Below are 115,343 nucleotides of genomic sequence, written 5' to 3'. Positions count from 1 at the left end.
TATTTTGGTGGTGCTAATGGTGTGATTGTTCTGGCTGTTTTGCAGTATCTCACCAATGAAGATTTCTTAGTGAATAATGCAATAAAGAATGTTATCTGTGGTGTAGCCAATGTCAGTGCCTTCATTATGTTTATTTTCAGATCCAAAATCTATTGGCAACAAGGAATTTTTCTAGCTGCCGGCATGTTAATTGGTGGTCTCTTGGGACCTAAAATCTTACGACATGTCTCGGTCAAAATGGTTCGTTGGATTGTTGCCATACTAGCTTTTATTCAAGCAATTTACTTTTTCATTCAGGCTTATTAAGACTTTTCGTATTCTATTACATATTTATTAACTAATTTTTTCCGATAGATATATAATTGTAGAAAATAAGTCGGGGGTCAGAAATATGGCACGCAAAGTTATTCTATTCATTACACAAACATTAGATGGCTATATTGCCAATTCTGATGGCAAGATTGACTTCTTATGGAATGATAAATTTTCAACAGGTAGTGTTGTAGACCGTGAGTATGAAAAATTATCCAAACGGGTTAATACTGTTATCATGGGTCGACATACATATAACCAAATCGTAAATGGCATGTCACCCAATGATTATCCATATGCCGGCTATGAAAATTATGTGATGACGACACATCCATTGCCAGATGAGGATAATATTCACTTTGTTAACGGTGAGGTAGCCAAATTAGTCAGCGATTTAAAAGCTAAATCGTCAAAAGGTGATATTTGGATTATCGGTGGTAGCAATGTGATAGCACCACTAGTGAATGCTGATCTAATTGATATCTATCATATAGGCATTGTGCCTATTATTTTGGGTAAGGGAATTCCACTATTCTCCGACCGAGTTATTCCTAAGGAATTGAGTTTGGAATCTGCAAAAAAAGTGAATGAGATTGTGTACGTTGAATATTCTCACTAGAAGTTAAAAGAATGTTATAAAAAATAGAGATACCGTTGTTAAGCGGTATCTCTATTTTTTTATATCTTATCAAAACAATGTTATTTTTTGATTATTAAATTATCTAAAAAAGTATAAAATAAATTTTTTGAAAGTGCTAAAACCAGAAGTATGTATATAGGGAGGGCAATTATGGATAAGAAGATTAAATATGTAGGTAGTGCTGTAGCTGCGGCATTAATGGTTGCTGGGGCTCCAATAATTGTTCCTACTTTAATTCCAACTTCTATCATCAAGGCTGCAACGACAAATAATTTAACGCCTAGTGATATGTTAGCTGCTTTTAAGAATCAATTTGATGATCGTTATTTTTCAAGTGCGAATAGTGTTTCGAAACCGCTAAACTCGTTAGCAAACGACTATGCTAATGGATATCATTATTTTGATATAAACAATCCTTATCATATTCATGATTTTGAAAATAATGATCAAATTAGAAGTCTTATGGATGCAAATAAGCAATTGCCAGCCAGTTATTTTTATAATGGAACTTACTTGTATCGTGATATGTTGGTAGCTATGACGGTAGCCGATAAGGATGGCAATAATATAGATATTTCTACTGGAGATAAACTCAAAGCCCTAAGCTTGAAAGATTCCCAATTTCCTTTAACGGCCACGATTCATGTAAGAGAAAGTAAAAATGATAGTGACGCCCCATTGACGTCAATAGCTACAGTAACAGATCCAACATTATTAGATTTTAGCTTTGCTATTAAGTTAAGTAAATTTGATATAACTACGGATACAAATCTAATTACAACTAATGTTGGAACTTTTTTAACGTCTTTACAATCAGGGAACAATAAACTAGCAATTACCGATAATTATACTGGTGATTCTAAATATGCAAATAGTTTAGCTGCTGCTGAGAAACCAATACTTGGTCAAAGCTTATTTAGGGATTTAGATAGTGCGAGAAAGTACGCGGGAGAATCAGATTTTAATCCGAGTGTTACTAATAGAGGTAACGCTTCAACGGAACAATTCAGTGATGGAAAAATTAAGTTACCGGGACAATACTATCAAACCGTTTCATATAATTTAAAAGGTGCTGATACTCCTATAAATAATATGCTTTCTAGCTCTGATACGGTTGATCCATTAACCGGATCTCATATTAGCCCTTATCAGACTTTTATTAATGGGAGTGATACGGAAGCTACTGCTGGAACGGATTATGTATTTAATCATGATGTAGGGACTATCACAGTAATCAGGAAGATTTCAGTCGGAGCTTCAATTAAAGCTAATTTGGAAACTCCACAAGTGAAGATCAATTCTTTAATAAGTGATTCTAAATTGGCAACTAATAATACGTTAAGTGATGGAGTGTCCAATGTTGATGTAAGCAATGTTGAATTTGGAGACGATTATTACACTGATCGATTATTAAAAACGAAGGCTACAAGTGATCAAATATCATCAACTAACTTTGTTAAGCCTGGAAAATATTATCGTAAAATAATTTTTACATTGAAAAATAGTAATATTGGTGATTATAGTAGTATTCCCGATAATGTGGGATATGATACAACAGCTAATACTGTAACTTACGTTCAAGAGGTTGATGTAAAAGATTCTGCTACTACAAAGTATGATAATCCACTGAATGCAAACGTTGGAGATGCAAGTACATCTGGAATTGCAAATGATACATTAACAAATGGGAGTAGTAATCTGGTACAAACAAATGGAATAAGTTTTGGTAACAATTACTATGAATATGGCGGACAGGCTAGCGCATTACAAGATGATGTTTTAAATGATAGTAGTGATTTATCGGCCACTGATGGTGTAGTAGATAGTACTGGAAAATTTGCTAAATCAGGGGATTATTTGAGAACCATTACTTATACTCTTGTTGCTAACTCTGTTGATACGAATACATTTGATACTACTAATTCTAAATATAAGTTAGGTACGGATTCTAAAGGAAACGATACGATAACTTATGTTCAAAAAGTACATGTTAGTCCACTTAGTTCAGTGAATGTTAACTATGGTTCCGTAGAGTTGATGGCTGGTGCAACTACGGACGATCCAGCATTAGCAAGTATCGACGGCGATACTTTAACATTTGGTACAGATAAAACTAATTTGATTGATACTACTAAAGGTAGTAATAAAAACGGAATTGATTTTGGTCAACAGTATTTCAAAACATTAAGTAATGGTAAGTTAAGTGATCCAGTGACTAACTTTAGTGAAGCTGGAACTTATTATCGTACAATCAAATTTTATGTAAATAAAGATGTCGATTCAATCAATTTCAATGGAACAACAGGAACTACGGATTCTAGTGACAATAGTGTCACGTTTATTCAGACCATTAATGTTGAACCAATTGAAACGGCAGTAAACTTTAATGTTCCATCTGTAAGCATTGGTGCAACAAGTACAAGTGATATTAACGCACTAAATGACACGACTACGGATACTCTAAAAACTACAGATGATGCTGCTACTTCATTAATAGATACCGCTCAAGGAAAAAATGGAATTAGTTTCGGTACAGATTATTATACTGACATGGGTCTAAAAAATAAGGCTACGAATGGATTGTCTACAGGTAGTGGGACATATTATCGTAAGATAACGTTCTATCTCAATCGAGATACGAGTGAACTTTCTTTTGACAAAACCCCTTATGATAAAACTTCAAATAGTGTAACTTTCATTCAACCCGTTTCAGTTAATGTTGCCACAGTAGTAGAAAAAATTGATACAGTTTCTTCTAGTATTGGTAGCAGTGTTAGTTCGGCTGTTTTAGGTGATAATGATTTAACCTCAAATAAGGTTTCAATTGTTGATACAACTCAAACATCCGTTGGTAATGAATACTTTACTCGTGCCGAAGATGCTGTAAAGGGTGAGAACTCCCAAGGTACATCATTTAAGAGTAGCGGAAAAGTATATCGTACAATTACCTTTACTTTAAAGAATCCAGCCAGTTATTACTCATTTGATGGAACAGAGGGAACTGATTATAAGATTGATGGTAATAAGATAACCTTCGCACAACCTATTCTTATAAATACTGCAACGGCAGTGCCAAAGCTTTCTACAGAGTCAGTTCAAAATGGAAGCTTAATTAGTGATTCAGAAAAGGCAAGTAATGATTTAACTGTAAATGGATCTTCTATTGTGGCAACTAATGGTGTCTCATATGGAACTGACTATTATAGTGTTGCCGATAATAAACCTGCAGATATTCTAAATGGACAAGGTAAGGCTGCTTCTGGGGTTACAGATGGAACAAACTTCACTAAGTCGGGCGATTACTATCGAGTAATTACATTTGCTTTAAATCAAAATGTTGATGCTAATAGTTATGCCTTTGGCGATGGTAAGTTGTCTAGTGATGGTAAGAGTGTTCAATATGTTCAAGAAGTTCGTGTTTTAGCTAACTCAACTATGGTCAATATACCTAATATCATTACGAATACTGGTGCGTTAACTACAGAATTTGATGACAAGACTGGATATGATTTGACTAGTGCAGGTAATTCAATCGTTAGTGCTATTGAATTTGGAAATTATTATGATGATGTTAAGTCCGCCGTATCAAATTCATCAACAGTTTCAACTAATGTCGATTCAACCAATCATAAATTCTTAAAGGATGATGATACACTCTATCGTGCAGTAACCTTCACATTAAAGAGTGATGCAAGTAATTATGACTTTAGTAATCTACCAAAGGATTCATATACTATATCTGGCAATAAGATTACTTTAGCCCAGAGATTTATTGTTGAAGACAATCCAGCTACAGCTAAGATTTTTACGGCTCAAGGAAAACTCAATGGTTTAGTTGCTGATTCTGAAACTTCCGGAAATAATAAGTTAACGGCAAAGGTTAATAGTGTAGATACTGATGTCTTTAACAAGATAACCTTTGGTTCAAGTTATTATTCAAGTAGTGATCTATCAGGTGATCCTGTAGATATAACTCAAGATGGTAAGTTTATTAAATCTGGTAAATATTATCGTGAAATTATATTCCACTTGAAATCAGGTGCTGTGGATGCCAATAGTTTCAAAGGTTCCGATGTATTTAATATTGGTAAAGACAAAGATGATCCGACGGTTAGCTATATTCAAGAGGTTTATGTTGTACCAAGCACTACAACAGTTAATGTAAAACACTTAAATGTGAATGTCGGTTCGTCAACAACAATTAATGAAACTGCTGATGATGGTTTAGTCGATAGTGCTAATAATTCATTGGTTGATAATTCAAATAACGATGGTATTACATTTGGTAACGTCTATTATACTGACGCTCAAGCAGCATTAGATGCATCTGCAGATAAGGAAAAGATTGCAGATGTAGGTTCTAATTTCACAACTGCAGGACAAACTTACTACCGCCGGATTACGTTTAAGTTGAATGATGATGCGGCTAATTATACGTTTACTGATTTAGTAAATGGCGTTGGTCATGTTAAGAATGGTAATGAAATAACATTTGTTCAAGCAGTTACGGTTAATAAGAGTACTGTGACAACAAGTATTTCACCTTTGAAATCTATTCAAGTTGGTATTTCAACTTTAAAAATTGAAGAAACGATTAGTGATCAACTATTAGATCAAAGTGGTAAATCAATTGTTGCACAAGATGGAATCAATAGAGGCTCCGAATATTATGGTAGTGAAGCTGATGCAATTGCTTCCGTAAATGGTACTGCTACTGCAGTTGTTAACAAAGGTGGCAATTTCAATAAACCAGGAACTTACTATCGTATAATCACCTTTACGTTATTAAATCCAGTTGATCAATATAATTTTGCCGGTACAGATGGTGTAAATTACGTAATCAGTAAAGATAAGAAGTCTATTAGCTTTATTCAGTCAGTTACTGCTTCGGCTAACCCAACTACAGTAACCATTCCAGACATTACAGTTGGTTTTGGTTCGCTTGTTTCATCTATTGAAGATGACAATACTGGAGATACTGTAATAGATAACGGTACTAAAGAGTCATTGGTTGATACTGTTAAAAATGATAGTATTTACTATAAGAGTGCGTCCGGAGCAATGAGTGAGGATAAAAATGATTTAGCTTCTATTAAAGATAAGTTTACGGAGCAAGGGGATTACTACCGTAGAGTAACTATTAATTTAAAAGATGACGTCGCAAATCATGATTTCACAGATATGATTAATGGTGAAGATCCAATCTTAGGGGATAAATCTGTGACCTATATTCAAAAGGTTACTGTTACAACCAATGCAGTTGATCAAAATATTGAAACTGTGACAGCAAAAGTTGGCGACAACTTATCTTCCGTTAGTTCAGGTACGTACGACTTAACTATAAATAATGGTAAGGACTCGATAATGACTAATGATGTGAAAATTGGCAAAGAGTATTATGGTAATAAATCTGATGCGGTTAATGGAACGAACGCTTTAGGAACAACCTTGAATAATAGTGGTACTTATTATCGTGCAATTACCTTTACATTAGAAAATAATGCTGATTCTTACACCTTCAAGGGGAAGAATGGGGTAGATTACAAGATTGATGGTAAGACCGTAACTTTGGTTCAACCAATTATTGTTGGTTCCGTTACGGTAAAAGCTTCAGTTGATCCATTGAAGATTAAAGAAAAGACTTTGACGACAGATTCCGATGTTACTGCAGATAAGGGCTATACATTGACAGGAGCTACTTTCGAAAAAGTTGGAACGGATTATTACAACTCTTTGAAGGGCGCTCTGGCTCAAGATTCAAGTGATATAGCAACGAATGCTACAAGTGGCAGTTACTTTAATCAAGGTGACTATTATCGTTTGGTATACTTCAAAGTTGGTCCTGAATTTGCTAAAGATTATTCAATAGCGGATGACAATTTGAAAGCACTTGATGATGATATCGTGGTTTATGCTCAACCAGTGACTGTTACATCTGCTACTGAAATTTCACAAGATAGTATTGCACTTGGAACAGCAAGAGTTGGCGATAATATTAGTGCGATTCAGTCAGGTACTAGTCAATTACTTGATAGTAATGGTAAATCAATTAGTCAATCAGTTTCATATGGTACAGATTATTATGACAGTTCTAGGGATGTCTTTACCAACGGAGCTAAGACAACTGCTAATATTGACGGTAATGGTAACTTTACAAAGGCTGGCACATATTATCGTGAGATTACATTTAAGGTAACTGAAAAGGATATTGATGCTAATAACTTTAGTGACGATGCACATATCGTTAAGAACGGTGATAATAGTACAGTTTCATTTGTTCAAACTATAGGTGTATCAGCAGGTACAGCTCAAATCAATGTAAATCCAATATCAGTTAATGTTGGAACACCAGTTGATTCGATTAAGAATACAGATACTTTGACTGACAAGGCTAATAATTCTCTTGGAACAGCCACTTTGGATAATAGTAGATTCTATGATAATGCTAAGGATGCTTTGGATGGTAGTAATGTAGATACTAATGCAACAACTAATGATCTTTTCAACAAGGGAACTTACTATCGTTTGGTAACATTTAAGACGGCTTCTGATTTTGCCAAGAATTACACCTTGAATAATCCAAATGTCAAAGTAAATGCTGATGGTTCAGTTATTTATGCTCAAAGAATTGATGTAATCGCTAGTGGTGTGGTTAAGTACAAGTTCGGTGTCGTCAATGCCAATGTTGGTGATTCAATAAATAACATGACTAAACCAACAGGTGAATTGCGTGATAACTCAAATAATGTGATTGCTGCAACTGTGACGGCCGGAACCACATATTATGACAATGCTGATGACGTTTTCTCAACTACTGGAGAGGCGACAGAAGGTGTTAATGCTAACGGTCAATTTACAAAATCGGGAACATATTATCGTGAGATTAGTTTCAAACTAAATAATGCGGCAGATGTTAAGAATTATGATTTTGGTACTGATGCCCATATTTCTGGTGATACAGTTTCTTACGTTCAAACAGTGGTAGTTGGTGAAGATACAGCAACTATTACGGTTGGACCATTGAACATTAAGACCGGCACAAGAACGAATGATTCGTCAGTTACAAGTACCGATGGCTATGTCTTAACTGACGCAGATGGTAATTATACTGATCCAACTTTAGGCGAGACATATTACAAGTCTGTAAAGGGTGCTTTGGATAAGTCAAATGGTGATGAAGTTGATGCATCCGCAACGACTAATGGTGCCTTTAATAAAGGTACATATTATCGTCGAGTTGTATTTAGAGCTGGCTCTGATTTTGCTGATAAGTTCCAATTGACTAATTCAAATGTTAAAGTTGATTCTGATGGTTGGGTAATCTATGCTCAACAAATCAATGTTAAAGATAGTGTTGTTTCAAAACATACCATTGAAGATGCTAAAGCTAACGTAGGTGATTCAGTTACTGCTGTAACTTCAACTGGCGATGCTTTGATGGATGCATCTGGTAATAAACTTGATGCAACTGTTTCATATGGAACGGACTATTACGATAATTATGATGATGTCTTTATACCAAATGCTGCCAAGACGAAGGATATTGCTAATGGTGCCTTTACTAAGACTGGTACATACTATCGTGTAATCAACTTCAAGGTTAGTCCTGAAGCTATTGCACAAAATGATTTCGGTAGTGAAGCCCATATTTCTGGCAACACTGTATCCTTTGTTCAAGCTGTTACGGTCACGAAGAATGAAGCTAATATCAATTCTTCAGTTAGCGAGTTGGATCTAAGCGTTAATGCTGAAAAAGATAATCCGGCTTTGATCAATACTAAGGAATACTTCTTGAAAGATGCTGCTGGTAATTCCTTAGTTGATAAGACTAAAGGCACATACGGCGTGGAGCTTGGTCAAGTCTTCTATACTGACAGTAGTTTGACTCAAAAGACTGCTGATGCTAGTGGTGCTAGAATTTCTAAGGCCGGAACTTATTACCGTACTGTGAAGTTCTATCTAACTAATGGCGCTACTGATGCCAATCAATTCGAGAGTATTGGTGGAACTTATGATGCAAATGATAAAAGTGTAACATTTGTTCAAATGGTTAAGGCTTCGGCTAACCCAGCTATTGCCAAAATCAATAATGTGACGGTAGATAACGGTACTTCAATGACTGATAAAGTCTTACAGAATACTGATGATGTCTACATTGTTGATAAGAATGGCGACTCAATTGTTGCTGACGGCGGTATTAGTTTTGGTACGACTCTTTATGATGATCAAGGTAGACCAGTAACTAATTTGAAGACTGCTGGTACTTATAGCCAAGTAATCACGGTTAAGTTGGCAAATGATGTCAGTGCTTATACCTTTGGTGAAGGTTATAAGGTTGATCCAACCAATAACACGGTATCTTATGTCCGTACAGTAACTGTTAAGGCTGCAAGTTCTACTGGTGGCAACACAGGTGGCAGTACTGGTGGTAACAGTGGTTCTTCAACTGGTGGTGAATCTGATGAAGATGATGATTGGAATTACTCACCAATCCAAGGTGTAGTAACAACTAAGACTAATCATCCATTCTACACACTGAACAATCAAGATAATGACAAGATTCCTAATCGTGTATTAGGTAAGGATTCATCTTGGAAGACTGATCAAATTCGTGTCAATAAAGCTGGAGTTACACAATACCGTGTTGCAACTGGCGAATGGATTTACGCCGACGATGTAGTGCTTAACCAAAATAGCTCTGAAGATGGCGATTGGACTTATACTCCGGTTCAAGGTGTAGTAACAACTAAGACTGATCAAAAGAAATATCAATTGAATAATCATGAAAATGAGACTATTGCAAATCGTGATTTGAAGGAAGACTCTTCATGGAAGACTGATCTTTATCGGACTAACAAAGAGGGCGTAAAACAATATCGTGTCGCAACCGGTGAATGGATCGATGCTGATGACGTTAACTTCAATCAAGACAAAGAAGACTTTTGGACATACACATCTGTAAGTGGTGTTGTTAAGACAAAAGATGGTCAAACTGAATATCAATTGAATGATCAAGAAAACAAAGCTATTGCTCATCGTGATTTGAAAGAAGACTCTTCATGGAAGACGGATCTCTACCGTACAAATGAAGCAGGTGTTAAACAATATCGAGTTGCAACTGGCGAATGGATTGATGCTGGCGATGTTGATTTTATAAATAATAATAAAGATGACGAAGGTTGGATTTACACTTCAATTAGTGGAATCGTCACAACTAAGTCTAGTCAAGCAAATTACCAATTGAACAACCAAAATAATTCCGCCATTGCTGGTCGTGAATTGGTTAAAGATTCATCTTGGAAGACCGATCAATATCGGACTAACCGAGAAGGAGTCAAACAATATCGTGTCGCAACGGGTGAATGGGTCGATGCTAACGATGTTGTCTATGAAGATGCAATTGATACTGGTATTTTCAGGGATGGACGTAAAGTTAGTGGAATCATTAATCTAGATAGAACGAATATTTTCTATGATCTCTATTCTAGAGAAAATGAAATTATAGAAGACTATTCTCTAGGTGAAGAAACATCTTGGAAGACTGATTATAAAGCTCAAGATGTCAACGGTGATACTTATTATCATGTTGGCGACAATGAGTGGATCAAGGCTGAAAAGGGTGTTCACTTCAATAATTACGCTTGGTATTAAAATAAAAGAATGGAATCATCAGATTTAATCTGTTGGTTCCATTTTTTTATAGAATTATGGTGTTTATCTAAGAGAAAGATAACAAAGTACTTGCTATAAAACGCGTTCGAGGGTCTACATTATAGATGAATTCAGAAAGGAAAGTGACAAAGATGTTTGCATATGTACAAATTTTTAATGGTAAGAATAATGTTTCGTATGGTTATGTTGATCTTTCTTTTTCAAAGAACGTGTTGTCCGTTTCAGTTTTGAAGGGGAATCTGCGTGAGCATGATATTAAGATTCTCGTATCTGAAATTAGTGATATTTCGTCAGGTAAGTATCAGAGTTGGAATCAGATGAGTTTTATGTATCAAGGTTTGAAGTATGTCTTCATTTACAGTGGTTATGGTGGCTACAATTATTTGGAAGATCATCTTATGACTGAAATGATAGAGTAAAAAAATCAGTGTAGTTTCCATCTTTTTTGATGGATGCTGCACTGGTTTTTTGTTTTTTTAATAACCATGGTTCTATGCAATATAGTGGAGACGAGCTACACAAGGGCAACTCCTTCCGGTTAAGTCAACTTTCTCTGCCGGCGCTTCGCTACCGACTGAGAAAGTAGTTTTAATCCTCGGGAGCTGACCGCCCTTGTTTCGCTCTCTGATTTTATGCTCGGTGCCAAGCGGCGTAGCCGATTGTTGGGAAGATTCCTATTAATCGGTTGATTTGTTCGCGGTCGAATTTGAATTCGATGGCTGGTAATAACGCGTTGACTGCATCTTGAGCTTGGTCACTTACTTCGGTTACTCCAATCAAATGACCGTCTTTATCATGGATTTGCTTACTTTCAGCGATTGGTTCTTTGTCAACTTGGTAGTACCAGTAGTTGGCTAGGTCGTTTGTACTGATTTCGTAACCTTTCTTTTGGGCTTCATCAACTGAAATTCCGGCTTGAGCAATGCGTGGTGATGTGAAGACAACTGATGGGATAACGGGATACTTGATGGCATCGGTTGTTTGTCCGGAAAATAGTTTCATTAGATATTTGGATTCGAAGTAGGCGGCTGGTGTGACTTTTGGTAGGTCATTGGAAACAACGTCTCCGGCAGCATAAATGTTATCTACATTTGTTTGCAGATGGTCGTTTACGAAGACTCCGGTTTTATCGAATTCAACGCCAATTTTGTCGAGCCCTAATTCATCTAAGTTAGGAATACGGCCAGTTGCGTCTAAGATCCAATCAGTATCGAGGGTTTGATTATCACCATAAGTTACTTGATAACCTTTGTCGGTTTTGGTGAAGGCTTGAACGTTGGAATTTTCGATGAATTTAACACCACGTTCTTTTAAGTCGTTAACCACTTTTTCAACGTAAGGTTGATAGAATTTTCTTAATACTTTATCTGAATGGAGCATAACGGTAATGTCAGCACCAGCTTCGTTGGCGATGGTAGCGAACTCCATCCCGATATAGCCAGACCCCACAATTGTAATTTTCTCAGGTAAAGTCTTGAGGTTTAAAAAGTCTTCGCTGTCGTGAGCTAATTCAGTGCCGGGAATATCTAGACGATGCGGTCTGAGGCCAGTTGCGATAACGATTTTTTCAGCTGTAACTTCAGTTTTTCCATCAACAATTACAGTATGATTATCTTTGAATTGAGCGTGGCCGTGAATAATTGTAGCGCCAGCACTTTCCAAACGGTCGGTTAATCCTTGAGGTAACACATCGATAATTTCTTGTTTATGTTCAATGTTTTTAGTCCAATCAATCTTTAAATCACCTTTGAGGATACCATTCATCCGTTGAGCTTCACGGGTCATTTTGACAGGTTCGTCAATTGTGATTTTGGCGTTACAGCCACGGTTAGGGCAAGTTCCACCGACAAGTCCGCTTTCAATAACACCAACAGAAACCCCGGTCTTTGCTAAAGGAGCGCCACCATCGAAAGTTGCGTGACCAGCACCAATATAGAGCACATCATAATCGAATTTTTTTGACATTAAAGTATCCCTCCAAAAATTATTTTATACCTCCAATTTAAAACATTTCGTATATCATGACAATTAATATGGTAGCCGTCTACGAAATTTCTTTGGCAGAAGTAGTGAGGTAGGACTAGAATAATCAAAAAGGAGAATCAGAAAATGGATGTTGAAATAAAACGTGATGGTCTAACTTTACGAGGGACACTAGTCAAACCACAAACTGAGGAATTCAATTTAGTAGTTTTGATGCATGGTTTTACTTCCAATCGTGGCGTCGATCCAGATCAACTACTTTATCAATTGGCACAACGTTTTGAATCTGAGGGTATGGCTACCTTGCGTTTTGACTTTAATGGTCACGGCCAAAGCGATGGTCGTTTTCAAGATATGACTGTTTTGAATGAAATCAGTGATGGTAAAGCCATTTTGGATTACGCTTGCAGTATTAAGGGTGTTAAGAAGTTATATCTTTTGGGACATTCTCAAGGTGGAGTAGTTGCTAGTATGATTGCCGGTTACTATCATGACAAAATCGATAAATTGGCGCTTCTAGCACCAGCTGCAACTTTAAGAGATGATGCTTTGAAAGGCAACACACAAGGTTATACGTATGATCCGCAAAATATTCCAGATACTTTGCCAATCAAAAAAGGTTTAACATTAGGTGGTTTTTATCTTCGAACGGCCCAAACTTTACCGATTTATGACGTTGCTAAAGAGTATCAAGGTCCAGTTTGTTTGTTGCACGGTTTGAAAGATACCGTGGTTGATAAGATTGCTTCAACTAGATACGATGACGTTTATCAAAATGATCAGTTACATTTATTAGATGATGCCGATCATGGATTTTCCATTGGAAATTCTCGTCAAGAAGCCTTGAATATAACGACGAGATTCTTTCTAGAGAGAGCGGAACAAGGGCGGTTAGCTCCCGAGGATTAAGACCACTTTCTCAGTCGGTAGCGAAGCGCCGGCACAGGAATCTGGCTTGTGTAGCTCGTTTCCACTATAAAACAATTTATAAGTACAAAAAAACTCAGTGTAGGCCATCAATATGGTTAATACACTGAGTTTTTTAGTCTTTAAATTTTAAGATATTCTCAACGGGTTCACGTTTTGATTGGTAAGTGTTGATTGTGGCATCTTTAGGATAATCAATAGAAATACCAATAACCAAAGTTTCGTCGTCAGGAATTTCCATTGCCTGGCGGATAACGTCTGGAAAACGCACGCTGGTGTACGTTGGAATTGTATCTAGTCCCTTATCTTTAGATGCTAACATCAAAGTCTGGGCAAATGAACCAGCATCGAAGACGGACCATAGTGAGGAACCTTTAGGAATCGTAAGAAAAATTATTGCAGGTGAATGATAAAGATTAGTGCTGGCACCACTCATTTTTTCGTGAGCTTCATCAAAGTTTTCAAAGTGGTGGACGATTTCATGACGCCACTGTTTCATATTGATTTGAGTCTCAGAACTCCAGTCATCACGGTGCATGACTGGGAAGTCAGGATTACCTTTTTCGGAATTTCTTTGGACGTAAGTATCCTTAATATTTTGGAGAGTTTTACCTGTAGCAACGTAAACTTTCCAAGGCTGGGAATTAACCCAAGAAGGGGCACGTTGGGCTAGTTTAATAAGCTCTGTTAAGTCTTTTTGAGTGACTGGTTGATCTTTGAAATCTCGAACCGAGTGACGCTTAGTAACGACATCTGTAAAATCCATATTCTTCTCCATTTCTTTTAAGTATTACTAAAAGCTATAGTAATCCATTATTAATAAGTATTTAACATTATAATAGTCAATCCGTATAATGAAATCAATCAATGAGTTAGGAAATGAGGTAGTCGTTTGGAATCAAAATTAAACTTAGATACGCCAGCATATGATGAGATTCAGAAAAATATCGATGTAAATCAAAAATTAGTTCAAGAATTGAATACTGGTGCGCATGATATTGATGAAGTTCGCAAAGTAGTCAGTCAAATCATTGATGAGAAGGTTGATCCATCGACTGAAATCCGTTTACCTTTTTACACTGATTATGGACGTAACTTGCACTTAGGTAAGAACGTCTTCATTAATGCCGGTGTAACTTTCACTGATTTAGGTGGAATTTATATTGGAAATAGAGTTTTGATTGGACCTAATGTGACGATTGTTTCAGTTAATCATCAGATTGATCCTAGTCAAAGACGACATTTAGATTTAAAACCAGTTTATATTCACGATAACGCTTGGTTGGGCGCGAATGTCACTGTCACGCCGGGAACAGTTATTGGTGAAAATGCAATTGTAGGTGCTGGGGCTGTGGTAACGAAAGATGTTCCCGCTAATACGATTGTGGCTGGAGTACCAGCTAAAATTATTAGAAGAATTGAGGTAGAAAATTAATGAGTTTAAAAGATAAAGTTGTTGTAATTATGGGAGCTTCTAGTGGTATCGGTGCCGCTACTGCAAAACTTTTGGCTAGTGAGGGTGCTAAAGTAACCATCGCCGCCAGAAGAATGAATCGTTTGGAAGAAATTAAAAAAGATAATCCTGATGGTGATATTTTAGCAGTAGAAGCTGATGTTACTAAAGCTGATGAGGTTCAAAATGTTATTGATAAAACTGTAGCTGAATATGGTCGTGTTGATGCTTTGTTCAATAATGCAGGAATCATGCCAGTTAATAACTTGGACCAAATTGCTCGTGATGAATGGCAAAATATGATGGACATCAATGTTAAAGGCGTTCTAAATGGTATTGCAGCAGCTCTACCAATTATGAAAAAGCAAAAGAGTGGTCATGTGATCACCACTTCATCAGTTTTAGGCTATGAAGTTTTACCCGGCTATGCAGCTTATTCAGGTACTAAGTATGCCGTTCGTGCAATTATGGAAGGACTCCGCCAAGAGGAACATCAGAATAATATCAAGACAACAATTATTGCCCCAGGTTCTGTTAAGACTGAACTTTTCGATTCGATCAACAATGACGAAGTACGTAATGGTTTGAAAGAAGCTATGAAGCAACCTGGTTCAGAAATAATGGCTCTTCGACCAGAAGAAATCGCCCAAGCGGTTGCTTTTGTAATTGATACCCCAGCTAATATGGCCGTAAATGAAATGGTAATTCGTCCTACAGGACAAGAGGTATAAACAAACTTATAATAGAAACGGTTACAAACAAGGAGGATTTTATGACAGTTTTTGATGAAACATTTACGATGAATAATGGTGTGAAGATTCCTAAATTAGCCTTAGGTGTTTGGGAAATTCCTGACGATCAAACAGCTGATGCTGTAAAGAATGCGGTTAAGATTGGCTACAGACATATTGATACTGCTCAAGCATATGGTAATGAACGTGGTGTCGGTGAAGGTGTTCGTAATGCTGGAATACCTCGTGATCAACTTTTCGTTAATTCAAAAGTTGCGGCTGAAATCAAGAATTACGATGAAGCTAAACAATCAATCGATGAAACTTTGAATAAGATGGGCTTAGATTACTTGGATATGATGATTATTCATAATCCACAACCTTGGAAAGAAGTTAACCAAGGCAACGACCGTCACTTTGAGGGCAATTTGGAAACATGGCGTGCAATGGAAGACGCTGTTAAAGCCGGTAAGTTAAAGACAATTGGTGTTTCAAGTTTCCAAAAAGAAGACTTGAATAATTTGATTAAGAATAGTGATACTAAACCTGCCGTCAACCAAGTTCAAATCCATATTGGTGATACACCAACTGATATTATCAAGTATTCACAGGATAACGGGATTGTTGTTGAAGCATTCTCACCAATTGCTCACGGTGCCGCAATGAATAATGATCTTATCAAGAAGATGGCTGCTAAATACAACGTCAGCGTGCCACAATTGTGCATTCGTTACGATTGGCAATTAAACGTAGTTGTTTTACCTAAGACAGCTAACCCAGATCACATGAAGTCAAACGCTGATATCGACTTTGAAATTTCTGATGAAGACATGGAGACTTTGGCAAAACTTGACCAAATGGAATATGGTGATGCTAGTGTATTCCCAGTCTTTGGTGGGAAACTATAAGGTATAAAAAACGTTTATATTAACTCATGTATATAAGAAGTAAAGTGCCTAATGATTGTTAGAAGAGAAATCTAATAATTATGAGGCACTTTTTTTGATATTTTTTCTAGTACAGTTAATTTTCACATATCTTAAAAATAGTTAATAATCAAAATCACTATTTTTCTATATTGGAATCACAATTATAGTGGTTTAAAAATAATAACTTTTGTTTATATTTCAATCGATAATGAAGAAAAAGCATAAAAAAATAAAATGATTTCAAAAAAATGGTGCATTCAACCCCAAATTAATTCAAAACATTATTTGCTTTATAGAATTAAATCATTTTAAATGTATAAGTTTATCGAAATATTGGTTATATTTTTTTTGATAGTGCTAAAATTTAAGGTATTAAGCTAATTAATTGCTCGTCGAAAATCGGAGGGGATTTTATGATGAAAAAAAAGAATATTAAATATATAGGTAGCGCTGTTGCAGTCGCACTGCTTGCCGCCGGTTCTCCAATTATTATTAATCAAGTAATTCCAACAATTGTCGTTAAGGCGGCTGGAGAAATTCTTCCTCCAGATAAAGCACCTGCATCGGCAAAGGATATGTTGACAAATTTTAGGAACCAATTCGATGATAGATATATTTCAAGTACAGATAGTTTGGTAGCTGCTTTACAAAATATGATAAACACAGATAAGGGAACTAGTTTCTTTTACTTTAATCCCCAAAATCCACAGTATCTTTATGATATCCAAAATAATAAAGGTATAAGTGGATTAAAAGATCGAGATAAAGTTACGGAATTAGGCACGTCACCTGGATATTTTGGGACATCTGATAGTTGGGATTTAACAGACTATTATTATCGTGATATTAAGGGCTATTTATCAATTACTGTCGATGGTAAAAACTCCCCAGAAACACTTACTCATCTTGGTACGAATTCTAATGATTCCAATGATCCTGATAGTCTTGCACAATTGGCATATGAAATTAAAAATAAAAATATTAAGTTGCCTATAACTGTTGGGGTTCACTTAGTTCAGAGTAAAGATTCTAAAGATGGTTATGGGACAACTTATCCACAAGGTTCTTTGTATGGTGTAAGTAGTGATTTAACAGATTTTTCTTTCAAAGTATACTCAAGTAGATTTGATATAACTAAAGATACTAATCAAGTGTCGGTATCGCATGGTACATCTATTTCGGATCAGAATAGTCCATTACAGAGTGGAAATGATTCACTTTCTGTAACTGATAATTTTTCTAATTTAACTAGTGATTCTGAAGATATGGGCAGAAAAGCTATTTACGGAAAACATCTCTTTAATTCAGCTAGTGCTGCTTTAGGGTATGCTCAAAGTAATACCTTTGATCCAAATGATTCTACGAGCAAAGTAGAGGGCACTGTAGATAAAGATGGCAAAGCTGTTACGGGTGGACCATATTATCAAACTGTTTCTTTTAAGTTGGATAATGGAAAAGATAAAGCCATTGAATATATGTTAAGTGGTGCAGATGATGATTTAACAGGTACTGTAATTCAACCATATGAAACATATATCAATGGCAGTGATACTCAGGCTACAGATGGTAAGAATGGTGATTATGTCTTCAACAGGGAAAAGAATTCAAGCGATAAAGTTATCGGAATGTTGACTATCGTTCGACCAGTTGTTGTTGAGGGTACTATTGGTTCTGATTTAACTACCCCCCAAGTTACTGTAGGTTCTTCAGCTTCTCCGACAGATAATTCTATTTTGTCAGATACATCTGATGATAAATTAAAGGATGAATCTGGAAATGAATTTGCTACTAGTGGAATTGAGTTTGGTACAACTTATTATAAAGATATCAAAACATCAGATGCAGATGTGGCAACGGATGTAGTTGATAATGGGAAATTTGCAAAGACCGGAACATACTATCGTAGAGTAACCTTTACCCTAGCCAATGGAAGTACAAATTCTCTTAAATTCTCAGGTAATAATTACGTTGGTACTACTGATACCACTGTTACATTTTCACAGCCGGTTACAGTTCAAAATGGTGTTTCAGCTAATATTGACAGTCCAAGTTCGGCGGTCGGTAATCCAGTATCAGATACTACCAGTGACGTTTCAGGTGATACATTAAGCAACGGAACTGATGAGGCATTAATTGATCATTCTCAAGGTAATAACGGAATCAGTTTTGGAACTGATTATTATGTTGATAACGGGGACAGCACTTATAGTGACATTCTAAATGGTAAGGCAACTGCTAAACCTGGAGTTGTTGATGCCAACAATAAATTTGCTAAAGATGGTGATTATCTACGTACGATTACCTTCTACTTAGTCAAGGGTACAATTGATACCAATAATTTTGAAGCCAGTGGTCAAACATATAGTAAGGATACAACTAATAACACTGTAACTTACATTCAAAAGGTTCACATAGCAACTAGTGCAACTGTCACACTTCCAGCTACAACAGTTAGTTCGGGTAGAACACTTATGGGTAAGAACTGGTCACCAGATAAAACATCAGCAAACCTGCCAATTGACCAACCAACCGTAACAGACAGTGCAGGAAAGAACCTTGTTAATGGTATTGTGTACGGAACTAATTGGACTGACAGTAAGGAAGAGGCTTTGAAAAATGTTGCTGCTGCTGACTCTTCCCACGCTTATAAATCTGTTAAGCGCTTATTTGGATTAGATGGTGATGTAATTTATCATACTGTTACTATTACCTTAATTGATGGAACTAGTATAAAGGATGAAATTAATTTTGAACCGAGTGGTCTAGTGGAAGGTGAAGACTATACTATTAATGGTGACACAATTACCTATGCTCAAAAGGGCACCTTCACTTCTGTTACGCCAGAAGTAAACATCGATGAAGAGAATGTTAATTTTGGCTCGAAGCTTACGGATATTGAGATGTCAACTCCTCCTATAGAAGATTCAGGAGTATCTATCTATATCCATCCATATGGTTTCGCTGGAACGAAACCTTACAATAATAATAGCGACGATGAGAATGCTAGATCTGTTGAGTACTCAAATATTTTTTATGATGATATTAATCATGAAAACGTGGACTCTGGAGTGGTAATCAATGGTGTTTTTGCTAAAACAGGATCCTTCTATCGTAAAGTAACCATTCCGCTGTTAGACGGTTGGGTTAACGGTTTTGATTATAGTACTGATAAAAATTTTGTTAGTGTTGATAAAAAAAATAATACAGTTACTTATTTTCAAAAAGTCAATGTAACAGCTCCAGATGTAACATCTAATATAACTACAGCCACTGCTAGTGTTGGCGAAACTGCAGATAATGTATCAGATAATGGGACAACGGATATAACGACAGAAACAACATTAGATGATGGAACGACTCAAACAAGTTCAATCATTGATGCGACAAAAACTAGTTATGGAAATCAATACTTCACTAGTGAGGCTGATGCTTTGAGCAAAACTGATGGTACAGAAGGGCCATTTACAACTGCATCTACCACTGATCCATATTATCGTCGCGTAACACTTACATTAGCTAGCGGCAAATTGAGTGATTATGAGATAAATGGAACAAGCGGTACAGATTACATTGATAATGGTGATGGCACGGTCACATTTGCTCAACCAGTTACTGTAGGTACTGCTGAAGTTACTCCAACACTTAAAGGAGATGTAACAGTTACTTCTGGTGAAGATATTTCTTCAGAGCAAGGTAACGAAACTAATACGATTACCGGAGTTGATGGTACTTCACTCGTCGATAAGGTTACATTCGGAGATTATTACCGAGCCGATAATGACGATGAAGCTGTAGTTTTGGCAGACATCTTAAGTGGTAATAATACTAATACGACAACTGATCCAGTAAATGGAACAGTTTATGGTAAAGCTGGAGATTACTATCGTACAGTTGTTCTTCACTTGAAGAAAGGTGCCCTAGATTCTTATACAATCAATGGTGCTACAGATGCCCAAATTAATAAGAATGATAATACAGTAACTTATCTCCAAAAGGTCACTGTAACAGTCCCAAAAGTAACATCTAAAATAACAGGAGCTACTGCTAAGGTTGGCGAAACTGCAGATAATGTATCAGATAATGGGACAACAGATATAACGTTAAATGATGGAACAGGTTCAATCATTGATAAAACTGCCTATGGAGATCAATACTTCACCAGTGCAACTAATGCTTTGAACAATATCGATGGAACAACGGGTGCATTCACAACAGTAACTACATCAGATAAACCATATTATCGTCGAGTAACACTAACATTAGCCAATGGTAAATTGTTGAGTGATTATGCAATCAACGGAATAAGCGGAACAGATTACATTGATAATGGCGATGGGACAGTCACATTTGCTCAACCAGTTACCGTGGGAGCCGCCGAGGTTACTCCAACACTTAAAGAAGACGTAACAGTTACTTCTGGTGAAGACATTTCCTCAGAACAAGGTGGAGAAACTAATACGATTACCGGTGTTAATGGCACTTCACTCGTAGATAAGGTTACATTCGGAGATTATTACCCAGCCGATAATACTGATGAAACTGTGGCATTGACTGATATTCTAGATGGAAAGATCAGTGCAACAACTGATCCAGTAAATGGAGCAGTTTATGGTAAAGCTGGAATTTACTATCGTACAATTATTCTTCATTTGACGGAAGGTGCCTTGAATTCTTATACAATCAAAGGTGCTACAGATGCTCAAATTGATAAGGATGCTAATACGGTAACTTATCTTCAAAAGGTTACGGTAGAAGCTGCCGAATTTACTCCAACTCTAAATGGAGATGTAACAGTTACTTCTGGTGAAGACATTTTCTCAGAACAAGGTGGAGAAACTAATACGATTGTTAAGAATAATTCAATCGTGGATAGTGTCACATTTGGAAGTTATTACCCAGCTGATAATACCGATGAGGCTGCGGCTTTAGCAGATATTCTAGGTGGAAAGACTAGTGCAACAACTGATCCAGTAAATGGAACAGTTTATGGCAAAGCGGGAACTTATTATCGTACAGTTGTTCTTCACTTGAAGAAAGATGCCTTAGACTCTTATACAATCAAGGGTGCTACAGATGCTCAAATTAATAAGAATGATAATACAGTAACTTATCTTCAAAAGGTCAATGTAATAGCTCCATCTGTAACGTCTAATATAACTGGAGCCATTGCTAAAGTTGGTGAAACTGCAGATAAAGTAACCGATGATGGAACGGCAGATATAACATTAAATGATGGAAGTTCAATTATTGATTCAACAAAAACAAGCTATGGAGATCAATACTTCACTAGTGCAACTAATGCTTTGAACAATATTGATGGAACAGCGGGTGCATTCACAACAATAACCGCATTAAATAAACCATACTATCGTCTCATAACAGTTACATTAGCCAATGGTAAATTGTTGAGTGATTATGCAATCAATGGAATAAGCGGAAAAGATTACATTGATAATGGCGATGGGACAGTAACATTTGCTCAACCGGTTACTGTAGATGCCGCTGAAGTTTCTCTAACTCTTAACGGTAATGACGATGTTACGGTTACCTCTGGTACCGATATTGCTTCAGAACAGGGTAACGAAAACAAAAAGATTATTAATGGCAATTCAATCGTAGATAACGTCACATTTGGAAGTTATTACCCAGCTGATAATACCGATGAGGCTGCGGCTTTAGCAGATATTCTAGGTGGAAAGACTAGTGCAACAACTGATCCAGTAAATGGAACAGTTTATGGCAAAGCGGGAACTTACTATAGTACAGTTATTCTTCATTTGACGGAAGGTGCCTTGAATTCTTATACGATCAAGGGTGCTACAGATGCTCAAATTAATAAAAATGATAATACAGTAACTTATCTTCAAAAGGTCAATGTAATAGCTCCATCTGTAACATCTAATATAACTGGAGCCAATGCTAAGGTTGGCGATTCCGTAAATAAATTAACAGATAATGGAACAGCAGATATAACATTAGATGACGGAAATTCAATAATTGATTCAACGAAAACAAGTTATGGAAACCAATACTATACTAGTGCAACTAATGCTTTGAAGAATATCGATGGAACAACGGGTGCATTCACAACAGTAACAACATCAGATAAACCATATTATCGTCTCGTAACACTAACGTTAGCCGATGGTAAATCATTAAGTGATTATGCAATCAACGGAACAAGTGGAAAAGATTACATTAATAATGGTAATGGGACAGTAACGTTTGCCCAAGAAGTAACCGTAACAGCTCCAACAGTAACGGTTCCGTCAGTAACGTCTAATATAACTGGAGCCAATGCTAAGGTTGGCGATTCCGTAAATAAATTAACAGATAATGGAACAGCAGATATAACATTAGATGACGGAAATTCAATCATTGATTCAACAAAAACAAGCTATGGAGATCAATACTTCACTAGTGCAATTAATGCTTTGAACAATATCGATGGAATTACGGGTTCATTTACAACCGCATCCGTATATTATCGTCTCGTAACACTAACATTATCTGATGGTAAATCATTGAGTGATTATGCAATCAATGGAACAAGTGGAAAAGATTATATTGATAATGGTGATGGGACAGTAACATTTGCCCAACAAGTGACTGTAAGTAAAGCAACAACTAATTCCATAGCAGCAACGGTTAATACCGATACAGTAACTTCCACAGTTGGTAGTTTGGTATCAACATTACCAGCAACTAACAAGAACTACACTTTGACCACCGCTGACGGAAAGACCATCGAAACTAAAGCAAGTGCAGGTACAACTGTATATAGGAATCAACAACTAAGTGATCTTGTAAAAGATTCAAGCTTTGATACGGCTGGAACATACTACCGTGTCATTACATTCAAAGTTGTCAACGATAATGATCAATATACGTTCACTGATCCAAATGTTATCTCTAATAAAGATGGAATAATTACTTATATTCAGGCAATTAATGTAACAGCTCCAGAGGTAACTGTGGCAACAGTTAATGTTGATAAAGTAACCTCTACAGTTGGTAGTTTGGTATCAACATTACCAGCAACTAACGAGAAATATACTCTAAAGACTACTGATGGAAAGACCATCAAAACTGAAGCAAGTGCAGGTACAACTGTATATAAGAATTATGATGCCGGAAAGCTTAGTGATCCTATAACAAGTTTTGACACAGTTGGAACATACTATCGTGTTATTACATTCAAGGCTGCTGACGCTGATAGATATTCGTTCGTTGATCCAAATGTTATCTCCAATAAAGATGGAGTAATCACTTATGTTCAACCAATTTCAGTCGGACAAGAAAGTGGAACTAAGGTAAGCCAAGCTGTTACTGATACTAAGAATGTTAAAGTTGATGTTAATGGTGAAGATTCGAGTTTGAGTTCTAAGGTCGGCTATTCATTAACTGATGCTGACGGAAATAGTTTGATTGATGCTCCAACTGCTGTTGCCGGCATTAGCTTTAGTCCTGAATACTATATTATGAAAGATAATACCTTAACACCGGCTGATTCTAGCGATGCCCATGACTATACAATCGCTAAAAAGGGTACTTATTACCGTAAGGTTATCTTCAAAGTTTCAGCTAATACAATTGCTAACTATGACTTTAGCGCCATTAAGGGAGAAGTTAATAAGACTGATAGTACGGTTAGTTTCCTTCAAAGAATTGATGCTTCAACTAATCCTGCTACGGCAACTATTGTCAGTCCAAGTGTTAGTTACAATACTTCATCTGATGCAGCTAGTTTGAAAGATCCAACTGGAGTAACTTTGCAAGATGACAAGGGAAATGCTATTAATTCTGGCAATCCAACCTTTAGTGGTATTTTCAGTACCAAGCAAAATGCTCAGAATGCTACATCTGATGATGGTAATGTTACTGGTGATTTGAGAGAAGGATCTTACTATCAAAGAGTTACTTTCCCATTGGCTGAAAATGATAATAATGCTTATGATTTTGGTGATGGAATAGTTTCTCAAGACGGTAAGTCAGTAACTTATATCCGTGAAATTACTGTTAAACCAAATACAAATACTGGTGGTAACACAGGTAACAACACTGGCAGCAATACCGGAAATAACAATAATACTACCGGTACAGGTGATGAAGATGACTGGACCTACTACTATGATAATTATGGTGTGGTCACAACTAAGACTGATCAGGATTCATATCAATTGAATAACCGTGCTAACGAAGCGATTGAGAATCGTGAATTAGATAAGAATACTTCATGGAAAACTGATGAATATCGGACAAATCGTGCGGGAGTTAAACAGTATCGTGTTGCGACAAACGAATGGATTGATTCTAACGATGTATACTTTGTTGGAAATGGTGATGAAGATGATTGGACTTATTACTATGACAATTATGGCGTAGTCAAAACTAAGGCTGATCAAGATTCATATCAATTGAATAATCGTGCTAACGAAATGATTAAGAACCGTGAATTAGATAAGAATACTTTATGGAAAACTGATGAATATCGGACAAATCGTGCGGGAGTTAAACAATATCGTGTTGCGACAAACGAATGGATTGATTCTCGCGATGTATACTTGATTGATAATGAAGATGACTGGACCTATTACAAAGATTCTGGTGTTGTTAGAACAGTTATCGGACAAGATTATTATTCATTGAAGAATTGGACTAATGAAACAGTGAAGAATCGTGCTTTAATTAAACAATCTTCATGGCTAACAGATCAATACCGTACTAACCGTGCAGGAGTTAAACAATACCATGTTGCAACAAACGAATGGATCGACTCACACGATGTAACCTTTATTAAAAATATTAAAGGTATCGTCAATGTCAATGAAGCTAGTTCTTATTACAAGCTTTACAATATCGATCGTGAAGTTATAAAGAATCGTGCGCTTCAAAAGGACACTTCATGGTTAGCCGATAAAGAGGCTATTGATCCAGCCGGAAATGTTTATTATCGAGTAGCAACAAATGAATGGGTAAAAAAAGTTGAAGGTGTTTATTTAGACACTAAGGCTTGGTATTAAGTAGAAACAGATTGATTTTAAATATGAAAAGGAAGGCCGAGAGGTCTTCCTTTTTTTCGTGATTTAGAAGTAGTATTAAATATTAGTAATGTAGCAAAGCAGATTTACAATAGCAACTACGCTATCACAAACGCAAAAGAATGGAATAAAGGATGGATCAATTATGGGGAATTTAGAATCTTATATAAATGATAGAGGCAAAGAAAGTTTGCCGAATATATTGGCAAGCCACGGTCAACAATAGGACGAATTGAAACAGGTAAAGTTAATGTAAGTTTGGATCTATTAAATGAAATTGCTGATGCTACGGGGATCAAGTTAGAAATTAAATATATTGCTAAATTTAAAAGTTGAATTTAGAAAATCATAGTATGTGTATAACGTATACTACTATGCCATTTTAGTAATTTTTTTATTCTGAATCTGGCTTTATACTAATGTCATTGATTAAGAAATAAACAATTAAAGAGAGGTTCAATCATATGACAGACATTACAAACTTTAAATTAAACGATGGTACAGAAATCCCATCATTTGGTTTCGGTACTTTTCAAATTCCCGCTGACGGTTCAACTTATAAAGCAGTTAGTGATGCTTTGAAATTAGGTTATCGCCACATTGATACAGCTGTAGCTTACTTCAATGAACAAGAAGTCGGTAAGGCCATCAAAGATAGTGGCATTCCTCGTGATCAAATCTGGGTTACTTCAAAACTATGGCTACAAGATTTTGCTTACGAAGATGCTAAAAAAGCTATTGATACATCACTTCAAAAATTAGGTTTAGATTACATGGATCTTTACTTGATTCACCAACCATATGGTAAAGTTGATGAAGCTTGGAAGGCTATGGAAGAAGCTAAGGCTGCTGGTAAAATTCGTTCAATTGGTGTTTCAAATATGACACCTAAGATCTGGAACAAGTGGGTACCAAACTTTGCTACAATGCCAAGTGTTAACCAAATTGAATACAATCCTTATTTCCAACAAAAAGAATTGCGTAAGATTATGGCTGATGCTCATGTAACACTTGAAGCTTGGGCTCCATTAGGTCAAGGAAGTAAAGATTTGTTCGCAGAACCATTGTTGAACGATTTGGCTAAGAAATATGGCAAAGATGTCGGTCAAATTATTCTTCGCTTCGAACATCAAGAAGGTGTAATCGTCTTTCCTAAATCAGTTCATGAAGCACGTATCAAGTCAAACAAGGAAATCTTTGATTTTGCTTTAACATCAGACGAAATGGATGCTATCCGTGCTTTGGACCGTAATGGTAAAGGAATGCACAATCCTGATGATGACGGCGTTGAAGAAATGCTTTTGAACGCTTTTGATGTTCATGCTAACGACTAATTTAACAAGTTGGTAAAAATACTTTTTAAAATTAAATAGGCTATCTATCTTATGACATTAGTCGTTGATAGATGGCCTATTTTAATAGCTATTACTATTTTGTAGATTTTCCTAGTATAACTAAAAGTAATAGGCATCTATAGAATATTGGTATTAGACATAATTCAAACTTGGCTCTACCATGAAGACAATTTCAGAAAATGGTGAGAAAAAGATGAAAATTTTAAAAAATGTTCTACTTGTCATAGGCACATTGATATTACTAACTGGTTGTGGTCAGAAGAAAGAACAGACATCCAGTCAGGCTGTTTCTAAAAATAGGGTTAGTCAAGTAACGACATCTGATCCAAAAACTAATGTAAAAATTACAGTTTCAATTAATGGTACAAATTTGAAAGCACATTTAAACAATTCCAGTGCTGCCAAAGCTTTTGCTAAAGAATTACCAGTTACTTTGAGTTTTAGAGATTATGCAGGATTGCCAGAAAAAGTTGCTGATTTAAATCATAGTTTATCTACTAAGGGAATGCCTAGTGGACATGTTGGAACAAAGGGTTCAATTGGTTACTGGTCTCCAGAACAGAGAATTGTTCTTTATTGGGGAACTGAAGAGTATTACGAGGGAATTCATATCATTGGAAAATTCGATTCTGCTAATTATCGTAGTGTAATTAAGAATATGGGTAATAATGTCGATATTAGGATATCTAAGGATTAATTTATGAGAAAAATGATTATAAGTGTCTTGCTATTAGTAGGAATGTTAATGATTGCGGGATGTGGTAAAAAAGATGTTAGTGCGAATAATAATGGACCATCTGCAGGTAAAGTTGCGAATACTAAAACTAAATCAGTTAATGATCAAGTTTGGCATGTGAAATATAATAATGAAGATATTTATGGTCACATTTACACAGCTAAAAATCATCCTAAAAAGATGCCGCTTGCAATTGTTTCTCACGGGTTAGGTGGTAATTATCAGGAGTTAGAGAGTTATGCTAAGAACTTGGCCAATCAGGGGTATTTAGCATATTCATTTGATTTTCCTGGGGGTAGCTATAATGGACAAAGTACTGGTATAAAGCAAACTCAGATGTCGATTCTTACGGAAGAACAAGATTTATTGGCTGTAAAAGAAGCATTACAAAAAAGGATGATGTACTAAAGCATCGCGTTCTTTTGGTTGGTGGTAGTCAAGGAGGGGTTGTCTCAGCTTTGGCAGCATCAAATCACCCACAAGATATTGAGGGATTAGCTTTAATGTATCCTGCGTTTTCGATTACACATGATGCTCAAGAGCAATATAGTTCATTCGATCAAGTACCTAAAACGCATGATTTAATGGGATTTACAGTTGGACGTAATTATTATAAAGAATTACTAAATATGGATATAACTAAGGCAGCGACTAAGTATAAGGGCCCCGTCTTAATTGTCCATGGTAATAGTGACGATATTGTTCCCATCAAGTATCCTAGACAGGCTGCTCATAATTTTAAGAGTGTTCATTTTATAGTGTTGAGAAATGCCGGTCATGGATTTTATGGTAAAGATTTGAAATTGGCGTTAAGGGACCTCGATGAGTTTGTAGAAAATGAAAACTGATTTTAAGTTATTTGAAGATATGCAAAAGGCCTTCGGATTTTGTTCCGAGGGCCTTTTGTGTACATTAATTTAGATATTTATCCCATGCTTCATTCATTGTCTTTAAAATAGGATTAATGTTCTTCTTTTGATTTTTTAAGTAAGCTGCATAAAAATCGACTTTAGCGGCATCGTCACTAATAGGGACGTTGATTTGATCGTGACCTTCCATTTCTAATTTGCGGTCAATTTTAGAAATATTAGTTGTGAAATAAGGAAAATCAGAATACTTGGTGATTTCACGAAATGCTTCTTGTTGATCTTGATATAAGAATTTTGCATCGGGGATTTGTTTCTCGGTGATGTTTTTCCAGATACCGATATCAGCAATGACAATGAAACTCAAGCCTTTAAGATCAGCAAAAGAAACTGCTTTTTTATTAGCCAAAAGGGTAAATTGGTTTAAGTTAACAGAAAGCTCTTCTGTTCCGATAAAACGTGACTCAATATTATCAGTCATTATCTCCTGATTAGTTAGTATAAAAGAATAATTGTGATCCAAAAGTTCTTTAGTTACGTCTCCAGGATTAATTAAGTTATCGTCAATATCGATTTTTGCCTGAGCCAGTTTAGATTTTTTTAAATGGCGTAATAGAATCAAAGGACCGGGGGCAACAGCACCAATGCGGATATTTTTGTGATTATAGTCGTACTTCTGCACGGTATTGATAAAGTTATTATTCTGATCAATGACTTTTTGAGCTTCTTTGGCAGCCAGCTCTCCAGTTTTGGTTAATGTGATGCGGTTGGGCTGACGATCAAAGATTTCAACGGCCAATTCGTCTTCCAGTTTCTGCATTCCCCGTGTAACGGTAGGCTGAGTCACCATCAGATGTTCAGCCGTGGAAGCTAGAGTTCCATATTTTTTAAATGCTACTAATTCCTCAAGTAAATAATTATCAATCATTATATATGCCTCACAGTATACGCTACATGTATGCTAGCATATATATCTAGTAATTTTCAAACCATAAGTCTGGTCATAGAATGTATTCATAAAGTAAATAACGACGAGGTAGAAAATAATGCAAACAGTTAAATTAAATAATGGAATTGAAATGCCACAATTAGGATTCGGAGTTTTCCAAGTAACAGACTTAGAACAATGTAAACAAGCCGTGTTAGATGCAATCAATGCTGGTTATCGTTTGATTGATACAGCTGCAGCTTACCAAAATGAAACAGCCGTTGGTGAAGCTATCAAAGAAAGCGGCGTCGATCGCAAAGATTTGTTCATCACTTCAAAATTATGGGTTTCAGACTTTACTTATGACAGAGCCAAGAAGGGTATTGAAACTTCTTTGAATAATTTAGGCGTAGATTATATTGATATGTATCTTTTACACCAACCATATGGCGACACAATTGGCGCTTGGAGAGCTTTGGAAGAGGCTTATAAAGCTGGAAAAATTCGTGCTATTGGTGTTTCAAACTTTTATGCTGATCAATTGAAGAATTTGGAATTGACTACTGATATTAAACCAGTAGTAAACCAAATTGAAGTTAATCCTTGGTATCAACAGAACTCAGAAGTTGACTTTGCTCAAAGAGAAGATATTACAGTTGAAGCCTGGGCACCATTCGCCGAAGGTAAACATGACATCTTCACTAATGAAACAATTGCTCAGATTGCTAAAAAGTATGGCAAGTCTAACGGACAAGTGATTTTAAGATGGTTATTACAACGCGGCATTGTCGTGATTCCTAAGTCAGTTCATGTTAATAGAATTAAGGAAAATATTGATGTCTTTGATTTCGAATTAACTGCCGACGAAATGAAAACAATGGCTAACTTGGATAAAGGTGAGAGCCAATTCTTTGATCACCGTGATCCTGTAACTATTGAACAGATTTTTGGCTCAAGTTTAGCTAAATTAAAATAATTGGGAGAAATTTAAATGACAAAAGTATTAGTTTTAGGTGCTAACGGACAAATTGCCCGTATCGTTGAAGAGCGACTATTAAAAGAACAACCAGATGTGGAATTGACTTTATTCTTACGTAATAGTCAACGACTAGCTGATTTGGACGACAATGAAAATGTAACACTTGTCGATGGCGACATTACTGATTACGATGCAGTTAATGCTGCTATGAAAGGTCAAGACGTAGTTTATATTGCGATGGTTGATCACACTAAGGATAATGTCATTACTAAGAATGTAATTAAGTCGATGAAGGAAAATAATGTTGGCCGTATTATCGAATCAAGTTTGTTAGGACTCTATCATGAGGTTCCTGGTGAATTTGGTCGTTGGAATGATGAGATGGTTCAAAGTGGTTTGGCCGCTGCTATCAATGCTGACAAACTCTTATCTGAATCTGGTCTAACGTATACTACATTACGTTTTCCATGGTTGAATGATCGTGATGAAGTTAAATATACGATTACTCACAGAAGTGACCAATATGTTGGTGTTTCAGGTTCTCGCCAAAGTATGGCTGATGTAATTGTTAAGATTATTGCTGATCCAGAATATTTGAAGAACGATTCTGTTGGTATTGCTAATGCTGATACACAAGGTGAAGATCGACCTGTTTATTAAAATTGAAGTAAAAAAGAAGCTAAGGATCCCCATTTAGAGGAATTTCTTAACTTCTTTTTTGTTAATTTACAAATAGTAATAACATCTAACTGGTTAAAATTTATTATAAAGGCTATACAACTCTATCTGTGATTTTATCAAAATAGTATAATAAAAATACAAAAACTTAGTGTGTTCCCTTCGTCTATTCTTATTACTGGAGGTGTTGCAAATGAATTTTTTGCATCGAATCCTAGTCTAATTATAGGAGTTAACTTTGGAATATCTTTCCATTGTATTCTTGATCTTAGTGATAATATTACTATTGATCGAGGAAACAAAGCGTTAGATACAAAAAAGGGCCAGACACTTGGGATGTCTGACCTGAATAGCATTTAGTTTCATAAAATATTTAGGCGAAGACATTAAAGTTTTTGGGACTGAAGATTGCCGTCTTTAGTCTTTTTTAATGCCTTCGTTTATAGATAAATAGTAGCACGAAATACTAAATGATATCAATTAATTCTTCTTGATATACAAGTCTTGTAGTAAGCTGAATTTCCTTATTTCAAACTGGCATATTTTTCAAGGGAACGGATCATTTGAGCTGTGAAACCTGATTCGTTGTCATACCAAGCAACGGTTTTAACCAATTGGCTTGAGCCTGATCCAACAACTTGTGTTTGAGTAGGGTAAAAGATTGATCCAAAGCTAGTACCGATAACATCTGAAGAAACGATTTCGTCATCATTGTATCCGAATGATTGGCTTCCATCAGTATACTTTTTAATAGCTGCATTAACTTGGTCAACGGTAACTTCTTTATCCAAAGTTGTTACTAATTCAGTAACTGAACCTGTGATTGTTGGTACACGTTGAGCATGTCCATCCATTTTACCTTTCAAATCAGGAATAACTAAACCAAGGGCTTTAGCGGCACCAGTTGAATGAGGGATGATATTTTCAGCAGCGGCACGGGCAGCACGAACATTTCCGTTACGTTCTGGACCATCTTGCAACATTTGTGTAGCTGTATAAGCGTGAACAGTTGTCATAGAACCTGCTTTAATGCCAAATTCCTTGTTCACAGCATTGGCTAATAAGGCAATACAGTTAGTTGTACATGAACCAACAGAAGCAATTCTGACATCGTTTGTCAAAGTATCTTCGTTAACTCCGTAAACAATAGTAGGCATTTGACCTGATGGGGCAGAAATCATAACACGTTTGGCACCAGCATCAAGATGAGCTTGAGCTTTTTCGGTTGAAGTGTAGAAGCCTGTACACTCAAGAACGATATCGACACCGTCATTTGCGACCCATTTCAGATCACGAGCATCTCTTTCTGCGTAAACGGGAATACGTTTTTTGTTGTAGATAATAGCGTTGTCTTCATTACTGATTGAATCAATTTTAAAATTACCATGAGCTGTATCATATTTTAACAAGTGAGCCAACATATGTGGTGATGTCAAATCGTTAATTGCAACAACTTCCAAATCTGTTTTACCTTGATCTTGAAGTTCGGCGATTCTTCTAAAATCTAGACGACCAATACGGCCGAATCCGTTAATACCAATTTTTGTTGTCATAATTAATTCCTCCTCGTTGTCTTTCTCTTAACTTACAAGTACAGTATATGGAGTATTGGATATATAATAAACTACGAGAATAAGAAACTTGATATATAAAAAAATGATACCTGAGGAGTTAATTATGAACATTGATACTTTTAAGATGATTATTGCAATCGCCCAAAGTGGCAGTATTTCTGGAGCCGCAGATCAGTTGGGTTATGCTCAATCTAATATTTCCGCTAGGGTTCATCAATTAGAAGCAGATTTAGAGACTTCGCTATTTTATAGAACGAACCGTGGGGTCATTTTAACTGATGATGGTAATAAGTTTTACAAAAAAGCTGTCGAGATAGTTAATTTAACTGAGGATACAATTAATCAATTGCAACATCCTAAAGTGATTGAGGGTGATCTTAAAATAGGTACTTTACAAGCAGCATCTGCTACTTATTTACCACCGATATTGACACAATATCATCAAGCCTTTCCAAAAGTTCGTTTAACAATTGAGACAGGAAATCCGACTGACAATATCGATCATGTTTTAGATTATGAATTGAATGGAGCGGTAATTGGGGAAAATATTGAGAATCCTTCCTTGAATTTCATACCTTTAGCAAAGGAAAAACTCTGTATTGTTTCCGTTACTCCTGAATTGCCAGACTTAAAAACAGCACCATTTCTGGTTTTTCAAACTGGTTGCGTCTATCGGGATGTCGTTGACGATTGGTTGAAGTCACAAGGTTTGGTGATTCATGAAGCAATCGAATTCAATTATTTGGATGCCGTTATGGCCAGTGCTTGTGCAGGTTTAGGAATCGCAATTGTACCTGAAAAGATTGCGGATTCGTTTGTTAAAAATCATTTATTGTATAAGACAGAATTACCTGTAAAATTTTCAGAAATACAATTACGTTTTATTTATCGTAAGGATTATTTGATCAATAAACCTTTCGAAGAATTTATTAACATTCTTGAAAATAATTAATGTCATTTACTATCAAATGGTTTCGAATAGTCAATTATGGAGTAGAAAAAAGCTGAGAATAATATTCCCAGCTTTTTTATGTATTATATTGTAAAGACACCATTATCAAATGGTAATTCAACTGCAACGTTATCAGTTAAAGTGAATTCTTTTACGTTCTCAAAAACTTTCTTAAAATCAGTAGCTTCATCATCGCTGAAAAGCTCCATAATTTTCTTCATGATGTCATCTTTATCCATTGAAGTATGGAATTTGTAGAAATCTAATACTTTTCCAGTAGAGTTCATGGCAACGAAAGTGCTGCTGCTGTTCTTATTAGTGTATAAGTAACAAACGTTATCCAAGTAACCAGTTGCGTCTTTTTTATAAAGTTCCAAGTTATCCAATCCAATATTTGATAATTTAACAAACTTAGTTTGTTTATCCATTATTATACCTACATTTTCTATTTTATTTACGATATCTATGTATAAGTTATTTTGAGTTTGATAAGGTCTTTTGTCAAATGTCATTCTATAATTCGAAATGCAAGCGGTTTACTTAATTTGTAACATAATTGTAACTTATGAAGAAATTTTTAACGTGATATATTAAGTATCTGTTGTTAAATATGTAATTAAATATAGGAGTGTGCAAATGCCACGTAATTTAAAAGAAGAAATTGTATTCACAGCCATTATGGCCGGATTGATGGTGCTAGTAATGACGGGATATAATGTTGCCATGGCTCAGGGGCTCAGCAGTGAGTTGCCAATGGCAATTTTAAGCGCCTATCCACTAGGTTTAGGTGTCGCTATCGTATTGGATCTACTAATTGTTGGACCAATCGCTAAAGGATTAGCTTTCAAATATATTATTAATGATTATATGAAGAAAAACACTATTTTGATCGGTATTACAATCTCAGTTTTGATGATTTTTGGTATGGTAACTTTGATGTCATTCTTCGGAATCGCCGTTGAGGGCAAGTTATCTCAAGGACATGTACTAGCTACTTATGGTCATACTTGGATTTTTAATTTGATTGTTGCTCTACCTTTACAACTATTGATTGTTGGACCAATTGCTCGTGGAGTATTGGGTAAGATGCAAAAGACAGTTGCTAAGGTTGAAGAAACAGAAGCAGAAACAAAAGCTGCTAAAGAAGAAATTTAAGCTAATTAATAAAGCTTCATCGCATTCAATTATTGAGTGTGATGAAGCTTTTTTTATGAAATTAAATCAATTCCGAAATCACGTTGAGAACCTGGTAATTAGCATATTTTTCTAATTCGGTGAGAAAATCATTGAGTTCTGAATTGGAACGAAAAGCACCGTGAATCATATAATTCATTTGTCCGGATATCTTATAATGATGGCGGATAAAGTTTCGTTTAGAATGAATAAAATTTAGATATTTCTTGTTACTACGATAATCCATCTTAGTTTGAATAAAAACTTGAAAATTGTAACCCATTTTATCTAGATCGACTTCAATAGTATATTTTTTGATAATTTTTTCGTCTTCAAGTTGTTCGATCCGGGTAGCAACGGCCGGTGGAGTGAGATTAACGAGTTTAGCTAATTTGTTTTTCTTAATGCGACTATCTCTATTTAATTGTTTTAATATTTTAAGATCAGTATTGTCCACTTTATTCAATTCTTTCTGTATTTAGGATTCAATATATATTATACGATAGTGAATTTTCCGATTAAAAATGAGATTTATATTTAATCGAAATCAATAATGTAGATTAATAAAATTTAGAATGTTAATACAAATTTACCTTACAGGTAAATTTTTCCTTGGAGGGATAATTAATGATTATGCACAGTAGAAAAACAATTGCAGTTCCGCCTGGGGCAACTATTAAAGAACAATTGAATAGTCGTCATATGTCTCAAAAAGAATTTGCCATAAGAATGGATATGAGTGAAAAACATATTAGCCATTTGATTAATGGAAAGGTTGAATTAACTTTTGACGTGGCGCAAAGGCTAGAGAGTGTTTTAGGAATTCCAGCAAAGGTTTGGAGTGAGTTGGAATTACGTTATCGAGAACGCTTAGCCCGTGTACAACGTGAGTTGAATAATGAGAGTGAATCCAAGTTGGCCCAAAATTTTCCCTATGAACAAATGGTCGATAAGGGGTGGATTGGTAGTGCTGAGGATGAGAGTGCAAAATTAAGAAATTTGCGAAGATTTTTTGAGGTAGCAAATCTTAATTCACTTTATAACCTGAGTATTTTAAAACCCAATAGTGATAGTCATACTTTATTCAAAGCTGTTCAAGAACAAGCTCAAAAAAACGAACGACAAAAGAAAATTGAATCTTGATTTTTTTGAATTTTACACGATATAATACCGTTTGTTATGAAAATAGATTATATATTGAGATATGCTTGTGCTTGGGAATCCAAGTGGAAAAACTTTTTGGATAATGAAATAAAATTCTGAAAAGTGAGGCATTAAAATGGGATATTTATATTTAGGGATGGCAATCGTCGGTGAAGTGATAGGGACAAATCTCTTAAAGCTGTCTGATGGTTTTACCAAAGCATTATTTACAGTGGGGAGTTTGTTTGCATATTTGTTTTGCTTTTATTTTTTATCTTTGAGTATGCGGTCAATTGATTTGAATGTAGTATACGCACTTTGGGCAGGATTGGGAATAGTTATCACTACTATAATATCGGTAGTGTTGTGGCACGAACCGATTAGTTGGATTACAGTGTCAGGAATTATTCTTATTACTTTTGGAACTGTACTTCTAAATTTACATATAAATTAAAATATTAAAAAGCAGTCATTGGAAAATCCAGTGGCTGCTATTTTAAATTCTCTAGAAATTGTTTAAATGAGTGGGTAATAATGTAATCTCTTCGATAAATAAAAGAAATTGGCAAGATTGAAAATTGATCAGGTAATTCGATTGCTTTGAGAGTTCCCTGATCTAAATAGGGTTGGACAACTTTTTGTGGTAAGAGACTGATACCTAAACCGGCGCTAACACTGGCGATAATAGCGTTTAGATAATTGAATTCAATCGGATGATGAATCATGATTTGTTTTGAATCTAACCAACTTTCCAGAGTCTTACGATAAGCGCATCCAACTGGAAAAACTAGTAGAGAAGAATTATCGATGTCAATGTCAGGAGTATTAGCAGTTACCAAACAGAGTTTTTCAGACATTAAAGGTAGTGCAACCAGCTTTTGATTGCTGACTTTACCACCAATAATTGCGCCATCTAATTCATAATTGAGAATTCTCTGAGCGCTCAGTAAAGTTGTGCCAGTCTCGATTGAAAGTTCAACTTGAGGATTTTGTTGGTGAAATTTGGACAGTATTTGAGGCAGAAAAGTCGAAGCCGCAGTTTGTAAAGTGCCAATTTTCAAATTACCATGGATTTCTTCGGGATGTTGCAGTTGATTGATAGCATCGTCAGTTAGGCTGACTATTTTAATGGCTTTGGCGTAGAAGTCTTTACCATTATCAGTTAGAGTAATACCGCGATTGGTTCGAAAAAATAATTTAGTATTCAAATCGTTTTCTAATTGTCGTAATTTGGCAGAAATGTTTGATTGTGCGTAGCCCATTTCTTCAGCGGCACCGGAGATACTGCCAATTTGAGCGATAGTAATGAACATTTGTAGAGTATTTGTATTTATAGTTAACTCCTGATATATGAATTTTGGTATGGCTAGTTTCTCATTATCATGGTTTATTATATATCCAAACGACCATATACTGTTGTTGTAAGTTAATTCAAACAAAAAACGAGGTCGCTAAATATGAAATTTTCAACAATCAAAGTAAATGGATTAGATGTTTTTTATCGTGAAAGTGGTGATAACAGTAAGCCAACATTCCTGTTATTACACGGATTTCCAACTGCCAGTCATATGTTTAGAAATTTGATGCCAATGTTAGAGAATGATTTTCATGTGATTGCTCCAGATTTCATCGGATTCGGTCAATCAGCTGCGCCGGAACATACAAAATTTAATTATACTTTTGCCAACTTAACTAATTATGTCGATGGATTCTTAGATGCTATGGGAATTGATAAATTTTATCTTTATGTGTTTGATTATGGTGCACCGATTGGTTTCAATATTGCCACTAAATATCCAGAAAGAATTTTGGGAATCGTCAGTCAAAACGGTAATATTTATCAAGAAGGATTAGGTAAGAAGTGGGAAGGCCGTAAAGACTATTGGCAAAACCCTACACCAGAATTACGTGAAAGTTATAAGTCAGCATTCCAACCAGCAACGATTAAAGGCCAATATACTGGTGGTGAAAAAGAGGGTAGCGTATCTCCGGATGGTTATACTTTGGACATTCACTACACAGAATCTCCCGATTACGCCGAAAGACAATCGGATTTGATTTTTGATTATCAAAGTAACGTGGCTAATTATCCTAAGTATCAAAAATATGTTAAAGATTATCAACCTGAAATTATTGCAGCCTGGGGTAAAAACGATCCTAGTTTCGTTTATCAAGGTGCCCAAGCCTTTGCCAAAAATGACAAGAATGCAGAAGTACACTTGTTAGATGGTGGTCACTTTGTTTTAGAAACACATTGGCAAGAAATTGGGCAATTGATTTTGAATAAATGGGCTAAATAAAGAACGAAATAAAGCAGGTAATCGTATTTTGATTATCTGCTTTATTTTTTAAGCAGGAAAGACCATGTTCTAAACCTTTTTTCGTATTTATAAGTATAAGAAGTTGATTACAAATTAGTGTAAATATATACTTCGTATATACGGAGGCGATGATATGAGTGTTAAAGCAAGAAAAGTAGGTAATTCTAAAGTTTTTACTATACCTCAAAATATAAAACCGACCGATGGAGAATATGAAGTGTTTCAAGGCCGTCATGGTTCAATCGTGTTTTCCCCCAAGAAAACTAATATTTTTAAAGATAAAAAATTCCTTAAAGAACATAATCTTAAACAAAAAGAAGAATTCAACGATGAATCAATAGGAGAGGAAGAAATTGACTGAATATATTCCTGAAAAACAGGACGTAGTGTGGCTAAATTTCAATCTATCATCAGGTAAAGAGATTGGGAAAAGACGTCCGGCCTTAGTTTTGAGTAATAAAGAATATAGTAAAGTTACAAATTTGGTTTTGGTTTGTCCAATAACTCATGCCAAGAAGAATCATTTAAGAATGACAGGCTTGATCCCCATTACGGAAGTTTTAGGAATAGATGGATTTATAAATCCTCTACAAATACATACCTTTGATTATAAAGCTCGAAAGATTGATAAAATTGGAGAGCTAGATGATAGTACTTTCTTTGATGTTATTAGAATAGTTAATGACATAATTGAGTAAAAACGAAAAGAGTAACGTTTCTATGTTTAAAGAAACGTTACTCTTTTCGTAATTTTAATTATCCTGTTGTAGTTTAGAATGTCTGATTCCATAGGCAAAGTAGAAAATCACACCTAAAATCAACCAGAATGAAACGGATACTTTAGTCAAGTTTGGTAACATGACAATGAAGTAAACACTGAATAGTCCTGAAAGTATTGGTAACACTGGATATAGTGGCATTTTGAAGCCGTTATTTGGAATATCCTTACGATGTCTCAAAGGAATAACTCCAAATGAGATAAAGGCGAATGCTAACAATGTTCCAGCATTAATCAAGGAAGCTAATTGTGTTAATGGTACTAAAGCTGCGAAAAATGTTTGGATAATGGTTGCGATAATAATCGCATTAGTTGGTACAGCACGTTTAGAACTAACGTGGCCTAAGAACTTAGGTAATAAACCATCACGTCCAAGTGCGTAAACTAATCTGGAACCACCGAAGAACATAGTGATCATAGCTGTAAAGATACCAATCAAAGCGCCTAAAGTGATAATTTTATTCCAAGCACCCAGATGAATGACTTTCAACGCATAGGCTGCTGGATCGTCAACGTTCAATTTAGTATAGTGAACGATTCCTGTCAGAACGAATGAAAAGGCTACGTAAAGTACAACGGCTACAATAACAGTTCCGATAATACCTTTAACGACATTCTTACCTGGATCAACTGTTTCAGCCGAATTAGCTGCTAAAGCATCGAAGCCGATGAAAGCAAAGAAAACAGTAGCGGCAGCGGTAGAAATACCACCCAAACCGAATGGTGATGAATGGAATTTAGCTGGATAGAATGGTACATAATTGGATGTCTTAATATAGAAGACTCCGACTACGATGAAGAGAATGATAATCGCCACTTTAACGACTACGGCAATATTTTCAATTCGTTTAGATAAGTCGACACCGTGGAAAATAATGAAAGAAACAATCAAAACGATAAGACCAGCAGTTAAATTAATAACGCCACCTTCTAAAGGTCCGGCCTGTAGGGCTTTTGGTAAAGTGATACCAAAGGCCGCTAAGATATTGTCATTGAAGTATGAGGCAAAACCGGTAGCTTCAGCTGAAACTGCCAAGAAATATTCAAGGATTAAAGCCCAACCGAGTAGCCAACCGACGAATTCACCATAGATAACAGAACCAAAGGAATAGGCTGAACCGGCAACTGGCATAGCGGACGAGAATTCAGCGTAAGCCATACCGACCATTCCAGAGACTAACGCTGCCACCAGAAAAGCAATAACAACGGCTGGTCCTGCATGTAGAGCTGCTTCATGTCCTGGTAGAATAAAAATTCCTGTACCAATAACGGCACCAATTCCAAGTGCAACTAAGTCTTTAGCGTGTAAAGTCCTCACCAAGTGAGAATCGGCTTTGACATAGTTTTCAACACTTTCTTTTTTAAAAATATTTTTCATGAAAATCCCCCTAATAAAAAAGAAAAACGTAATTTTCATTATTACTCAAATATTAAATGAGCACAACTTATTTTTTTAATTTTATTAAAGAGGAATTAAGAAAAATTGACAACTGGTGAGCAAGATATGTGAAAAAAAGTCGTACTTCATGAGACAATATAGTTGTAAATTATATTTCCAAAAGAGTATGATTTATCAAATCAAGATAAATTAAAGAGCTAATGGAAAGGATGACATTATGTTACAAATCATGGGGTTATCATCAATCGTATTATTAACACTAATTTTTAAGAAATTGGAGAGTACTCCTGCAGTGTCTCCAGTTAGAATTAATCGTAAATAATTGAATATATTGAATATAGAGGGAACTTCGTTAACGTAATTTGTTAATGAAGTTCCTTTTTAGTATTGATCGATAATTTTTCGAAGTTCATCCAAATAGGAATCTTTTAGAGCTTGAGGATAGTTGATTTTGACGTTATTTCCCAATGAAAGAAGATACTGGACCATGTAGTCGAACTCTTCTTGATTGTAACCGCCATAGAGATAATATTGCCCATCAACTTGTTTCAGTTTCATATTAGGATAATTGTTTTTTTGAAATAATTCGACACCAAGCGGAGTCAGACTGCATTCAAAGGGGATGTTATGGTAGTTTCTTTCATAATTCTCCTGAATTTTTTGTAGTTGTGCGTGGGTTAGAGTTGATTGGGTGCGATTGAGTGAACAATCTTCCATTTGGTCGCAACGATAAGTGGCCCATTTTTTATTTTCAAAGTTATAAATATTACAGAACCAAATTCCGTGACGATATAACAGATCGAATATTTGAATCGTTTGTTTCTTATTATGAAAGGTTAAACTCAGAGCAGTTTCTTCTAAAATTGATTGCAAAATAATATTTAAATCAGTCGGAGCCGAAATGGAAGGTATTTTATAATATTGAACTGATTTTTGTAATTTGACGACGGCTTGTTGCTGAATTTTGGGGAGAGTCGCCATTAATTTGTCGGAAATATGTTTGTAGGGTTTCTCAAATGGAGTGGCAGAAAGGGAGCTTAGAGCATTGAGGGCAAAGAAAATAGCGTTGATTTCTTCGAGATTGAAAGTTACGGGAATCAATAGTTGGCGATTGACGATATGAAATCCGCCATAACGGCCATTTTCGGTGTAGAAACTTAAACCCATATCTTCGAGGTCAGTGATATCGCGTAAGGCTGTCCGTTTAGAGATTTGAAATTCGGCTACTAAGTCGTTGATGTGAAAAATTGATTTGTTACTGAGAAAAATTAGTTCTTGATTGAGTCGTTCAGCTTTATTCATTTTTATTTCCTTAATGGTGTCATAGATTGTCACCTTTAAATTGTAGTATTAACTTATCAATTAAGACAAGGATGAATTAAAAATGAAAACATTAATTATTAACGCTCAACCAGATTTTCGTAATGGAGATCACTACTCAATTAAACTTCAACAATTATTTCTCAAGAAGTTTCAAACAGCTTTCCCTAATGAAACAGTCGACTTAATCAATCTTTATGACATGGAGATTCCTCAGCTAACTACGGATCAACTTTTAGGTATTTGGGAAAAACAAGCTAATCACATTTCTTTAAATGATGAAGAAAAACGAATTTTTCAAATAAATCAGGATTTGATTCAACAATTTAAAGCCCATCACCGAATTGTCATTGCTTCACCGCTCCATAACTTTAACGTGACTTCTAAGATGAAAGATTACATCGACAATATTTTGGTGGCACACGAAACTTTCAAATATACGGCTGAAGGTTCAGTTGGTTTGATGACAGACAACTATAGAGTGATGTTACTTCAAGCTAGTGGTTCGATTTATACCAACAATGACCGCTATACACCATTGGAATTCTCTAGAATGTACTTGCAAGGTATCTTTGAAGAACTTATGGGCTTCGACAAATTCTCAATTGTGCGTGCCCAAGGATTGCAAACTAATGGTGTCGATGTTAACGAAGCTATGGAACAAGCCAAAAATGATTTAGATGTTGAATTCAACAAATTTTACGAGTGATAAAAATGTTCTTTTGCGTCTGAAACATGGCATAATGAAGCTAGATTCGACAAATTATGAAGTGAGGTTGATTAGATGAAGCAATTTACACTTGAGGAATTAAAAAAATATAATGGTGAAAATGGCCAACCAGCTTATGTAGCTATTGATGGTGTTGTCTACGATGTAACTGACGTGGAACCTTGGCAAGGTGGGAAACATCATGGCAACGTTGCTGGTAATGATTTGTCTGAGGCTATTATGAAATCACCACATAAACATTCAGTTTTGGCAAAGTTAAATGAGGTTGGAAAATTGAAGGAACGCTAATTAGCGTTCTTTTTTATTACCATTCATAAGTTAAACTTATCAATTGCTTTTGAATTTGAAATTGGTTGAAATACGGTTTGCCTGTAAGATATCACTTGTAAGTTAAGTTGATGAAGCAAGTAAGAGGTAAGTTATATAAATGAATAATGAAGTTATCGTATTGTTTGGTGCCGGTTCAATCGGTGAAGCAATTGTTAGAAGAGTCTCGGCTGGTCGTAAGTTATTACTAGCTGATTACAATGAAAATAAATTAACCGAAATGAAACAACATTTAACGGAAGCAGGCTTTGTAGTAGAAACAATCAAGGCAGATCTTTCTTCCAGAGAATCTATTAAAGAGGTAGTTGTAAAAGCTCAATCTCTTGGCAATATTATGGGATTGGTCAACGCAGCCGGGGTTTCACCTTCACAAGCTAGTCCTGAACAAGTTTTGAGAGTAGATCTTTATGGAACTTCGGTTTTATTAGAAGAATTTGGTAAAGTAATGGCTCCCGGCGGAGCAGGAATCGTGATTTCATCACAATCGGGTCATCGTTTGCCGGCTTTGTCACTAGAGGATAATCAAGCTTTGGCAATGACACCGACTGAAGAACTATTAAATCTATCAATTTTACAACCAGATGTTATCAAAGATTCGTTGGCAGCCTATCAATATGCTAAACGGACTAATGTTTTACGAGTGGCCGCCGAATCAGTTAAGTGGCAAAAACGTGGTGCTAGAATCAATGCAATTAGTCCTGGTATTATCATGACACCGTTAGCTGTTGATGAATTGAATGGACCACGTGGTGCAGGCTACAAGCAAATGTTTGATTCAATGGTTACAAAACGTCCAGGTACGCCAGACGAAATTGCTAATTTAGCTGAATTATTAATGGATCGTCGTGGTGCCTTTATTACGGGTAGTGATTTCTTGGCTGATGGTGGTATTACCGCTCAATATTGGTACGGCAATGTTTCAGAGGTACGTAATATTGGAGCACAAAAATAAATTTTTGAGGAGATTTTAATTATGAAAGCAGCGACCTTTGTAGAACCAGGAAAAATGGAAATTAGAGAATACGCTAAACCAGAAATTCAAAAACCAACTGATGCAATTATTAAAATTGTTCGTGCTTGTGTTTGTGGATCTGATCTTTGGTGGTATCGTGGTATTTCAAAACGTGAACCAGGTTCAACTGTCGGACATGAAGCAATTGGTATCATTGAATCCGTTGGTTCAGAAGTAAAGGATGTTAAAGTCGGTGATTTCGTTATCGCTCCATTCACCCATGGATGTGGTCACTGTGCTGCTTGTCTAGCTGGTTTTGATGGTGATTGTTTGAATCAAGAAGCTGGTGGCAATGGTGGTTATCAAGGTGAATACTTGAGATTCACTAATGCTAACTGGGCTTTAGTTAAGATTCCTGGTCAACCTGAAGATTACTCTGATGATATGCTTAATAATTTTCTAGCTTTGGCTGATGTTATGGCAACAGGTTTCCATGCTGCAACTAGTGCTGAAGTAAAAAAAGGTGACACCGTAGTTGTTATGGGTGATGGTGCTGTTGGCTTGAGTGGTGTTCTTTCAGCTCATCTGTTAGGCGCTAAGAGAATTATTGCCATGAGTCGTCATGAAGATAGACAAAAGTTGGCTAAAGAATTTGGTGCAACCGATATTATTCCTGAACGTGGTGACGAAGCAGTTGCCAAAGTTATGGAATTAACTGGTACAGGTGCTGATGCGGTTCTTGAATGTGTCGGAACAGAACAATCTGTTGATACAGCCGTTAAAGTAGGTCGTCCCGGTGCTGTCGTTGGACGTGTTGGTGTACCGCAAAAAGCTGAAATGAATACTAATAATCTTTTCTGGAAAAATATTGGTTTACGTGGTGGAATTGCTTCAGTAACAACTGATGATAAGAATGTTTTATTAGACGCTGTTTTGAGTGGCAAAATTAACCCCGGAAAAGTCTTTACTAAGAGATTCACACTTGATGAAATTCAAGATGCATATGAAGCAATGGATAAACGTACAGCTATCAAATCTTTGATTGTTGTGAGTGATAAATAGGAGAAAATGATGAAAAAAGTTTTAATTATTGGAGCAACTGGTACGATTGGTAGTGCCGTTCGTCAAACATTATTGAATGAAACTGACGATCAATTAACTTTATTTGCTAGAAGCGCCAGTCGTTTGAATGCCAGTGACCGTGAAACAGTTTTGGCTGGGGATGTAACGAAAGATAGTGATTTGGATAAAGCTATTGCTGGGCAAGATGCAGTTTTTGTCGCCTTAAGCGGTAATTTAGGCCAATTTGCTAAAAAGATTGTTGCAGCAATGGATCGTAATAACGTTTCACGCTTGTTGTTCATCACATCAATGGGTATTTATGATGAAATACCCGCTTCAGTTGGTGCCAGTGGTAACTTGAGTAGTAATTCAATGTTACGTTCATATCGTGAAGCAGCTGATGTGGTTGAGGATTCTGATTTGAATTACACAGTTATTCGTCCTGGTTGGTTTACTAATGGACCTGTTGACTATGAAATTACAAAGAAGGGTGAACCCTTTGGAGGACATGACGTTTCAATCAGTTCAATTGCTGATTTTGTAAAGAACGCGATTGCTGACGATAATTACTATTCACATGATAGCGTTGGTTTGAATACAAAATAAGAAAAAGTAGTCTCTTTGACAGAGACTACTTTTTTTTAGGATAAATTAAATGGTAACAAATATAGTCAAAAGCGGTGACTAATAATGTGATTGAGAAAAGCCATCCAAATGGATCTTTGAAATTAAGACTGATATCGAAATTGTAAACTCCATGATTGATGGCAACATTCTTTATAGCGTATGCAATGATTAAAGCCCATAACACTGTAGTTAAGATAGAAGTATACTTACGCATATTATCATTTCCTTTTAGTGAAATTGTTTATAATATTAATAATAGTTTAGGAATATGCAAATTAATAGTAAAAATTGAGGTGCAAAAATGTTTCAACAAATGCAATACTTTATAGCAATCGTAAAAAATCACAGTTTTACGCAGGCAGCGGTCGATTGTAATATTTCACAATCAGCTATTTCACAACAGATGAAAGAATTAGAGAGTCGTCTGGGCGTGAAATTGTTGAACCGGAAAGGTCGTAGCTTTGAAGTGACTGAAGCTGGTCAATATTTCTATACGCATAGTCAGGATGTCTTGGCGGATGTTGATCAATTAGTTAAGAATACTATTAAATTTGAAAAGAATGATGAAGTAGAACTCCATGTTGGTTATTTAAGAAGTTTCGGAACGACTGAATTTTTACAAACGGTATCTAAATTTACGCAGGAGTTTCCTAAGGTTAAAATCAAGATTAGCAGTGGGACCCATGAAGAACTTTATGAGTTGTTACGTACAAATAAGTTAGATTTAAATTTTTCAGATCAGCGTCGGGCCTTATCTAATGAATATCAAAATGAGTTTTTGACATCTAGTGAATTTATGGTTGCGGTAAATCATTCTTTACCAGTTGATAATAAAAAAATTGATATCGTTGATTTGGCTGATATACCGTGTATCTTAATTCTAGATGGTAATCAACAGGAAGCTGAAGAAGCGTATTATCGAGACGTTTTAGGCGTGAAGAGTGAATTCATCTTGGCAAAGAATTATGATGAGGCCCAGATGTTGATTGCTTCTAATCAAGGCTATTTGATAATTAATCATCGAATGCGTAAGCAATTGGATCAAGACATCGTGAAAATGATTCCCTTAGTAAAAGGTGATCGCAAGTTGATTCAGAATTATTACGCCTATTGGCAGGCCGACAATTCTGGTTATTATATCGAAACGTTTGCGGATTTATTGAAACAAAGTTTTGCATAACTTTTACTTATGAATAATCCCTAATTTTAGAATAGTTTAAGTGTGAAAATGTTGGTATCATGCTCTTTGTAAGTTAGGAAAGCGTGATAGAAATGATGGATAAAGAAATAATTATGCAATTATACCGTGATGAAAATACAGCAATGGTAAAGAAAGATATTAATCGTTTAAACGAAATTTTAGCTTCATCAATGACTTTGACCCATATGACGGGTTACGTTCAACCAAAATTAGAATGGATTGATCAAATTCAAAATGACGAAATGCAATATTTATCTTCCAAAGAAGATAATATTAAGAATATTGAAATTGATGGTAATAAAGCCAGCTTAGTAGGTCAGAATCGAGTTCAAGCCAAGATTTGGGATGGCGGTGTAAATACTTGGCCTCTACAAATGAAAATGTATTTTGAGAAAAAGAATGGTGAATGGACCGTTACTAAACAAGTTGCCAGTGCATATTAGAGAATAAAAAATCTAGTGTAAAAACCAATTATTGGAATTGGTTACTACACTAGATTTTTTTGACTATTTCTTTTATTTGTCTACCGATCATTTCATAGTCTAAAGGATTTAAAGGGACATTGATGAAAAGAGTGGGGGTTTTAGAATTACGTAGAGTGAGATTGGTTAGAATAAAGTCTGATTGTTGTTGATTTTCCATTACTTCCAGTTCAACCTTATTAAAATATTGTACTAATTGTTGAATTAATTGCTGACGATTGAAAAAGTCTGAGTCTATTACCATGGAAAATTTAAGATGTTCTTTTAAATTCTTGTCAGCAGATAATTCACATAATTTTAGAGCCAGTAATTTTTGATGATTGGCCTGAGTAAAAAGAAAATGCCTTTTACCAGCAGATATGAATTGTAAATATTCATCCAATTGTTTTTGACGGTCGTACAATAGTGGAACATTACCAAATAAATGGCAATATTGTTTGACTTGATCTAAGCCAGATTTATTTAGTTGTAAGAAATCTACTTTACGTATTAGATTGATAAATTCTAGTTCTGAAATTTCTAAATGATGTTGTTTAAGTTGACGCTGTTTACAAATGGCCAGCCAAAAACTAAAACGTAATTTGTCATAACTAGGAACATTTGAGTTTTGTTTGATTTCTTCTTCATTTACAAAAAAAGGCCAAGTAACACTACCATAAGTATTCCAATAATATTGAAAAGCCGCATAGCGAATGTTGGGCTCTGGCCCAATCAAATGTAAACTTTTAGGATCAATCTGGATACGGTAGTCAATTAAAGTATCATTAACAAGATTGATTAAGCGCCGAGTGGTTGATTCACTGACATAGATTTTATTAGCTAGGCTTGAGATGGTTGAGTAGTGTTCATTAAAAGAACTTTCAAAAATGATAGCTGTTCGCTGATCAGTTAGCATGGGTAATAAGGCAGCTAAATTAAATTTGGCAACACGATGGTAATCAATGCCTTGATTGGACAACGTGATTTTAATATCGTTTAAGCTTTGTTGATCGATTATATGTGTAAGTTGTTTAATTGCTTTGGTTACAGTAGCTCGATCTATTTTTAATAATTCGGCGAGTTCAGTGTAACTGCAATTATTTTGTTGTTCAAGAATATCCAAAATCCGAATATTCAGATTATCTTGATTAAAAAAGGGTCTCATTAGTCATCCTCCAAAATTTCCACTTTAACTGTGGAATATCTGATAATCACTAATTATAAATTTTGTTAGGATTGTGTCATAAGTTAATTATACAGGATATGAGGTTTTTAAAAATGGAAATAACACATGTAACAATAAAAGATTTACCAACGATTTTGAGAATTGAACGTTTGGGATTTACTGCAGAAGAAGCAGGAACTGAAACGCAATATCGTGATCGTATTGAAAAACTGGTTGATACTTTTCTAGTAGCCAAAATTGACAATCAAGTGGTAGGTTTTGTTGTAGGACCAGCAACTAAGCAACCATATGTAGAGGATTGGATGTACGAAGATACGCCCACTAATTTAGCAAGTGGTGGACATCAAATTATTTTTACAATTGCAATTGATCCTAAATATCGAGGACATAGTATTGGTAGCAAATTACTAGATGCGGTGGAGAAGGACGCTATAAAACATCAAAGAGAAACTATTTCACTAACAAGTCTCGATCGTAATATACCGTTTTATTTAAAAAATGGCTTTGAAAATAAAGGCGTTGCTGATTCAGACCACGCTGACGAAACTTGGTACAATCTGGTTAAGAGGCTGAGTTAATAATGGCAAAAGAAGTTCAAATGGCAGAGGTAAAAAGATCACTTCAGACCAGACATCTAACGATGATAGCCCTGGGAGGATCGATTGGAACTGGACTTTTCATAGCTAGTGGGTCGGCAATAACTACCGCTGGACCAGGTGGCTCTTTGGTAGCATATTTAGCTATGGGATTAATGGTTTACTTTTTGATGACTAGTTTGGCGGAGATGGCAACTCATGATCCTTTAAGTGGTTCTTTTGCAGCCTATGCTAATAAATATGTCGGACATTCTCTGGGTTTCGCAATGGGGTGGAATTACTGGTTGAATTGTACAATAACAGTTCCTGTAGAAGCTACCACAATAGGAATTGTTATGAATTTTTGGCTTCCTCAAGTTCCGTCGTGGATTTTTGGATTAATTACATTTTTTTTGATTTTCTTTATAAATTTTATTTCAGTGCGATCTTATGGTGAAACTGAGTTTTGGTTAGCCATGGTAAAGATTGTTTCCGTAATTTTGTTCTTAATTGTAGGAGTAGCAGTTATCTTAGGAATTATGGGAGGACATCAAGCAATAGGATTGAAAAATTTCACTTATAAAAAAGCACCATTTGTTAATGGGTTCGGTGGAATACTCAGTGTTTTTGTTGTAGCCGGATTCTCTTTTCAAGGAACAGAGATGGTTGGAATTGCAGCGGGGGAATCTAATAATCCAGAAAAAAGTATTCCCAAAGCAATTCACTCTACTTTTTGGAGAATCATTATTTTTTATATTTTGACGATTTTTATAATTGCTTGTATTTTGCCATATACAAATAAAAACTTATTGAATGCGAATGTTCAAGATATTTTGACCAGTCCATTTACATTGATTTTTAAGCGAGTCGGACTAGCTGCCGCTGCAAGTGTAATGAATGCAGTTATTTTAGTGGCCGTATTATCTTCCGCAAATTCTTGGTTATACGGGTCAACTAGAATGCTATACTCTCAAGCACGTGAAGGATATGCTTGGAAAATTTTTGGTAAGGCGAACGATAGAGGAATACCGATTTTTGCTTTGATGGGAACAACGTTTGTCAGCTTAATAATTTGGTCAACCCAATTTTTTGATGCAAAAGCGTATAACTATATGATTGATGCATCAGGATTATCAGGATTTTTAGCTTGGTTAGGAATAGCCATAGCACATTTTAGATTTAGAAGAGCTTTTATTAAACAAGGACATGATTTGTCTGAGTTAAAATATCAATCTAAGTTTTTTCCCTTTGGACCAATTTTTGCGTTTGCTCTTTGCCTAATTGTTATAGTTGGTCAAAATGTTGATGCATTTGTAACTTTTGATTGGAAAAGTATAATTGTGACTTATTTAAGCATTATAATTTTTTTGATTTTGTTTTTTTACTATAAAATACGGCACCATACACACCTTATAAATTTAGAAGATATTGATCTATCTAATTGAAAATCAATTGAATAAATAGAAGGTATTCATACAACTAACAAGTATTTTAAAAATGAATCAAAGATCATAGAGGAATATAACGGAACAACATTAACCTTTAAAGTGAATGATCTAGCTCCTTATCTTTTAACAGCATTGATCGAAACTCCTAAACGAATTATTTATGTATCTTTAGGAATACATGTTGGAGCTAGATTAGATATTATGGATTTAGTTCATCAAACGACCGATTATTCATCATCAAAATTGCAATTAGTTCTTTTAACTAAAGCATTGGCACGATTAAACTCTGACATAGTAGTAACAGCGGTTGATCCTGGTTGGGTTCCAACTAAAATGGGTGGCAGAATGGCAACGGATGATTTGACAGAGGGTTATATGACTCAAGTATGGTTGGCAACGTTGGAAGATAAGAGTGTTTCCGGTAATTATTTCCATCATAAAAAATTAAGCCGATACGACCAAAGGGCAGATGATGAACATTTACAAAATGCCTATTTACAAGAACTGGCATCCATTACAAAAGTTAAAATTTAAAAAAAAAAATCCAGCAGCTCAATTTTGAGTTACTGGATTTTTACTATATCTTGAAACTATTTTGAATCCACAATAAATGAGATTATCAAACCAATTATATTAATGATTAGGCCAATAATCATAGCAAATTTGAAAATAGTCGATGTGGCAGTATATTGTGCAGTTAAAGCTACCATAATGGAAATACCGATAGAGCCACCAATTTGATGAGCAGCATTGACTAAGCCAGAGGCCGCACCAGAATCTTCACGACTGGCACCTTGAATTCCAAGATTAGTTAGAGGACTCATTGCAAATCCTTGTCCGAATCCTAATAGAATAGAGGGAATACCAATATTAACCCAGAATCCTCTAAGACCAGACATTAAAATGATTAGACTAAATCCTAAGACTAAAAAGATCATACCTAATAATAATGTATTCTTGTTACCGTGTTTATCAACCATTGCAGGAACCTTGAGAGCTGCAATAAAAGTACAGAAGGTTAGTGGGAAGAATGCAAAACCTGTCATCAAAGGAGAATAATGCAAAACTCCTTGAAGAAACTCGGCGGCAAAGAAGAAGTATCCCATCATCGAACCAACAAACATGGCTCTGACTAGATAGGCGATAACTCTACTTCGATCGGTGAACAGTGACAGAGGCATCATTGGCTTTTTAACTTTCGCTTCAATTATGATAAATGTGGTTAATAAGATAAGAGCCAAAATGAACCAAAGCAAAATATTTTTGGCGCCGTTGATGGAATAAACTAGAGCAAATAATCCCAGAATTGAGAAAAGTGAACCCCAAACGTCATAACGTTCTTTCTTGATAGATTGTGTTTCTAACGCTTTGATTGCAACAATGATCATAAAAATAGTTAAAGGAATATTGATAAAGAAACCGTATCTCCACGATAAAGTACTAGCCAAGAAGCCACCTAAAACCATGCCGACACTAGTTCCAATCCCGGAGACGGAGCTGTACCAAGCAATGGCCTTGATTCTTTCAGGTCCTTCAAAGTTGTCCATCAATAATGCTAAAGAGGTAGGGGCTAAAATGGCGGCACCGATGCCTTGAATAAATCTAGCCAAAATCATTAATGTGGCCTCTTGAGAGATACCGGCGAATAATGATCCAATACCGAATAAGGCTAAAGAGAGAATAAATATTCTTTTTCTTCCAACAAGATCACCTAATCGTCCTCCCAAAAGAACCATGCCGCCGAAGGCTAACAAATAGGCATTTTGAAGCCAAGATAGTGAGACCTGATTTAAGTTCAAATCAGATTTAATCATTGTCAAACCTGTGGTAACAATGGATGCGTCAATTGCGGTCACAAAGTAACTGAGTAATACAATTGTTAAAATTAATTTTTTTTGCATGTGAATCCTTTCTAAAATAATAAATAAAAAAAGAAAATCATTCTCAGATTTTCTTTTAAAGATGTTTAATTGAACTTGCCTTCTTGTAGCCACTTATCGACATTTTGATTCAATAATTTATCGTTATCCATCAACGACATGCTTAATTCCAAACCATTCTTCGGATTGAAAGTAGGCACTTCACGATGTAAAGCACTGGCGTATTTCTCATCATGGTCATAATAAGTCCAAAAGGCTAAGATGTTTTTATTTGAAAAATCATTTTGACGAACGTAGGACAAGATGGGATTGGATGGATTAAAGCCCCAAACTGGTCCACCGATGATGATATTGTCATAGTCATCTAAGTTAGGTAAGGTTCCAGCTAACTCAGGCATTTGGTTGTCAGCAATTTCGACTTGTGCTTGATCCCAAGCATCGTACATACCGCTAGCATAAGTATGGACGGTTTGAATTCTGTAAAGAACAACGTCGCCGAGTTTAGTAGAGATGAAATGTGCCATCTTATCAACGACGCCAGTTTTTGAGTAATATACTATCAAAGTTTTCATGTTTTTCCTTCTTAATATTAAAGTGATTGTCTAGTTGGGCGAATAATTACTTCACTGACGGACATATTATCTTTGGTGCCGATGGCAAATTCAACAGCTTGGGCAATTTGTTCAGGTTCTAGTCCACCAACGTTCTTGAAGTAATCTTGAGCAAACTTCTTTTGATCCTTATCATTGATAGAATTGAATAATTCAGTACCAGTACTACCTGGTGAAACAATGGTAGTTTTAATATTATTTTCAGCTTGCTCAATTCTTAGTCCGTCCATGATGGCACGAACGGCAAATTTAGTACCACTGTAAACAGCACCATCAGGTCCAATAGTATGTCCGGCAACAGAATCAGTTGAGATAATGTGACCACTCTTAGCTTTAGCCATGTAAGGAAGAGCAGCAGCAATACCATTTAGGACACCCATGATATTGATTTGAAGCATATTTTGCCATTCATCACGACGACCTTCAATTAAAGGAGCAGTTGGCATGATACCAGCATTGTTATAGAGAACATCGATACGTCCGTATTTTTCAACTGTCTTATCAATTACATTCTTAACATCTTCAAATTTTGTAACGTCAGCCTTATAAGCGTCAATTTCAGCTTTAGGGAGGTCCTTTTGGATTTCTTCTAATCTATTTAAACGACGGGCAGCGATAACTAACTTAGCACCATCTTTAGCTAATAATCTACTTGTGGCAGCTCCAATACCTGATGAAGCACCCATAATTACAGTAACTTTATTTGATAAATCCATATTTAAAATCCTCCTGTATGAATCAATTTATGTTTATAATATAAGTGCTGAATAGCTTGATGTAAAATAGTTATATTGCAATGCTAGCCATAACTAAAAAGGATGGATAAAATGGAACTACGAGTATTACGGTATTTTATAGAGATTGTTAACGACAAAAGCATCACTTCGGCAGCTGAAAAATTACATATTTCGCAGTCAACTTTGTCCAGACAGATTAAAGATTTGGAAGAAGAATTGGGAACAGTTCTCTTTGAACGGGGCCCGCGGGAGATTTCTTTAACTAACGATGGTTATTTCTTTTTAGAAAGGGCCAAGGAAATTGATCAATTAGTTGATTCGACTTCTTTGACGATTCAGAATAATAAGGTTTTGTCCGGTGACTTATATGTAGCCGCTGGAGAAGGTAAGGCTAATGCTTATTTAACAAGGACTTTTACCAGATTGATAGATAAGGGTGAGAACGTCAACGTTCACTTTGATACTCAAGACGCTGATCAAATTTTTCGAAATTTAGATGCTGGGGTTCTTGATTTTGGCGTTGTTTATACGAATGATTCTTTGGATAAATATAATAAGTTATCATTGCCAATTGAAAACAAAACCGGGGTTGTCATGCCTAGAAAGGATGACAACTCCGGTAAGGATTATTTTGCGGCTTCAGATTTGAAAGGAATGCGTTTGTTGATCCCCAGACAGATGGATGTTCATTCACAATGGGTTTCATATTTAGATGAGTATGTCCGTGACTATAAAATTACAGGTACTTATGATATGAATTACAATATGCGAGCCATGGTTATGTCGGGAATGGGCAATGCGATTACCTTTGATAAGCCAGAATATGAAACTGGTGATTTGGTTTTTAAGGATTTGAATTATATTGATACTGTTAAGACAGTTTTAATTTGGAAAAAATCGCGTTCTTTATCTCGATTAGCAGATGAATTTCTTAAAAATATTATGAGTATGAAAAAAGAATCATAATCCTTTGATTTCAAATTAAAGAAGGTGTTTATATCAACCAAAGTTAATTGGTCAATATAAACACCCTTTTTATTTAACAAAGTTAGTCTTAATACGATCTAAAGGAATTTCACGCGGAACAAATTTTTCGTCTGTTTGTCCTAAAGTTAGAGCAAAGATGCCTCTGAATCCGGTAGGTAGAACGTTGGCAGGAATTGAACCAACACTAGACATATTGTAATTAGCACCTAATCCTTGATCCTCAGCGGCTAATTCCATGTTATGAACGATGGCCCCAGCTGAGACATCCTCCATGGCATCAGGGTCTTCAGCAGAAACCACAATAACAGTTGGAGCATCGTAGATACCGCTCATTTTATTTAGAATATCTGAATTTTGAATAACTGTAAGACGATAGTTGTTATATTCACCCATACCGACGGGACCAGCATTAGCAGCAAGTAAAATCTTATTCAATTGTTCATCGGTGATTTGACCAGTGTAGTGACGAACGGCCTTGCGCGAACGGATCATTTTTTCAGTTTCCATATATTAACACTCCCTTATTATGTTTCTCCCTCTATAATAGTATAAATAAAATTATGTGGATCAATATGTTGCAATCAATTTTTTTGACAAAATTCGGTTATAATTGTTTCATTTTTATAGAAAGTCGTATAAAGTTAACATTATAGTAAATTAGAAAAATATTAAAAATAAATTAGAGGTAGCTCATGTCTGAAATTAAACATTTTTATGAAACATTTCATCCAGCACACTACGATATTTTTATAGATATCGATCGTGGTGCTAAGACCATTTCCGGAACAACTAAGATTAATGGTGATGCTAAAGAAAAGACAGTCTCAATTAATCAAAAATATTTGAATATCAAATCAGTTGAGGCTGATGGCGAAACGGTACCTTTCAAAGTTGATGACGAGAATGAAGGAATTCACATTGATCTTGAAAAGACAGGTGAAACTACTTTAACAATTAGTTACGATGCTAAGTTGACTGATTCAATGATGGGTATTTATCCTTCATATTACGAATTGAACGGTGAGAAGAAACAAATTATCGGTACACAATTCGAAACAACCTTTGCTCGTCAAGCCTTCCCATGTGTTGATGAACCTGAAGCTAAGGCTAAATTCGATATTGCTATTAAGTTCGACGAACAACCTGGCGAAACAATTTTGGCTAATATGCCAGAAATTCGTAACGAAGATGGTGTTCACTACTTCGATACAACTGTACGTATGTCAACATACCTAATCGCTTTTGCCTTTGGTGATCTTCAAGCTAAGAAGGCCAAGACTAAGAGTGGTGTAGAAGTTGGTGTCTTCGCTACTAAAGCTCATAAAGCTAAGGAATTGGACTTTACCCTTGATATTGCTAAACGTGCAATTGAATTCTATGAGGATTTCTATCAAACACCATATCCACTTCCACATTCATGGCAATTAGCACTTCCTGATTTCTCAGCTGGTGCGATGGAAAACTGGGGACTTGTAACTTATCGTGAAGCTTACTTATTGCTTGATCCTGATAACACATCAATTGATACAAAGATGTTAGTCGCTACTGTTGTTACTCATGAATTGGCTCACCAATGGTTCGGTGACCTTGTAACTATGAAGTGGTGGGATGACCTCTGGTTAAACGAAAGTTTTGCCAATATGATGGAATATGTTGCGGTTGATGCTATTGAACCTGACTGGCACGTTTGGGAAATGTTCCAAACATCAGATGTTCCTGCTGCCTTACAACGTGATGCAACTGATGGTGTTCAATCAGTTCACGTTGAAGTCCAAGATCCAGCTGAAATTGATGCTTTGTTCGATTCAGCCATTGTTTACGCTAAGGGTGCTAGAATGCTTGTCATGGTACGTGCTTTGCTTGGTGATGATAACTTACGTAAAGGTTTGAAGTTATACTTCGAAGCTCATAAGTATGGCAATGCCAAGGGTGCTGACTTGTGGAGTGCTTTAGGTGAAGCTTCAGGTATGGATGTTGGTAAGATCATGAACTCATGGCTAGAACAACCTGGTTATCCAGTAGTTTCAGCTAGTGTAGTTGATGGCAAACTTACATTGTCACAAAAACAATTCTTTATCGGCGAAGGTAAAGAAGTTGGCCGTCAATGGCAAGTTCCTTTGAACAGCAATTATGATGCTGCTCCTAAGATTATGGCTGATCAAACAATTACTTTAGGCGATTATGAAGAATTACGTAAAGCAAATGGTAAGCCATTCCGTCTAAATGTTGGAAACAACTCACACTTTGTTGTTAAGTATGACGAAACACTTCAAAAGGATATCTTCGATAATATCGATTCAGTTGATACTATTTCTCAACTTGGATTGCTTCAAGATCTCCGTCTTTTGGCTGATGCTCGTCAAATTTCATATGCTGATGTTGTACCAATGCTTGAAGGCTTCTCAGAAAGTGAATCATCTACAGTTACAGCTGCAATGTATCGTATTGCCAATAACTTGAAGAAATTTGTTAAACCTAATACTGACGAAGAAAAAGCTTTGCAAGCCTTCTATGCTAAATTGAGTGCTAAACAAGTTGCTCGTCTTGGCTGGGAACCTAAAGCTGGCGAATCAATCAATGATCAATTGACACGTCCATACGCTTTGAGTGCTGCTTTGTATGCCAAGGATGAAAAAGCTATCTCTGAAGCTCATAAGTTATTTGTTACTAACAAAGATGACTTGGCAGATTTACCAGCTGATATTCGTCTCTTAGTAATCAGAAATGAAGTTAAGAACTATGGTAGCGAAGAGCTAATCAATAGTTTATTGAATGAATACAAGACAACTTCAGATCCAAGTTACAAGAACGATTTATCTGTTGCTATTCCAAGTACAACTGACAGCAAGTTGATTGGTGAAATCGTTGATAAATTTGAAAATGCTGACATTATCAAACCCCAAGATCTACGTGCATGGTATCGTGGTATTTTGAATAATGACGAAGGTCAACAAGCTGCTTGGGATTGGATCAGAAATGACTGGCAATGGTTGGAAGATACTGTTGGTGGTGACATGGAATTTGCTACATTTATCACTGTCACATCATATGCCTTCCATACACCAGAACGTTTTGAAGAATTCAAGAAGTTCTTTGAACCTAAGATCAATACACCAGGATTGACTCGTGAAATCACAATGGATATCAGTATCATTGAGACTAAGGTTAACTTGGTTGAAGATGAAAAAGATGCTGTTAATGCAGCAATTAAAAATGCTTAATTTTTAATTATAAAAAATTAGAATATTTAAATAAAAGGCCTGAAGAAATGATCAATGCCGTTTCTTCAGGCTTTTTTGCTGTCCAAAAATAAATATTTAGAAAATACTTTTTTCAAAATAGGATATAAAGCTTGTCTAAACATGGGTAAACATATTATGGTATTAGTACTATTATATAAATAAAGTTATTAATGTTAGCGATGCCATTGTGAAAGGAGTGATTGATATCAAAAAATTACTAGCTCTATACGTAGGATTCATTTTACTGGGTCTTTTTTTGATATTGAGTTTTTCAACAAATACTACCTATGCAGCTACTGCCACTCAAGCAACCTTGGGTAAGGTGTTGAGTAATACAGTAGATAATAAAGGTGTAGATCGTACTTTGCCTAAGGGCTTAACTAATATTAACGAATTGTTTAATGTGCCAGCAATTACTGATAATGATACTAAAGTGTTGGCTCCTAATGAAGGTGGTAATAAAGGAAGTGCCGATGTTACCGTATTAACAGAATTAGGGCAAACTAATAAAGTTGGTGCTATTTGGTCCAAGAGAACGCAATCAGATACCAGTAAACAGAATTATATAGATGTAAATAAACGTCAAACCATGTCTATGTGGATGTACTTTGGCGGTGTTGATACTTTTGGTGGTACTAATACTGGTGATGGTATGGCGTTAGTTTTACAAAATGTTTCAGATAGTGCTTTTACTAATAGTGGTGATGTTGATAATACGCCTGGTGAAGCCTTAGGTGTCTGGGGAACTGTAATTTTACCAGTTGATGTTGTTACATCTGCTCTAGCTAAAACAGCCATTCAAAAGAGTTGGGCCATGGAATTTGATACCTATCCTAATTCTGGTACTTATGATAGTAATTTTGATAAGAATGTCAGTGGTGTCAACCATATTGCCAGCAATTATCCGGCTAGAGAGTCAACCTATGGGCTTGGGGCAGAAGGTGCTTATATGAACCATGATAATTTGATTACTAGTATTCCTACTACATCAAAGAGTAGTAATTTCTTAACCGATGATCACTGGCATCATGTGACATTGACATGGACACCAGCACCTAGTGGTTCTACTGAAGCAACAATGACCTTGAATTATGATGACAAGAATATGGACGGGACTCCTAAGTTGACCAGTGCTGGCAAGGTCAATACTAAAGTTATGAAAATTGATACAACTGCTTTTGATCTCAATGGTAGCAATAAACTCTATTGGGGCTTTACCGGTTCAACTGGTTCAAGTTCTGAAAATAATTTAGTTATCTTTGAATCTATTCCATCTTTGGTTGAAGCCGATGCTTTAACTTCAATTATTGATGAAACTTCAGGTAATCGTGAAATTACCGATGCTACAACTGATAATCCTAATGCTAACGTGGTCCATCAAGGAGACAAAGTTAGTGTGAACTATAATCTAAATTACTTGAGTGGTTCAAAGCCTTGGGAAAATATTGATGCCACAATTAATCTACCTGATAAAATTGATTACAGTAGTGCTTTGATTACTTATACCGATGATGCAGGTAAGACATCCACTGAAACAATTGGTGAGTTTAGCGGCATGACTAATAATCAAATTGAACATAAACTAGGTCAATCTTTGTACAAGACAGGAATCACCTCAGCTAATGTTAAATTTGAAGGAACTGTTAATGCCGGTACAACCGCTACAGAAACTGATGTACCAGCGGCACACGCTAGTTTCTATGGTAGTGATTTGCAAAAAGATGTCATGACTAAGGCCTTCGTAATTAAGCAACCAAATAAAATTACGTTAACCAAGACTGGATCTGACGTCACAACTAGTTTTAATAAAGAAGTTTTGTTAAATGGTAAAGTATCATACAGTGACAAGACTAAGACTGTTGATCCATCTAAGTTAACAGTTGTTGCCAGTGTAAATGGTGAAATTGCTAAAACTTCCATGAGTTCAATTTTAGCCAGCAATTCAACTGATACTTTTGCTTTACCAGTATCTTCACAACTATTCTCTAATTTGCATGAAGGTGCTAACACAGTTACAATCTACGTTTACAATGATGAAGATTACAACGTTTCCGACACAATTACATATACCGTAACTATTTCAGGAACGGTTTCCATAGAGACCTCACCGGCCAGCAACTTTAAGACCACGCAATCCTTTGGAGATAATTCAATTATTCCAAGAGGAAGCGGTTGGTCAATTGATGTAACTGATAGTCGTCAAAAGGGAGCAGGTTGGAAATTATTCGCTTCCGCAACGCCGCTAGTTAATGGAGATAAAGAAACATGGACTAATTCTAAAGATGGCCAGAGTTTGATCTTCGTTGATGGGTCTGGCAATACTGATAGTTTAATCAATAATGAAGTCGAAATCAGTAGTGCAGTTAAAAGTCAGACAGCAGCACAGGATTATGATATTGATAGTCAATGGTCGTCTGACAATGGAGTCTTGTTGAAGCGTGGCTCATATGAAAGTGCAGGTACGTATACTTCCACTGTAACTTGGAATTTGCAGGATAGTATTTAAGTAAAATAATTAAAGAAAAAATCATGATTATTGAGAAATCTCTCAATTCATGATTTTTTTGTGTATGAAAACGGATAAATGAAAAGATATTAGTTTAAATATATTTTCATTAGATATACTATTGAGCTATTAGGAAATTTTATAAAAATAATAATAACTATGGGATTCATTTCCTATGTAATGGAAACAAAGGTAAGTATGAGGAAAAAATTTTTAAAGGTTCTATTTTTGATGGCTTCATTGGGGTTGGCTATCAAGAGTGAACAAACAGTGGTTCAGGCTGGTACATCGCAACAAGACTCTATGACAGAGACACGAGAGGGACTGGCTAAAGCACCGGATAATCTTGGATTGAATGAGTCACAATTTTTACATGGTGATTTTTCAGGATTTGGTAGTAGTGCTCAGAATAGTGCCATTTTACAAAACTCGTCAATGCATTCTACGGGAACATCTTATGATCCGTTGATGGCAATTAGAATGACTAATTACACCAATCAGGAAGGTGCTATCTGGTCTAATGTTGATAACGGAAATTACGTTAATATCAATAATAAACAGACCTTGTCATGTTGGTTATATTTTGGACCATCACAACACATTCATAGTGGTGATTCTTTTGGTGACGGGATGGCTTTCGTATTACAAAACCCAGCTAATGGTGTTTCATCGTTCTCTCACAAGGGTACAACAATTGGGACAGGTGAAACTTTAGGAGTCTGGGGTATGGATACTGATAAATCTGTCACATCCACTCAAACAATTGCTAATACGGCTATTCAAGATAGCTGGGCTCTGGAATTTGATACTAATGCTAATAAATCGAATGCTTCGAATGATGATTTTGATGCTGAAAGTGATATTACGGGGCAGCATATTGCCTATGGTTATCCAGGTGATGCTAGTACTTATGTTAGACATGATGCCTCCAGCTTTTTTAATACTAATAATTATTACTCCATGAATCATTCTGGTGTTCAAAATATTACATCATTGCATGATGGTAATTGGCATCATTTAACTGTCTCTTGGGATCCTTCTACGTATAGAATTACTTATAAGTATAATGATAAGAATTTGGATGGATCTAAGAGTGATACACCTTTAGTATCAACCAGTGATCCAGTTCATGCGACTGAATTTGGTGGAAAGAATGCTATGTCTAATAAGTTGCAGTGGGGCTTCACAGCGACTAGTGGTGCAGCTTATGAGCCTAATTTGATTGCATTGGAATCTATTCCTTCTTCTGTTGAAGGGACGGTTACTTCGGATATAACTGACAATACGCAAAACAAAACATTTTCTGAAACGGATACTGATCGAAATGTTAATTCTGGTGATAGTTTGAGTTTTAATTACCATCTACGTTTTGATAGTGGAGAAAATAAATGGTTAAATGATGTGGCTCAAATCACATTCCCAAGTAATGTTACTTTTACAAATGGTGATGCTAATCAAGTATTAGGTTATGTAACTTACAATGATGGCAGTGATGCTAAAGCTGAGCCAATCTATGCGAGTGAAATTGATAAAGACACAGGTAGACTAAAACATAGTATAGCTAAAGATTTATATGTCAGTTCGGATGGAACATATCGACCTTCTGAAGCTACGATTACGGTTAATGGGGTGGCTAATGACGTCACAACTACTACTAAAGTTAAAACGGTTAGTGCTCATTTTGACAGTGATAATTTGATTACGGATGTTAATACACCTGATTTCACTATCAAAAAGGCCAAAGCTATCAGTTTAGCCTTAGATCAAAGTAATTTAACTGTTGATAATAGTCATGATGCTAATATTACTGGAACTGTTTCATACGTTGATGGTAGTACTGTTAACAATTCTGATGTCACAGTTCATGAAAATTTGAACGGCAAGGACTTGGCTACTTCTAAATTAGATAGTAATGCTGCCAGTGGTAAATTGAATTTGAATATTCCATCAGCTGATTTGACCCAAACAACTAATACTTTAAAAGTTTACGTTGAGGATGCTGACGGTAATGTTTCAACTACATCGACGGTGGTTATTACGAAAAAGGGTAGTTTGTCATTGAAAGTCGATGATTACTCTTTTGGCAGTATTAATCAAGCGACAGCTGCAATGCTAGTTCCTAGAAAAGGCGATTGGAATATTGTTGTGAATGATGGTCGAGAAAATGGAACGACCAATCCTTGGCATTTATCAGCTACAACTTCAGGTTTGTACAATGGTGATACGGCTTTTAATGGTAATCTAGTTTTCAAAAATTCTAGTGGCTCGGAACAATCATTAACAAATGATGCAGTTGTTAATATTGCTAACGGTTATAAGAGTGCTGACGGGAATCAAGTTACTAATGTTGGAAAATCTTGGAACGATTCAGATGGTATTTTATTGAAGACTACTGGGTTTAATTCAAGCGGACAATATAGTGGGAAAATGAATTGGGTTCTTTCAGAATCCGTTTAAAACAAAAAAAGACTCGAAAACATAGCATATGAGGGCTGACGTTTTCGGGTCTTTTCTTTGAAATGATGATATTACTAGCAAATTAATCTATATGCAAATAATTTGATTTGAAGAAAAATGAAAAGCATAAAACTGTCATTCAGTTTTATGCTTTTTAAATTACCCGGATTTAAAATCTAAGTGCAACACTTAATCAACTAGACCAAAAAGGCCATAAAGACCTATTCTTATAAGTGACCAAACCAATAAGAAAAGAGTGTCTTTATGCCCCAAACTAAGAATACCATGTCTTGCCATTACCAACAACTCAATGAAGTACAACATAAAGCTATTGAAACGCTTTTAAAGCTCAAATGGTCGTATAGAAAAATTGCCCAGTATTTATGCTGTAATGTCAGTACGATTAGTCGAGAGATTAAACGTGGTTCCACAAGACAAATTGGTCCAAACAAAAAACCTTATGTGATTTATTTTGCTGAAACTGGTCAATCGATTCACGAAAAGCGACGACAAGCATGTCATTCTGTAGATTGGCGTGTGAAAGCACCTTTGTTTTTCGAACTTCTACAAGAAGAGTTACGCAAGAAGTATCGTGTTCATAGTGTTGATAGCTTTGTTAATTGGTTTAAAATACATCGTCCTAAGCTTCCTTATCCATCTACGCCTACTGTTTATCGATACATTGATGCTGGCCTTCTAATGATTAAGAATAGTGATCTACTGGCGAAGCTACGCCGCCGAGTAAGAGGTTCGTATAGAAAGCATGCTCGACTGAATAAGCACATTCTCGGACAGTCGATTGAAAATCGACCACCGGAAGCTAATAAAAGTTTGAAGATTGGCCATTGGGAAGGTGATCTAGTTAAAGGGAAAAGGGTTGCGATATGACTCTGACCGATCGTGCAAGTCACTATGAGATCATTGTTAAGATACCCAATTATCATTCAGATACTTGTCAACGGGCACTTCAGGATGTCATTGACGACTATGGGCCATCTCACTTCAAAACGGTTACTTTTGATAATGGCTCTGAATTTGCACAGTTGAGCTAAGTAACTGGTACTGAGGTGTATTTTGCACACCCTTATTCACCATGGGAACGTGGTTCCAATGAGAATCAGAACCAGTTGATACGTGAGTTTCTACCAAAAGATCATTCAATGAGTTCTGCTACTATCACAGAGATTCAAGGTATTCAAGATGTCTTGAATCAACGTCCTAGAAAGATTCTAGGATATAAGTGTGCTCAAGAGTTACTGACTTCCTTTGACTAGCATCTATACCAATTACAAGTGTTGCACTTGGTTTGACAATTCAGGAAGAAAATAATCATAATAAATATCTTGGCATTATTGCTTTGGGAGAAACGATATACTAACATAAATTTAATAGACAATAATTTCAATTGGGGAATATAGGGGGATTTAAACTATGACGGAAAAGCCAAAATTTGGTGTTGGTAGTATGAATAGTGCTGATATTAAGAAGGAAAAGAAAGAAAGTATTTCTGAAAATAAAAGTACTGAAAAATCAGTAGATAAAGATGTACATGTAGAGAAGTCTTTTGGAGTTGGGGTAAAAAACGAAAAGTCTGAAACAAGTAAGAATGGTTTAGGAGAGATTTTTAAAAGCCAAGGGGTATCTTTTTGGATAATAAGTTATGTTGCTTCAGTTTTAATTTTTATGTTTCTTGGCTCGGGCAGGGGACTACTTGACACGATGAATTTACTTTTGTTTCCATTCACGTTAATTTTATTTTCACAATTACAAGTTTATCTCACAGGTTCTTTAACTGGAGTGGCAAGATGGCTGGCTCCAGATTTTAAATCAGGTGCAAATTTTGACTCTGGGCTGTTAAATATTATTTGGTATGTAAGTAAACTAGCACTTTATTATATTGTTTGGGGCTTTTCATACTTTTTAGGGATTATTGGTATTGCATCAATAGTTATTACAGTTAACAAGGCCAATAAATAAAGGAGCATTATTTATGAAACATACTATTACGGTAGGACGTGGATTTGGAAAGAAGCACTTTGATCAAGCTCTTGAAATGGCTGAGTCCGGAGACACAATCCTTATTGAAGAAGGAACTTACGATTTTGAGAATGGGTACAAATTAAGCAAAAGTCTGATTATCAAGGGTATTACGGATAACCCTGAGAAAGTTGTCTTAAATACTAGTTTTTATTTGTATGCAGGGATTCATTTTGAATTGGATAATTTAGTATTGCATCCTTCGATTAAACATAATGGGATAAATGTTAAGGAAGACAGCACTTTTAGCAGCTCTAATACAATATTCAATGTTGAGAATGTAGAAAATGAAAGTAAGTATCCTTTGATATATGTTGAAGATGAATCCAAAGCAGAGTTTATTTCATGTAATATTTATAGCGATAATAATCAAAATGCTGATAAAATTTTGGACGGGATCTATGCTTCTAAGAATGCAAATATAACCCTTACTAGCTCTATTACAGATGTAATTAATTTAGAAGAATCAAAACTAAATATTTCAAATTCTCAAATAACCATTTGTATTTGTTTAGATAATAGTTCAGTCACTGAATCGGCTGATTATGTACAGTTTTTGGGTGCGAATGAAAATCGATATTCTATCTATGAAGTAAATGGTTCCATTGTTAAACTAAATCAATTTGAAAAAGCTGATAATGATATTTATGCTTATCTTTCAGATAGTTTATTAAAAATCAATGAGGTCGAATCTTCAGGTACAGGCGAGTTTGTTGTCAGATATAATGATCAATCAACTGCCGATGTGGATGAAAATAAAGCTACCCTAGAAAATGTAGATGAAGAAAAACGACAAGAAGAAGCAAAAGAAAAAGAGGAAGCTGAAAAGGAAAAAACTGCACAAGTTGCAAATAATAAAGTCTCTGAGTCGAATGAAAATTCTGAATTGGAAAATAAGACCCAACAAAATTCCCAAGAAGATAAAGAAGAATCGGATGATGAAAATAAATCACAAGAGGATGATGCTTTAGAGCAGTTGAATAATTTATACGGTCTAAAGATGGTTAAAGAACAAGTAAAGAGATTTATTAATCATGCCAAATTCGAAAAGTTACGTGAAGATAATGGATTAGTAACGACACCGGTCACTTTGCACTCCTTGTTCTTAGGTAATCCAGGTACTGGTAAGACAACTGTTGCCAGATTACTAGGGAAGATTCTTTATCAAAATGGTGTTGTTTCTACCGATAAGTTTGTTGAAGCTTCTAGAAAAGATTTAGTGGCTGATATTATTGGTGGTACAGCAAAAAATACTCAGGCGATACTTGATAAGGCAAACGGTGGGATTTTATTTATTGATGAGGCATATTCACTTTATTCAGAATCCAAACAAGATTTTGGTAATGAAGCAATAAGTACAATTCTGAAATATATGGAAGATCATCGAAATGAAATTATGATAATCTTTGCTGGATATACAGAGCAGATGCAGGACTTTATTAATATGAATCCTGGATTAGCATCAAGAATTCCAAATGTGTTTGATTTTGAGGATTATTCTCCTGAAGAAATAGCTGAGATTGGATATAAAGATTTAATTAATACGCAGCATAACGTATATCAAAAAAAGTATATGGATATTGTTATTAATCAATATTCGCATTCAATAGATCATAGTAATGCACGTTGGGTTCGTAATTTTAATAATAAATTATTGTCAATTGCAGGAGAAAGAATCGTTGAGGAAAAGAGCGATGATCTGCGTACAATAACTCAAAAAGATTTGGATAAATTAGTTGGTGGAAATAAAGAAGAAAAGCAAGAAAATGTTAAAAAACTGTTAGCTGAATTGGATAATCTCACAGGTCTCGAGAATGTTAAGACTGAGGTTTCAAATCTAATTAAAGAAGCTCAGATTGATGAAAAACTAGCAGAAAAAGGATTATCCAAGCCGTCATATCATATGGTATTTGAAGGTAATCCAGGTACAGGTAAAACGACCGTAGCAGAAATTGTTGCAAAATTATTTTATAATCTTGATATTTTGCCAAAACCAATTGTAAAAACTGTAGAAAGATCAACGTTAGTTGGAAAGTTTATCGGTGATACGGAAGCTAATACTACTAAGGCAATTAAAGAAGCCATGGGTGGTGTTCTCTTTGTTGATGAAGCCTATCAATTGACAGATGATAGTTCTGATAATGACTTTGGGAAGAAAGCAGTTGAAACATTGATAACAGCATTAGAGAATTATCGAGATAAGTTTGTAGTGATTTTTGCAGGGTACACAGAAAATATGGAACATTTCTTAGATGCTAATCCAGGATTAAGATCCAGGGTTCAAACGAAAATAATGTTTCCAGATTATTCAGAAGATGAAATTTCGACAATGGTCAATAAACGTATCACTAAGACATGGACTGTTGATTCACAATATTTACAGCAAATTGTCAAAAAATGTTTTGAAAACGATACTATAGAAAACCAACATTCTAATGGGCGTTGGGCTAGAAATTTTGCGGAAAGATTAGATAAATTACAAAAAGTATATTTGATAGATAATAATGTTTCCGATGATAAATTAGGCATTTTGCCTAATTCAGTTTTAGATAGTATTTGTCAAGATTACATTAATGCATAAAAAAAGAGATATCATATTTTATTAAGTAAAATACGATATCTCTTTTTTTAGTTATTATTACCAAAAATTTGGATGATACTTAGGAACAAGTTGATGAAGTCCATTACTAAGTTAACGGAAGCTAACAAGGCGATGGCACCCAAGTTTTCTGATCCGGCATTGCTTTGATAAATACGTTTGATATTTTGAGAATCAAAAGCAATGTAGAACAAGAAGAGGATGATGATAATTCCACTAACGAGCATCATTAAGGCTGTACTCTTGAAAATGAAGAGGTTGATTGCTTCAACCACGATGATTGAAATAAGACCAATCATTAAAGTACGGCTCCACTTAGTTAAATCTTTCTTGGTAACGAAACCAATAAAAGCTGAAACAACGAAGATAGCCGATGTAACTGTTAATGTTTGAATAATACTCTTAGCTGAGTACATGTAGAAAATTGGAACACCGATAAATGATAGTGTGAACAAGAATCCTAAGTAAGTTAAAAATGTTAAGAAATAAGATTTTGTTGCGAAACGACTACATAAACTGATGAATCCCATTGGAACACCGATCATTAAAATTAATGAAATAATACGGTGATTTGCCATACCTTGGAATAAGGCCATGGATAAAGCAGTGTTCTTAGCGATTGCTTGAGCACAAATCATCCAAAAAGCAATTCCCAAGCCAGTGTATAAGTAAACTAGGGATGTGAATCTAGCCAAACCAGTGGCCTTTACTTTGTCTATACTTTGCATAGTTTCCTCCTTAAAGACTCTATAATTATTGTACAATAGCATAACATTTATTGATATTAGTAGTAAATATTATGAAATTATTATTTTGATTAAGTATGCCATTCTCCACAGAAAAACCGATTGGCTGGAACGATATGGACATAGATTTGAACAATCGGTTTTTCTGTTCCGAATTAAATTTATCTTCTCATCTATTTTTAATACTTTAGCGGGTTACTTTGTAATGAGCATTGGTTTAGTATCTAAGACAGTGATGGAATAAAAACTATTAAAAGTAGAAGGGAAACTGACAATGGCAATTCTAATAAATGACGATAAAAAGATATTTACACTTCAGACACGAAATAGTACCTATCAAATGAAAGTAGGCGACTTTGGTTATCTTTATCATCTTTATTATGGAAAGAGAATTGATCATCAAGATCTTTCTTACTTGTTGTATGATGGACCTTCTCACTTTGCACCTTATCCATATGAATCAAAGAATCGCGTTGGTTCTTTAACGTTGATGCCACAAGAATTTCCAACCGTAGGTACTGGAGATTTAGGGAGTGTGGCCTTGGATGTTGAGAATGCTGATGGTACACGAATTATTGATTTGAAGTATAAAGGCTACGAGGTTTTAGATGGTAAATATAGTTTGACCGAATTGCCCTCATTTTATGCTCACGACAACGATGCACAAACCTTGAAAATCACTTTGGTAGATGTTGTTTCCGATATTGAAGTTGAACTTTACTATGGTGTGTTTGAGGATAAAGATGTTATCACTCGAGCTGTGGTGATCAGTAATCTTAGTGAAAATGCAATCCAGATTAAAAAAGCTCAATCCCTATCACTCGACCTTATTTCAGGTCAGTATGATTTGATCCATTTCCACGGTCGTTGGGCGGATGAACGTAACTTCGAACGAGTTCCGTTGACTCATAATGTAACGACTTTTGGATCAGATTATGGGATATCAAGTGCTAAAGAAAATCCTGGTTTCATACTTTTAGATAAGAATACGACTGAAGAAACGGGGAACTGTTACGGTTTCAATCTTGTTTATAGTGGTAATTTTCAGGCAACGGCTGAATTGGGGACTTTGGAACAAAGTCGAATTACTTTAGGCCTTGGTGATAATGAATTCTCATGGCAATTAGATCCGGGTGCCATGTTTGAAGCCCCTGAAGCAATTATGAGTTTTTCTAGTACAGGTTTGACACAACTGTCACATAACTTCCATGATGCGATAAGGGAAAACCTTTGTCGTAATAAGTATATCAACGGTCCACGTCCAGTATTGATTAACAATTGGGAAGCAACTTATTTTGATTTCACTGGCAAAAAATTATTAGAGATAGCGACAGCAGCTAAAGATATTGGTGCTAATCTTTTTGTTATGGATGATGGTTGGTTTGGCAAACGTTCGGATGACAACAGTTCTTTAGGCGATTGGTTTGTAAATGAGCAAAAACTAGGGTGCTCATTGAATGAATTAGTAACAAAAATCAATACTTTAGGAATGGAATTCGGAATTTGGTTTGAACCTGAAATGGTTAATGAAGATAGTGAACTCTATAATGCTCATCCCGACTGGGTTCTGAACTTTCCACAGCGCAAACCGTTATTGAGTAGAGGACAGATGGTTTTGGATATGTCAAAAGAGGCAGTTCAAAATTATTTATTTGATCGAATATCGGATGTTTTAGACAGTGCCAATGTTAGCTATATTAAATGGGACATGAATCGTCCAATTACTGAGTGGTATTCTAAAAGTTTAACTGACAAACGACAAGGAGAACTACAGCATCGCTATGTGTTGGGACTTTATAAATTATTAGGTCGATTGACTCGAAGATATCCCGACGTTTTATTTGAAGGTTGTTCTAGTGGCGGTGCTCGATTTGATTTAGGAATGCTAGCATATGAACCGCAGATTTGGACTTCGGATAATACGGATGCTATCAATCGCTTAAAGATTCAATATGGAACGAGTTTCTTCTATCCTATATCGACGATGGGTTCACATATTTCTGCTAGTCCTAACCATCAAAATGGACGAGTAACACCATTTGAAACTCGAGCCAATGTAGCAATGGCGGGAACGTTTGGCTATGAGTTAGATGTTACTAAGATGAGTGATGCGGACAAAAAGCAAGCTAAGACTTATACTGATTTTTACAAAAGGGTTCAAGAAATGACTTTCAATGGTGATTATTATCGTCTGGTCAGTCCGTTTGATCGTAATAATGATGTTATGGCTTGGCAAATTGTTTCTAAAGATAAATCGCAAAGTTTGGTTACGATTGTGGCAACGGATGTGGTTGGTAATCCGCCGTTCGTCTATATTAAATTACGTGGTTTGAAGTCCGATGCTAAATATAAAATCAAAAATCATATTTATAGTGGTGATGCCTTAATGAATGCTGGATTGAAATTGATGCAACCAAAAGGTAATTACCCTTCAGAACAAATTTATATTGAAGAAGCTTCCAATTCTAAATGAGTTGGAAGCTTTTTTAACCACTTAGGTTTGAATTTTAACCGCATAAACCAATAGTGTATACATCGGAATGGGGATGTGGTGTAATACATTTAACGAAAGGGTTGTTCGATGTGAAAATAAAAGTAGATATTTCGCCGCAATACTCGGAAAAAGAGATTGTGATTCATGCGAATAAAAATGATGATGAAGTTCAAGAAATTTTACATAACATCAAAGAAGTTGAAACCAGATTTCACAGTCTCAATGGTTATTTGGATGATACTGTCTATTCGCTGCAACTCAGAGAAATTTTGTTTTTTGAGACTAACGACCGAAATGTCTACGCGCACACTAAAGATAACGCCTTTTTAATTCATTATCGGTTATATGAGTTGGAACAAAATTTGCCCGACAACTTTTTACGGATATCTAAATCAGCTATTTTAAATATTGATGAGATTTTATCATTAACACGTTCAGTAACTGGTAATGTTGTTCAATTTCGTGATTCTTACAAGCAAATTTACGTTTCAAGGCGATTTTTGAAAAGCTTAAAGATCAAATTGAATCAAAGGAAGGTTTAATTATGAAAAATAGAAATGGAATCTTTTGGGGACTATTCTTACTATTAAGTGCTGCCATTTTAGTTGTCAGCCAATTACATTTAATTACATATACGTTTAGTTTTTGGACAATTATAGCTACTATCTTTTTAGCAGCAGTTTTGATTAAGAGTCTAGTGTACTTTTCAATTTCAGGAACAGTCTTTTCTTTAGCATTCTTGGGAATTCTGTATGCGAAGCCTTTAGGAATTACAGCAATTGTTCCTTGGACAATTTTGGGAGCCGCCTTGTTAATAACAATTGGTTTATCAATGATTTTGAATCCATTATTGAATAGACATCGTCCTTGGATGAGATACAGAAAAGCCTTTACTAGAGGTCATCGTGGTCCTTTTTTTAGCTATGAGTATAAGTCGGAACCTGATATGAAAACAATCGATGAACCGGATGTCGATGTTTATGTCAAAATGGGAAACAGTGTTAGATATGTGAAGTCGGATGATTTTAAGACAGCCAAGATTGATGTAAATATGGGTGAAGCCAAAGTTTATTTTGATCATGTGACCGTTAAAGATACGGCTATTATTAATGTTAATGTTTCCTTAGGTGGAGCTGAATTATACATTCCTAGTAATTGGAATATTATCAAAGGTGTAAATAATAATATGGGAAATATCACAGAAGATGGTGTTCGCAATGTCGATGAAGATAGTCCAGATGTGACGATTTCCGGGTTGGTTTCCTTAGGTAATTTGAAAATTAGTTATATTTAAAAAAAGAGCCGCGATTATGCGGCTCTTTTTTTGTAAAGTGGCGAAATATTAAAATAGAATAGTAAAAACAAGTTTCTATTTTACAAAAATGGTAGTCTAATAAAATAAAGAAGAGGGGAAGAACTGATGGAGAACTTCACAGTCTACAATGAAGGAATTGATGAATTACCGATTATTATCGATCTACCACACAGTGGGACACAAATTCCTGCTGAAATTCAAAAAGAGATTATTCCAGATCGACTTTTACCTAACGTTGATTGGTTTTTACCAGATTTATACGAGTTTCTACCACAAAGTGGATTCACCACTTTACAAAATAATGTGCATCGCTATATGGCAGATCCAAATCGAGACCTTACCATGATTGATCAGAATGGTGATTATCGTTACGAGGTAGTTTATAGTAAAACGACTTTCGGCAAGGACATTTATCAAGATTTGTTAACACCAGATCAAATATCTCAACGGATTGAAACTTTTTACAAGCCATATCATCAACAATTGAAAAAATTAATTGATCATAAACTAGAGAAGTTTGAAAAAGTATATTTGTTCGATCTCCACAGTTTTGCAGAATATCCACATGAAGACGTCAAGACTGATGATATTGTGTTGAGTAATCGTTTTGATACGACTTCTGATATTAAATTACGTCAATTTATGACGGAACAATTCAATCAAAAAGGTTATTCAGTTTCCAATAATCATCCATTCACAGGTGGCTATATCACACCACATTACGGTCAGAATCCACGTGTAGAATCGATGCAAATTGAGCTAGCTTATCATATGTATATTGAAAATCGTTATTTTGGTGAGGAAGAACTGTCGGGAGTTGATGTGGGTACATTCACAACAGCTAAGAATAGTTTACAAAGCATTTTTATGGAATTACTTAATTATATTTTATCCAAATAAAAATCACTTTTTATAGGTGATTTTTTATTTTTGCCTGAAAACGACAAATAACGTCGTACCTATTTTATAAAATTAGACTGATAAATAGGGGGATAAAAAATGAAGAAAACATGGGGTTTAATCGCGACACTATTAGTAACTTTGACTTTGATTGGCTGTGGTAATCATAAACAAAGTCAGGCTAGTGATTCAAAGGTCAAGACACATAAAGTTGTGAAAGCCAATCATAAAAAGAAGACTGTTAAAAAGGCAACAAAGAAGACCATAAGCAGTAAAACTGATAATACTAGTACGGCCTTTTCAAATCAGAGATTTGCGACATCTTGGATTGATTCTATTTCGGGTATTTTCTTTAAAGGAAATCAATATATCTGGAAATATACTAATCCAGTAAGTACAAATGCAGATAATCAATCAAGTGAGGAAGAAAATTTCATAGTTATGCAAGGAACTTATGAATATGATTCTAATTCCAAAACTATTACTTTGAATATTGCTAATCAGTCCAAGGCTTATACGGGATATGCTTTGGAATTAGATAAGTTTAGTTACCAGAGCGTTACTGGGCCATCAATGCCAAGTACAGTTAGATTGCAGTACGTTAATGATGGTAATCAGAATTATTTGAAGCCTTTAACCAATAATCTTAATAACATGAATATGGATTCAATTAATAAGGATGGAAAGGATTCAAATTTAACCTATGAAAATATTATTAGTAAATTCAACGTTCAAAGGGTTGAATCCTCAATGCAGAAGAACGCTGACAAAATCAATAGTGCTCAAGATTTTGAGAAATTTATGATGCAGTATAACTTTATTCAAGGAAAAACTAATGCATTTAACGGAAACGGTCAGGTTGATGAATTTAAAGTTTACAGTAATGATGATTACCAAGCTGCACTAGGATCTAGTGATGATGTGACACCAGAAAAGACCGTCAATGCCAAGTATACAGTCGCTCCAGATGCTGGTATGGCAATGGATATGTATTTCTTAGGTGATGATAATAATATTTATTATGGTATGAGTGAAATGAGACCAGAAGTTGAATTAGCTGAAGAGGCTAACGCAAAGTATCATCAAATTTATGGTAATTAAGATAGAAAACAAGTTTAAAAATCAATGAGAATTAAAATCTAGGGGGATTTTATGGAAAAATGTAAAAACTGTGGAGCAGATCTTCAACCGGGAGTTAAGTTCTGTGGAAAATGTGGGGCACCAGTTGATGGAAGTATAGAAAATAATTCGACAACGGCGTCCAGATTAAATAAGGCAAACAATAGTGAAACAATTGCTAGTATTAAAAGTCATTCGTTAAATTATTTTTCTTGGTATAAGAAATCAATTTCTAAACCTTCTGAAGTCGACAATAGTAATAAATACTTTGGAGTAGTTTCTATTGTAATTAGTGTTCTATTAGCATCGTTTGCTTTTTACTCAATTATAGGTAAAGTCTTTGCTGGTGCGGAATCAGCTATCAATGAAGTATCAAGATATTATCCGAACCTTTCAAATGCTGGAGTTCCAACTGGCTTTAAACTTTATTTCCAACTCTTTCTAATGGTTCTAGTTTATTATGCAGTATTTATCTTGATTGGATTTGTATGTAAGAAATATATGATTGATAAAGATACGACTATTTTCAATTACACTAATCAACTAGGTAGTTATGGAAATTCAATAATGATTGTGCAATTACTTTTGGTTCTTTTCTTGTTGGTTTCAAGTACGAGTTCATTTATACTTTTGATAGTCTTTATGATGATACTTTCAAGTATTAGTGCTGTGGCTTATATTGGTTCGATTGTAGTAACTAAAGCACAAGCTAAATTAGATAAAATCTATGTTGCTATTATTACTTTATTTGCTAGCAATGTGGTTGTTTCTATTATTTTCATGATAACAGCTCGTTCAATGATTCTTAGATATGTAGAAATTATTAAGAACTTGCTTTAAGACCAAAAATTTTTTGAGATTTTATTAAAAAAGCAACATCTATTAGAAGATTCAAGTATGTTTATACTTTGAATATCTAATAGATGTTGCCTTTTATTTTTACGTATTTATCAAAGAGTTTAGTTAGTAGTATTTAATTTCGATAATTTTTATAGCAAGTGAATGCCGTTCTCATCACATTTCTTACGTAAGTCTTCAGGCCAAACTGCGGCTTGAACTTCACCGACGTGAGCTTTACCAAGTAGTAACATGCAAAGACGTGATTGTCCGATACCACCACCGATAGTGTATGGTAATTCACCTTTCAATAAGGCTTGATGGAATGGTAATTTGGCACGATCTTCAGCGTGAGCCATCTTTAATTGTTCCTTCATTGATTCTTCAGAAACACGGATACCCATACTTGAAATTTCAAGGGCGTGTTGCAAAGGCTCATACCAGAACAAGATATCACCGTTTAATTTCCAGTCATCATAATCAGGGGCACGGCCGTCATGACGTTTACCACTCTTCATAGGTCCACCGATTTGCATTAAGAAGACGGCACCGTATTCTTTACAGATGGCATCTTCACGTTCCTTAGGTGTCTTGTCAGGCCAGCGGTCTTCTAGTTCTTGAGTTGTAACGAAGTGAATTTCGTCAGGTAGATGATGGACTGCTTTAGGGAACTTATACCAAACTTCGTGTTCCATATGTTTGATAACTTTGAAAATTTGTTTAACAGTATTTTCCAAAGTTTCAGTTGTGCGTTCATCTTTAGCGATGATTTTTTCCCAATCCCATTGGTCAACGTAAATTGAATGGATGTTATCGAGGTCTTCATCTTTTCTGATGGCATTCATGTTAGTGTAAATACCCTCATGCATGTCGAAGTGGTAACGTTTCAAAGCTAGACGCTTCCATTTTGCTAGTGAGTGAACGATTTCGATAGTTTCACCAGGAATCCCTTTCATCGTAAAGGAAACAGGTGATTCGACACCATTAAGGTTATCGTTCAAACCAGTACCTTTTTCGACCATCATTGGTGCGGATAAACGGGATAAATTTAATTCTTTACCGAATTCATCTTGAAAAGTTTCACGAATATATTGAATAGCTTTTTGAGTTTCTTTAACAGATAGTTTTGGATCGTAATCCTTAGGTATAATTAAGTCCATTTTGAGTCCTCCAATTGATTGTTGATTCCTTTTATGCAAAATAAAAAAGTCTTTCATCCTAGTTATTAAATTAATAATAACTGGGACGAAAGACTTTTCGCGGTACCACCCAAGTTGCCTATATAAAAATAGACCACCTCAATAAGAGCACAAACATGCTCCACCGATGGTAACGTACCGGTTAACGTCTGTACTTACTTTGACGTAGTCATTTCAGCCAGAAACATAAGAAAGTGTTATTCAGCGATTCCATTTACTAGTTGGGTTCTCACCATTCCCAATTCACTGTCAGTGTGGAAAAACTTACTCTTCTTTCTTGTCGTTTTTTATCTTGTGACACTTATATTAGCATTAAATTTGAAAATGTAAAATAAAAATTTGATAAAAACTAATTTTAGAGTGACTAATTAGAATTGCTCTAATGTAGAGAAATTGTAAAAATTAACTTTTCAAATATCTAAAATTTTAGATTTACAGTTGGCCTACCAAACCTATCCCAATCACCCTAAGTCAAAGGAATTGCTAGAAGGATATTCCAAAGTAGTGAATGATATACATCAGAGTTTAGAAATGTCTCAAAAATTAGTTGATGACGTTCAAAATTTGGTTAAATAGTTAGAACATATACTCTGGAATCACGGTCAGGATAGGGATAGTCGGCGTGAAAATTTTCTGAAGCAACCTGTTGAAAGCCTTGTTTTTCATAAAAATAGTGTGAACGTTCTTCTTTTTCTGGTGTATCCAAAACAATACGTTGGAATGACTTTAGTTTAGCATGAGTCAATAAAGTTTGATAAAGTTGGGCACCTAAATGGTGAGGTTGACCACGATACTTCGGATAAGTGAAGAATTTTTTTAGGACTGCAGTTTTATTGTCTAAGGGCAAAAAAGCAATGGAGCCTACGATTTGATTGTCATCTAAAGCAATCCAAAAGTTACCGCCATTTTTTTGATAGTAGGTTGGAATTTGAAAAATATCGTCCTGTTCAGCCATTTTGATATCTAACTTGGCTTCGATGTTTTGACAATAATTAATTAAATCGACTAACTGAGCTTGATTCTTAGGATTATTTTGATAAGGAATTATTTGCATGGAAAGCCTCATTTCTTAATGATGGTTCAATTGTAATATGAGATTCTTAATATGTATAATTGATATTAAGAATATATGTTATCAAAATAATTGATAGTTAGGACAAAATTATGGATGTACGTGAGTTAACCACTTTTAAAATGATCTCGGAGACACGCAATTTTTCAAAGGCAGCTGAATTATTAGGTTATACACAGTCGAATGTTTCAATGCAGATCAAAAATTTAGAAGCAGAATTAGGAACTAAATTATTCGAATACCAAAAGCGACAGGTCATAATCACGCAAACTGGAATAGAACTTCTACCATTGGTGACGAAGACGTTAGAGAATTTTTCTGAAATCAAGACTTGGAATCAAGAAGCAGAACAGACAGGAATTTTAAAAATTGCAGCACCAGAATCATTAACTATCTCTATGGTGGCACCGATGTTGAGGCAATTTAAACAGAAATATCCTCAGGTTCAAATTGAATTGCAGAATGCGACTTGTTTACATAATGAAGAAACATTGTTGCGTGGTGAAGTGGATGTAGCTTTTATGATGTGGCCTAGTCGTCCTAGTAAGAAACTGATCGATCATGATTTGGGCGAACAAGAAATGGTTTTAGTAGTGCCAACTGATAGTAAAGTTTCATTTCAAAAAATACTTGATGACCAAAACGCCCAATTTATCATTAATGAACCAGAGTGTAGTTATCGCAATCAATTTGAAACTGCTGTTTGGCAGCAACATCAACGTCAATTTAGAACAACTAGTTTAGATAGTATTGCGGCTATCAAAGCGGCAGTGGTTAATGGATTAGGATTCAGTTATTTACCATTAACAATGGTAGAAAGTGAAATAAAGAATCAGAAGTTACGAGTCATTAAAACTGATATTGTGAATCACGTTCACGCCCATTTGTTGACTAGAAATTATAAAGAAAAATCTAATTTGATTTCTGAATTTATTCAAATGTTTTAGATAGAAAAAATATTGTTAATGATGCCTTACAATTACTGATTAAAATTTTGGTAATTGTGAGGCATTTTTTATATTATTAAGGAAGATGCTTGAATTTAATATTTATTCATTGTAATATTAGCTACTAACGTTTTAATTCAACTGAAGAATCATCGGAGGGTCTGTTTTTGAGGCTGGACAAGATGCTAGGTAGCCAGTGCTACTAAGTGTCTTGTTTTTTTTTACTGGATTGGAACTAAACAAAAGGGGGGAAATTAATGAAAGTATTAATGCCATATATCAAGCGCTATCGAAAAGATGTTTATATTGCGCTTATCTCAGTTATAGCTTTAGTATTTGCGACGCTTTGGCAACCACGATTGTTGCAAGTAATTATGAATGCAATTTTGAAAGGTGACAAAAATACTATTTTTCAACAAGGAATAGTTTTGATTATTTTGGCGATAGTCGGAATTATTGCCGGGGTCATCAATACGATTTATTCGGCTCACGTCGCCTTAGGTGTAGCGACTGATTTGCGTTCGGATCTGTATGATAAGGTGCAGTCATTTGCCTATGCAGATGTAGAAAAGTTCTCGGCGTCGAACTTAGTTGTTAGAATGACAAATGATATTAACCAGGTTCAACAAATTGTTATGGCCACTTTTCAACAAGTGAGTCGGATTCCATTGCTATTTATTGGAGCCTTTATTTTAGCCATGATAACAATGCCACAACAGTGGTGGGTCTTGATTGGTATGATGATTATTGTCATAGCGGTTAGTTTGTACACATACAAAAAGATGAGTAGTTATTTTGCGGAAACACAACAAGATATTGAAGATGTTAATACGGTTGCTCGTGAGAATTTGATGGGTATTCGTGTTGTTAAGTCATTTGTGCAAGAGCCGCATGAAATTAAGAAGTTTTCGACTGCTTCAGATAGTTTGACGAAAGTTACAGCCAAAATTGGTTATACTTTTGCCATTTTGATGCCAGCTTTCTTCTTAACGGCCAATATTGCCGTGGTTTTAGCTGTTTATCTAGTTGGACAAAATTTAACAGTTCATCCTACTTACTTAGCTGCGATTACTAGTTTTATTTCTTATTTAATGCAAATTCTATTTGCAGTTATCAATGGTGGCTTCTTAATGATTGCGGCTTCTAGAGCTAATATTTCATTAGGACGTATCGGTGAAGTTATGGGAACTGACCCTAGTATGTCATACGTTGAGGGTAATTCTGATCCGGTCGAAGGGGATATTGAATTTAATCATGTAACCTTTACTTATCCTGGTGATGATGCACCAACATTGAAGGATATTAGTTTTAAAGTTAAAGCCGGTGAAATGATTGGTATCGTTGGTGCGACTGGATCTGGTAAGACGACATTAGCTCAATTAATTGCCCGTTTGTATGATCCCGACTCTGGTACGATCAAAGTTGGTGGAGTTGATGTTCGTCAGCTTTCTGAAAAGTCTTTACGAGAAACAGTTGCTTACGTTTTACAGCGTTCGACATTGTTCTCGGGAACTATTTCAGCCAATTTGCGCCAAGTTAAAGAAGATGCCACACCAAATCAAATGCAGTGGGCAGCTAACGTTGCACAAGCTTCTGAATTTATTGAGCGTTTGCCTTTAACTTATGATGCACCAGTTGAAGAACGTTCTTCTAACTTCTCCGGTGGTCAAAAACAAAGATTGTCAATTACTCGTGGTGTTATTGCACAACCAAAGATTTTAATTTTGGATGATGCGACATCAGCTTTGGATGCAAAATCTGAAAAACTGGTTCAGGAAGCTTTGGATAGAGATTTAACTAAGACTACTACAGTAGTGATTGCCGAAAAGATCTCTTCAATTTTACGAGCAGATCGAATTTTAGTTATGGATAGTGGTCACATTGTCGGAAATGGTAATCACAAAGAATTAGTAGCTCATAATTCGGTATATCAAGAAATTTATCGTACACAAAAGGCTAGAGAGGGGGCAAAGTCATGAGGGATTTAAAAAACGCAGGGAAATACTATTGGCACTATTTGAAGAAATACTGGTTTGGCTTTCTCATGACGGCAATACTGATCGGTATTTCAACCGCATGTATTGTTATTGCTCCAACTTATCTGGGACGTGCAGTTTCTGAGTTAACAACTTACTTGCAACAGTGGACGAATACTGCTGCTCGTGGTGATGCCAATCTAGGTTCTTTCCATAAAACTTTGTGGGTTTACTTAGGATTATATCTAGGTGATGCCAGTACTTTATTTATTGCCAGTATGATTTTAGCTAGAATTACGGCTTATTCAACTGGTACGATGCGTGTTGGGTTATTCCGTAAGATGCAACGAATGCAGGTACAATATTTCGATTCTCACAGTGATGGGGATATCTTGGCACGTTACACTTCTGATTTGGATAACATTTTTAATGCGATGAATCAGGCTTTGATCGAGATTTTCTTATCCGTCGCCCAATTTATCGGTATCCTGATTGTCATGTTTGATCAGAATGTGACAATGGCCTGGGTAACGATGGGTTCTACTCCGGTAGCTTTAATTATTGCGGCAGTTGTTATGAAAAAAGCTGGCGTGGCGGTTAACCATCAACAAGATGATATTGGTAAGATGAACGGTTATATTAATGAACAAGTTACCGCTCAAAAGGTTATTATCACTAATGGTTTACAAAAAGATTCAATTGCCGGATTTAGAAAACATAATCAAAAAGTTCGTCAATCAGCTATGTCTGGTCAAATTTGGTCAGGTGTTTTGAATCCATTGATGCAAGGGATGTCCTTGTTGAACACGGCCATCGTTATTTTCTTCGGTTCATGGTTTGCTTTGAATGGAACTTTATCAACTGGAGCAGCTTTGGCCTTAGTCGTCGTCTTCGTTAACTATGCGCAACAGTATTACCAACCAATCATGTCGTTGACTAGTTTGTACGGGATGATTCAATTGGCTATTACAGGTGCTCGTCGTGTTGATGAAGTTAGAAGTCAACCAGATGAAGTTCAACCCGCTGACGGTAAATCATTGGTTGGAATTAAAAATGAATTGCAGATTGATGATGTTCACTTTAGTTATTTACCAGGTAAAGAAATTTTACATGGTGTTTCAATTTCAGTACATAAGGGTGAAATGGTGGCTTTAGTTGGACCAACAGGTTCCGGTAAGACAACTGTTATGAACCTTTTGAATCGTTTCTATGATGTGGACAGTGGAGCAATTACGATTGATGGGACTGATATTCGTGAGTTTTCTTTGAAAGAACTGCGAAAGAATGTTGGTATCGTCTTACAAGATCCACAATTATTCTCAGGAACGATTGCGGACAATATTCGATTCGGTGATCCTGATGCAAGTATGGAACGTGTTATTGATGCTGCTAAACAAGCTAATATTCATGAGTTTATTGCTAGTTTGCCTAAGGGTTATGAAACAGAAGTATCTGATGAGCAGAGTATTTTCTCAGCTGGTCAGAAACAATTGATGTCGATTGCTAGAACAATTTTGACTAACCCACAATTATTGATTTTGGATGAAGCCACTTCAAATGTTGATACTGTTACGGAAGCCAACATTCAAGCGGCAATGGATCGTGTTATTCAAGGCCGGACTAGTTTCGTTATTGCCCACCGTTTGAAGACAATTTTGAACGCCGATAAGATTGTTGTTCTAAAAGATGGTGCGATTATTGAACAAGGTAATCATGATAAATTGTTGGCAGGGGATGGTTTCTATGCCGGACTTTATCATAATCAAATGGTTACAGATTAAATTACGTAAAAAAACTTTTTAGATTTGAAATTTAAATCTGAAGAGTTTTTTTATTTAAATTCGTGTGATAGATTTAAAATGATAGGATTGATTAAGTTAAATATTATTAAAAGGAATTTTTATGGAAAACAAAAAGTTTTTAGAAGAGATTGTTGGGAAAAAAATAAATTTTTTAATTGGGGCTGGAGCAAGTTCTACATGGTTGAATACTTTGGAAATGGAAAACTCGGGAAAAAGTTTAGAAGATGTATATACTGAATGTGAAGATAAATATGAAAAATTGATACTCATGGCTCTATTTTTTGATAAATCTGTAAAAGAAGGGTTGGTTATAAAAGATATTGAAAATGAAGACAATAATTTAAAAAATACTATTGAGAATTATAAAAATTTTATTGAAAATGTAGTGAATATCGCAAATATGGGTGGATTTGAGCAACCCAAAAGGGTAAATATATTTACCACCAATTATGATACTTTTTTTGAGAATGCATTTGATGAATTGGCACTAATAAATCCACTAATAAAGTTTAATGATGGATCCTCTGGATTCTTCACAAGGGTAGTGAACTATAAAAATTATTATTTCAATTATATACATAGTGGTGCATCAGATTATTTTAGACGTGAGATACCTTCTATAAATCTTTATAAAATACATGGATCGTTAACGTGGAAAAAAATTAAAAAATCTATTGTTTCAGATTTTTCTAATGAAAAAAAGAATGAAATAATGAATATTGGTAATTATGTGAGTGAACTAAGATTTCAGTCTATGAATGTTGAAAGATTAGAAAGAGAATTGAACACTAGTAAAGATCCTGTCCAATATCTGAATAATATTTCCTTATCAGGAGATGAAAAAAATAAATTAGAGAAATTTGGTGATTCATACAAAGAATTGTTAATAGTTAATCCAACAAAAAGAAAATTTGCAGAAACGGTTTTTGAAAACTATTATTATCAAATGCTCAGGGCATTTTCCAACGAATTGGAAAAAAAAGAAACTGTTCTTATAGTCTTTGGTTTTTCTTTTAAGGATGAACATATATTGGATATTATTCATCGTGCACAATATAATCCAGAATTAAAAATCTTTGTAATTCCATATTCGGAAGAGGATATAGAATTTATAAAGGAAAAGATGTCAAATTTTAAAAATGTTGAGTTTATTACGGAATTTGATGAAAAAAAGAATTTTAAAAATGGTGATTTTGATGTATTCAATAGTCTTTTAAGTGGGGAATACGATGATTAATGATGATATAACGGTTGGTAGTGTTATTGAAATTAAAGGAAACTATGTTAGAGCACGAATGTACCAGAATACAAATATGATGACATATTTCAAAAATAATCAAGTTTATAGAGGTGTTGGAATAGGTCAATATGTGGGTATTGTAAATGGACCTTATAAATTAGTAGGAAAAGTTACTAGAGAATTTGCCGATGATAAAAGCAAAGATCCAAATGACCAAGAATTTAGTTTGAATAGATATATCAGAGAAGTGAATATTAATATAATAGGTAATTTCAGAAACAAGAAATTTATACAAGGAATATACGGATTTCCACAAATATTTTCTGAAATTGTTTTGCTTTCAGACGATGAGATAAAGATGATTATTGGGAATAATGTTAATTCAGATTACCAATTGAATATAGGTTACACTGTACCTGATAAAGTTCCGTTTTCATTGGACTGGAGTCATCTATTTAATACACATTTTGCGATATTCGGTAATACTGGTAGTGGTAAATCAAATACTTTGACTAAAATATATACGGAATTATTTAAAAAGGATGAAAATAATGAGATATCTTTAAAAAAGTCAAAGTTTATTTTCATAGATTTTAATGGGGAATATACTTCAAATGAGATTTTTTCGCAGAATAAATCTGTACTAAATTTGAACACTAAAAAGATAAATGGTCAGGATAAACTAATATTATCCAATACAGAATTTTGGGATGCTGAATTTTTATCGGTTTTGTTTTCAGCAACGTCTCAAACACAAGAACCTTTTTTAAGGGCAACCTTGAATTTCTTTAAGCCAGGAAAACATTTCAATAATAAAAAGCTTATACATTATTTAACTGAAGGATTAAAAAATACATATTTTAGTACTCATATGGATGCAAGAACACAACCATTATTAAATAAAATTTTGGCAATATTACATATTGAATTCGAGAAGGGATCAGAATTAGAGGAATTATTGGATAGTAATTGGAATAATAAATATTCCCAATATTACATGCGTAATGGAAGTTATGTGAATAAATTAAATAGGGATGATCTCATAGCAAAATTTGAATCAAAATTTGCACAGAATCTAAAGCGTGAAGTAGAACCTCTAAATTTATTAATGATTCTATTGTATCTTGAAATGATATTTAAATTAAAATATGGAAATAGCCAGTATGAGTATATAAGCTATTTTCTTAGTAGGGTAGAATCAAAAGAAAATATGTTTTGCAAAGTTGTGAAGGTAAGCGATGAATATGTCAATGAAAATAATATTAAAATAATATCTCTTAGAAATGTTAATAAAGAAATTAAATTAATTGTACCTTTGATTGTTGCAAGACAATCCTATAAAAATCAAAAAGAAAATAATGATGGAAATACGGAATTAAAAAGTACAACACATTTAATTATTGATGAGGCACATAATATTTTATCAACGTCTTCCAATAGAGAAAGAAAGGAATGGCGTGATTATAGGTTGGATGTTTTTGAAGAAATAGTAAAAGAAGGACGTAAATTTGGATTTTATTTAACTATATCTAGTCAACGTCCGGCAGATATATCTCAAACGATTGTGTCACAAATGCACAATTATATTATTCATAGACTTGTGAATCAAAATGATTTAGAAATGTTGGATAATTCTCTAAATTCTTTAGATATGATTTCTAGACAGTCCATACCTACATTGTCTGCAGGTTCAGCAGTTTTTACAGGCATAAATTTTGAATTACCAGTTGTGGTAAAAGTAGATAAACTTATGGATAAATTATCCCCAAATAGTAATAGTGCAAATTTGACTAGATTATGGTCTTTAAATAAAAATAATTAGGTATTTATTCATAGAATTCTATATTTTGAATATGTTATTTGTAAATTACGATCGTGTAAATTAAAAAATAGCCAGTAACTCGAAAAAAGTTACTGGCTATTTATTTTGGGATAGAGTATAAAAGTGCCTTTTTTACTGGAAACCCGTAAACTTGAGAAAAGGTTAAGAGGTAAGGGAGATGAAACGAAAACGTCAAATCCTAATTAGTGTTCTTTTTAGTATAATGCTGATTTTTACCGCGATGAGTTTTGATCAATCGAATTTTGATAAAAGCGCTCCTGAAAATAAAATAATATCGAAGGTGATACCTACGGTAACTACTGCAAAGGCAGCGGTAACTCCGTATCGTACGCCAACAGCTGACCCGATAATTCTGTTATTTATTTGGCTGTCTTCGGGATATAATTTACAGCCAGAAAATCAATACACGTACGTCAATAATTCTAAAACTTTATATACCGATTCTGGTCGTTCAGTTGTGGATGCCTTATTAGGCCTGCTATCAAGTCCACATTATACTTGGTACCAATCTACTGATGGTCAGACTTGGACTCAAATGTCACAAACAACCAAAGAGTTAACGGTAACACCAACTAAAGTGGGAACGGTCTATTATCAACAGATGACGCGCTGGTATGGCCTAGTTCCAGGATTGTTGGATACTATCGTTTATTCAAAAGTAGCTTTCATAACAACTTTTCCAAGTCCTATTAACGCTACAGCTTTGGATGTAACAGCTAATGATAAATATTTGTACAATAATCAATCTAGCGCTATGACAACTTACGTAACGGGAACGCCAACTCCAATTGATTCGACAGGAAATATTACTTGGAAAGTTAGTGATACTAGTTTAGCTACTGTTGATAGCAGAACAGGCTTAGTAACAGCTAATACTACTGGTAAGTCAGGAACAGTACGGGTGACGGGAACAATGACCAACAGTAACGGTACTAGTGTTGGTGGGTATGTTGATATTAAAATTGGTGGTGGTCTGGATGACCAAACTGTTGATGAGGGTAAGAAAGCCAACTTTACAATTCAGGGAACTTTCGATGAGAAGCCCACTAATGTTGTTTGGCACAAAGTTGATGCTGCGGGAAAAGATACAGTTGTGACTAATAGTAATAGTGACGTGCTGACTTATACGACGGCTAATACTGTCTACGCTACTGACAATGGAACTAAGTACTATGCAGTTGTAACCGTGACAAGTGGTGATAGTACGACAACCGTTACTACTAATAAAGCTAACTTAACGGTTAGAAAAAATGTCGTTCCTGACGTTTCTGTCAATAATACTATTTTTAATAGTAGTTACGAGGATCACAATAGTGAAAATACAACAATAAATAACGTCGCTGAAAACGATAAGATAGTTCATCGAATCAATATCAAAGATGGCAATCTGAACTCGGTTTTAACGAGAGCTGAAATCCAAATTAAGTTACCTAAGAGTTCGGTGATCGATAATGTTAAAGTGAATAATCAAAATTTTACAGATTATACGAATGTCGCTGATCCAAATAATAATCAAGGGACAATTTTGACTTTACGTAATTTAAATTTTGTAATTACAAAGGAATTCGCAATTGAAATCAATTCAACCGTTGGGAAAAATGAGGCCTTGTCGTTCAACTCCACTGTGAGTGCGAACGGATATGACACTAGTGGTAATTTGTTAGGACAGTATATACCAGCCCAAAGTTTGCAATTGAATTTTGCGGACAACAGTATTAATTTACAAGCGAATGATTGGAGTTATAAAACAATTAATTCGTATACGGAAAATTCCTTAATCGACAGGAGTAAAATGGAAAACAGTCATTTGGAAGTAGTCGACAAACGTCGGAATAAACAGGCTTTAACTTTATATTTATCACAGAGAGAGCCTTTTAAATCTGATGAGAAAGAATTGAATTCCGAGATGCGCTATTATCAACGAGATGGTAGTTATCAAGTCTTGAATGAAAATGGAACTTTAGTTTCTGAAACAACTACCGGACAAACACTTGATTCAGTTGCTTGGCAAGATCACGAAGGACCTAAATTGTATATCGGTGATGGTGTCCATGATGCTGGTAATTACACTACACAATTGGAGTGGTCACTAGTCGAATCAATTAAATAAGAGCGTGGAACAAGTCGCTTAGATTCTGAGCATTTGCAGGACTTTGCGAATTGGCTGCGTAGCAGACGGTTCGTGAAGTCAGGCAAAGCACAGGAATCTGGCTTGTGGAACGCGTTTCCACTATATTGCATAGAACATTGGCCATTCATTAAATAAAAGCAAAAATAAAGCGGGTAATCGAAATACGATTACCCGCTTTTATTTGTTTTAAGTCCAAAAGACTTAATGAATTATCAATGTAATGAAGTTGTAGAACAATTTCAAACCGTAAAGAATGATAACAGCGCCGCAAACCATATTGATAGTCCGTAAAACTTTAGCGTTGAATTTATCTTTAAACTTAGCGATGACTAGATTCAAACCGATAAACCAAACAAATGAAGCGATGACGACACCGCCAATGAAGATTGGATAACTATTGACTGGTAATGTGACTTGAAAAGCCCCCAACATCAGTGATCCATCAATGATTGCTTGTGGATTGAACCAAATCATGACAAAAGCTGTTGAAATGGTTTTGAACATGGTTAATTCAGTATCTTTACTGCCAATTTCAGAAGTTTCAGCACGCAAAAGATTAATCCCCATATAAATTACGATTAAACTTCCGAAAAGAAGAATAGCAATTTTAAGCCATTCAAATTGCTTCATGATTGCTCCAATACCAAAGAAGCAGGCGATTGATAGAGCAATGTCAAAGAAAGCCACAAAAAAGGCAGCAATATATGAACGACGGCGTGATTGAGTTAACGCATTATTGATCACAAATAAATTTGCTAAACCAATCGGCGCTTCAATCGCGAATCCCATAGTTAGTCCTTGTAGAAAAAAGTTCATAATTTTACCTCCCTTGCCAACCAAATTATGGTTTATAATTTAAGCATAATAATGATTATATAAGTGTTTTTAAAAATAGTAACCAACCAAGTTATTTTTATAAACCCAACCAAAGGAGAAACAAATGCGAAGAGAATTTCCTGTCGTAATTGATTGGCAACCAGACAAAAAAAGTTCAGTACCAATTTATCGCCAAATTGTTAAATATGTTTGTGATAAAGTTGCCAGTGGACAATGGCAAATCGGCACTAGATTGCCGTCACAGCGGGATTTAGCCAAAATGTTTCACGTGAATCGGAGTACCATTTCAACCGCTATTGATGAATTGACTTCATATGGAATAATTTCTGGTAAGCATGGTGCCGGGACTCAAATTATCAGTAATACTTGGTCATTGATGTTGCCAACAGCTTTAAATTGGAAAAAATATATTTCTGCCGGCTATTTTCAAGAGAATACGCGTCGTATCCAACAGATCAATCATTGGGAATTTGCTCCTAAGATTACTCGTTTAGGAACAGGGGAGTTGGACCCTCGACTTTTTCCTAAAAAAATGTGGTCGGAAATCATGCAAAAATTGAGTACCGAAATCACATCTTTGGGATATGCGGAACCCTTAGGCTTGTTAGAGTTGCGAACAGCGATTGCTAAACATATGCAGAAATTAGGCATCAATGTTGGAGTGAAAAATATTTTGATTACCTCCGGTGCGTTGCAAGCTTTACAGCTGATTGCTTCATGTCTATTGGAAGATGGTAGTACCGTTTTTACTGAGGCACCAAGTTATTTGAAGTCACTCCAAACATTCCAATCCATGGGTTTGAATTTAGACGGTATACCAATGGATAGAGACGGGATGGAATATTGGCGTATTGAGAAACGTTTGAAAGATAAGGAATCAGTTTTGTACACGATCCCGACCAATCATAATCCTACCGGTACCACGATGTCAGATTTCAGACGTCACGAATTGATGGAATTTTGTATACAAAATAGACTCCCAATCATAGAAGATGGAGTCTACCAGGAATTATGTTTTGACGAACAACCAACCGCTTTGAAAGCTATGGATAAAAACGGGATGGTCATGTATTTAGGCAGTGCTTCAAAAGCTTTGGCACCAGGCTTGAGGATTGGTTGGGTCATTGCATCTGAACCAGTTATCCAGAGACTAGGAGATACCAAGATGCAGATGGATTATGGAGCCAGTTCCTTATCGCAATTGGTATTCGCTGAATTTTTGAATAGCGGTTTGTATGATGAATATCTAATCAATTTAAAAAAAGAATTAAAGAAACGTCGCGATAACGCTTTGAAAGTTTTGGAAGATAATTTTCAGGGAATTGCCACTTGGAATCAACCTATTGGTGGATTTTATATTTGGTTAACATTTAAGAATGATATTGAGGCTGAGGATTTGTTTGAGAAAGCCTTGAATGAAGGGATACTTTTGAATACCGGTGATATTTATGATTTTAAGAAGAACCGGTCTATTCGATTGTCCTTTGCTTATACTACTTGTGATGAGTTTAGTATGGCTATGGGGAAATTGAGAATGCTTATATAGTTTAATTTGTTTAGAAGATATTCTTTTTAGAAAGGGTTTCTGTAATATTATAGTTTTTGAATTGGTAATTAAGGGAGAATAAATATGGTTGAAGATAAAAAGAGAAAGTATGATGTTTCTATCAGATTACATAAGAAAAATGTAACTAAATATGAGAACGTTTTAAAAGATGAGTATAAAAAGGATGGTAGCGAGGGGGACAAAATTAAAATATATTCATTGAGCTCTAAAGGTATGGGACACGGCAAAGCTTTTGCCTTATTACGTCAGAAATCCACACCTAAGTGGAAAGGACTGTTTGAAAATATGATTGGAAAACGTGATGAAATTCCCGATAATTTTTATTCTAAAGCAGTCATCGTAATGAAAATAATGTCTAAAAATGGAGACAATTATTTCATGAGTATATCTTTTGGATACGGAGATTCATTGTTAAATTCGGATACCATTATTAATGATTTTGGGAAGAATATTGCTGCAAAAAAAATAAGTAATCGAATGATAGACTCTGTCAGCACAATGCAGATAACGGATGCCATTGTTCAAAGTAATAAACAAATCGTAGGAAATAGTTCTGAGGGAATAAATGATCTGATAAGTGGTGATTCTGAATTTCCTAGTTCCGTATCCGGAGTATTTCGAAATGGAGCTGTTGAAACAAAAATAGAAGGTTTAGGTAATTTACTTAAAGCAAAGAGAATGATGAAGCCTAATGAGATTGCTGAGGATCTAAAATATTATTTAGATGCTTATTTGACAGATGACAAGGTTTCAGAATGGATATCTAGACTTTCCAAAGTAACTAATAAAAATGAAATTGAAAGATTAAATTATTCTATGGTTCAAAGCATAGAGAAGGGTGAAGAATTTGGTATAGCTTATCCATATTTCGTAGAAGTATCTGATATGGATGTGAGCGGTCTATCCAAGAAAATAGATTCAATGGATGCCTCCTTGGTAGAAAAATTAAGATTGTACATAAATAGTCGCAAGCATACCGCGAAAACAGTATTGAGTAGAATAAAAACAATTAGTAAAGTGACGGTTACAGTTTCAGAAAATGGGGAAAAAAGATCTGAACGACTTTTTAAGTGCATATTTTTAGAATTAATAGAATTAAAGAAAAGATATATTTTATTTAATGGAGAATGGTTTGAAGTTTCCAATACTTTCTATACGGATATGAAAAATGTCTTAGATTCAGTAAAACGATCTAATCTTTGTTTACCAGAGTCAAGAAATAATGAGAATGAAACGGAGTATAACAGTAGGGCTACTAATAAACTTGGAAATGCATGTGAATTACATTTAACAGGTTATAGAAACAGATATATAGGCAAAGGTAGTGTTGAGCCAGCGGATATTGTTACAAGTGATAGGAAATTTCTTTATGTTAAATTTGGTAAATCGTCATCTACGTTAAGTCACCTATTTATGCAGTCGATAGTTCCTGCCCAATTGATGTCGCAAAATGTTGATGATAAGTTCAGAGAAAAAATTGAGAAGGAATTGATTGAAAAAAATTCTCAAATTTTTAAGACTGGTTTTCTAAGTAAAAATATTCCTAATAATAAAATAACAATTGTGTTTGTTATTATAAGAAACAAACAAGAATTACCATTCTTTTCTATGATTAGTTTCTCACGAACAATTAATGAGTTGAGATCTATGGGATTCAAAGTGGAATTAGCATGGGTTAAACAAAAATAAAGTGTCAGTTTTCCACATTCTATTCAATTAATCATTATTATTACAAATTTAAATTGTTCCTATTAACTTTCTTCAGTCAAAAAATGATACAATCCTAAATCCAATTCATGTTCCAATCGAAGTGTAAATTCAACTAATTTGGTTGGCTTACCATCGCTGTTTTTTTCAACTATATCTTTTGCAGTAAGAATACGTGCGGAACCAAGATAGTAAAAATCCTTACCATCTACTCTATCGTTGTTAGATTTTCTCACGAACAACTGAATCATCCCAAAACCTTTATGTTTGAGAATCTCACTCTCAACTGTACTGGACATTGAACGTCCACTTTTAGAGAACAAAGGTAAGGTTGAACGATCCGAGAAGGTATTTTCATATACCATCTTATTTTGAACTTTCACAGTCTTCTTTAAAGATATGAAAACAGGAAGAAAACGTCCATCATCTCTTAAGCCGTAACCACCAATATTTATATAATTAGGCTCATTTTTCCAGTTCAACATCTTGATAATGTCAGGACGGAAATATTTTTCGCCAATGGTAAATCGATTACGATAGATTGCTGGATTTTGATGTACATCCCAAAGTTTTGCATCTAAAGCATCTTCAAAATATTTTCTAAACATTTGTAGTTGCAACATTTGTTGGAGTTCAGAAGTAAATTTCCATTTATCATCGATACGGTCAGTTAACACAACTTGGCCGTATTTTTTTTGTTTTACTTTTGAAAAGTAACTGAAGTCTAAGACAGAAGCCACATTGACCAAAGTTTCACTGTCACAGAAAATATTTTGAGATTGAAGTTCAGATAGAATTTCTTCGTCAGTTAAAGTATGCCGAAGTAACAATTGTTTCAAAATCCATGCTTCAACAGGACGTTTAGATACAGTGATTTCCGCAGAAATAAATTTTAAAAATGAATATTGTTCTTTAGTAAGTGAATCAGAAAGATTATCTTCAAATTTATTTTGCATGTCATAAACAGTCTTAAATTTATCAATTATATCGGGAACGTCAACACTGCCTAGTTTGGCAAAGTCTAATAACATAGGTGACCGTAAGCCAATTTTATCTTTAAGGCTTTGATAAGCAGCTTTGAAACGATTCATATCATTTAAACGAGCTTTTGAAACGGCTGCCAGAATTCGATTACGAGCTACTTCTTCAAAATGAATCGTGGAAACTCCAGAAATACTGGGGCTGACGATCTGTTTGAGGATTTTCTCTTTGTTGCTGGTATGAGAACGATCGAATGCCATTGGAATCATATAATTTTCATCATAATTACCGATAAAATCTAAAATTGTCACGAATTCCTTATGAACAAATTTACGTAATCCACGTCCTAATTGTTGTAGAAATATAATGCTGGATTTTGTGGGACGCATCATGACAATTTGATTGAGGATAGGAATATCCACGCCCTCATTAAAAATATCAACTGTGATGATGTATTGTAGTTTGCCGTCAGTCAATTCTCGAACAGCTTTTTCTCGAGCCTCGACCGTATCCTCAGCAGAAACAAATTGAGCGTTGATTCCTTTAGCGGTAAGCTTAACAGCCAATTCACGACCTTCAGCGACACGACTAACAAAAATTAATCCGTGTACATTATTGCCACGAGGACCGTAATAATTAGTTTTATCAATAATGTAATTTACACGTTCATCAGATACTAAATATTTCAAACTAGTTTTGTCATCGATAACTTCACCGTTTTTCTCATAGTCAGTTACACCGATGTAGTGGAAAGGTACGAGTAGGTCATTGTCTAATGAGTCTAATAGTGAAATTTCATAAGCCAGATGGTAGTCGAAATACTTGTAAACGTTGGTTCCATCGGTTCTTTCGGGAGTAGCCGTCATTCCCAACATGAATTGTGGTTGGTAAAAGTTCATCAAATGTTGGTACATGGATTCTTTTTCATCAGGCTGATTTTGGCTAACGCGATGAGCCTCGTCGATGATAATGTAGTCGAATGCAGCGGCTCCCAATTGTTCACGGACCGATTTTTTAGAAATCATGTTAACCGTTGCGAAAAGATAACGCGCAGTTACTTCTTTTTGATTACCGCTGAGAATACCATAGTCGTTATCAGACCCACCCAAAATTTCTTTGAAACTGGACATAGCTTTACGCAAAATTTGTTCCCGGTGAACGACAAATAATAGTCGCTTAGGATTAAACTGTTGGACATCAAAAGCGGCTAAATAAGTTTTACCAGTTCCGGTCGCCGCCACAACTAATCCCTTTTTAGCATGTTCGACATCTCGTAAATGTTTCAGAGCTTCCAAGGCTGGTTTCTGCATTTCGTTAGGAACAATTTTGTCTGCTGGTTTAATTTGTTTCTTATTTCGATAAGTTGAATAATTAGGTTGCCAATTTTGGCGGTAATCTTCTATCCATGATGGTGTCAAAGGAGCGGCTTGTTGCCAAAGATTATCTAGTTCATTTTTAACATTACGAATAACGTCACCACGTTCAGTTGAAGTGATACGCAGGTTCCATTCGAAATTCTTTTTCAAAGCGTTTTGCGTTAGATTGGAACTACCTATTAGGGCACTTTCGTAAGTGTCATGATTGAAATAGTAGGCCTTTGTATGGAAGCCATCTTGATCCAAAACTTTAACGTCGAGATTAGGGATTTGCAATAAATCGTCGAAGACATCCGGATTATTAAAGCCTAAGTAAGTTGAAGTGATAAGTTTTCCACGGACACCGTGTGTAGCGATGTCAGCCAGAATACTTTTAAGATCTAATAGACCACCCGAAGTAACGAAGGCTACGGCAATGGTAAAGGATTTGGCGTTACGTAATTCGTCTTCCAGAGTATCGAGCACGGTCCCATTTTGATTAGTTATCAATGCTGGTTGATAACGGGATAATGATTGTGTCGAGTTGTCGATGAAGCCAAAGTTTACGCCTTGGTTAATTTCATAATCAGCGTCCATATAATTTCACTTCCAATTTGTAATTGTTCTAATAGACAAGTATATCAGAGCGGTTAAATTTTATAGATGATTTGTGTACAATGAAAGGCAGAGGAAGTGTATTTTATGAATCAAAATGAGAACTCCCAAACCAATTATTTTATAATAGATTCCAGCTCTAGTATTGAACACAATGATGTGGATTTTAAATACTATAGCTATCAAAATCATAATAACAATCAGCTTCACAAAGGTGATCTGATCATTTATCGTCGTTCTGGCAGTGCTTCAGAATGGGGTAATGAATTTTACCTTTATGGTGCTGGAAAATTTGGTGAAGTTGTAAGACAAGATCCAGCTACTGGCAATGATATTGTCACAATTGAACAGCCTTATTTGTTTTCCCATCGTCTCATGAAACAAAATTTGCGTACTTTCGATTGGACATTTCGTAAATTCAAAGGCAAGTGGTCCAACTTCTTTAACATGAATGGTATCACCCAGATAAATGAGCATGATTACAGAGGTTTATTAGAGCGCCAGAAGAATATGGTATCTGAACCAGAATTGTCAGATGCTGAAGAACTATTGGCGGTGAAATGTTATCAGGCTGAGAAGAATGAATTGTACTTTATCAATGATGAGGCTAAGGGTGTAAAAACTTACAATGCGGTTCAAAAGTTCTTTGCGGATAAAGTAAAATTTAATTATCATTATAAATCGGCGGTGGCAGGTCCAGTGGATGAGGATGATTTAGTTGTAGCCAGAATTGTTCCTTGGTCAGCCAATAAGGAAATTCGTTTGGATCCACGTAATGGAATTAGTTTTACCAAAATGTTAGCTGAAGCCTTTACAGCAGGGTATTTTACCTTCAATGATAAAGGTCATATTGTTATTTCTGATGTTGCTGCATCGGATGCGGAAACCAATAAATTATTAAATAAATATAAGAATAGAAAAATACATATGAATTATCAATATTCTCCTAATAAAGAATATTTACAATATCACCGTGAACATGTCTTTAAAAAATAACCCTATTGACGAACACTGAAGTTCCTTGTATTATATGGACAACAACTTTTAATTAAGTCCAGTGAGACTTGGAAAGTGCAATCGCTTATGGGGAAACCCTAACTAACTTTCTTTGTCGCACTGGCAAGGGAAGTTTTTTTATATCTTGAATTTTTAATCAGATCCAGAGAGGTCTCAAAGGTTCAGTCTAAATAATCAATCTAAGACAAAACTTGAGGGATGCTGGATAAAGCATCCCTTTTTCTGTCTCAAATATTGTGAAAGTTTGGAGAATATTATGAAAAGATATCTAGTTTTTGAAGATGGTACATATTTTGAAGGTAAGGCCTTCGGTGGTGATGTTGAAACGATTGGTGAGTTAGTTTTCACAACCGGTATGAGTGGATACCAAGAAGCTATCACTGACCAATCTTACAACGGACAAATTATTAATTTTTGTACACCAATGATTGGTAATTACGGAATTTCTAAAAAATTTAACGAGTCACCTAAGTCATACATCAAAGGTGTTTTAGCTCGTGAAATTGCGGAAGTTGTCGGTAATTACCAAAGTGAAATGACTATCGATCAATTCCTGAAAGAAGAGAACATCCCCGGAATTCAAGGGATTGATACACGTGCCATCACTTTGAAAATTAGAAAGGCTGGAGCTTTAAAGGCAGCCATCGTTGACAATTTGAATTCAGGATTGATTGACCAAATTGCTGATTGGCAACTAGATCGAGCCCAGTTGAATAAAAGTATTGCGGAAACTTCACAAATATTTGCAGGCAAAGGTAAGCATGTCGTGATGCTAGATTACGGCTACAAACAAAGTATTGTCGATGAATTACAAAGACGTGACGTTAAAGTAACTGTTGTGCCAGGTAATACTTCAGTTGAGGATATCGAAAATTTAAAACCCGATGGAATTCTTTTGAGTAATGGACCTGGAGATCCAATCGATCACACCGATATTTTGGATAACATCGTGGAACTAGAGAAGAAATATCCAGTCTTTGGCATCTGTATGGGACACCAACTGCTATGTTTAGCCAATGGTGCGAAAACTTTTAAGATGAAATTTGGACATCGTGGTTTCAATCATCCGGTAAAAAATTTGGAAACAGGCAAAATTTATTTCACTTCTCAAAATCATGGGTATGCGGTTGATCCGGAATCCATCGCTAATACAGATTTAAAAGTGACCCAAGTTGAATTGAATGACCAAACAGTTGAAGGGGTTGAACATACTAAGTACAATGCCTTCTCAGTTCAATTCCATCCGGATGCAATGCCAGGACCACATGACGCCGACTTCATTTTTGATAAATTCTTGGAAAGACTAAACAAATAGCTGGAGGAAAAATTAATTATGCCAAAGAGAACAGACCTTAAAAAGATTATGATCATCGGTTCTGGTCCAATCATCATTGGACAAGCTGCCGAATTTGATTATTCAGGAACTCAAGCTTGTTTAGCTCTTAAAGAAGAAGGTTATGAAGTTGTTTTGATCAATTCCAATCCAGCTACGATCATGACTGACAAACATATCGCTGATAAAGTTTATATCGAGCCAATTACTTTGGAGTTCGTGGAAAAAGTTTTAGTTAAAGAACACCCAGATGCTATTCTACCAACCTTAGGTGGTCAAACCGGTTTGAATATGGCTGTCCAATTGCAAGAATCAGGAATTCTAGATCAATTAAATATCGAAATTATTGGAACTAAATTAAATACTATTAACGAAGCTGAAGATCGTGAAGAATTCAAACGCTTAATGCAGAAGTTACATGAACCAATTCCTGCTTCAAAGACAGCTTATACATATCAAGATGCGAAAGATTTCACTGACCAAATTGGCTTCCCTGTAATTATCAGACCGGCTTTCACAATGGGTGGAACTGGTGGTGGTGTTGCACATGACAATGCTGAATTAAAAGAAATCGTTGAACGTGGTTTGAAAGTTTCACCATCAACTGAATGTCTGATTGAACAAAGTATTGCCGGTTTTAAGGAAATTGAATTTGAAGTAATGCGTGACAGTGCGGACAATGCCTTAGCCGTTTGTCATATGGAAAACGTTGATCCGGTTGGAATTCATACCGGTGATTCAATCGTTGTTTCACCAATCCAAACCCTTTCAGATACTGAAGTTCAAAAATTACGTGACGTTTCACTAAAGATTATTCGCGCGCTAAAAATTGAAGGTGGTTGTAACGTTCAACTAGCTATCGATACTAAGACAAGTAACTATTACATTATTGAAGTAAATCCACGTGTCAGTCGTTCTTCAGCTTTGGCATCAAAAGCAACTGGTTATTCAATCGCCAAGATTGCTGCCAAAATTGCTGTCGGACTGACATTAGATGAAATCACTAATCCAATTACCGGTAAAACTTTTGCGCAATTCGAACCAGCCCTAGATTATGTTGTCTGCAAGATTCCACGTTGGCCATTTGATAAGTTTTCTAAAGCCGACCGTACAATTGGTACACAGATGAAGGCTACTGGTGAAGTAATGGCCTTGGGACGTAACTTTGAAGAAGCTCTTCAAAAAGCCGTTCGTTCTTTGGAAATTGATCAACACGATTTAATCATGGATTCGCTCAAAGACAAGTCTACTGAGGATTTGGAAACATACGTCCAAACACCCAAGGATGACCGTTTATTCTATTTAGCTGAATTGTTGCGTCGGGATGTTTCTTACGAAAAAATCAATCAACTAACAGCTATCAATCCTTTCTTCTTAGCCAAAATGAAGAATATCATTAACTTCGAAAAAGAATTGACGAATGGATCATTGACCAAGGAGATTGTAACCGAAGCTAAACGTCTAGGCTACTCGGATAAGACAATTGCCCGTCTGAATGGTTTGTCAGAAGATATTATCCGTACCTTCAGAATTCAAAGTGGAATTTTGCCAACTTATAAAACTGTAGATACTTGTGCCGGTGAATTTGAAGCCGAAACACCATACTTCTACAGTACTTATGAAACTGAAAATGAATCAGAAAAGATGTCTGATAAGTCAGTCCTAATCTTAGGTTCAGGTCCTATCCGAATTGGACAAGGAATCGAATTTGATTATTCAACGGTTCACTGTGTCAATGCAGTTCAACAAATGGGATACAAAGCAATCGTTATTAACAATAATCCTGAAACAGTTTCAACTGATTATTCAATTGCGGATAAGTTGTATTTCGAACCATTAACTTTAGAAGATGTCTTGAACGTCTGTGACTTGGAAAAACCAATTGGTGCTATCGTTCAATTTGGTGGTCAAACATCAGTTAACTTGGCCGAACCTTTGAAAGAAAATGGCATCAAGATTTTAGGTACACAAGTTGAAGATATCAACCGTGCGGAAGATCGCGATTTATTTGACCAAATTATTAAAAAATTAGAAATTCCTCAACCAATTGGTGGAACAGCTACTTCACCAGAAGGTGCATTACAAATTGCTCAAAAAATTGGTTATCCTGTCTTGATTCGCCCAAGTTACGTTTTAGGTGGCCGAGCAATGGAAATTATCAAGTCGGATGCTGAACTAAACAAGTACATGAAAGAAGCTGTCCATGTATCAAATAACCATCCAGTTTTAATCGATAGTTATTTAACTGGTCGTGAATGTGAAATTGATGCTCTAAGTGATGGTGAGAACGTCTTATTACCAGGTATCATCGAACATATCGAACGTTCTGGAGTTCACTCAGGAGATTCAATGGCCGTTTATCCTCCACAAAATATTCCTGATTCAGTCCAAGATCAAATTGTTGAATACGCTAAACGTTTAGCTAAAGAATTGCACTGTGTCGGTATCATGAATATTCAATTTGTTATTCACGATAATCAAGCCTACGTAATTGAAGTAAATCCACGTGCCAGTCGAACAGTTCCATTCCTAAGTAAAGTTACCGGAATTCAAATGGCAAGAATTGCTACTAAATTAATTTTAGGAGCCAACTTCAATACATTAGGATTAGAACCAGGACTAGCACCAGAGTCAAGATTGATTCATGTCAAAGCGCCAACATTCTCCTTCAATAAATTAAACGATGTTGATAGTGCCTTAGGACCAGAGATGAAATCAACCGGTGAAGTTATGGGATCAGGAATCGATTATACCGAAGCTTTGTATAAAGCCTTTGAAGCAACTAATCAACATATCAAAGATGCCGGAAATGTTTTAATCACCGTTAATGATACAGATAAAAAAGAAGCATCTACCTTAGCAAGAAGATTCGAAGAAGTGGGCTTCCAAGTACTAGCAACCAAAGGAACCGCCGACTATTTCAATAAATTAGGCATCAGAGCCAAAGCTGTACCAAAGGTGGGTGAGTCGGATAAAGACATTATCTATGACATCACACACAACAAAGTACAATTGTTGATCAATACAATCGGAGACAAACGAACACACACATCAGACGGATATATCATCAGACAAAATGCCGTCTTAAATTCAGTACCACTTTACACATCATTAGATACAGCCGACGCTATTTTAAGAGTGTTGGAGAAAAGATTTATCGGCGTAAACGCATTATAGAGAAAGAGAGCGAAGCAGGGGCGGTCAGCTCCCGAGGATTAAGACTACTATCTTAGTCGGCAACGAAGTGCCGGCAGAGATAGTTAACTTAACCAGAAGGAGTTGCCCCTGCGTAGCTCGTTTCGATAGAGAGTGTAGTAGGCCCGTTTAGATTCTGAGCATTTGCAGGACTTTGCGAATTGGCTGCGAAGCAGACAGTTTGTGAAGTCAGGCAAAGCACAGGAATCTGGCCTACGTAACTCGTTTCCACTATATTGCAAAGAACAATGGTTATTTAAGAATTGTCCAGAGCTAGCCAAAAAAATCCTCAAAATAATTCTCCCCAAAAATAAAAAGCCGTCCAGAAATGGGCGGCTTTTTTACATTACTTATTAACAATTTCAACCTTACTACGGCCATCACCAAGTTTCTTAATCAAAACCTGTTGACCAATAGTTTGTTTCATAGATTCAATATGACTGATAACACCGACCATGCGATTTTGACCGATGGTTTCCAAAGCAGTCATAGATTTTTCAAGGGTTTCATCATCAAGTGAACCGAATCCTTCATCAACAAATAAGGCATCAATTTGAACTCCATTAGAAGATGATTGAACGACTTCACTAAGTGAAAGGGCGATAGACAAGGCAGCAATAAAGGTTTCACCACCGGATAAAGTATCTGATGAACGAGATTTACCAGTTTCGTTATCAAAGATATTGATATCCAGGCCGTGATCACGCATTTTGTCGCTAGGATCAGCTGACAATTCAAAGGTATAACGGTTGTTAGAAAGTAAGTTGATAAAGTGATCGTTAGCGTAATTGAGAACTTTTTGAAGGTAATTCTGCACGACGTAAGTTTCTAACTTCAATTTACTGTCGTTGTTACCTTGGCCATTCACAATATTGTAGAGATCGGATAATTGACTGAATTTCTTCGCAAAATCACCTTGTTGCGCAATGATATCTTTAATACGTTTCAAGTTCTTGTCAGCATCTTGGAAAGTTCGTTTAGCATTGGCAACTTGAGAAATTAGTTCATCCTTTTTAGTTTGTAGACCAGTTAAAACTGTTCGAAGAGTTTCTAAATCAGGTTTTTCTTTGTTGGTTAATGCAGTAGATAATTCATTGATACGTTTTTCCAAACGAGTTTTTTCTTGTTTGTAGTTAGAAATTTTGATCTGTAATTCGGAAAGAACACCATCATTTATTTCAGCAATCCAAGTACGTAATACTTTGATGTCGTTAGTTTTAGCATCGGAGTCACTTAAAACTGAGTCGATATTCTCTTGTAATTTTTCAATGGCTACCTTTTGTTCGGCAGCTTGTTTTTCAACATCATCTAACTGCGTTTTATTGTTGGAATACTTAATTTGGCTATCTTGAGCCACTTTTTGTGTTTCTGTAACTTGTTCTTGATAGTCCTTAACGGCTGCATCTAAGGTTTTAATTTCTTGAGTGATTTCTTGGCTAGAACGGTTTTCATCGCCAAGTTTAGCAAGAGTTTGTTTGAGATCTTTTTGGTTGGCCTCTAAAGCTGATTTTTTGGTAGCCAAATCAAGTTTAAATTCATTTTGTTTATCAGCAATTTTCTGACTGTCCTTAGTCAATTTTTCAATTTCAGCAGTTAGTTTGTTGGCAGCAGCTAATTGTTCAGTAAGAGAGGCAATTTTTTTATCAAAAATTGATTTTGAAGCTGACAGATTGAATTCGGTAGCAAAGGTTAGTTCAGATTTATCAGTTAATTCTAAATAAGTCTCGTTTAATTTTTGGGTAGCAGTTTTAAGGTTATCCTGAGCTGCATTTAATTCAGTGGTTGTCTCAGAAATATTGTTATTAACTGTTTCAACTTCTTTTTGAGCTGAGGCAAATTGATTTTGTGATTTATCAACTTGTTCCATTGAAGCCTTTAATTCAGTTTCATCGGCATCGATAGTCTTAATCATGTGAGAATGATCGGTGGAACCACAGACAACACAAGGTTCTCCGTCGACCAGTTCTTTTTGAAGTTGAGCAATCATTAGAGCCTGACGATGACCTTTTTTCTCTTGAAAGTCAGCTTGATCCTGTTGAAGATTTTCTGTTTTCGACTGTAGTTGGGACTTTAATTCATCCAAATGAGTTTGGAGACGTTTAACTTCTTTTTGATTGTTAAGTTGAAGATTTTCAAGGGGAGTAAGAGTTTCGACAAAATCATCTTTTTCACGTGTTAAGGCATCCTTTTGTGTTTGGAGCTTGTCACCATCGATTAAAGATTCTTTTTTGGCATCAATTTGTGAAGTGATTTTTTGAAATTCTTCATTTTGTTCAGATAAATTTTTCTGTAAAACTAACAATTCAGGTTCTTGTTTAGTGATTTCCTTACGAATTCTTTCAATACGTTCAATGTCGGGAATCAGAATTGCTAACTTCTTACTTTGGTTTTCTTTTTGATCAAAATCATCTTTTTGAGCAATTAATTCCTCATTCTTAGTCGTAGCTGATTGGTAATCTTTTTGAGAGAGTTTCATTTGGACAGTTAATTTTTGACTTCTATCATTGGTCTTTTTCAACTCTTCATTTTTACTATCGAGATCACGTAAAGAATCCTTCAAATCGTCTGCCCATTGTAATTCTGAGACGTGTTGCTGCTGAGCAGAAATTTCGGATTCCTTATTGACGATATTCAATTGGTAATCATGTTTAGCAGTATCTAAGTCGGAGAATTGTTTGTCCAAATCTTTGGCATTTTGAAAATTTTTGTCGGCGGTTTGAACTTGTTTATTTAGTTCAGTAGCTTGTTTTTCTACCGAATTAAATTCGGTTTGACGTTTATTTACAAAACTTTCAAGTACGACAATTTTTTGTTCATCAGATTCATGACTTAGCTGTTCCTTTTCTTCATCGGTCCAATTATCTGAGTCTAACTGTGCGGCCAAATCAGTGGCAAAAGTTTCATTCTTTTTCTTGTCGGCAGAGTAGAGCTCCTTTAGTTTGCTGGCAAAATCAGAATAGAGTTGGGTGCCAAATATCTTTTTGAGAATGGCTTCTTTAGCATCAGTTTTGGATTTCAAAAATTTAGAGAAGTCGTTTTGTGGTAAGAGGATGATCTTTTTAAATTGTTCAGCCGAAAGATTGAGAATTCCAGCAATAGCAGTACCGACATCACTAGGTTTAGCAGCAATACTGTCAATTTCAGTACCGCCAACTTTATCCACAATGGCTAATTTGGCAATCGGTTTTTTATCCACAAGATTGTCACCGCGCTGACTTTTGAGCCACTGTTCCGGACGGCGAACGATACGATAGAGATTATTTCCCTGTTCAAAATAGAAAGTCACTTCGGTTGCCTTATCGTTGGGAGCAAATTGACTGCGCATTTCCCGAGCATCACGTCCATCGGTTGTAGTACTGCCAAAAAGGGCAAAGGTCATGGCATCAAAAATTGTTGATTTACCAGCACCTGTGTCACCACCAATAAGAAAAATCGGCGCTTCATCTAGTTTTCGAAAGTCGATACTGGAATTTTCATGGGGTCCGAAATAATTCATCTGTAAGTAAATAGGTTTCAAAATTATTTCTCCTTTCTTAAATCAACAAAAATTTTATCCACAATTTGTTTTTGAGTTTTAGATAGATCGTTTCCAGTTATGCTGTGGAAAAATTGATCAACTGTTTCATCAGGACTTAATTCACTAATGTTTTGCACAGTCTGATCTTGTTTATCTTGATAGATGTTCTCGTAATCGAGTTCAACAACAGTTCCGTAGATTTCTTGTAGTTGGGCACGAACATTAATGTGTTTGCTGCGATCGAAATTTTTCACGGTGATGGCAAACCAAGCATTATCAATTGGTTGTTGCTTATAAAAAGTGGGGTCGGTTAAAGTGTCCCAATCTTCCTCTAATACGATTAAATCAGTTTGAGGCTTGATTTCTTTGAAAGTATGAGTGATTTTGTCATTGTTGATTTCAACGATATCAACACCCTTACCTTTATTTTTAATACGGGCTTCTTTGACGTTAAATTTCACAGGACTACCAGAATATCGAATAGTTTCACTTGGAGAAGCAAAACGAGTGTGAATATGTCCCATCATGACGTAATCAAACATTTGAAATTGGTCAGCGGTCAAAGTGGCAAGCCCACCAACAGTTGAAGTAGTTTCGCTAGTTAACTCGATTTTATCTTCTTTGTTTGGTGTGACTGCAAAGTGAGTGATGAGTAAGTGTTTCTTATTAGGATCGAAATTTTTTTGCATGTCTGTTAAAACAAGATTCATGGCATCAACGATTGAGTGAATTTTTTGCGTGTCTTCTTCAGAGACGCCTTGTTGATGGTAGTAAGCTCGAACATCCATCGGATCAAAAAATGGCAACATGAAGATTTGAACTTCGGTAGTTTCAATTGGTTTGAAAGCCTCACTGACTAAAGTATTGAGATGAAAGTTGTTATATTCCATCCAATCACGGCCATAATTGAGGCGCTTGGCACCATCGTGATTTCCTGAGATAGCATAAATGGGTAGATGATGTTCAATATTGATTTCTTTAAACATTTCATTCAAAGTTGTGACAGCATCAACATTAGGAATAGCTCGGTCATAAATATCACCGGCAATAACAATACCGTCGACGTGTTCTTCTAAGGCGATGTTTAAAATTTGTTGAAAGGCGGCTTTTTGTTCATCGAGTAATGAGTAGCCATTTAAAGTCCGACCAATATGCCAGTCGGCAGTATGTAAAAGTTTCATAATTATTCCTCCATGAAGATTATGTTCTATTTCCTTTTTACGTCGAAAAATTGCTTTTATCAATATCAAATTACGAAAAAGATTTTTAATTCGTACTTGTCTTTTGGTCATTGTGAACGTAACAAGTATGTTGAAAAGCAATTAAACAATCGGAGGAAATATATGATGCATTTAATTTTACAGATTATTAGGTGGGGTTCATTGGCTCTTATAATTGTTACGTTTTATAACTTATATCGGAATTGGAATTTTGACCCAGAAGCGGAAGAATTGAAAGATAAAACAGCAGAAGAGCTCACCCAGGCCAAAGATAAATTTGAAAAGGATAGGGGGAGTCAGATCAGCGGAGCTATAGTAGCCGCATTAATGTTTGTTGGGATACCGTTTCTTTCAATATATACTAACACTGCCTCTATCGTTGATAATGAGTATAGTGTGACTGGAAAGAGGCCTTATAGTATTCATATTGTTTCGAAAAATCAGATGTACTATCGTTTTTCTAATGGTACGCAATGGCTTTACTACACGAGAAAAGGTGATACATTGTCAATTACGGATGATGATGTTCAAACTTTGTTTACTAATGGCGACACTATTTCGTCAGTTAAATTCAAATTGAGTGATAATAATAAGATTGCTAAGGAAACGGTTAAAGATCCGGTTTACGGTGATACTAAAGTTACTTTGAAATTGATTGAATAGGAGAGCAGGACAAAACGCGGTCAGCTTTTGAACATTAATGTAAATAAGGACGGTAACTCGATTTTGAGTTGCCGTCCTTATTTTGGATAGTTTTGTTCTGAATAACCATGGTTCCATGATGAATAGTGGAAACGAGCTACGCAGGGGCAACTCCTTCCGGTTAAGTCAACTTTCTCTGCCGGCGCTTCGCTACCGACTGAGAAAGTAGTCTTAATCCTCGGGAGCTAACCGCCTCTGCTTCGCTCTCTAATCATTTAGATTATAACGTAACTTCATATGTTCTGATCCCATTGTAACCATATCTCCGAGTAACTTGGTTTGTTTTTCAAAGGCTACATCGGCTAATTTCTTGTTGGCTTTTTCTAGATACTTTTCGGCATCATTTTGGTTAGCGATTTCTTTATCGGTATCATTTTGGATCTTACGATATGTACTCATAGCGTCTAGTTCATAATCATTTCTCATATCAACGTATAGATCGTAATCTGTATCACCTAATAGGGCAGTGGTACAGCTTAACCAGTACATATTGTTCATGTCAAACTTGCCTGTGGCATTTTTGTATTGTGCTGGGGTGTCTTTTACGTTGGCATAGAATGGAACTACGGTATTAAAGGTATTTGCACCGTATGCTAACCAGTGGATTCCGGCAATTTCTGCTGGAACGTTATTTCTAATTTGTAGAATATGTACGTCGTGGTTTCTGTTGATACCGATTGGTCTGAAGAGTTTCTTTTCGGCTTCGGTACCTGATCCATAAACGTCATACTTAGTGTTTTCAAAGTGTGAACTTAAAACAAATTTTACGTCTTCGATAGAAATCTTACGGTTAGCGTGGCAGATGAATGGTAAATCTTGATTCATTGGATCATCTGGTGTGTCATCGGGACTGAAGAATTTTTGTCCGGACCAAGCACGAGGATTGTTATAAACGGTATCTTTGACTGATGAACTACCTAAGATATGTCTTAAGTTATATTTGTCAAAGTCAGGATTCAAATTGTTTTGGTCAATGAGATCTTTCAAATCATCTGAACAAAGTGTGTCGGCTGAATCGAAATCGAAGTTGTCGATGTTCATGCGGTTAGGTGCAACGACATAAGCATCATCAGGGATACGAACGGCTGCCCAGTGGTGTCCACCAATTGTTTCTAACCACCAAACTTCTTCGTTATCAGCGAAAGAAATTCCGTTTGGTTCGTAAGTTCCGTATTTTTCTAGTAAAGCACCAAGACGTTTAACACCATCTTTAGCACTGTGAATGTATGGAAGAACTACAGTTACAAGGTCTTCTTCACCAAGTCCGTTTTCAACGAATGGATCTAATCCTAAGACACGTGAGTTAGTAGTAATAGTTTCAGTCGCTGACATAGCAATATTTTCACTATTAATTCCGGCAGCAGGCCAGATTCCGTTTGTCAAAATTGAGTTAGGAATTGAAGTGTAACGTAGAGGATTGTCAGGTAAAGCAACGTTTACTTTACTGATAACTGAGGTGTAGTCCTTAGGTTGATCTTCAGGGTTAACTACAACAAAACGTTGAGGGTCAAGTGCTTCGTGACCATCGTCATTTCTAGAAATAATTGTTGAACCGTCAATAGAAGCTTTTTTACCAACTAAAATTGATGTACATGAACCTTTAATACGTTTTTCCATTATTAAATCGCTCCCTTTATGGTTATTAATATCTTAATTATAACTGGTTTAATAATTGAAACCAAATGGACTAGTTATTAATTTGTGCATACGTATCATAATACTCATTAATGATTGTATGGGCGAAGGTTTTAATTTGATCAGATATCACTACTTCGGGTTTAACTAATAGGGAGTGAATCTGATAAATAAAATACTCTTTTAAGTACAGTTCTCCTTTTTCCAAACTTATCTGGTTAACTCTAACATTATCTAAAATTCCATGAATATTGATTTGATTTTGGAAGAGTAAGAATTCTGCGGAAACATCATTAATGATTAATTGTTGCTGTTGGGCAATCTGATAATATTTTTCCAAGGCCTGAAAGTATTCTTCGTAACCGTGACTGAATTGACGATACATTTGTGGATAAGTTTGTTTTAATTCAGTTTTGAATAATTCAGTGGTTGATCCCATTAATAAGAGGGAATTCAAAATAGTTGGCAGTAGATTCTCATCTTCAATTTTTGTGGGGATGGGATTTTTTTGTAGAAATTCTAAGTGTCGTTGAACGACCGATTGGACGATTTCATCTTTATTTTTAAAGTAGATATAGAGTTTAGCACGACTAATACCGGCCATTTTTGCTAAATCTACCATTGAAAAATTATCGAATCCTTGTATGAGAATAATATGGTTAAATTTGATAATTAGTTCTTCTTTTGGTGTCATGCAATAATACCTCCAAAAATAATTATATCATTTATTTGACGATATAGACACTTGATAGTATTATTTGTCTAAATTAAATAAACAGAGGACATAAATTATGAAAAAAGTAGTTGTAACAGGTGGTACAGGATTCGTCGCAGGATGGGTGATCGTCGATTTTCTCAATGCAGGATATGAGGTCAGTACCAGCGTGCGGTCAATGAAGAAGGCAGATCGTCTAGAAAAAGAAATTGCTGGAGCCGTTTCCAAGGATGAAATGAAGAATCTTAGTTTTTTTGAAGCTGATCTAACTAGTGACAAGAATTGGGTAGAAAGTATTAAAGGTGCTGATGGCGTGATCCACGTAGCTTCACCAATGGGGAATGGAACTCAAACTGTTGAAGAATTAGTTAACGTTGCTAAGAATGGAACACTTACAGTTCTAAAAGCAGCTAAAGAAGCTGGCGTTAAGCGAGTAGTAATGACTAGTTCACAGGCAGCGTCCACTCCTGAAAGTGGAAGTACCGCTGTTTTGGATGAGAGTTTTTGGACAGATGTTAAGAATCCAGATTTAGATCCTTATCGTATTTCAAAAGTTGAATCTGAAAAGGCTGCTTGGGAATATGTCAAAGAAGAGGGTATGGAATTGACAACAGTACTTCCAGGTGCAATCTTTGGACCAATCTTGTCAGATAAGGCAGTCAGTTCTAATCGAATTCTGTTACAGATGTTAAATGGATTGCCAATGACACCACATGTTCCGTTAGAAATTTCGGATGTTAGAGATTTAGCCAGGCTGCACCGATTAGCCTTTGAGAATCCCGTTGCTATTGGAAAAAGATACCTAGCTGCTTCTCAAGTATTACAGATGGCAGATGTAGAAAAGATTTATCAGACTAATTTCCCATATAAAAAAATTAAAATCAGAATGATGCCTAATACAGTGACTAAATTATTAGCGCGCTTCGTTCCTAGCTTGCGTGCATTAGTACCAATGTTGGATCGTAAATATCGTCATACGACTGCCGCTGCGGAAAATGATTTGGGCTGGACACAACATAAACCAGAAGAAACAGTCATGGATGCAGCTAAAACTTTGATTAAATTAGGACTTGATAAATAATTTTGAAAAAACAATTGACCTAGACCACACTCTAAGTACTATTGTTAAATCGTTGAGAAAAACGAAAGGAACTTAAAAACTCATGAAACAACTAAATATTGGTAACACAAATTGGAAAGCTTCAGCCGTTGCACTAGGAATTATGCGTATGGAAGCTTTATCAGCTAAAGATGCAGCTAAAACACTTGAAGCTGCTGTTGATAGTGGTATTAACTATATAGATTCAGCCGATATCTATGGCATGGGCAATTCCGAAAAAGTTTTCGGACAAGCTATGAAAGAAGCAAACATTTCACGTGATGATGTCTATATTCAATCAAAAGGTGGAATCGTCTTTGATCCAGCCCGCAGTCATGGAAGTTTTGTTTTCGGTAAAAGATATGATTTCTCAAAGAAGCATATTATTGAAGCCGTTGATGGAATTCTTGATAGAATGCAAATCGATTATCTAGATTCATTCCTATTACATCGTCCAGATCCATTGATGGAACCAGAAGAAGTAGCTGAAGCCTTTGACGAATTGCAAAGAGATGGAAAAGTAAGACACTTCGGTGTATCAAACTTCAATCCTCAACAATTCCAGATGTTGCAAGAAGCCGTTGATCAAAAGTTATTGATTAACCAATTACAATTTAGCATTGCTCACACAGGAATGATTGATTACGGAATGCACACAAATATGACCGATGCTCGTTCCATAAATCATGATGGAGGACTATTAGAATTCTCCAGAAGAATGGGAACAACAATACAAGCATGGTCACCATTCCAATATGGATGTTCGAAGGAACATTCATAGGCAGCGACAAGTTCCCAGAATTGAATGCTAAGTTACAAGAATTAGCAGATAAGTATGGGGTAAGTAAGAATGCCATAGCAGTAGCATGGATTTTAAGACACCCAGCAGGAATCCAAGTGTTGATAGGAACAATGAATCCAGAACACGTAATTGATAGTGCAAAAGGTGCCGATGTAGAGCTTACTAAACAAGAGTGGTATGACGTATACTTCGCAGCAGGAAATGACTTGCCTTAGAGAGCGGAGTAAGTCCGTTTAGATTCTGAGCATTTGCAGGACTTTGCGAATTGGCTGCGCAGCAGACAGTTCGTGAAGTCAGGCAAAGCACAGGAATCTGGCTTACGTAGCTCGTTTCCACTATAAAACATAGAACTATGGTTATCTAAAAACAGAACAATAGTTATCTAAATAAGAACATCAAAAAAACCGCTAAACTTCCCAAAAAAGGAAGTCTAGCGGTTTTTAATTTATTTAGGCAAATCAATCCCAGCACCAGTAATACCAGAAAGATATTTCTCCAACAAAATATTTCTAACATGGAATTGAGCACCTGGTTTGGTATAAGTAGCGACCTGAATAACCAAAGTGCCATCAGGTTGATTAGAGAATCCAACAATATAAGGCTTTTTAGTAATTTGCAATTTTTTCAAATCCAGATCCTGATTGATCTGATTAATGATTTTAGTGATTTCCTCAAAAGGAGCAGCACTAGAAACAGGGATTTCCATCAAGGCCTGCATATTATTACGGGATTTATTGCTGACAACGGTAATATTTCGATTAGGAATATAATTTAGCGTTCCATCAACACTTTGAATTTGAGTTGTTCGGATACCAACATAAGTGACTTGGCCTTCAACACTATTAACTGTAATCGTATCACCCACGCTGATTTGTTGTTCTAAAAGAATGAAAAAGCCATTGACCATATCGGAGACGAATCCTTGAGCACCAAGACCAATAGCCAAACTGAAGATTCCGGCACCGGCAATTAATGTACCGACAGGAATTCCAATGGCTGATAGTAGGGCATAGATCCAAAAGAACATCAGGATATATTTAAAGATGTTGAGGGCTAAAGTGTAAATGGTGTCTAATTTCTTTGGTGAGATACCACGCTTATAATTACGCAGTCCCGTTTTAAAAATATGACGAATGATTTTCTTACCAATCCAGTTAATCAAAAGTAAGACAACTGTTAACAAGACTAATTGGAAAACAACCGAGATTACATGTTGTAATAGGGACTCCCAATCGACCTTCAGAAAAACTTTTTTAATAAGAGTATTTAAGTTAAGGGATGTATTCAAAATTTCCGTTCCTTTCAAAAAAGTAGCTGAAATAATGATAGCATAAACAAAAAGACAGCTAAACCGATTGGCTAGGCTGTCCTCTTATTAATTTAAGTAACTTTTGGGAACGAAATCTTCAACTGCGACGTATAACTTGTCGGACAATTCCTTGTATAATTCGTGTTCTCCAGTTTGTAAGGTAAAGTTCAAATTGTCGCAAGATTCGATTAACTTAATTGCGGCTGCAATCTTTAAGTCATCGTGGGAATAGTCGATATTGCTGTTTCCCGTAATAGAGATATCTAATGTAGGTTCTTCTTTTCCTAAAGTGTAGTCTTGAATGTTTTCTGTGATCAAAAATATGTACCCTCAGTCTTTGGATTTCATTGGATATACAAGATAACACAGAATTAGTTATATTTATAGATAAGTATACGGATCGTAAATATTAAGTTATAAATATTGATATATCAAGGATGCTTGTAACTCTAGCTTTTAATTCTGTCACTATATCGGTATAACTAATGGAAAAAGGAGCTGAAGGAATGGACTTTGGATCACAAATAAAGAAGTTACGTACCAGTAGAAAATTAACTCAAGAACAACTAGCTCAGAAATTGAATGTTTCACGACAAACAATTTCTAGTTGGGAGAATAACCGTAATTTACCTGATTTGGAAATGGTCGTTATGATTGCTAAAACGTTCCAATTATCGTTAGACCGATTAATTCTGGGCGATCCAACGATGACGACAAAATTAATGAATGATAGTAGTGAGGTTAGAAAAATGCGGATCAATCTATATGCAACGATAATTATGATATTAACTGGGATCGGTTGTTTCTTGTTGTCTACGATGATCGGTTCAACAATTGACAGTAACGGCGTTTTACATGAGCCATTCTTCTTGATTCCCATAGGATATCTATTCTTACTAATGGGATTGATCAGTGGATTTATCTACTTGTTTAGAAAATTGCGTAAACAAAGTTAAGATATTTCACTACGTAAAATTTGTTCCATAGTTTTATTGTGGGCCAGCTCATCGACTAGTTTGTCCAAGTAACGAATCTCTTGAACTAAGGGATCTTGGATATTCTCAACGTGGATGCCGAAGATGGTTCCTTTGATTAAAGCAGTATTTTCGTTTATGTGTGGAGCACTTTGGAAAAAATTTGCTAGTGTTGCACCTGTTTCGATTTGTTCCGATAATGATTGATCGTTATAACCAGTTAACCAATAGATTATCTGATTGACTTCGGATTGTGAATGACCCTTGCGCTCAACTTTTTGGATATAAAGTGGGTAGAGATCTCGAAATGCCATTTGGGTTATGTCTTTCTTCTTCATATATACCTCCGTTAACCTTTTTAGTTAGTGTAACAAAATAAAGTCAGTTACCACCTGTACTTTGATTTAGTATGGTAAAGTAGGTTTACTTAGATTAGATAATAGAAGGGAAACAACAATATGACATATCCACAATTGGATTTAGAAAATGCCACAGGCAGTGTAGCAACAATTAAAACGAATCACGGAGTAATCAAAATTCAACTATTTGATGAATTAGTTCCTAAGACAGTTAAGAATTTCATTGAATTAGCTCAAAAGGGTTACTACAACGGAATTATCTTCCATCGTGTTATTCCTGATTTCATGATTCAAGGTGGAGACCCAACTGGTACTGGTGCCGGTGGTGAAAGTATTTATGGTAAGAGTTTTGAGGATGAATTCAGCGACCAACTATATAATTTGACTGGTGCTTTATCAATGGCTAATGCTGGTCCTAATACTAACGGTAGTCAATTTTTTATCGTTTCAAACGAAAATATGCCTAAACGTATGGTTAAAGAAATGGCCGGTGCTGGTTATCCTGAAGAAATTATCACTGCTTATAAGAACGGTGGTACACCTTGGCTAGATCATCGTCACACTGTTTTTGGACAAGTTATTGAAGGCATGGATGTTGTTCAAGAAATCAGTCGTGCTAAACGTGATGGTAATGATAAACCTAAAGAAGACATCGTTATGGAAAGTGTTGAAATCAGTAAGTAGTAGAATTCGTTTCTTGAAGATATGAAGCAGTTAATTCCTGATAAGTATTTTTAAAATAAGAATTTTTGAGAAAAACTAGATTAATGGGATGTTCAATTTTGAACCCTGGAAAATCTAGTTTTTTTAATTGTCCATTTTTAATCTCCGAGGTGACGAGTGATTCATAGATGAAAGTGACACCGGAAATCTGTTTTAGCAGTTCAAGAATGGTATTAGGACTGGCAATCTCCATCACTTTATTGAAGTCGTTGATTTTATAGTTTTGAGTAGCTAACCAATTTTCGAAAATATTGCGGCTACCGGAACCGGGTTCTCGGATTAAGAGAGTTTGATTGAAAAGGTCTTCAATGGTTGAAATGTTAAGTTGCTGATGAGAAATACAGACGAAGTTCTCTTTTTGTAAGAAGAAAGAATCGAATTCATCAGTATCAAAGTTTCCCTCAACTAATCCAAAATCAATTTTGCCATCACGGATATTTTGTAAGATATGGTCGGTATTCTTGATCTCGGTAGTCGATATTTGGATTTTATTACTTAGATGATTTAAAAATTTTGGTAGTAGTGTTGAACTAAGCGAAAGAGTACACCCCATATTGAATTTGGCGGGTGTTTTTAAAGAGTTAAGGACTTTTTGACTTTCGAATTCGACTTGTTTAGCATAATCAGCTAATTTCTGACCGATATCGGTTAAGTGAATACGATTGTGATCACGGATGACTAAGGAAAGATTCAATTCATTTTCCAATGAAGTTATTTGTTGAGAAACAGCTGGTTGAGTAATAAATAGTGTTTCAGCCGTTTTAGTGAATGAATTGGTGTCAGCCAATACGACGAGTGTTTGATAACGTTTATCTAACATAATTGCTCCTATAATAAATTTTGCTTATGCAAATGTAATAAATACTAATTTTTACTTATGATAGTTCTATATTATCCTCTTAAACAGGGAGGATTAACTTATGTATTTAAAATTTTTTGAAAAAAGCTTCTATTATGCGTTTTTTATGACCTTATTGTGTTCAATTGTTGGTAGCTTCTTAGGCGGCTTACCATATTTAACAGTGATCGGCGCATTAGTGCTTTCACTGATATTAGGGATGTTGTTTCAATTCTATCGTCCAGCAATTCAAAAAGCTGAGAGCGGAATCGGCTTCATTTCTAACAAATTTCTTCGATTAGGAATCATCTTGTTAGGATTCAAACTGAATTTAATTGATTTAGCCCATGCTGGTGTGAAAACAATTCTTTTTGCAATGGTGATTGTTAGCGGAATGGTTGTCTTGACATATAACATTGCTAGAAAGTTCGGAGTCAGTAAACGATTAGCTATTTTGACTGCTAGTGGAACTAGTATTTGTGGGGCGGCAGCTGTAATGGGTATCTCACCTCAAATCAAAGTTTCCAAAGATCAAGAGGCTGATAAACATAATGATGAAGTATTGGCTGTAGCAATTGTCGCCATTTTAGGAACAGTCTTTACTTTAATCGAAATTGCTATTAAGCCATTGTTGCATATGACATCAATGCAGTTTGGAGTTATGGCTGGAGGATCACTGCATGAAATAGCTCATGCGATTGCAACAGGTAGTGCCGGTGGACCAGTTAGTTTGAGTGCTGCAATCATAACTAAATTATCTCGAGTCTTACTATTAGCACCAGCTGCTTTGATAATAGGTATTTGGTATCAACACCAGGATAAAACTAATGAGGGTGAAAAAGGTAAATTGCCGATACCTTGGTTTATGGCAGGATTTTTATTGGCTAGTGTTATTGGTACTTTTGTTCCTATGTCTAGCGCTTTGTTGAACCAGTTAGTTAAGTTAGCTTATCTAGTACTAGGGATGGCAATGGCTGCTTTAGGGATGAGTGTTAATTTCAAGGCTTTCTTGAGTAGTGGACGTAATGCTGTTTTAGCCGCTTTGTCTGCATCAGTAGTTTTACTGACATTTACAATCATAGTTAGTAAGATGTTCTTCTAAAATGCTTCACTTTTCCTATGGAAGGGTGGGCTTTTTTGTTTGTTTTGAGAGAAGACGCAAAGTCAATGGACATGTTTGGCAATCGTGGTATAGTAATAAACATAAAAGTCATATTGAAGTTATATTCGTTAACTATAGGAAGAAACTGAATTGTTTTTAACTGATTAACAAAAAATAATAAAAAAGGGTTGCAACGTCGTAACTGAACGGGTAATATATATCTTGTTGTTGCGACAGAGCAATGGAATCAACGCTTTGAAGCTTTATTGCTTCTCCGTTGATTCCAAATTATTTTAAAGAAGTGCTTGACATGTTCTTGTTACTTCGATATGATAATTAAGTTGTCTGTTAGATGACTCCTAACCGGTTATCAATTCGTTGATAATTAGTTAGAAAAATTATTTTAAAAAGCTCTTGACAAGTTATTGTCTCCTTGATAAAATAATTAAGTCGCTGATGAGCGTAAGCGCTTAATCAGCTGGTAGACCTTTGAAAACTGAACAAAGTTTTAACACTAAAATTGTGTAGGCCAACATTTATTTGTTGGATTTACAACGAAGTCAATTCGCTAGTATTTTTATTTATGAGTCACAAACTTTTAATAT

General features: G+C 35.5%; 88 protein-coding genes, 3 pseudogenes and 1 other annotated feature (1 of these 92 running past the window's edge). Of the genes and pseudogenes, 63 read left to right on the top strand and 28 right to left on the bottom strand.

The window, feature by feature from the left end:
- The 4 genes from LKACC16343_RS08575 to LKACC16343_RS08560 all read left to right on the top strand — a co-directional run.
- Positions 1 to 306 carry the 3' end of a sulfite exporter TauE/SafE family protein gene (locus tag LKACC16343_RS08575; RefSeq protein ID WP_056951097.1) on the top strand. 438 nt of this gene lie to the left of the window's left edge, so the window shows 306 of its 744 coding nt (coding positions 439-744); its start codon lies off the left edge, out of view; the stop codon is at positions 304 to 306.
- Positions 307 to 391: 85 nt separating this feature from the next.
- Positions 392 to 931 carry a dihydrofolate reductase family protein gene (locus tag LKACC16343_RS08570; protein ID WP_056951099.1) on the top strand — a complete coding sequence of 180 codons (540 nt, stop codon included), beginning with the start codon at positions 392 to 394 and terminating at the stop codon, positions 929 to 931.
- A 171-nt stretch (positions 932 to 1,102) separates the two neighbouring features.
- The gene (locus LKACC16343_RS08565; protein ID WP_056951101.1) at positions 1,103 to 10,603 is read left to right on the top strand and encodes a hypothetical protein; all 9,501 of its coding nucleotides are present in this window, start codon (positions 1,103 to 1,105) and stop codon (positions 10,601 to 10,603) included.
- 125 nt (positions 10,604 to 10,728) lie between these two features.
- Entirely contained in the window at positions 10,729 to 11,043 is a 315-nt protein-coding gene (locus LKACC16343_RS08560; protein ID WP_143444209.1) for a hypothetical protein, read from the top strand.
- Positions 11,044 to 11,254: 211 nt separating this feature from the next.
- On the opposite strand, the gene LKACC16343_RS08555 is transcribed toward LKACC16343_RS08560, so the two are convergent.
- Positions 11,255 to 12,589: a dihydrolipoyl dehydrogenase family protein gene (locus LKACC16343_RS08555; protein ID WP_056951105.1), complete on the bottom strand. Its 1,335-nt coding sequence runs from the start codon at positions 12,587 to 12,589 to the stop codon at positions 11,255 to 11,257.
- Between the two features lie 144 nt (positions 12,590 to 12,733).
- On the opposite strand from LKACC16343_RS08555, the gene LKACC16343_RS08550 reads away from it, so the two are divergent.
- A complete protein-coding gene (locus LKACC16343_RS08550; RefSeq protein WP_056951106.1) occupies positions 12,734 to 13,516 on the top strand; it encodes an alpha/beta hydrolase family protein in 783 nt (260 codons plus the stop codon).
- Between the two features lie 133 nt (positions 13,517 to 13,649).
- Here the strand turns inward: LKACC16343_RS08550 and LKACC16343_RS08545 are convergent, their stop codons facing one another.
- The gene (locus LKACC16343_RS08545; RefSeq protein WP_056951108.1) at positions 13,650 to 14,300 is read right to left on the bottom strand and encodes a nitroreductase; all 651 of its coding nucleotides are present in this window, start codon (positions 14,298 to 14,300) and stop codon (positions 13,650 to 13,652) included.
- A gap of 126 nt (positions 14,301 to 14,426) precedes the next feature.
- On the opposite strand from LKACC16343_RS08545, the gene LKACC16343_RS08540 reads away from it, so the two are divergent.
- The 9 genes and pseudogenes from LKACC16343_RS08540 to LKACC16343_RS08500 all read left to right on the top strand — a co-directional run bounded on the left by LKACC16343_RS08540 (position 14,427) and on the right by LKACC16343_RS08500 (position 28,627).
- The gene (locus tag LKACC16343_RS08540) at positions 14,427 to 14,969 is read left to right on the top strand and encodes a sugar O-acetyltransferase (protein ID WP_056951111.1); all 543 of its coding nucleotides are present in this window, start codon (positions 14,427 to 14,429) and stop codon (positions 14,967 to 14,969) included.
- On the top strand, positions 14,969 to 15,718 hold the full coding sequence (locus LKACC16343_RS08535; RefSeq protein ID WP_056951113.1) for an SDR family oxidoreductase: 750 nt from the start codon (positions 14,969 to 14,971) through the stop codon (positions 15,716 to 15,718). Before LKACC16343_RS08540 ends, LKACC16343_RS08535 begins: the two co-directional genes overlap by 1 nt.
- A 41-nt stretch (positions 15,719 to 15,759) precedes the next feature.
- Positions 15,760 to 16,626 carry an aldo/keto reductase gene (locus tag LKACC16343_RS08530; RefSeq protein WP_056951115.1) on the top strand — a complete coding sequence of 289 codons (867 nt, stop codon included), beginning with the start codon at positions 15,760 to 15,762 and terminating at the stop codon, positions 16,624 to 16,626.
- A 434-nt stretch (positions 16,627 to 17,060) separates the two neighbouring features.
- The gene (locus tag LKACC16343_RS08525) at positions 17,061 to 25,670 is read left to right on the top strand and encodes a beta strand repeat-containing protein (protein ID WP_056951117.1); all 8,610 of its coding nucleotides are present in this window, start codon (positions 17,061 to 17,063) and stop codon (positions 25,668 to 25,670) included.
- Between the two features lie 210 nt (positions 25,671 to 25,880).
- Positions 25,881 to 26,024: pseudogene (locus LKACC16343_RS08520) on the top strand (helix-turn-helix transcriptional regulator); the annotation flags it as partial.
- Between the two features lie 128 nt (positions 26,025 to 26,152).
- Entirely contained in the window at positions 26,153 to 27,022 is an 870-nt protein-coding gene (locus LKACC16343_RS08515) for an aldo/keto reductase (RefSeq protein ID WP_056951119.1), read from the top strand.
- Between the two features lie 214 nt (positions 27,023 to 27,236).
- Positions 27,237 to 27,740, top strand: a complete 504-nt coding sequence (locus tag LKACC16343_RS08510) for a cyclophilin-like fold protein (RefSeq protein WP_056951121.1) — start codon at positions 27,237 to 27,239, stop codon at positions 27,738 to 27,740.
- 3 nt (positions 27,741 to 27,743) lie between these two features.
- Positions 27,744 to 28,187, top strand: coding sequence for an alpha/beta hydrolase family protein (locus tag LKACC16343_RS08505; RefSeq protein WP_056951123.1), 444 nt, complete (start codon positions 27,744 to 27,746; stop codon positions 28,185 to 28,187).
- Between the two features lie 14 nt (positions 28,188 to 28,201).
- Positions 28,202 to 28,627, top strand: coding sequence for an alpha/beta hydrolase family protein (locus LKACC16343_RS08500; protein ID WP_234032602.1), 426 nt, complete (start codon positions 28,202 to 28,204; stop codon positions 28,625 to 28,627).
- 64 nt (positions 28,628 to 28,691) lie between these two features.
- Here the strand turns inward: LKACC16343_RS08500 and LKACC16343_RS08495 are convergent, their stop codons facing one another.
- Complete coding sequence (locus LKACC16343_RS08495) at positions 28,692 to 29,573, bottom strand: LysR family transcriptional regulator (RefSeq protein ID WP_056951127.1); 882 nt, start codon at positions 29,571 to 29,573, stop codon at positions 28,692 to 28,694.
- A 118-nt stretch (positions 29,574 to 29,691) separates the two neighbouring features.
- Here LKACC16343_RS08495 and LKACC16343_RS08490 point away from each other — a divergent pair, with 118 nt between their 5' ends.
- Together LKACC16343_RS08490 and LKACC16343_RS08485 are read left to right on the top strand one after the other, a co-directional pair.
- Positions 29,692 to 30,549, top strand: coding sequence for an aldo/keto reductase (locus LKACC16343_RS08490; protein WP_056951129.1), 858 nt, complete (start codon positions 29,692 to 29,694; stop codon positions 30,547 to 30,549).
- A gap of 15 nt (positions 30,550 to 30,564) precedes the next feature.
- Positions 30,565 to 31,212, top strand: coding sequence for an NAD(P)H-binding protein (locus LKACC16343_RS08485; RefSeq protein ID WP_056951131.1), 648 nt, complete (start codon positions 30,565 to 30,567; stop codon positions 31,210 to 31,212).
- A 542-nt stretch (positions 31,213 to 31,754) separates the two neighbouring features.
- On the opposite strand, the gene gap is transcribed toward LKACC16343_RS08485, so the two are convergent.
- Positions 31,755 to 32,783, bottom strand: coding sequence for a type I glyceraldehyde-3-phosphate dehydrogenase (gene gap, locus LKACC16343_RS08480; protein WP_056951132.1), 1,029 nt, complete (start codon positions 32,781 to 32,783; stop codon positions 31,755 to 31,757).
- 124 nt (positions 32,784 to 32,907) lie between these two features.
- Between gap and LKACC16343_RS08475 the strand changes: the two genes are divergently transcribed.
- Positions 32,908 to 33,756 (top strand): LysR family transcriptional regulator, encoded by an 849-nt coding sequence (locus LKACC16343_RS08475; RefSeq protein ID WP_056951134.1) that lies wholly within the window; start codon positions 32,908 to 32,910, stop codon positions 33,754 to 33,756.
- Positions 33,757 to 33,839: 83 nt separating this feature from the next.
- On the opposite strand, the gene LKACC16343_RS08470 is transcribed toward LKACC16343_RS08475, so the two are convergent.
- Positions 33,840 to 34,184 carry a hypothetical protein gene (locus LKACC16343_RS08470; RefSeq protein ID WP_056951136.1) on the bottom strand — a complete coding sequence of 115 codons (345 nt, stop codon included), beginning with the start codon at positions 34,182 to 34,184 and terminating at the stop codon, positions 33,840 to 33,842.
- A gap of 208 nt (positions 34,185 to 34,392) precedes the next feature.
- On the opposite strand from LKACC16343_RS08470, the gene LKACC16343_RS08465 reads away from it, so the two are divergent.
- Complete coding sequence (locus LKACC16343_RS08465; RefSeq protein ID WP_056951138.1) at positions 34,393 to 34,911, top strand: DUF2798 domain-containing protein; 519 nt, start codon at positions 34,393 to 34,395, stop codon at positions 34,909 to 34,911.
- 61 nt (positions 34,912 to 34,972) lie between these two features.
- On the opposite strand, the gene LKACC16343_RS08460 is transcribed toward LKACC16343_RS08465, so the two are convergent.
- A complete protein-coding gene (locus tag LKACC16343_RS08460) occupies positions 34,973 to 35,386 on the bottom strand; it encodes an Lrp/AsnC family transcriptional regulator (protein ID WP_056951141.1) in 414 nt (137 codons plus the stop codon).
- A gap of 170 nt (positions 35,387 to 35,556) precedes the next feature.
- Here LKACC16343_RS08460 and LKACC16343_RS08455 point away from each other — a divergent pair, with 170 nt between their 5' ends.
- Together LKACC16343_RS08455 and LKACC16343_RS08450 are read left to right on the top strand one after the other, a co-directional pair.
- The gene (locus LKACC16343_RS08455; RefSeq protein WP_056951142.1) at positions 35,557 to 36,072 is read left to right on the top strand and encodes a helix-turn-helix transcriptional regulator; all 516 of its coding nucleotides are present in this window, start codon (positions 35,557 to 35,559) and stop codon (positions 36,070 to 36,072) included.
- A 136-nt stretch (positions 36,073 to 36,208) separates the two neighbouring features.
- Complete coding sequence (locus tag LKACC16343_RS08450) at positions 36,209 to 36,526, top strand: DMT family transporter (protein ID WP_056951144.1); 318 nt, start codon at positions 36,209 to 36,211, stop codon at positions 36,524 to 36,526.
- A 37-nt stretch (positions 36,527 to 36,563) separates the two neighbouring features.
- On the opposite strand, the gene LKACC16343_RS08445 is transcribed toward LKACC16343_RS08450, so the two are convergent.
- Positions 36,564 to 37,385 carry a LysR family transcriptional regulator gene (locus tag LKACC16343_RS08445; protein WP_056951146.1) on the bottom strand — a complete coding sequence of 274 codons (822 nt, stop codon included), beginning with the start codon at positions 37,383 to 37,385 and terminating at the stop codon, positions 36,564 to 36,566.
- A 144-nt stretch (positions 37,386 to 37,529) separates the two neighbouring features.
- On the opposite strand from LKACC16343_RS08445, the gene LKACC16343_RS08440 reads away from it, so the two are divergent.
- From LKACC16343_RS08440 to LKACC16343_RS08430, 3 genes are all read left to right on the top strand, one after another.
- The gene (locus tag LKACC16343_RS08440) at positions 37,530 to 38,372 is read left to right on the top strand and encodes an alpha/beta fold hydrolase (protein WP_056951148.1); all 843 of its coding nucleotides are present in this window, start codon (positions 37,530 to 37,532) and stop codon (positions 38,370 to 38,372) included.
- 154 nt (positions 38,373 to 38,526) lie between these two features.
- Positions 38,527 to 38,754 carry a type II toxin-antitoxin system PemI/MazE family antitoxin gene (mazE, locus tag LKACC16343_RS08435; RefSeq protein WP_056951150.1) on the top strand — a complete coding sequence of 76 codons (228 nt, stop codon included), beginning with the start codon at positions 38,527 to 38,529 and terminating at the stop codon, positions 38,752 to 38,754.
- On the top strand, positions 38,747 to 39,091 hold the full coding sequence (locus LKACC16343_RS08430; RefSeq protein ID WP_056951152.1) for a type II toxin-antitoxin system PemK/MazF family toxin: 345 nt from the start codon (positions 38,747 to 38,749) through the stop codon (positions 39,089 to 39,091). Before mazE ends, LKACC16343_RS08430 begins: the two co-directional genes overlap by 8 nt.
- Positions 39,092 to 39,145: 54 nt before the next feature.
- On the opposite strand, the gene LKACC16343_RS08425 is transcribed toward LKACC16343_RS08430, so the two are convergent.
- The gene (locus LKACC16343_RS08425) at positions 39,146 to 40,549 is read right to left on the bottom strand and encodes an APC family permease (RefSeq protein ID WP_056951155.1); all 1,404 of its coding nucleotides are present in this window, start codon (positions 40,547 to 40,549) and stop codon (positions 39,146 to 39,148) included.
- 402 nt (positions 40,550 to 40,951) lie between these two features.
- The gene (locus tag LKACC16343_RS08420; protein WP_056951156.1) at positions 40,952 to 41,872 is read right to left on the bottom strand and encodes a helix-turn-helix transcriptional regulator; all 921 of its coding nucleotides are present in this window, start codon (positions 41,870 to 41,872) and stop codon (positions 40,952 to 40,954) included.
- An 82-nt stretch (positions 41,873 to 41,954) separates the two neighbouring features.
- On the opposite strand from LKACC16343_RS08420, the gene LKACC16343_RS08415 reads away from it, so the two are divergent.
- The 5 genes from LKACC16343_RS08415 to LKACC16343_RS08395 all read left to right on the top strand — a co-directional run bounded on the left by LKACC16343_RS08415 (position 41,955) and on the right by LKACC16343_RS08395 (position 45,567).
- The gene (locus LKACC16343_RS08415) at positions 41,955 to 42,599 is read left to right on the top strand and encodes an FMN-dependent NADH-azoreductase (protein ID WP_056951158.1); all 645 of its coding nucleotides are present in this window, start codon (positions 41,955 to 41,957) and stop codon (positions 42,597 to 42,599) included.
- A 75-nt stretch (positions 42,600 to 42,674) separates the two neighbouring features.
- Positions 42,675 to 42,908 carry a cytochrome b5 domain-containing protein gene (locus tag LKACC16343_RS08410; protein ID WP_056951160.1) on the top strand — a complete coding sequence of 78 codons (234 nt, stop codon included), beginning with the start codon at positions 42,675 to 42,677 and terminating at the stop codon, positions 42,906 to 42,908.
- Between the two features lie 139 nt (positions 42,909 to 43,047).
- Positions 43,048 to 43,899, top strand: a complete 852-nt coding sequence (locus LKACC16343_RS08405; RefSeq protein ID WP_056951162.1) for an SDR family oxidoreductase — start codon at positions 43,048 to 43,050, stop codon at positions 43,897 to 43,899.
- A gap of 21 nt (positions 43,900 to 43,920) precedes the next feature.
- Positions 43,921 to 44,961 (top strand): zinc-dependent alcohol dehydrogenase family protein, encoded by a 1,041-nt coding sequence (locus LKACC16343_RS08400; RefSeq protein WP_056951165.1) that lies wholly within the window; start codon positions 43,921 to 43,923, stop codon positions 44,959 to 44,961.
- 9 nt (positions 44,962 to 44,970) lie between these two features.
- Positions 44,971 to 45,567 carry an NAD(P)H-binding protein gene (locus tag LKACC16343_RS08395; RefSeq protein WP_056951167.1) on the top strand — a complete coding sequence of 199 codons (597 nt, stop codon included), beginning with the start codon at positions 44,971 to 44,973 and terminating at the stop codon, positions 45,565 to 45,567.
- A gap of 25 nt (positions 45,568 to 45,592) precedes the next feature.
- Here LKACC16343_RS08395 and LKACC16343_RS08390 read toward each other — a convergent pair whose 3' ends face one another.
- The gene (locus LKACC16343_RS08390; RefSeq protein ID WP_025085587.1) at positions 45,593 to 45,802 is read right to left on the bottom strand and encodes a hypothetical protein; all 210 of its coding nucleotides are present in this window, start codon (positions 45,800 to 45,802) and stop codon (positions 45,593 to 45,595) included.
- An 87-nt stretch (positions 45,803 to 45,889) separates the two neighbouring features.
- Between LKACC16343_RS08390 and LKACC16343_RS08385 the strand changes: the two genes are divergently transcribed.
- Positions 45,890 to 46,768 (top strand): LysR family transcriptional regulator, encoded by an 879-nt coding sequence (locus LKACC16343_RS08385; RefSeq protein WP_056951169.1) that lies wholly within the window; start codon positions 45,890 to 45,892, stop codon positions 46,766 to 46,768.
- A 92-nt stretch (positions 46,769 to 46,860) separates the two neighbouring features.
- Entirely contained in the window at positions 46,861 to 47,232 is a 372-nt protein-coding gene (locus LKACC16343_RS08380) for a nuclear transport factor 2 family protein (protein WP_056951171.1), read from the top strand.
- Between the two features lie 49 nt (positions 47,233 to 47,281).
- Here the strand turns inward: LKACC16343_RS08380 and LKACC16343_RS08375 are convergent, their stop codons facing one another.
- Complete coding sequence (locus LKACC16343_RS08375; protein ID WP_056951173.1) at positions 47,282 to 48,415, bottom strand: helix-turn-helix domain-containing protein; 1,134 nt, start codon at positions 48,413 to 48,415, stop codon at positions 47,282 to 47,284.
- 113 nt (positions 48,416 to 48,528) lie between these two features.
- Between LKACC16343_RS08375 and LKACC16343_RS08370 the strand changes: the two genes are divergently transcribed.
- The 3 genes from LKACC16343_RS08370 (at position 48,529) to LKACC16343_RS08360 (ending at position 50,993) form a co-directional block, all read left to right on the top strand.
- Positions 48,529 to 49,014, top strand: a complete 486-nt coding sequence (locus LKACC16343_RS08370) for a GNAT family N-acetyltransferase (RefSeq protein ID WP_056951175.1) — start codon at positions 48,529 to 48,531, stop codon at positions 49,012 to 49,014.
- Between the two features lie 2 nt (positions 49,015 to 49,016).
- A complete protein-coding gene (locus LKACC16343_RS08365; protein WP_056951177.1) occupies positions 49,017 to 50,456 on the top strand; it encodes an amino acid permease in 1,440 nt (479 codons plus the stop codon).
- A 204-nt stretch (positions 50,457 to 50,660) separates the two neighbouring features.
- Positions 50,661 to 50,993, top strand: a complete 333-nt coding sequence (locus LKACC16343_RS08360) for a Rossmann-fold NAD(P)-binding domain-containing protein (RefSeq protein WP_179207689.1) — start codon at positions 50,661 to 50,663, stop codon at positions 50,991 to 50,993.
- 56 nt (positions 50,994 to 51,049) lie between these two features.
- On the opposite strand, the gene LKACC16343_RS08355 is transcribed toward LKACC16343_RS08360, so the two are convergent.
- The 3 genes from LKACC16343_RS08355 to LKACC16343_RS08345 all read right to left on the bottom strand — a co-directional run bounded on the left by LKACC16343_RS08355 (position 51,050) and on the right by LKACC16343_RS08345 (position 53,666).
- A complete protein-coding gene (locus tag LKACC16343_RS08355) occupies positions 51,050 to 52,360 on the bottom strand; it encodes an MFS transporter (RefSeq protein ID WP_056951181.1) in 1,311 nt (436 codons plus the stop codon).
- 65 nt (positions 52,361 to 52,425) lie between these two features.
- Positions 52,426 to 52,911 (bottom strand): flavodoxin, encoded by a 486-nt coding sequence (locus LKACC16343_RS08350; protein WP_056951183.1) that lies wholly within the window; start codon positions 52,909 to 52,911, stop codon positions 52,426 to 52,428.
- 17 nt (positions 52,912 to 52,928) lie between these two features.
- Positions 52,929 to 53,666 (bottom strand): SDR family oxidoreductase, encoded by a 738-nt coding sequence (locus LKACC16343_RS08345; protein WP_056951185.1) that lies wholly within the window; start codon positions 53,664 to 53,666, stop codon positions 52,929 to 52,931.
- Between the two features lie 111 nt (positions 53,667 to 53,777).
- Between LKACC16343_RS08345 and LKACC16343_RS08340 the strand changes: the two genes are divergently transcribed.
- Positions 53,778 to 54,653 carry a LysR family transcriptional regulator gene (locus tag LKACC16343_RS08340; protein ID WP_056951187.1) on the top strand — a complete coding sequence of 292 codons (876 nt, stop codon included), beginning with the start codon at positions 53,778 to 53,780 and terminating at the stop codon, positions 54,651 to 54,653.
- A 69-nt stretch (positions 54,654 to 54,722) separates the two neighbouring features.
- On the opposite strand, the gene LKACC16343_RS08335 is transcribed toward LKACC16343_RS08340, so the two are convergent.
- Positions 54,723 to 55,181, bottom strand: a complete 459-nt coding sequence (locus LKACC16343_RS08335; RefSeq protein WP_056951188.1) for a nitroreductase family protein — start codon at positions 55,179 to 55,181, stop codon at positions 54,723 to 54,725.
- A gap of 185 nt (positions 55,182 to 55,366) precedes the next feature.
- On the opposite strand from LKACC16343_RS08335, the gene LKACC16343_RS08330 reads away from it, so the two are divergent.
- The 6 genes and pseudogenes from LKACC16343_RS08330 (at position 55,367) to LKACC16343_RS08305 (ending at position 67,497) form a co-directional block, all read left to right on the top strand.
- A complete protein-coding gene (locus tag LKACC16343_RS08330) occupies positions 55,367 to 57,895 on the top strand; it encodes a M1 family metallopeptidase (RefSeq protein WP_056951190.1) in 2,529 nt (842 codons plus the stop codon).
- Between the two features lie 283 nt (positions 57,896 to 58,178).
- Complete coding sequence (locus LKACC16343_RS08325; protein WP_143444202.1) at positions 58,179 to 60,422, top strand: L-type lectin family protein; 2,244 nt, start codon at positions 58,179 to 58,181, stop codon at positions 60,420 to 60,422.
- Between the two features lie 198 nt (positions 60,423 to 60,620).
- Positions 60,621 to 62,879, top strand: coding sequence for a hypothetical protein (locus LKACC16343_RS08320; protein ID WP_143444199.1), 2,259 nt, complete (start codon positions 60,621 to 60,623; stop codon positions 62,877 to 62,879).
- A gap of 264 nt (positions 62,880 to 63,143) precedes the next feature.
- A pseudogene (locus LKACC16343_RS08315) lies at positions 63,144 to 64,153 on the top strand (IS30 family transposase).
- A gap of 157 nt (positions 64,154 to 64,310) precedes the next feature.
- A complete protein-coding gene (locus tag LKACC16343_RS08310) occupies positions 64,311 to 64,856 on the top strand; it encodes a hypothetical protein (protein WP_056951198.1) in 546 nt (181 codons plus the stop codon).
- A 13-nt stretch (positions 64,857 to 64,869) separates the two neighbouring features.
- Positions 64,870 to 67,497 carry an AAA family ATPase gene (locus tag LKACC16343_RS08305; protein ID WP_056951200.1) on the top strand — a complete coding sequence of 876 codons (2,628 nt, stop codon included), beginning with the start codon at positions 64,870 to 64,872 and terminating at the stop codon, positions 67,495 to 67,497.
- Positions 67,498 to 67,544: 47 nt separating this feature from the next.
- Here LKACC16343_RS08305 and LKACC16343_RS08300 read toward each other — a convergent pair whose 3' ends face one another.
- Positions 67,545 to 68,243 carry a Bax inhibitor-1 family protein gene (locus LKACC16343_RS08300; protein ID WP_056951201.1) on the bottom strand — a complete coding sequence of 233 codons (699 nt, stop codon included), beginning with the start codon at positions 68,241 to 68,243 and terminating at the stop codon, positions 67,545 to 67,547.
- 292 nt (positions 68,244 to 68,535) lie between these two features.
- On the opposite strand from LKACC16343_RS08300, the gene LKACC16343_RS08295 reads away from it, so the two are divergent.
- From LKACC16343_RS08295 to LKACC16343_RS08270, 6 genes are all read left to right on the top strand, one after another.
- Entirely contained in the window at positions 68,536 to 70,734 is a 2,199-nt protein-coding gene (locus LKACC16343_RS08295; RefSeq protein WP_056951204.1) for an alpha-galactosidase, read from the top strand.
- Positions 70,735 to 70,844: 110 nt separating this feature from the next.
- The gene (locus LKACC16343_RS08290; protein ID WP_158106799.1) at positions 70,845 to 71,297 is read left to right on the top strand and encodes a LytTR family DNA-binding domain-containing protein; all 453 of its coding nucleotides are present in this window, start codon (positions 70,845 to 70,847) and stop codon (positions 71,295 to 71,297) included.
- Between the two features lie 2 nt (positions 71,298 to 71,299).
- On the top strand, positions 71,300 to 72,049 hold the full coding sequence (locus tag LKACC16343_RS08285; RefSeq protein WP_056951208.1) for a LiaF transmembrane domain-containing protein: 750 nt from the start codon (positions 71,300 to 71,302) through the stop codon (positions 72,047 to 72,049).
- A gap of 126 nt (positions 72,050 to 72,175) precedes the next feature.
- Positions 72,176 to 72,970: an N-formylglutamate amidohydrolase gene (locus LKACC16343_RS08280; protein WP_056951210.1), complete on the top strand. Its 795-nt coding sequence runs from the start codon at positions 72,176 to 72,178 to the stop codon at positions 72,968 to 72,970.
- Positions 72,971 to 73,069: 99 nt separating this feature from the next.
- Positions 73,070 to 74,071, top strand: coding sequence for a hypothetical protein (locus tag LKACC16343_RS08275; RefSeq protein ID WP_056951212.1), 1,002 nt, complete (start codon positions 73,070 to 73,072; stop codon positions 74,069 to 74,071).
- A gap of 51 nt (positions 74,072 to 74,122) precedes the next feature.
- Positions 74,123 to 74,929 (top strand): zinc ribbon domain-containing protein, encoded by an 807-nt coding sequence (locus tag LKACC16343_RS08270; protein WP_056951214.1) that lies wholly within the window; start codon positions 74,123 to 74,125, stop codon positions 74,927 to 74,929.
- A gap of 149 nt (positions 74,930 to 75,078) precedes the next feature.
- Here the strand turns inward: LKACC16343_RS08270 and asnA are convergent, their stop codons facing one another.
- Complete coding sequence (asnA, locus tag LKACC16343_RS08265) at positions 75,079 to 76,086, bottom strand: aspartate--ammonia ligase (RefSeq protein ID WP_056951216.1); 1,008 nt, start codon at positions 76,084 to 76,086, stop codon at positions 75,079 to 75,081.
- A 78-nt stretch (positions 76,087 to 76,164) separates the two neighbouring features.
- Positions 76,165 to 76,415 (bottom strand) — a binding site (T-box leader).
- Positions 76,416 to 76,693: 278 nt separating this feature from the next.
- Entirely contained in the window at positions 76,694 to 77,179 is a 486-nt protein-coding gene (locus LKACC16343_RS08260; RefSeq protein ID WP_056951218.1) for a GNAT family N-acetyltransferase, read from the bottom strand.
- A gap of 110 nt (positions 77,180 to 77,289) precedes the next feature.
- Between LKACC16343_RS08260 and LKACC16343_RS08255 the strand changes: the two genes are divergently transcribed.
- The 6 genes from LKACC16343_RS08255 (at position 77,290) to LKACC16343_RS08230 (ending at position 87,115) form a co-directional block, all read left to right on the top strand.
- Positions 77,290 to 78,144 (top strand): LysR family transcriptional regulator, encoded by an 855-nt coding sequence (locus tag LKACC16343_RS08255; RefSeq protein WP_056951219.1) that lies wholly within the window; start codon positions 77,290 to 77,292, stop codon positions 78,142 to 78,144.
- A gap of 257 nt (positions 78,145 to 78,401) precedes the next feature.
- Positions 78,402 to 80,123 carry an ABC transporter ATP-binding protein gene (locus LKACC16343_RS08250; RefSeq protein ID WP_056951221.1) on the top strand — a complete coding sequence of 574 codons (1,722 nt, stop codon included), beginning with the start codon at positions 78,402 to 78,404 and terminating at the stop codon, positions 80,121 to 80,123.
- The gene (locus tag LKACC16343_RS08245) at positions 80,120 to 81,901 is read left to right on the top strand and encodes an ABC transporter ATP-binding protein (RefSeq protein WP_056951223.1); all 1,782 of its coding nucleotides are present in this window, start codon (positions 80,120 to 80,122) and stop codon (positions 81,899 to 81,901) included. Before LKACC16343_RS08250 ends, LKACC16343_RS08245 begins: the two co-directional genes overlap by 4 nt.
- A gap of 121 nt (positions 81,902 to 82,022) precedes the next feature.
- Positions 82,023 to 83,159, top strand: a complete 1,137-nt coding sequence (locus LKACC16343_RS08240) for an SIR2 family protein (RefSeq protein ID WP_056951226.1) — start codon at positions 82,023 to 82,025, stop codon at positions 83,157 to 83,159.
- Positions 83,152 to 84,984: an ATP-binding protein gene (locus LKACC16343_RS08235; RefSeq protein WP_056951228.1), complete on the top strand. Its 1,833-nt coding sequence runs from the start codon at positions 83,152 to 83,154 to the stop codon at positions 84,982 to 84,984. The genes LKACC16343_RS08240 and LKACC16343_RS08235 overlap by 8 nt, the downstream gene beginning before the upstream one ends.
- Positions 84,985 to 85,162: 178 nt before the next feature.
- A complete protein-coding gene (locus LKACC16343_RS08230) occupies positions 85,163 to 87,115 on the top strand; it encodes a hypothetical protein (RefSeq protein ID WP_056951230.1) in 1,953 nt (650 codons plus the stop codon).
- A gap of 222 nt (positions 87,116 to 87,337) precedes the next feature.
- Here the strand turns inward: LKACC16343_RS08230 and LKACC16343_RS08225 are convergent, their stop codons facing one another.
- Entirely contained in the window at positions 87,338 to 87,952 is a 615-nt protein-coding gene (locus tag LKACC16343_RS08225; RefSeq protein WP_056951232.1) for a LysE/ArgO family amino acid transporter, read from the bottom strand.
- A gap of 124 nt (positions 87,953 to 88,076) precedes the next feature.
- On the opposite strand from LKACC16343_RS08225, the gene LKACC16343_RS08220 reads away from it, so the two are divergent.
- Entirely contained in the window at positions 88,077 to 89,519 is a 1,443-nt protein-coding gene (locus tag LKACC16343_RS08220; RefSeq protein WP_056951234.1) for an aminotransferase-like domain-containing protein, read from the top strand.
- Positions 89,520 to 89,603: 84 nt separating this feature from the next.
- Entirely contained in the window at positions 89,604 to 91,229 is a 1,626-nt protein-coding gene (locus LKACC16343_RS08215; protein ID WP_056951236.1) for a DUF6119 family protein, read from the top strand.
- A gap of 62 nt (positions 91,230 to 91,291) precedes the next feature.
- On the opposite strand, the gene LKACC16343_RS08210 is transcribed toward LKACC16343_RS08215, so the two are convergent.
- Positions 91,292 to 94,180 carry a DEAD/DEAH box helicase gene (locus tag LKACC16343_RS08210; RefSeq protein WP_056951238.1) on the bottom strand — a complete coding sequence of 963 codons (2,889 nt, stop codon included), beginning with the start codon at positions 94,178 to 94,180 and terminating at the stop codon, positions 91,292 to 91,294.
- Between the two features lie 105 nt (positions 94,181 to 94,285).
- On the opposite strand from LKACC16343_RS08210, the gene LKACC16343_RS08205 reads away from it, so the two are divergent.
- The 3 genes from LKACC16343_RS08205 to carB all read left to right on the top strand — a co-directional run bounded on the left by LKACC16343_RS08205 (position 94,286) and on the right by carB (position 99,725).
- Positions 94,286 to 95,194, top strand: coding sequence for an HNH endonuclease (locus LKACC16343_RS08205; RefSeq protein WP_056951239.1), 909 nt, complete (start codon positions 94,286 to 94,288; stop codon positions 95,192 to 95,194).
- A 277-nt stretch (positions 95,195 to 95,471) separates the two neighbouring features.
- Positions 95,472 to 96,530, top strand: a complete 1,059-nt coding sequence (locus LKACC16343_RS08200) for a carbamoyl phosphate synthase small subunit (RefSeq protein WP_056951241.1) — start codon at positions 95,472 to 95,474, stop codon at positions 96,528 to 96,530.
- An 18-nt stretch (positions 96,531 to 96,548) separates the two neighbouring features.
- A complete protein-coding gene (gene carB, locus LKACC16343_RS08195) occupies positions 96,549 to 99,725 on the top strand; it encodes a carbamoyl-phosphate synthase large subunit (protein ID WP_056951243.1) in 3,177 nt (1,058 codons plus the stop codon).
- A 364-nt stretch (positions 99,726 to 100,089) separates the two neighbouring features.
- Here the strand turns inward: carB and LKACC16343_RS08190 are convergent, their stop codons facing one another.
- Positions 100,090 to 103,260 carry an AAA family ATPase gene (locus tag LKACC16343_RS08190; protein WP_056951246.1) on the bottom strand — a complete coding sequence of 1,057 codons (3,171 nt, stop codon included), beginning with the start codon at positions 103,258 to 103,260 and terminating at the stop codon, positions 100,090 to 100,092.
- Positions 103,261 to 103,262: 2 nt separating this feature from the next.
- Positions 103,263 to 104,441 (bottom strand): exonuclease SbcCD subunit D, encoded by a 1,179-nt coding sequence (locus LKACC16343_RS08185; protein ID WP_056951248.1) that lies wholly within the window; start codon positions 104,439 to 104,441, stop codon positions 103,263 to 103,265.
- A 162-nt stretch (positions 104,442 to 104,603) separates the two neighbouring features.
- On the opposite strand from LKACC16343_RS08185, the gene LKACC16343_RS08180 reads away from it, so the two are divergent.
- Positions 104,604 to 105,143, top strand: coding sequence for a hypothetical protein (locus LKACC16343_RS08180; protein WP_056951250.1), 540 nt, complete (start codon positions 104,604 to 104,606; stop codon positions 105,141 to 105,143).
- A gap of 246 nt (positions 105,144 to 105,389) precedes the next feature.
- On the opposite strand, the gene LKACC16343_RS08175 is transcribed toward LKACC16343_RS08180, so the two are convergent.
- Positions 105,390 to 106,799, bottom strand: coding sequence for a C69 family dipeptidase (locus LKACC16343_RS08175; RefSeq protein WP_056951252.1), 1,410 nt, complete (start codon positions 106,797 to 106,799; stop codon positions 105,390 to 105,392).
- Positions 106,800 to 106,869: 70 nt separating this feature from the next.
- Positions 106,870 to 107,511 (bottom strand): TetR/AcrR family transcriptional regulator, encoded by a 642-nt coding sequence (locus tag LKACC16343_RS08170; RefSeq protein WP_056951254.1) that lies wholly within the window; start codon positions 107,509 to 107,511, stop codon positions 106,870 to 106,872.
- 97 nt (positions 107,512 to 107,608) lie between these two features.
- On the opposite strand from LKACC16343_RS08170, the gene LKACC16343_RS08165 reads away from it, so the two are divergent.
- Positions 107,609 to 108,613 carry an NAD-dependent epimerase/dehydratase family protein gene (locus LKACC16343_RS08165; protein ID WP_056951257.1) on the top strand — a complete coding sequence of 335 codons (1,005 nt, stop codon included), beginning with the start codon at positions 107,609 to 107,611 and terminating at the stop codon, positions 108,611 to 108,613.
- Positions 108,614 to 108,695: 82 nt separating this feature from the next.
- Positions 108,696 to 109,648 (top strand): annotated as a pseudogene (locus LKACC16343_RS08160) (aldo/keto reductase).
- A 230-nt stretch (positions 109,649 to 109,878) separates the two neighbouring features.
- Here the strand turns inward: LKACC16343_RS08160 and LKACC16343_RS08155 are convergent.
- Both LKACC16343_RS08155 and LKACC16343_RS08150 read right to left on the bottom strand, forming a co-directional pair.
- On the bottom strand, positions 109,879 to 110,721 hold the full coding sequence (locus tag LKACC16343_RS08155) for a mechanosensitive ion channel family protein (protein WP_056951259.1): 843 nt from the start codon (positions 110,719 to 110,721) through the stop codon (positions 109,879 to 109,881).
- 87 nt (positions 110,722 to 110,808) lie between these two features.
- Complete coding sequence (locus LKACC16343_RS08150) at positions 110,809 to 111,060, bottom strand: hypothetical protein (RefSeq protein WP_056951260.1); 252 nt, start codon at positions 111,058 to 111,060, stop codon at positions 110,809 to 110,811.
- A 188-nt stretch (positions 111,061 to 111,248) separates the two neighbouring features.
- On the opposite strand from LKACC16343_RS08150, the gene LKACC16343_RS08145 reads away from it, so the two are divergent.
- Positions 111,249 to 111,698, top strand: coding sequence for a DUF3955 domain-containing protein (locus LKACC16343_RS08145; protein ID WP_056951262.1), 450 nt, complete (start codon positions 111,249 to 111,251; stop codon positions 111,696 to 111,698).
- On the opposite strand, the gene LKACC16343_RS08140 is transcribed toward LKACC16343_RS08145, so the two are convergent.
- Positions 111,695 to 112,054, bottom strand: coding sequence for a DUF2200 domain-containing protein (locus LKACC16343_RS08140; RefSeq protein WP_056951264.1), 360 nt, complete (start codon positions 112,052 to 112,054; stop codon positions 111,695 to 111,697). The two genes, LKACC16343_RS08145 and LKACC16343_RS08140, sit on opposite strands and share 4 nt — an antisense overlap.
- A gap of 120 nt (positions 112,055 to 112,174) precedes the next feature.
- Here LKACC16343_RS08140 and LKACC16343_RS08135 point away from each other — a divergent pair, with 120 nt between their 5' ends.
- On the top strand, positions 112,175 to 112,759 hold the full coding sequence (locus LKACC16343_RS08135) for a peptidylprolyl isomerase (protein WP_056951266.1): 585 nt from the start codon (positions 112,175 to 112,177) through the stop codon (positions 112,757 to 112,759).
- On the opposite strand, the gene LKACC16343_RS08130 is transcribed toward LKACC16343_RS08135, so the two are convergent.
- The gene (locus LKACC16343_RS08130; protein WP_056951267.1) at positions 112,749 to 113,618 is read right to left on the bottom strand and encodes a LysR family transcriptional regulator; all 870 of its coding nucleotides are present in this window, start codon (positions 113,616 to 113,618) and stop codon (positions 112,749 to 112,751) included. The two genes, LKACC16343_RS08135 and LKACC16343_RS08130, sit on opposite strands and share 11 nt — an antisense overlap.
- A 100-nt stretch (positions 113,619 to 113,718) precedes the next feature.
- Here LKACC16343_RS08130 and LKACC16343_RS08125 point away from each other — a divergent pair, with 100 nt between their 5' ends.
- A complete protein-coding gene (locus LKACC16343_RS08125) occupies positions 113,719 to 114,738 on the top strand; it encodes a YeiH family protein (RefSeq protein ID WP_056951269.1) in 1,020 nt (339 codons plus the stop codon).
- Positions 114,739 to 115,343 lie beyond the last annotated feature (605 nt).

Origin of the sequence: Companilactobacillus bobalius, from assembly GCF_002179915.1 — a bacterium.
Classification (GTDB): Bacteria; Bacillota; Bacilli; order Lactobacillales; family Lactobacillaceae; genus Companilactobacillus; species Companilactobacillus bobalius.
This window is presented reverse-complemented; position numbering and strand designations above follow the sequence as displayed.

What these genes read in the sequence shown, in the direction of transcription:
- LKACC16343_RS08570 (WP_056951099.1), top strand. Translation starts at nt 392, where the DNA reads ATGGCACGCAAAGTTATTCTATTCATTACACAAACATTAGATGGCTAT.
- LKACC16343_RS08565 (WP_056951101.1), top strand. Translation starts at nt 1,103, where the DNA reads ATGGATAAGAAGATTAAATATGTAGGTAGTGCTGTAGCTGCGGCATTA.
- LKACC16343_RS08560 (WP_143444209.1), top strand. Translation starts at nt 10,729, where the DNA reads ATGAATTCAGAAAGGAAAGTGACAAAGATGTTTGCATATGTACAAATT.
- LKACC16343_RS08555 (WP_056951105.1), bottom strand. Translation starts at nt 12,589, where the DNA reads ATGTCAAAAAAATTCGATTATGATGTGCTCTATATTGGTGCTGGTCAC.
- LKACC16343_RS08550 (WP_056951106.1), top strand. Translation starts at nt 12,734, where the DNA reads ATGGATGTTGAAATAAAACGTGATGGTCTAACTTTACGAGGGACACTA.
- LKACC16343_RS08545 (WP_056951108.1), bottom strand. Translation starts at nt 14,300, where the DNA reads ATGGATTTTACAGATGTCGTTACTAAGCGTCACTCGGTTCGAGATTTC.
- LKACC16343_RS08535 (WP_056951113.1), top strand. Translation starts at nt 14,969, where the DNA reads ATGAGTTTAAAAGATAAAGTTGTTGTAATTATGGGAGCTTCTAGTGGT.
- LKACC16343_RS08530 (WP_056951115.1), top strand. Translation starts at nt 15,760, where the DNA reads ATGACAGTTTTTGATGAAACATTTACGATGAATAATGGTGTGAAGATT.
- LKACC16343_RS08525 (WP_056951117.1), top strand. Translation starts at nt 17,061, where the DNA reads ATGATGAAAAAAAAGAATATTAAATATATAGGTAGCGCTGTTGCAGTC.
- LKACC16343_RS08515 (WP_056951119.1), top strand. Translation starts at nt 26,153, where the DNA reads ATGACAGACATTACAAACTTTAAATTAAACGATGGTACAGAAATCCCA.
- LKACC16343_RS08510 (WP_056951121.1), top strand. Translation starts at nt 27,237, where the DNA reads ATGAAAATTTTAAAAAATGTTCTACTTGTCATAGGCACATTGATATTA.
- LKACC16343_RS08505 (WP_056951123.1), top strand. Translation starts at nt 27,744, where the DNA reads ATGAGAAAAATGATTATAAGTGTCTTGCTATTAGTAGGAATGTTAATG.
- LKACC16343_RS08495 (WP_056951127.1), bottom strand. Translation starts at nt 29,573, where the DNA reads ATGATTGATAATTATTTACTTGAGGAATTAGTAGCATTTAAAAAATAT.
- LKACC16343_RS08490 (WP_056951129.1), top strand. Translation starts at nt 29,692, where the DNA reads ATGCAAACAGTTAAATTAAATAATGGAATTGAAATGCCACAATTAGGA.
- LKACC16343_RS08485 (WP_056951131.1), top strand. Translation starts at nt 30,565, where the DNA reads ATGACAAAAGTATTAGTTTTAGGTGCTAACGGACAAATTGCCCGTATC.
- gap (WP_056951132.1), bottom strand. Translation starts at nt 32,783, where the DNA reads ATGACAACAAAAATTGGTATTAACGGATTCGGCCGTATTGGTCGTCTA.
- LKACC16343_RS08475 (WP_056951134.1), top strand. Translation starts at nt 32,908, where the DNA reads ATGAACATTGATACTTTTAAGATGATTATTGCAATCGCCCAAAGTGGC.
- LKACC16343_RS08470 (WP_056951136.1), bottom strand. Translation starts at nt 34,184, where the DNA reads ATGGATAAACAAACTAAGTTTGTTAAATTATCAAATATTGGATTGGAT.
- LKACC16343_RS08465 (WP_056951138.1), top strand. Translation starts at nt 34,393, where the DNA reads ATGCCACGTAATTTAAAAGAAGAAATTGTATTCACAGCCATTATGGCC.
- LKACC16343_RS08455 (WP_056951142.1), top strand. Translation starts at nt 35,557, where the DNA reads ATGATTATGCACAGTAGAAAAACAATTGCAGTTCCGCCTGGGGCAACT.
- LKACC16343_RS08450 (WP_056951144.1), top strand. Translation starts at nt 36,209, where the DNA reads ATGGGATATTTATATTTAGGGATGGCAATCGTCGGTGAAGTGATAGGG.
- LKACC16343_RS08445 (WP_056951146.1), bottom strand. Translation starts at nt 37,385, where the DNA reads ATGTTCATTACTATCGCTCAAATTGGCAGTATCTCCGGTGCCGCTGAA.
- LKACC16343_RS08440 (WP_056951148.1), top strand. Translation starts at nt 37,530, where the DNA reads ATGAAATTTTCAACAATCAAAGTAAATGGATTAGATGTTTTTTATCGT.
- mazE (WP_056951150.1), top strand. Translation starts at nt 38,527, where the DNA reads ATGAGTGTTAAAGCAAGAAAAGTAGGTAATTCTAAAGTTTTTACTATA.
- LKACC16343_RS08425 (WP_056951155.1), bottom strand. Translation starts at nt 40,549, where the DNA reads ATGAAAAATATTTTTAAAAAAGAAAGTGTTGAAAACTATGTCAAAGCC.
- LKACC16343_RS08420 (WP_056951156.1), bottom strand. Translation starts at nt 41,872, where the DNA reads ATGAATAAAGCTGAACGACTCAATCAAGAACTAATTTTTCTCAGTAAC.
- LKACC16343_RS08415 (WP_056951158.1), top strand. Translation starts at nt 41,955, where the DNA reads ATGAAAACATTAATTATTAACGCTCAACCAGATTTTCGTAATGGAGAT.
- LKACC16343_RS08410 (WP_056951160.1), top strand. Translation starts at nt 42,675, where the DNA reads ATGAAGCAATTTACACTTGAGGAATTAAAAAAATATAATGGTGAAAAT.
- LKACC16343_RS08405 (WP_056951162.1), top strand. Translation starts at nt 43,048, where the DNA reads ATGAATAATGAAGTTATCGTATTGTTTGGTGCCGGTTCAATCGGTGAA.
- LKACC16343_RS08400 (WP_056951165.1), top strand. Translation starts at nt 43,921, where the DNA reads ATGAAAGCAGCGACCTTTGTAGAACCAGGAAAAATGGAAATTAGAGAA.
- LKACC16343_RS08395 (WP_056951167.1), top strand. Translation starts at nt 44,971, where the DNA reads ATGAAAAAAGTTTTAATTATTGGAGCAACTGGTACGATTGGTAGTGCC.
- LKACC16343_RS08390 (WP_025085587.1), bottom strand. Translation starts at nt 45,802, where the DNA reads ATGCGTAAGTATACTTCTATCTTAACTACAGTGTTATGGGCTTTAATC.
- LKACC16343_RS08385 (WP_056951169.1), top strand. Translation starts at nt 45,890, where the DNA reads ATGTTTCAACAAATGCAATACTTTATAGCAATCGTAAAAAATCACAGT.
- LKACC16343_RS08380 (WP_056951171.1), top strand. Translation starts at nt 46,861, where the DNA reads ATGATGGATAAAGAAATAATTATGCAATTATACCGTGATGAAAATACA.
- LKACC16343_RS08375 (WP_056951173.1), bottom strand. Translation starts at nt 48,415, where the DNA reads ATGAGACCCTTTTTTAATCAAGATAATCTGAATATTCGGATTTTGGAT.
- LKACC16343_RS08370 (WP_056951175.1), top strand. Translation starts at nt 48,529, where the DNA reads ATGGAAATAACACATGTAACAATAAAAGATTTACCAACGATTTTGAGA.
- LKACC16343_RS08365 (WP_056951177.1), top strand. Translation starts at nt 49,017, where the DNA reads ATGGCAAAAGAAGTTCAAATGGCAGAGGTAAAAAGATCACTTCAGACC.
- LKACC16343_RS08360 (WP_179207689.1), top strand. Translation starts at nt 50,661, where the DNA reads ATGGATTTAGTTCATCAAACGACCGATTATTCATCATCAAAATTGCAA.
- LKACC16343_RS08355 (WP_056951181.1), bottom strand. Translation starts at nt 52,360, where the DNA reads ATGCAAAAAAAATTAATTTTAACAATTGTATTACTCAGTTACTTTGTG.
- LKACC16343_RS08350 (WP_056951183.1), bottom strand. Translation starts at nt 52,911, where the DNA reads ATGAAAACTTTGATAGTATATTACTCAAAAACTGGCGTCGTTGATAAG.
- LKACC16343_RS08345 (WP_056951185.1), bottom strand. Translation starts at nt 53,666, where the DNA reads ATGGATTTATCAAATAAAGTTACTGTAATTATGGGTGCTTCATCAGGT.
- LKACC16343_RS08340 (WP_056951187.1), top strand. Translation starts at nt 53,778, where the DNA reads ATGGAACTACGAGTATTACGGTATTTTATAGAGATTGTTAACGACAAA.
- LKACC16343_RS08335 (WP_056951188.1), bottom strand. Translation starts at nt 55,181, where the DNA reads ATGGAAACTGAAAAAATGATCCGTTCGCGCAAGGCCGTTCGTCACTAC.
- LKACC16343_RS08330 (WP_056951190.1), top strand. Translation starts at nt 55,367, where the DNA reads ATGTCTGAAATTAAACATTTTTATGAAACATTTCATCCAGCACACTAC.
- LKACC16343_RS08320 (WP_143444199.1), top strand. Translation starts at nt 60,621, where the DNA reads ATGAGGAAAAAATTTTTAAAGGTTCTATTTTTGATGGCTTCATTGGGG.
- LKACC16343_RS08310 (WP_056951198.1), top strand. Translation starts at nt 64,311, where the DNA reads ATGACGGAAAAGCCAAAATTTGGTGTTGGTAGTATGAATAGTGCTGAT.
- LKACC16343_RS08305 (WP_056951200.1), top strand. Translation starts at nt 64,870, where the DNA reads ATGAAACATACTATTACGGTAGGACGTGGATTTGGAAAGAAGCACTTT.
- LKACC16343_RS08300 (WP_056951201.1), bottom strand. Translation starts at nt 68,243, where the DNA reads ATGCAAAGTATAGACAAAGTAAAGGCCACTGGTTTGGCTAGATTCACA.
- LKACC16343_RS08295 (WP_056951204.1), top strand. Translation starts at nt 68,536, where the DNA reads ATGGCAATTCTAATAAATGACGATAAAAAGATATTTACACTTCAGACA.
- LKACC16343_RS08285 (WP_056951208.1), top strand. Translation starts at nt 71,300, where the DNA reads ATGAAAAATAGAAATGGAATCTTTTGGGGACTATTCTTACTATTAAGT.
- LKACC16343_RS08280 (WP_056951210.1), top strand. Translation starts at nt 72,176, where the DNA reads ATGGAGAACTTCACAGTCTACAATGAAGGAATTGATGAATTACCGATT.
- LKACC16343_RS08275 (WP_056951212.1), top strand. Translation starts at nt 73,070, where the DNA reads ATGAAGAAAACATGGGGTTTAATCGCGACACTATTAGTAACTTTGACT.
- LKACC16343_RS08270 (WP_056951214.1), top strand. Translation starts at nt 74,123, where the DNA reads ATGGAAAAATGTAAAAACTGTGGAGCAGATCTTCAACCGGGAGTTAAG.
- asnA (WP_056951216.1), bottom strand. Translation starts at nt 76,086, where the DNA reads ATGGACTTAATTATACCTAAGGATTACGATCCAAAACTATCTGTTAAA.
- LKACC16343_RS08260 (WP_056951218.1), bottom strand. Translation starts at nt 77,179, where the DNA reads ATGCAAATAATTCCTTATCAAAATAATCCTAAGAATCAAGCTCAGTTA.
- LKACC16343_RS08255 (WP_056951219.1), top strand. Translation starts at nt 77,290, where the DNA reads ATGGATGTACGTGAGTTAACCACTTTTAAAATGATCTCGGAGACACGC.
- LKACC16343_RS08250 (WP_056951221.1), top strand. Translation starts at nt 78,402, where the DNA reads ATGAAAGTATTAATGCCATATATCAAGCGCTATCGAAAAGATGTTTAT.
- LKACC16343_RS08245 (WP_056951223.1), top strand. Translation starts at nt 80,120, where the DNA reads ATGAGGGATTTAAAAAACGCAGGGAAATACTATTGGCACTATTTGAAG.
- LKACC16343_RS08240 (WP_056951226.1), top strand. Translation starts at nt 82,023, where the DNA reads ATGGAAAACAAAAAGTTTTTAGAAGAGATTGTTGGGAAAAAAATAAAT.
- LKACC16343_RS08235 (WP_056951228.1), top strand. Translation starts at nt 83,152, where the DNA reads ATGATTAATGATGATATAACGGTTGGTAGTGTTATTGAAATTAAAGGA.
- LKACC16343_RS08230 (WP_056951230.1), top strand. Translation starts at nt 85,163, where the DNA reads ATGAAACGAAAACGTCAAATCCTAATTAGTGTTCTTTTTAGTATAATG.
- LKACC16343_RS08225 (WP_056951232.1), bottom strand. Translation starts at nt 87,952, where the DNA reads ATGAACTTTTTTCTACAAGGACTAACTATGGGATTCGCGATTGAAGCG.
- LKACC16343_RS08220 (WP_056951234.1), top strand. Translation starts at nt 88,077, where the DNA reads ATGCGAAGAGAATTTCCTGTCGTAATTGATTGGCAACCAGACAAAAAA.
- LKACC16343_RS08215 (WP_056951236.1), top strand. Translation starts at nt 89,604, where the DNA reads ATGGTTGAAGATAAAAAGAGAAAGTATGATGTTTCTATCAGATTACAT.
- LKACC16343_RS08210 (WP_056951238.1), bottom strand. Translation starts at nt 94,180, where the DNA reads ATGGACGCTGATTATGAAATTAACCAAGGCGTAAACTTTGGCTTCATC.
- LKACC16343_RS08205 (WP_056951239.1), top strand. Translation starts at nt 94,286, where the DNA reads ATGAATCAAAATGAGAACTCCCAAACCAATTATTTTATAATAGATTCC.
- LKACC16343_RS08200 (WP_056951241.1), top strand. Translation starts at nt 95,472, where the DNA reads ATGAAAAGATATCTAGTTTTTGAAGATGGTACATATTTTGAAGGTAAG.
- carB (WP_056951243.1), top strand. Translation starts at nt 96,549, where the DNA reads ATGCCAAAGAGAACAGACCTTAAAAAGATTATGATCATCGGTTCTGGT.
- LKACC16343_RS08185 (WP_056951248.1), bottom strand. Translation starts at nt 104,441, where the DNA reads ATGAAACTTTTACATACTGCCGACTGGCATATTGGTCGGACTTTAAAT.
- LKACC16343_RS08180 (WP_056951250.1), top strand. Translation starts at nt 104,604, where the DNA reads ATGATGCATTTAATTTTACAGATTATTAGGTGGGGTTCATTGGCTCTT.
- LKACC16343_RS08175 (WP_056951252.1), bottom strand. Translation starts at nt 106,799, where the DNA reads ATGGAAAAACGTATTAAAGGTTCATGTACATCAATTTTAGTTGGTAAA.
- LKACC16343_RS08170 (WP_056951254.1), bottom strand. Translation starts at nt 107,511, where the DNA reads ATGACACCAAAAGAAGAACTAATTATCAAATTTAACCATATTATTCTC.
- LKACC16343_RS08165 (WP_056951257.1), top strand. Translation starts at nt 107,609, where the DNA reads ATGAAAAAAGTAGTTGTAACAGGTGGTACAGGATTCGTCGCAGGATGG.
- LKACC16343_RS08145 (WP_056951262.1), top strand. Translation starts at nt 111,249, where the DNA reads ATGGACTTTGGATCACAAATAAAGAAGTTACGTACCAGTAGAAAATTA.
- LKACC16343_RS08140 (WP_056951264.1), bottom strand. Translation starts at nt 112,054, where the DNA reads ATGAAGAAGAAAGACATAACCCAAATGGCATTTCGAGATCTCTACCCA.
- LKACC16343_RS08135 (WP_056951266.1), top strand. Translation starts at nt 112,175, where the DNA reads ATGACATATCCACAATTGGATTTAGAAAATGCCACAGGCAGTGTAGCA.
- LKACC16343_RS08130 (WP_056951267.1), bottom strand. Translation starts at nt 113,618, where the DNA reads ATGTTAGATAAACGTTATCAAACACTCGTCGTATTGGCTGACACCAAT.
- LKACC16343_RS08125 (WP_056951269.1), top strand. Translation starts at nt 113,719, where the DNA reads ATGTATTTAAAATTTTTTGAAAAAAGCTTCTATTATGCGTTTTTTATG.